This is a genomic window from Sutcliffiella sp. NPDC057660 (genome assembly GCF_042800035.1).
Classification (GTDB): domain Bacteria; phylum Bacillota; class Bacilli; order Bacillales; family Bacillaceae_I; genus Sutcliffiella_A.
This window is the reverse complement of record NZ_JBHVHV010000005.1, coordinates 1-114,985: the sequence shown is the minus strand read 5'-3', so window position 1 is coordinate 114,985 and position 114,985 is coordinate 1. Positions and strand designations below refer to the sequence as shown.

Annotated in this window: 122 protein-coding genes, 1 tRNA gene and 2 pseudogenes (1 of these 125 cut by a window edge); 96 read left to right on the top strand and 29 right to left on the bottom strand. The window is 40.8% G+C overall.

Annotation, left to right across the window (positions count from 1 at the left end; translation table 11 throughout):
- The 17 genes from recA to spoVK all read left to right on the top strand — a co-directional run.
- On the top strand, positions 1-464 hold the 3' portion of the coding sequence (recA, locus tag ACFVAD_RS06740) for a recombinase RecA (protein WP_386637390.1). It extends 577 nt beyond the left edge of the window; the window shows 464 of its 1,041 coding nt (coding positions 578-1,041); its start codon lies off the left edge, out of view; its stop codon occupies positions 462-464.
- 364 nt (positions 465-828) lie between these two features.
- Positions 829-2,388: a ribonuclease Y gene (gene rny / locus ACFVAD_RS06735; RefSeq protein ID WP_239582705.1), complete on the top strand. Its 1,560-nt coding sequence runs from the start codon at positions 829-831 to the stop codon at positions 2,386-2,388.
- Positions 2,389-2,494: 106 nt separating this feature from the next.
- Positions 2,495-3,289 (top strand): TIGR00282 family metallophosphoesterase, encoded by a 795-nt coding sequence (locus ACFVAD_RS06730; protein WP_386637388.1) that lies wholly within the window; start codon positions 2,495-2,497, stop codon positions 3,287-3,289.
- 150 nt (positions 3,290-3,439) lie between these two features.
- Positions 3,440-3,700, top strand: a complete 261-nt coding sequence (spoVS, locus tag ACFVAD_RS06725) for a stage V sporulation protein SpoVS (RefSeq protein WP_009330666.1) — start codon at positions 3,440-3,442, stop codon at positions 3,698-3,700.
- Positions 3,701-3,807: 107 nt separating this feature from the next.
- On the top strand, positions 3,808-4,731 hold the full coding sequence (locus ACFVAD_RS06720) for a dipeptidase (RefSeq protein ID WP_386637385.1): 924 nt from the start codon (positions 3,808-3,810) through the stop codon (positions 4,729-4,731).
- 259 nt (positions 4,732-4,990) lie between these two features.
- Positions 4,991-6,727 carry a 2-oxoacid:acceptor oxidoreductase subunit alpha gene (locus tag ACFVAD_RS06715; protein WP_386637383.1) on the top strand — a complete coding sequence of 579 codons (1,737 nt, stop codon included), beginning with the start codon at positions 4,991-4,993 and terminating at the stop codon, positions 6,725-6,727.
- Position 6,728: 1 nt separating this feature from the next.
- Positions 6,729-7,595 (top strand): 2-oxoacid:ferredoxin oxidoreductase subunit beta, encoded by an 867-nt coding sequence (locus ACFVAD_RS06710; RefSeq protein ID WP_386637381.1) that lies wholly within the window; start codon positions 6,729-6,731, stop codon positions 7,593-7,595.
- A gap of 1,028 nt (positions 7,596-8,623) precedes the next feature.
- On the top strand, positions 8,624-9,664 hold the full coding sequence (gene tdh / locus ACFVAD_RS06705; protein WP_386637379.1) for an L-threonine 3-dehydrogenase: 1,041 nt from the start codon (positions 8,624-8,626) through the stop codon (positions 9,662-9,664).
- Positions 9,665-9,706: 42 nt separating this feature from the next.
- Positions 9,707-10,885 carry a glycine C-acetyltransferase gene (locus ACFVAD_RS06700; RefSeq protein ID WP_386637377.1) on the top strand — a complete coding sequence of 393 codons (1,179 nt, stop codon included), beginning with the start codon at positions 9,707-9,709 and terminating at the stop codon, positions 10,883-10,885.
- A gap of 165 nt (positions 10,886-11,050) precedes the next feature.
- Entirely contained in the window at positions 11,051-12,586 is a 1,536-nt protein-coding gene (gene miaB, locus ACFVAD_RS06695) for a tRNA (N6-isopentenyl adenosine(37)-C2)-methylthiotransferase MiaB (protein ID WP_386637375.1), read from the top strand.
- Between the two features lie 5 nt (positions 12,587-12,591).
- Positions 12,592-13,023: a YlbF/YmcA family competence regulator gene (locus ACFVAD_RS06690; protein ID WP_386637373.1), complete on the top strand. Its 432-nt coding sequence runs from the start codon at positions 12,592-12,594 to the stop codon at positions 13,021-13,023.
- Between the two features lie 309 nt (positions 13,024-13,332).
- On the top strand, positions 13,333-13,872 hold the full coding sequence (locus ACFVAD_RS06685) for an outer spore coat protein CotE (protein ID WP_386637371.1): 540 nt from the start codon (positions 13,333-13,335) through the stop codon (positions 13,870-13,872).
- Positions 13,873-14,473: 601 nt separating this feature from the next.
- Positions 14,474-17,083 (top strand): DNA mismatch repair protein MutS, encoded by a 2,610-nt coding sequence (gene mutS / locus ACFVAD_RS06680; protein WP_386637369.1) that lies wholly within the window; start codon positions 14,474-14,476, stop codon positions 17,081-17,083.
- Positions 17,084-17,099: 16 nt separating this feature from the next.
- Positions 17,100-18,989 carry a DNA mismatch repair endonuclease MutL gene (gene mutL / locus ACFVAD_RS06675; RefSeq protein WP_386637367.1) on the top strand — a complete coding sequence of 630 codons (1,890 nt, stop codon included), beginning with the start codon at positions 17,100-17,102 and terminating at the stop codon, positions 18,987-18,989.
- Between the two features lie 101 nt (positions 18,990-19,090).
- Positions 19,091-20,041, top strand: coding sequence for a tRNA (adenosine(37)-N6)-dimethylallyltransferase MiaA (gene miaA, locus ACFVAD_RS06670; protein ID WP_386637365.1), 951 nt, complete (start codon positions 19,091-19,093; stop codon positions 20,039-20,041).
- Between the two features lie 30 nt (positions 20,042-20,071).
- Positions 20,072-20,299, top strand: a complete 228-nt coding sequence (gene hfq / locus ACFVAD_RS06665) for an RNA chaperone Hfq (RefSeq protein ID WP_204413848.1) — start codon at positions 20,072-20,074, stop codon at positions 20,297-20,299.
- 307 nt (positions 20,300-20,606) lie between these two features.
- Complete coding sequence (gene spoVK / locus ACFVAD_RS06660) at positions 20,607-21,530, top strand: stage V sporulation protein K (protein ID WP_386637681.1); 924 nt, start codon at positions 20,607-20,609, stop codon at positions 21,528-21,530.
- Positions 21,531-21,592: 62 nt separating this feature from the next.
- Here the strand turns inward: spoVK and ACFVAD_RS06655 are convergent, their stop codons facing one another.
- Positions 21,593-23,098 carry a phytoene desaturase family protein gene (locus tag ACFVAD_RS06655; RefSeq protein WP_386637362.1) on the bottom strand — a complete coding sequence of 502 codons (1,506 nt, stop codon included), beginning with the start codon at positions 23,096-23,098 and terminating at the stop codon, positions 21,593-21,595.
- Positions 23,099-23,248: 150 nt separating this feature from the next.
- Here ACFVAD_RS06655 and ACFVAD_RS06650 point away from each other — a divergent pair, with 150 nt between their 5' ends.
- Both ACFVAD_RS06650 and ACFVAD_RS06645 read left to right on the top strand, forming a co-directional pair.
- Positions 23,249-24,322: a glycosyltransferase family 2 protein gene (locus ACFVAD_RS06650; protein WP_386637360.1), complete on the top strand. Its 1,074-nt coding sequence runs from the start codon at positions 23,249-23,251 to the stop codon at positions 24,320-24,322.
- Positions 24,323-24,337: 15 nt separating this feature from the next.
- Positions 24,338-24,865 (top strand): glycosyl-4,4'-diaponeurosporenoate acyltransferase CrtO family protein, encoded by a 528-nt coding sequence (locus tag ACFVAD_RS06645; RefSeq protein ID WP_386637358.1) that lies wholly within the window; start codon positions 24,338-24,340, stop codon positions 24,863-24,865.
- Here ACFVAD_RS06645 and ACFVAD_RS06640 read toward each other — a convergent pair.
- The gene (locus ACFVAD_RS06640; RefSeq protein WP_386637679.1) at positions 24,862-25,470 is read right to left on the bottom strand and encodes a trimeric intracellular cation channel family protein; all 609 of its coding nucleotides are present in this window, start codon (positions 25,468-25,470) and stop codon (positions 24,862-24,864) included. The two genes, ACFVAD_RS06645 and ACFVAD_RS06640, sit on opposite strands and share 4 nt — an antisense overlap.
- A 193-nt stretch (positions 25,471-25,663) precedes the next feature.
- On the opposite strand from ACFVAD_RS06640, the gene hflX reads away from it, so the two are divergent.
- From hflX to ACFVAD_RS06605, 7 genes are all read left to right on the top strand, one after another.
- Complete coding sequence (gene hflX, locus ACFVAD_RS06635; RefSeq protein ID WP_386637356.1) at positions 25,664-26,932, top strand: GTPase HflX; 1,269 nt, start codon at positions 25,664-25,666, stop codon at positions 26,930-26,932.
- Between the two features lie 12 nt (positions 26,933-26,944).
- Positions 26,945-28,213, top strand: a complete 1,269-nt coding sequence (locus ACFVAD_RS06630; protein ID WP_386637354.1) for a methionine gamma-lyase family protein — start codon at positions 26,945-26,947, stop codon at positions 28,211-28,213.
- 244 nt (positions 28,214-28,457) lie between these two features.
- Positions 28,458-28,859, top strand: coding sequence for a MerR family transcriptional regulator (locus ACFVAD_RS06625; RefSeq protein ID WP_386637352.1), 402 nt, complete (start codon positions 28,458-28,460; stop codon positions 28,857-28,859).
- A 68-nt stretch (positions 28,860-28,927) separates the two neighbouring features.
- Positions 28,928-30,262: a type I glutamate--ammonia ligase gene (gene glnA / locus ACFVAD_RS06620; protein WP_386637351.1), complete on the top strand. Its 1,335-nt coding sequence runs from the start codon at positions 28,928-28,930 to the stop codon at positions 30,260-30,262.
- Between the two features lie 176 nt (positions 30,263-30,438).
- Positions 30,439-30,843, top strand: coding sequence for a hypothetical protein (locus ACFVAD_RS06615; protein WP_386637349.1), 405 nt, complete (start codon positions 30,439-30,441; stop codon positions 30,841-30,843).
- 33 nt (positions 30,844-30,876) lie between these two features.
- The gene (locus ACFVAD_RS06610) at positions 30,877-31,107 is read left to right on the top strand and encodes a phage holin (protein ID WP_386637347.1); all 231 of its coding nucleotides are present in this window, start codon (positions 30,877-30,879) and stop codon (positions 31,105-31,107) included.
- A 537-nt stretch (positions 31,108-31,644) separates the two neighbouring features.
- Complete coding sequence (locus ACFVAD_RS06605) at positions 31,645-32,190, top strand: hypothetical protein (RefSeq protein WP_386637345.1); 546 nt, start codon at positions 31,645-31,647, stop codon at positions 32,188-32,190.
- A 151-nt stretch (positions 32,191-32,341) separates the two neighbouring features.
- Here ACFVAD_RS06605 and lexA read toward each other — a convergent pair whose 3' ends face one another.
- Positions 32,342-32,959, bottom strand: coding sequence for a transcriptional repressor LexA (lexA, locus tag ACFVAD_RS06600; protein ID WP_204413878.1), 618 nt, complete (start codon positions 32,957-32,959; stop codon positions 32,342-32,344).
- 137 nt (positions 32,960-33,096) lie between these two features.
- Here lexA and ACFVAD_RS06595 point away from each other — a divergent pair, with 137 nt between their 5' ends.
- The 3 genes from ACFVAD_RS06595 (at position 33,097) to tkt (ending at position 36,143) form a co-directional block, all read left to right on the top strand.
- Entirely contained in the window at positions 33,097-33,771 is a 675-nt protein-coding gene (locus ACFVAD_RS06595; RefSeq protein ID WP_386637342.1) for a YneB family resolvase-like protein, read from the top strand.
- A gap of 44 nt (positions 33,772-33,815) precedes the next feature.
- The gene (locus ACFVAD_RS06590; RefSeq protein ID WP_386637340.1) at positions 33,816-34,046 is read left to right on the top strand and encodes a DUF896 domain-containing protein; all 231 of its coding nucleotides are present in this window, start codon (positions 33,816-33,818) and stop codon (positions 34,044-34,046) included.
- Positions 34,047-34,136: 90 nt separating this feature from the next.
- The gene (gene tkt / locus ACFVAD_RS06585) at positions 34,137-36,143 is read left to right on the top strand and encodes a transketolase (RefSeq protein WP_386637338.1); all 2,007 of its coding nucleotides are present in this window, start codon (positions 34,137-34,139) and stop codon (positions 36,141-36,143) included.
- Between the two features lie 46 nt (positions 36,144-36,189).
- On the opposite strand, the gene ACFVAD_RS06580 is transcribed toward tkt, so the two are convergent.
- Positions 36,190-36,687 (bottom strand): YdcF family protein, encoded by a 498-nt coding sequence (locus ACFVAD_RS06580; protein ID WP_386637336.1) that lies wholly within the window; start codon positions 36,685-36,687, stop codon positions 36,190-36,192.
- 272 nt (positions 36,688-36,959) lie between these two features.
- On the opposite strand from ACFVAD_RS06580, the gene sirA reads away from it, so the two are divergent.
- From sirA to ACFVAD_RS06560, 4 genes are all read left to right on the top strand, one after another.
- The gene (sirA, locus tag ACFVAD_RS06575) at positions 36,960-37,391 is read left to right on the top strand and encodes a sporulation inhibitor of replication protein SirA (RefSeq protein ID WP_386637334.1); all 432 of its coding nucleotides are present in this window, start codon (positions 36,960-36,962) and stop codon (positions 37,389-37,391) included.
- 91 nt (positions 37,392-37,482) lie between these two features.
- The gene (locus ACFVAD_RS06570; RefSeq protein WP_386637332.1) at positions 37,483-37,704 is read left to right on the top strand and encodes a YneF family protein; all 222 of its coding nucleotides are present in this window, start codon (positions 37,483-37,485) and stop codon (positions 37,702-37,704) included.
- A 136-nt stretch (positions 37,705-37,840) separates the two neighbouring features.
- Positions 37,841-39,589, top strand: a complete 1,749-nt coding sequence (locus tag ACFVAD_RS06565) for an ABC transporter transmembrane domain-containing protein (RefSeq protein WP_386637330.1) — start codon at positions 37,841-37,843, stop codon at positions 39,587-39,589.
- Between the two features lie 3 nt (positions 39,590-39,592).
- Complete coding sequence (locus ACFVAD_RS06560) at positions 39,593-41,392, top strand: ABC transporter ATP-binding protein (RefSeq protein ID WP_386637328.1); 1,800 nt, start codon at positions 39,593-39,595, stop codon at positions 41,390-41,392.
- Positions 41,393-41,489: 97 nt separating this feature from the next.
- On the opposite strand, the gene ACFVAD_RS06555 is transcribed toward ACFVAD_RS06560, so the two are convergent.
- Positions 41,490-41,651 (bottom strand): aspartyl-phosphate phosphatase Spo0E family protein, encoded by a 162-nt coding sequence (locus ACFVAD_RS06555; protein WP_263629520.1) that lies wholly within the window; start codon positions 41,649-41,651, stop codon positions 41,490-41,492.
- Between the two features lie 230 nt (positions 41,652-41,881).
- Between ACFVAD_RS06555 and ACFVAD_RS06550 the strand changes: the two genes are divergently transcribed.
- The 3 genes from ACFVAD_RS06550 (at position 41,882) to ACFVAD_RS06540 (ending at position 43,696) form a co-directional block, all read left to right on the top strand.
- Entirely contained in the window at positions 41,882-42,592 is a 711-nt protein-coding gene (locus tag ACFVAD_RS06550) for a cytochrome c biogenesis CcdA family protein (RefSeq protein WP_386637325.1), read from the top strand.
- A gap of 110 nt (positions 42,593-42,702) precedes the next feature.
- Positions 42,703-43,062, top strand: coding sequence for a response regulator (locus tag ACFVAD_RS06545; RefSeq protein ID WP_386637323.1), 360 nt, complete (start codon positions 42,703-42,705; stop codon positions 43,060-43,062).
- Between the two features lie 139 nt (positions 43,063-43,201).
- Positions 43,202-43,696 carry a CcdC family protein gene (locus ACFVAD_RS06540; protein ID WP_386637321.1) on the top strand — a complete coding sequence of 165 codons (495 nt, stop codon included), beginning with the start codon at positions 43,202-43,204 and terminating at the stop codon, positions 43,694-43,696.
- A gap of 14 nt (positions 43,697-43,710) precedes the next feature.
- On the opposite strand, the gene ACFVAD_RS06535 is transcribed toward ACFVAD_RS06540, so the two are convergent.
- Positions 43,711-44,136, bottom strand: a complete 426-nt coding sequence (locus ACFVAD_RS06535) for a DUF2621 domain-containing protein (protein WP_386637319.1) — start codon at positions 44,134-44,136, stop codon at positions 43,711-43,713.
- 144 nt (positions 44,137-44,280) lie between these two features.
- On the opposite strand from ACFVAD_RS06535, the gene ACFVAD_RS06530 reads away from it, so the two are divergent.
- From ACFVAD_RS06530 to ACFVAD_RS06490, 9 genes are all read left to right on the top strand, one after another.
- Complete coding sequence (locus ACFVAD_RS06530) at positions 44,281-45,072, top strand: ATP-binding protein (RefSeq protein ID WP_386637317.1); 792 nt, start codon at positions 44,281-44,283, stop codon at positions 45,070-45,072.
- A gap of 337 nt (positions 45,073-45,409) precedes the next feature.
- Entirely contained in the window at positions 45,410-46,345 is a 936-nt protein-coding gene (locus tag ACFVAD_RS06525; RefSeq protein ID WP_386637315.1) for an AAA family ATPase, read from the top strand.
- Positions 46,346-46,347: 2 nt separating this feature from the next.
- A complete protein-coding gene (locus ACFVAD_RS06520; protein WP_386637312.1) occupies positions 46,348-47,520 on the top strand; it encodes a DUF58 domain-containing protein in 1,173 nt (390 codons plus the stop codon).
- A complete protein-coding gene (locus tag ACFVAD_RS06515; RefSeq protein ID WP_386637310.1) occupies positions 47,513-48,718 on the top strand; it encodes a hypothetical protein in 1,206 nt (401 codons plus the stop codon). Before ACFVAD_RS06520 ends, ACFVAD_RS06515 begins: the two co-directional genes overlap by 8 nt.
- A 301-nt stretch (positions 48,719-49,019) precedes the next feature.
- Positions 49,020-49,862 carry a pyrroline-5-carboxylate reductase gene (gene proC, locus ACFVAD_RS06510; RefSeq protein WP_386637308.1) on the top strand — a complete coding sequence of 281 codons (843 nt, stop codon included), beginning with the start codon at positions 49,020-49,022 and terminating at the stop codon, positions 49,860-49,862.
- 33 nt (positions 49,863-49,895) lie between these two features.
- Positions 49,896-51,014, top strand: a complete 1,119-nt coding sequence (gene proB / locus ACFVAD_RS06505; RefSeq protein ID WP_386637306.1) for a glutamate 5-kinase — start codon at positions 49,896-49,898, stop codon at positions 51,012-51,014.
- A 27-nt stretch (positions 51,015-51,041) separates the two neighbouring features.
- Positions 51,042-52,301, top strand: coding sequence for a glutamate-5-semialdehyde dehydrogenase (locus ACFVAD_RS06500; protein WP_386637303.1), 1,260 nt, complete (start codon positions 51,042-51,044; stop codon positions 52,299-52,301).
- Between the two features lie 777 nt (positions 52,302-53,078).
- Positions 53,079-54,536, top strand: coding sequence for an IS1182 family transposase (locus ACFVAD_RS06495; protein WP_386637301.1), 1,458 nt, complete (start codon positions 53,079-53,081; stop codon positions 54,534-54,536).
- Between the two features lie 301 nt (positions 54,537-54,837).
- Positions 54,838-55,332 carry a hypothetical protein gene (locus tag ACFVAD_RS06490; protein WP_386637299.1) on the top strand — a complete coding sequence of 165 codons (495 nt, stop codon included), beginning with the start codon at positions 54,838-54,840 and terminating at the stop codon, positions 55,330-55,332.
- Between the two features lie 528 nt (positions 55,333-55,860).
- On the opposite strand, the gene ACFVAD_RS06485 is transcribed toward ACFVAD_RS06490, so the two are convergent.
- Positions 55,861-56,751: a DUF4349 domain-containing protein gene (locus tag ACFVAD_RS06485; RefSeq protein WP_386637297.1), complete on the bottom strand. Its 891-nt coding sequence runs from the start codon at positions 56,749-56,751 to the stop codon at positions 55,861-55,863.
- A 215-nt stretch (positions 56,752-56,966) separates the two neighbouring features.
- Between ACFVAD_RS06485 and ACFVAD_RS06480 the strand changes: the two genes are divergently transcribed.
- The 9 genes from ACFVAD_RS06480 (at position 56,967) to ACFVAD_RS06440 (ending at position 63,020) form a co-directional block, all read left to right on the top strand.
- Positions 56,967-57,338, top strand: a complete 372-nt coding sequence (locus ACFVAD_RS06480; RefSeq protein ID WP_386637295.1) for a hypothetical protein — start codon at positions 56,967-56,969, stop codon at positions 57,336-57,338.
- Between the two features lie 441 nt (positions 57,339-57,779).
- On the top strand, positions 57,780-58,229 hold the full coding sequence (locus tag ACFVAD_RS06475; protein ID WP_386637293.1) for a hypothetical protein: 450 nt from the start codon (positions 57,780-57,782) through the stop codon (positions 58,227-58,229).
- 322 nt (positions 58,230-58,551) lie between these two features.
- The gene (locus tag ACFVAD_RS06470) at positions 58,552-59,151 is read left to right on the top strand and encodes a hypothetical protein (protein WP_386637291.1); all 600 of its coding nucleotides are present in this window, start codon (positions 58,552-58,554) and stop codon (positions 59,149-59,151) included.
- Between the two features lie 299 nt (positions 59,152-59,450).
- Positions 59,451-59,897: a DUF5063 domain-containing protein gene (locus ACFVAD_RS06465; protein ID WP_386637289.1), complete on the top strand. Its 447-nt coding sequence runs from the start codon at positions 59,451-59,453 to the stop codon at positions 59,895-59,897.
- A gap of 10 nt (positions 59,898-59,907) precedes the next feature.
- Positions 59,908-60,090: a hypothetical protein gene (locus ACFVAD_RS06460; RefSeq protein WP_386637287.1), complete on the top strand. Its 183-nt coding sequence runs from the start codon at positions 59,908-59,910 to the stop codon at positions 60,088-60,090.
- A 363-nt stretch (positions 60,091-60,453) separates the two neighbouring features.
- Positions 60,454-60,777: a DUF4406 domain-containing protein gene (locus tag ACFVAD_RS06455; RefSeq protein ID WP_386637285.1), complete on the top strand. Its 324-nt coding sequence runs from the start codon at positions 60,454-60,456 to the stop codon at positions 60,775-60,777.
- Positions 60,778-60,901: 124 nt separating this feature from the next.
- On the top strand, positions 60,902-61,279 hold the full coding sequence (locus tag ACFVAD_RS06450; protein ID WP_386637283.1) for a VOC family protein: 378 nt from the start codon (positions 60,902-60,904) through the stop codon (positions 61,277-61,279).
- A 168-nt stretch (positions 61,280-61,447) separates the two neighbouring features.
- The gene (locus ACFVAD_RS06445; RefSeq protein WP_386637281.1) at positions 61,448-62,329 is read left to right on the top strand and encodes a hypothetical protein; all 882 of its coding nucleotides are present in this window, start codon (positions 61,448-61,450) and stop codon (positions 62,327-62,329) included.
- A gap of 334 nt (positions 62,330-62,663) precedes the next feature.
- Positions 62,664-63,020, top strand: coding sequence for a hypothetical protein (locus ACFVAD_RS06440; RefSeq protein ID WP_386637279.1), 357 nt, complete (start codon positions 62,664-62,666; stop codon positions 63,018-63,020).
- A gap of 373 nt (positions 63,021-63,393) precedes the next feature.
- Here the strand turns inward: ACFVAD_RS06440 and ACFVAD_RS06435 are convergent, their stop codons facing one another.
- Both ACFVAD_RS06435 and ACFVAD_RS06430 read right to left on the bottom strand, forming a co-directional pair.
- A complete protein-coding gene (locus tag ACFVAD_RS06435; RefSeq protein ID WP_148990023.1) occupies positions 63,394-63,633 on the bottom strand; it encodes a hypothetical protein in 240 nt (79 codons plus the stop codon).
- A 197-nt stretch (positions 63,634-63,830) separates the two neighbouring features.
- The gene (locus ACFVAD_RS06430) at positions 63,831-64,067 is read right to left on the bottom strand and encodes a hypothetical protein (protein ID WP_386637277.1); all 237 of its coding nucleotides are present in this window, start codon (positions 64,065-64,067) and stop codon (positions 63,831-63,833) included.
- Between the two features lie 169 nt (positions 64,068-64,236).
- Between ACFVAD_RS06430 and ACFVAD_RS06425 the strand changes: the two genes are divergently transcribed.
- From ACFVAD_RS06425 to ACFVAD_RS06400, 6 genes are all read left to right on the top strand, one after another.
- Positions 64,237-64,602: a hypothetical protein gene (locus ACFVAD_RS06425; protein WP_386637275.1), complete on the top strand. Its 366-nt coding sequence runs from the start codon at positions 64,237-64,239 to the stop codon at positions 64,600-64,602.
- A gap of 567 nt (positions 64,603-65,169) precedes the next feature.
- Positions 65,170-65,397, top strand: coding sequence for a hypothetical protein (locus ACFVAD_RS06420; protein WP_386637273.1), 228 nt, complete (start codon positions 65,170-65,172; stop codon positions 65,395-65,397).
- Positions 65,398-65,473: 76 nt separating this feature from the next.
- Positions 65,474-65,878 (top strand): hypothetical protein, encoded by a 405-nt coding sequence (locus ACFVAD_RS06415; RefSeq protein ID WP_386637271.1) that lies wholly within the window; start codon positions 65,474-65,476, stop codon positions 65,876-65,878.
- A 283-nt stretch (positions 65,879-66,161) separates the two neighbouring features.
- Positions 66,162-66,695, top strand: a complete 534-nt coding sequence (locus tag ACFVAD_RS06410) for a DUF1572 family protein (RefSeq protein ID WP_386637269.1) — start codon at positions 66,162-66,164, stop codon at positions 66,693-66,695.
- A 287-nt stretch (positions 66,696-66,982) separates the two neighbouring features.
- Positions 66,983-67,756 (top strand): class I SAM-dependent methyltransferase, encoded by a 774-nt coding sequence (locus ACFVAD_RS06405; RefSeq protein ID WP_386637267.1) that lies wholly within the window; start codon positions 66,983-66,985, stop codon positions 67,754-67,756.
- Positions 67,757-68,376: 620 nt separating this feature from the next.
- Entirely contained in the window at positions 68,377-69,690 is a 1,314-nt protein-coding gene (locus ACFVAD_RS06400; RefSeq protein ID WP_386637265.1) for a hypothetical protein, read from the top strand.
- Between the two features lie 255 nt (positions 69,691-69,945).
- Here ACFVAD_RS06400 and ACFVAD_RS06395 read toward each other — a convergent pair.
- A tRNA-Sec gene (locus ACFVAD_RS06395) sits at positions 69,946-70,042 on the bottom strand.
- Positions 70,043-70,136: 94 nt separating this feature from the next.
- Here ACFVAD_RS06395 and ACFVAD_RS06390 point away from each other — a divergent pair.
- The 7 genes from ACFVAD_RS06390 to selB all read left to right on the top strand — a co-directional run bounded on the left by ACFVAD_RS06390 (position 70,137) and on the right by selB (position 76,946).
- Positions 70,137-70,349 (top strand): helix-hairpin-helix domain-containing protein, encoded by a 213-nt coding sequence (locus ACFVAD_RS06390; protein WP_386637263.1) that lies wholly within the window; start codon positions 70,137-70,139, stop codon positions 70,347-70,349.
- A gap of 113 nt (positions 70,350-70,462) precedes the next feature.
- Positions 70,463-72,271: an oligoendopeptidase F gene (gene pepF, locus ACFVAD_RS06385; RefSeq protein WP_386637261.1), complete on the top strand. Its 1,809-nt coding sequence runs from the start codon at positions 70,463-70,465 to the stop codon at positions 72,269-72,271.
- Positions 72,272-72,466: 195 nt separating this feature from the next.
- Positions 72,467-73,201 carry a UMP kinase gene (pyrH, locus tag ACFVAD_RS06380; RefSeq protein WP_386637259.1) on the top strand — a complete coding sequence of 245 codons (735 nt, stop codon included), beginning with the start codon at positions 72,467-72,469 and terminating at the stop codon, positions 73,199-73,201.
- Between the two features lie 183 nt (positions 73,202-73,384).
- A complete protein-coding gene (locus ACFVAD_RS06375) occupies positions 73,385-74,155 on the top strand; it encodes a sporulation protein (protein ID WP_386637256.1) in 771 nt (256 codons plus the stop codon).
- 131 nt (positions 74,156-74,286) lie between these two features.
- Positions 74,287-74,778 carry a hypothetical protein gene (locus ACFVAD_RS06370; RefSeq protein WP_386637254.1) on the top strand — a complete coding sequence of 164 codons (492 nt, stop codon included), beginning with the start codon at positions 74,287-74,289 and terminating at the stop codon, positions 74,776-74,778.
- A gap of 67 nt (positions 74,779-74,845) precedes the next feature.
- The gene (locus ACFVAD_RS06365) at positions 74,846-75,073 is read left to right on the top strand and encodes a spore germination protein (RefSeq protein WP_386637252.1); all 228 of its coding nucleotides are present in this window, start codon (positions 74,846-74,848) and stop codon (positions 75,071-75,073) included.
- Entirely contained in the window at positions 75,057-76,946 is a 1,890-nt protein-coding gene (gene selB, locus ACFVAD_RS06360; RefSeq protein WP_386637250.1) for a selenocysteine-specific translation elongation factor, read from the top strand. Before ACFVAD_RS06365 ends, selB begins: the two co-directional genes overlap by 17 nt.
- A gap of 43 nt (positions 76,947-76,989) precedes the next feature.
- On the opposite strand, the gene selD is transcribed toward selB, so the two are convergent.
- Complete coding sequence (gene selD / locus ACFVAD_RS06355; protein ID WP_386637248.1) at positions 76,990-78,039, bottom strand: selenide, water dikinase SelD; 1,050 nt, start codon at positions 78,037-78,039, stop codon at positions 76,990-76,992.
- A gap of 216 nt (positions 78,040-78,255) precedes the next feature.
- On the opposite strand from selD, the pseudogene ACFVAD_RS06350 reads away from it, so the two are divergent.
- Together ACFVAD_RS06350 and selA are read left to right on the top strand one after the other, a co-directional pair.
- A pseudogene (locus ACFVAD_RS06350) lies at positions 78,256-78,441 on the top strand (Rdx family protein); the annotation flags it as partial.
- Between the two features lie 97 nt (positions 78,442-78,538).
- A complete protein-coding gene (gene selA / locus ACFVAD_RS06345) occupies positions 78,539-79,933 on the top strand; it encodes an L-seryl-tRNA(Sec) selenium transferase (protein WP_386637246.1) in 1,395 nt (464 codons plus the stop codon).
- On the opposite strand, the gene ACFVAD_RS06340 is transcribed toward selA, so the two are convergent.
- The gene (locus tag ACFVAD_RS06340) at positions 79,917-80,063 is read right to left on the bottom strand and encodes a small acid-soluble spore protein P (protein ID WP_386637244.1); all 147 of its coding nucleotides are present in this window, start codon (positions 80,061-80,063) and stop codon (positions 79,917-79,919) included. The two genes, selA and ACFVAD_RS06340, sit on opposite strands and share 17 nt — an antisense overlap.
- 130 nt (positions 80,064-80,193) lie before the next feature.
- On the opposite strand from ACFVAD_RS06340, the gene ACFVAD_RS06335 reads away from it, so the two are divergent.
- Positions 80,194-80,454: a hypothetical protein gene (locus tag ACFVAD_RS06335; protein ID WP_386637242.1), complete on the top strand. Its 261-nt coding sequence runs from the start codon at positions 80,194-80,196 to the stop codon at positions 80,452-80,454.
- Positions 80,455-81,151: 697 nt separating this feature from the next.
- Here the strand turns inward: ACFVAD_RS06335 and sspO are convergent.
- Complete coding sequence (gene sspO, locus ACFVAD_RS06330) at positions 81,152-81,301, bottom strand: small acid-soluble spore protein O (protein ID WP_204413943.1); 150 nt, start codon at positions 81,299-81,301, stop codon at positions 81,152-81,154.
- Between the two features lie 293 nt (positions 81,302-81,594).
- Between sspO and acnA the strand changes: the two genes are divergently transcribed.
- From acnA to ACFVAD_RS06315, 3 genes are all read left to right on the top strand, one after another.
- Complete coding sequence (gene acnA, locus ACFVAD_RS06325) at positions 81,595-84,300, top strand: aconitate hydratase AcnA (RefSeq protein ID WP_386637240.1); 2,706 nt, start codon at positions 81,595-81,597, stop codon at positions 84,298-84,300.
- Between the two features lie 140 nt (positions 84,301-84,440).
- Complete coding sequence (locus tag ACFVAD_RS06320; protein WP_386637238.1) at positions 84,441-84,845, top strand: hypothetical protein; 405 nt, start codon at positions 84,441-84,443, stop codon at positions 84,843-84,845.
- Positions 84,846-84,859: 14 nt separating this feature from the next.
- Positions 84,860-85,366, top strand: coding sequence for a TlpA disulfide reductase family protein (locus tag ACFVAD_RS06315; protein ID WP_386637236.1), 507 nt, complete (start codon positions 84,860-84,862; stop codon positions 85,364-85,366).
- A 40-nt stretch (positions 85,367-85,406) separates the two neighbouring features.
- Here the strand turns inward: ACFVAD_RS06315 and ACFVAD_RS06310 are convergent, their stop codons facing one another.
- Complete coding sequence (locus tag ACFVAD_RS06310; RefSeq protein WP_386637234.1) at positions 85,407-86,102, bottom strand: DUF1287 domain-containing protein; 696 nt, start codon at positions 86,100-86,102, stop codon at positions 85,407-85,409.
- 46 nt (positions 86,103-86,148) lie between these two features.
- Complete coding sequence (locus tag ACFVAD_RS06305; RefSeq protein WP_386637232.1) at positions 86,149-86,622, bottom strand: DinB family protein; 474 nt, start codon at positions 86,620-86,622, stop codon at positions 86,149-86,151.
- Between the two features lie 286 nt (positions 86,623-86,908).
- On the opposite strand from ACFVAD_RS06305, the gene ACFVAD_RS06300 reads away from it, so the two are divergent.
- The 5 genes from ACFVAD_RS06300 to ACFVAD_RS06280 all read left to right on the top strand — a co-directional run bounded on the left by ACFVAD_RS06300 (position 86,909) and on the right by ACFVAD_RS06280 (position 88,438).
- A complete protein-coding gene (locus ACFVAD_RS06300) occupies positions 86,909-87,040 on the top strand; it encodes an FbpB family small basic protein (RefSeq protein ID WP_204414686.1) in 132 nt (43 codons plus the stop codon).
- A 67-nt stretch (positions 87,041-87,107) separates the two neighbouring features.
- Entirely contained in the window at positions 87,108-87,251 is a 144-nt protein-coding gene (locus ACFVAD_RS06295; RefSeq protein ID WP_010193544.1) for an acid-soluble spore protein N, read from the top strand.
- A gap of 91 nt (positions 87,252-87,342) precedes the next feature.
- Positions 87,343-87,585: a small acid-soluble spore protein Tlp gene (gene tlp, locus ACFVAD_RS06290; protein ID WP_386637229.1), complete on the top strand. Its 243-nt coding sequence runs from the start codon at positions 87,343-87,345 to the stop codon at positions 87,583-87,585.
- A gap of 110 nt (positions 87,586-87,695) precedes the next feature.
- A complete protein-coding gene (locus ACFVAD_RS06285) occupies positions 87,696-88,121 on the top strand; it encodes an acyl-CoA thioesterase (RefSeq protein ID WP_386637227.1) in 426 nt (141 codons plus the stop codon).
- 5 nt (positions 88,122-88,126) lie between these two features.
- Positions 88,127-88,438, top strand: a complete 312-nt coding sequence (locus ACFVAD_RS06280; RefSeq protein WP_386637225.1) for a hypothetical protein — start codon at positions 88,127-88,129, stop codon at positions 88,436-88,438.
- A gap of 26 nt (positions 88,439-88,464) precedes the next feature.
- On the opposite strand, the gene ACFVAD_RS06275 is transcribed toward ACFVAD_RS06280, so the two are convergent.
- Entirely contained in the window at positions 88,465-88,752 is a 288-nt protein-coding gene (locus ACFVAD_RS06275; RefSeq protein ID WP_386637223.1) for a HesB/YadR/YfhF family protein, read from the bottom strand.
- Positions 88,753-88,897: 145 nt separating this feature from the next.
- Between ACFVAD_RS06275 and ACFVAD_RS06270 the strand changes: the two genes are divergently transcribed.
- The 6 genes from ACFVAD_RS06270 to ACFVAD_RS06245 are packed head-to-tail and all read left to right on the top strand — an operon-like array spanning position 88,898 to position 91,731.
- Complete coding sequence (locus ACFVAD_RS06270; protein ID WP_386637221.1) at positions 88,898-89,407, top strand: NUDIX hydrolase; 510 nt, start codon at positions 88,898-88,900, stop codon at positions 89,405-89,407.
- A gap of 54 nt (positions 89,408-89,461) precedes the next feature.
- On the top strand, positions 89,462-89,869 hold the full coding sequence (locus ACFVAD_RS06265) for an NUDIX hydrolase (protein ID WP_386637219.1): 408 nt from the start codon (positions 89,462-89,464) through the stop codon (positions 89,867-89,869).
- A gap of 27 nt (positions 89,870-89,896) precedes the next feature.
- Positions 89,897-90,334, top strand: coding sequence for a GNAT family N-acetyltransferase (locus tag ACFVAD_RS06260; protein WP_386637217.1), 438 nt, complete (start codon positions 89,897-89,899; stop codon positions 90,332-90,334).
- Between the two features lie 34 nt (positions 90,335-90,368).
- Positions 90,369-90,746, top strand: coding sequence for a DUF4440 domain-containing protein (locus tag ACFVAD_RS06255; RefSeq protein WP_386637215.1), 378 nt, complete (start codon positions 90,369-90,371; stop codon positions 90,744-90,746).
- A 3-nt stretch (positions 90,747-90,749) separates the two neighbouring features.
- On the top strand, positions 90,750-91,247 hold the full coding sequence (locus tag ACFVAD_RS06250; protein WP_386637213.1) for a GNAT family N-acetyltransferase: 498 nt from the start codon (positions 90,750-90,752) through the stop codon (positions 91,245-91,247).
- 34 nt (positions 91,248-91,281) lie between these two features.
- Positions 91,282-91,731, top strand: a complete 450-nt coding sequence (locus tag ACFVAD_RS06245; RefSeq protein WP_386637211.1) for a GNAT family N-acetyltransferase — start codon at positions 91,282-91,284, stop codon at positions 91,729-91,731.
- A gap of 82 nt (positions 91,732-91,813) precedes the next feature.
- On the opposite strand, the gene ACFVAD_RS06240 is transcribed toward ACFVAD_RS06245, so the two are convergent.
- Entirely contained in the window at positions 91,814-92,995 is a 1,182-nt protein-coding gene (locus ACFVAD_RS06240; RefSeq protein ID WP_386637209.1) for a CapA family protein, read from the bottom strand.
- Between the two features lie 169 nt (positions 92,996-93,164).
- Between ACFVAD_RS06240 and ACFVAD_RS06235 the strand changes: the two genes are divergently transcribed.
- From ACFVAD_RS06235 to ACFVAD_RS06215, 5 genes are all read left to right on the top strand, one after another.
- A complete protein-coding gene (locus tag ACFVAD_RS06235; RefSeq protein ID WP_386637207.1) occupies positions 93,165-94,946 on the top strand; it encodes a S9 family peptidase in 1,782 nt (593 codons plus the stop codon).
- A gap of 93 nt (positions 94,947-95,039) precedes the next feature.
- Positions 95,040-95,639 (top strand): histidine phosphatase family protein, encoded by a 600-nt coding sequence (locus ACFVAD_RS06230; RefSeq protein ID WP_386637205.1) that lies wholly within the window; start codon positions 95,040-95,042, stop codon positions 95,637-95,639.
- 121 nt (positions 95,640-95,760) lie between these two features.
- Positions 95,761-96,333 (top strand): nucleotidyltransferase family protein, encoded by a 573-nt coding sequence (locus tag ACFVAD_RS06225; RefSeq protein ID WP_386637203.1) that lies wholly within the window; start codon positions 95,761-95,763, stop codon positions 96,331-96,333.
- Between the two features lie 16 nt (positions 96,334-96,349).
- On the top strand, positions 96,350-96,748 hold the full coding sequence (locus ACFVAD_RS06220; protein WP_386637201.1) for a VOC family protein: 399 nt from the start codon (positions 96,350-96,352) through the stop codon (positions 96,746-96,748).
- Positions 96,749-96,772: 24 nt separating this feature from the next.
- Positions 96,773-97,249 carry an 8-oxo-dGTP diphosphatase gene (locus ACFVAD_RS06215; protein ID WP_386637199.1) on the top strand — a complete coding sequence of 159 codons (477 nt, stop codon included), beginning with the start codon at positions 96,773-96,775 and terminating at the stop codon, positions 97,247-97,249.
- Between the two features lie 42 nt (positions 97,250-97,291).
- On the opposite strand, the gene plsY is transcribed toward ACFVAD_RS06215, so the two are convergent.
- Positions 97,292-97,900, bottom strand: a complete 609-nt coding sequence (plsY, locus tag ACFVAD_RS06210; RefSeq protein ID WP_386637197.1) for a glycerol-3-phosphate 1-O-acyltransferase PlsY — start codon at positions 97,898-97,900, stop codon at positions 97,292-97,294.
- 182 nt (positions 97,901-98,082) lie between these two features.
- Between plsY and ACFVAD_RS06205 the strand changes: the two genes are divergently transcribed.
- The 3 genes from ACFVAD_RS06205 to parC all read left to right on the top strand — a co-directional run bounded on the left by ACFVAD_RS06205 (position 98,083) and on the right by parC (position 103,146).
- Entirely contained in the window at positions 98,083-98,496 is a 414-nt protein-coding gene (locus ACFVAD_RS06205; RefSeq protein WP_386637195.1) for a CoA-binding protein, read from the top strand.
- A gap of 249 nt (positions 98,497-98,745) precedes the next feature.
- Positions 98,746-100,710: a DNA topoisomerase IV subunit B gene (parE, locus tag ACFVAD_RS06200; RefSeq protein WP_386637193.1), complete on the top strand. Its 1,965-nt coding sequence runs from the start codon at positions 98,746-98,748 to the stop codon at positions 100,708-100,710.
- Positions 100,711-100,713: 3 nt separating this feature from the next.
- On the top strand, positions 100,714-103,146 hold the full coding sequence (gene parC, locus ACFVAD_RS06195) for a DNA topoisomerase IV subunit A (RefSeq protein ID WP_386637191.1): 2,433 nt from the start codon (positions 100,714-100,716) through the stop codon (positions 103,144-103,146).
- A 62-nt stretch (positions 103,147-103,208) separates the two neighbouring features.
- On the opposite strand, the gene ACFVAD_RS06190 is transcribed toward parC, so the two are convergent.
- Both ACFVAD_RS06190 and ACFVAD_RS06185 read right to left on the bottom strand, forming a co-directional pair.
- The gene (locus ACFVAD_RS06190; protein WP_386637189.1) at positions 103,209-103,409 is read right to left on the bottom strand and encodes a hypothetical protein; all 201 of its coding nucleotides are present in this window, start codon (positions 103,407-103,409) and stop codon (positions 103,209-103,211) included.
- Positions 103,410-104,309: 900 nt separating this feature from the next.
- Positions 104,310-104,438, bottom strand: coding sequence for a hypothetical protein (locus tag ACFVAD_RS06185; protein ID WP_386637187.1), 129 nt, complete (start codon positions 104,436-104,438; stop codon positions 104,310-104,312).
- A 396-nt stretch (positions 104,439-104,834) separates the two neighbouring features.
- Between ACFVAD_RS06185 and ACFVAD_RS06180 the strand changes: the two genes are divergently transcribed.
- Positions 104,835-105,140, top strand: a complete 306-nt coding sequence (locus ACFVAD_RS06180; RefSeq protein ID WP_386637185.1) for a hypothetical protein — start codon at positions 104,835-104,837, stop codon at positions 105,138-105,140.
- Between the two features lie 72 nt (positions 105,141-105,212).
- Positions 105,213-105,678: pseudogene (locus tag ACFVAD_RS06175) on the top strand (nucleoside deaminase).
- 125 nt (positions 105,679-105,803) lie between these two features.
- Here ACFVAD_RS06175 and ACFVAD_RS06170 read toward each other — a convergent pair.
- From ACFVAD_RS06170 to ACFVAD_RS06155, 4 genes are all read right to left on the bottom strand, one after another.
- Positions 105,804-106,325, bottom strand: coding sequence for a cupin domain-containing protein (locus tag ACFVAD_RS06170; protein WP_386637183.1), 522 nt, complete (start codon positions 106,323-106,325; stop codon positions 105,804-105,806).
- Between the two features lie 28 nt (positions 106,326-106,353).
- Positions 106,354-106,878: a GyrI-like domain-containing protein gene (locus tag ACFVAD_RS06165; protein WP_386637181.1), complete on the bottom strand. Its 525-nt coding sequence runs from the start codon at positions 106,876-106,878 to the stop codon at positions 106,354-106,356.
- A 74-nt stretch (positions 106,879-106,952) separates the two neighbouring features.
- Positions 106,953-107,531: an ATP-dependent Clp endopeptidase proteolytic subunit ClpP gene (gene clpP, locus ACFVAD_RS06160; RefSeq protein ID WP_386637179.1), complete on the bottom strand. Its 579-nt coding sequence runs from the start codon at positions 107,529-107,531 to the stop codon at positions 106,953-106,955.
- A 20-nt stretch (positions 107,532-107,551) separates the two neighbouring features.
- Positions 107,552-108,214 (bottom strand): sigma factor-like helix-turn-helix DNA-binding protein, encoded by a 663-nt coding sequence (locus ACFVAD_RS06155; protein WP_386637177.1) that lies wholly within the window; start codon positions 108,212-108,214, stop codon positions 107,552-107,554.
- A gap of 212 nt (positions 108,215-108,426) precedes the next feature.
- On the opposite strand from ACFVAD_RS06155, the gene ACFVAD_RS06150 reads away from it, so the two are divergent.
- Positions 108,427-108,717: a hypothetical protein gene (locus ACFVAD_RS06150; protein WP_386637175.1), complete on the top strand. Its 291-nt coding sequence runs from the start codon at positions 108,427-108,429 to the stop codon at positions 108,715-108,717.
- A 66-nt stretch (positions 108,718-108,783) separates the two neighbouring features.
- On the opposite strand, the gene fumC is transcribed toward ACFVAD_RS06150, so the two are convergent.
- The gene (gene fumC / locus ACFVAD_RS06145; protein WP_386637173.1) at positions 108,784-110,184 is read right to left on the bottom strand and encodes a class II fumarate hydratase; all 1,401 of its coding nucleotides are present in this window, start codon (positions 110,182-110,184) and stop codon (positions 108,784-108,786) included.
- Between the two features lie 183 nt (positions 110,185-110,367).
- On the opposite strand from fumC, the gene ACFVAD_RS06140 reads away from it, so the two are divergent.
- On the top strand, positions 110,368-110,562 hold the full coding sequence (locus ACFVAD_RS06140; protein ID WP_386637171.1) for a hypothetical protein: 195 nt from the start codon (positions 110,368-110,370) through the stop codon (positions 110,560-110,562).
- Between the two features lie 37 nt (positions 110,563-110,599).
- Here ACFVAD_RS06140 and trhO read toward each other — a convergent pair whose 3' ends face one another.
- The 4 genes from trhO to ACFVAD_RS06120 form a co-directional block, all read right to left on the bottom strand.
- Positions 110,600-111,562: an oxygen-dependent tRNA uridine(34) hydroxylase TrhO gene (trhO, locus tag ACFVAD_RS06135; protein WP_386637169.1), complete on the bottom strand. Its 963-nt coding sequence runs from the start codon at positions 111,560-111,562 to the stop codon at positions 110,600-110,602.
- A gap of 162 nt (positions 111,563-111,724) precedes the next feature.
- On the bottom strand, positions 111,725-112,480 hold the full coding sequence (locus ACFVAD_RS06130) for an alpha/beta hydrolase (protein WP_386637167.1): 756 nt from the start codon (positions 112,478-112,480) through the stop codon (positions 111,725-111,727).
- 62 nt (positions 112,481-112,542) lie between these two features.
- Positions 112,543-113,238 (bottom strand): ABC transporter ATP-binding protein, encoded by a 696-nt coding sequence (locus ACFVAD_RS06125; RefSeq protein ID WP_386637165.1) that lies wholly within the window; start codon positions 113,236-113,238, stop codon positions 112,543-112,545.
- Positions 113,239-113,250: 12 nt separating this feature from the next.
- Entirely contained in the window at positions 113,251-114,696 is a 1,446-nt protein-coding gene (locus ACFVAD_RS06120) for an ABC transporter permease (RefSeq protein WP_386637163.1), read from the bottom strand.
- Positions 114,697-114,985 lie beyond the last annotated feature (289 nt).

The window sequence follows — 114,985 nt, the reverse complement described above, 5'->3', positions numbered from 1 at the left end:
TCCGTGAAAAAGTCGGTGTCATGTTCGGTAACCCTGAAACCACACCAGGCGGGCGTGCGCTTAAATTCTATTCTTCCGTACGTCTAGAGGTTCGTCGTGCTGAGCAATTGAAGCAAGGTCATGACATTGTCGGAAATAAAACGAAAATTAAAGTAGTGAAAAATAAAATTGCCCCTCCTTTCAAGGTGGCGGAAGTGGATATCATGTATGGAGAAGGGATCTCCAGAGAGGGAGAGGTCATTGACATGGGCTCTGACCTGGATATCGTACAAAAAAGTGGATCTTGGTATTCCTATAATGAGGAACGATTAGGCCAAGGCCGTGAGAATGCCAAGCAGTTCCTGAAGGAAAACAAGGAAGTGCGACAAGAAATTTATCAACTAATCCGTGATCACCATGGTCTTGATAAAGATTTGACAGCTCCTCCGGAGGAAAATGACCAAGAGGAACTTCTCGATTTTTAATTTTCGATTAGTTAAGTGCTTGTATCGATTTTTCTTGCACAGTACCTGTTTGCACAGTGGTACTGTGCTGGAGAAGAGTCGGTCCGGCACTTTTTTTTGGTCGAAAACCATGAAGTTATACCTATTTTGAATGTTTGAAATAGGATTAGTTTGCCAAAAAGGTAAAATGCTTGATAGGACAGGCTTGACAATAAATTTTCACAGATTTACAATTAGTATGTATAATTTACATTTTGTTAGAATTTTAGAGCTATAAAAAAGCTAAAAAAGCCTTTGAGCTGTATGTTGACACACATTGTAACAATGTACATGCCGACAATGAAATCTAGCAAGAAAAAAGTTCATAGCAAGAGGAGGTGTAATAATGGAAACTGTAACAATCATCTCCGCTTTGCTTGCCTTATTCGTCGGTGTAGTTGTTGGCTTTTATGTTCGTAAATCTATTGCTGAGCAAAAGATTTTAGGCGCTAAGAGTGCAGCTGAACAGATTGTGGAAGAATCGAAACGTGAAGCTGAATCACTTAAGAAAGAAGCACTATTAGAAGCTAAGGACGAAATTCACAAGCTTCGCACAGAAGCTGAACGTGAAATTCGTGACCGTAGAAACGAACTGCAAAAACAAGAAAATCGTTTAATGCAAAAAGAAGAGAATCTAGATCGAAAAGATGAATCGCTTGATAAACGTGAAGTAGCTTTGGAAAGGCGTGAAGATTCTTTAAACGATAGACAACAGCATATTGAAGAATTAGAAAGCAAAGTGGATCAATTAGTGCGTAAACAGCAGGAAGAGCTAGAACGCATTTCGGCTTTGACACGAGATGAAGCTAAAAACATCATCATTGACCGTGTTGAAAACGAATTATCCCATGATATTGCTCTGATGGTAAAGGAAAGTGAAAACAGAGCAAAAGAAGATGCGGATAAGAAGGCAAGAGAAATTCTTTCTTTAGCTGTCCAACGTTGCGCAGCAGATCATGTTGCAGAAACGACAGTATCCGTTGTTAACTTACCTAATGATGAGATGAAAGGTCGAATCATTGGTCGTGAAGGACGTAATATCCGTACTCTTGAAACATTGACTGGAATCGACTTGATCATCGATGACACACCAGAAGCTGTAATATTATCTGGTTTTGATCCGATCCGTCGTGAAACAGCACGTATTGCCCTTGATAAGCTAGTACAGGATGGGCGTATCCACCCTGCGCGTATTGAAGAAATGGTTGAAAAATCGAGACGTGAAGTGGATGAATACATCCGTGAAATGGGTGAGCAGACTACTTTTGAGGTCGGCGTCCATGGATTACACCCTGATTTGATTAAAATCCTGGGTCGATTGAAATTCCGTACAAGTTATGGACAGAACGTTCTGAAACATTCGATGGAAGTGGCCTTCTTATCCGGTTTGATGGCAGCTGAGCTTGGCGAGGATGAAACATTGGCTCGTCGTGCAGGATTGCTGCATGATATCGGGAAAGCGGTTGACCATGAAGTCGAAGGTAGTCACGTGGAAATCGGAGTAGAATTAGCTACGAAGTATAAGGAGCATCCTGTTGTTATCAACAGTATCGCTTCCCACCACGGAGATACGGAACCGACTTCCATCATTGCGGTACTGGTGGCAGCAGCCGATGCCCTATCAGCTGCAAGACCGGGAGCACGCAGTGAAACGCTCGAAAATTATATCCGTCGTTTAGAGAAACTGGAAGAGATTTCAGAATCCTACGAAGGTGTAGAGAAATCCTTTGCTATCCAAGCAGGTCGTGAAGTGCGTATCATGGTTAAACCTGATACAATCGATGATCTGGAAGCGCATCGTCTTGCAAGGGACATCAGAAAACGCATTGAGGAAGAACTGGATTATCCAGGACATATCAAGGTAACGGTTATTCGTGAAACAAGAGCCGTTGAATACGCAAAGTAAAGTGGTGCTCGCACCACTTTTTTTGTTTGTCTTTAAAGTGGTTTGCCTATCAACGAAAGGTATGGGAAACTATTAATAAAGAAATATAGAAGGGAATCGATTAATCTTGAGAATTTTATTTGTCGGAGACGTTGTGGGTTCTCCCGGTAGAGATATGGTCAAAGAATACCTGCCGAAATTAAAAAGTAAGTTCCAACCTGCGGTCACCATTGTCAATGGAGAGAATGCAGCAGGAGGAAAAGGAATTACAGAAAAAATTTATCAAGGATTTTTATCTGCTGGAGCCAATCTGGTGACGCTCGGGAATCATACTTGGGATAACCGTGAAATTTTTGAGTTTATAGATAGTGCAAAATTTATGATACGCCCTGCCAATTTTCCAAGTGAGACACCTGGGAAGGGCATTGCATATATCCCTTTTCACGGGAAGGAGCTTGCCGTAATCAATTTACAGGGAAGAACTTTTTTGCCTCCGATTGATTGTCCTTTCAAGAAAGCTGATGAGCTAGTAGAGGAAGCGAGAAAGCGGACGCCATTTATATTTGTCGATTTTCACGCAGAAGCGACCAGTGAAAAGCAGGCGATTGCCTGGTATTTGGATGGGCGGGTAACAGGAGTCGTCGGGACGCATACCCATGTTCAGACAAATGACTATCGCGTATTGCCTGAAGGAACAGCTTATATTACGGATGTAGGGATGACAGGGCCTTATGACGGCATATTAGGGGTTGAGCGGGATGCCGTACTGAAACGGTTTATGACATCCCTTCCAGTTCGATTTGAAGTGACGGAAGGAAGAACGCAACTTAATGCTGTCATCCTCGATGTAGATATGAAAACAGGTAAGGCCAAGTCCATCAAACCACTGATCATTAATGAGGACCATCCATTTTTTGATTGATAATTTGTTTATTTGAATATTAAGACTTCTGTAATGATACAAGTTGGAATACATCTGGCTTCTCCCGAATATAGTAGGAATGAAATTATTACAATTCATTCATCTATGGATCTTTCACCATATACTGTAAATGTTAAGGAGGAGCTAGAAATGGAAATATTAAAGGTTTCAGCCAAATCTAACCCAAATTCGGTAGCAGGGGCTTTAGCAGGAGTTTTAAGGGAACGAGGGAATGCAGAAATACAGGCAATCGGGGCTGGGGCACTGAACCAAGCTGTGAAAGCTGTAGCGATTGCCAGAGGCTTTGTCGCTCCTAGTGGAGTGGATTTGATATGTATTCCTGCTTTTACCGATATATTAATTGACGGTGAGGAACGGACTGCAATTAAATTGATCGTAGAACCTAGATAGAAAAAAATCAGAAGAATAGTATAAATGAGAGCCTGTTTGCAATTAGATGCAGACGGGTTTGTTTTTTTTAGCAAGTCAATAACAATTGTAAAAGGTGTGGGAATTGAATGCGGATTTTTGATGCTCATTGTGATACTGTATTCAGAATGTGGGAGGAACCTCATCTATCCTTCAAAGATAGTACAGACCTTCATGTTACATGGGATGGACTAAAGAATGCGGATGCAAGGGTCCAATGCTTTGCTATTTACATACCGGAAAATGTAAGACCGGAATCAAAGTTCGATGTAGCATTGGAAATGATCGATATTTTTTATAGAGATATCCTGCAGCGATTTCCAAAAATGAAGCTAGTTACCTCAAAAAGGGATATGCTGCATTTGAAGGAAGATGAGGTAGGGGCCATTCTGACATTGGAGGGCTGTGACGCGATTGGCAACAGTTTGGAACGGTTAAGAACTCTATTCCGATTAGGAGTTTCTTCGGTTGGTCTGACATGGAATTATGCCAACGCAGTAGCGGATGGAATTCTCGAGGAAAGAGGGGCAGGACTGTCATCGTTCGGTAAGCAGGTTGTACTGGAGAACAACGACCACTTTATCTGGACGGATGTTTCCCATTTATCCGAAAAGGGATTCTGGGAAGTGCTGGATATAGGTAGATATGTGATCGCGTCTCATTCCAACTGTAAAAAGATTTGTCATAATCCAAGGAATTTGACTGACGAACAAATAAAAGCGCTGATTGAAAAAGATGCTGCCATGGGCGTAACCTTTGTTCCACAATTTCTCTCCAACAATCCTGAATGCAACATTTCTGATGTGATCCGTCATATAGATCATATTTGTTCTCTTGGCGGTATCGATCATATCGGTTTCGGGTCGGATTTTGACGGAATCACAAAAACTGTCAGTGGATTATCCAGATACGAAGATTACGCAAGTCTGGTGAATACGTTATTAAAATACTATTCTAATACAGAGGTGGAAGGTTTTCTTTATGGTAATTTCTTTAAAAGATTCCCTAAATGATTAGTAAAATCAGCGATGTATACGTTTTCATATTTTGCTAATAAAATTTTCAAATTTTTTGAAAGAAATTGAATCAAACGCTTGTATTTTTAAAAAAATAGGTCTACAATGAAAGCGTTTAGTACATATTTTACCTGATTTTATAGTAGTTTCTATTCCATATTTCATTATTAAATAAGTAATCTAATCGGAATAGTGTTACAATTGGATTCGTATGATAAATTCTGACAATGAAGGTAATTAAAGGGGTGTAAGGCACATGATCAATCAACTTTCATGGAAAGTTGGAGGGCAACAAGGAGAAGGTATCGAAAGTACTGGTGAAATTTTCTCCATCGCATTAAATCGTTTAGGATATTACTTATATGGCTATCGCCATTTCTCTTCTCGTATTAAAGGTGGACATACTAACAATAAAATCCGTGTTAGTACAACACAGGTTCGTTCCATTTCTGATGATCTTGATATATTAGTAGCATTTGACCAGGAAACAATCGATGTGAACTACCATGAATTACGCCAAGGCGGAGTGGTTATTGCCGATGCGAAATTCAAGCCAAGCATTCCTGAAGATGGAAAAGCAACATTGTATGCTGTACCATTCACAGAAATCGCTTCAGAGCTTGGTACATCTTTAATGAAGAACATGGTTGCAGTTGGGGCATCAAGTGCCATTCTTGATCTGGATGCAGAATCCTTCCGTGAAGTGGTACAGGAGATTTTCGGAAGAAAAGGCGAATCCATTGTGGAAAAGAACATGGAAGCGATCCGTGCGGGTGTTGCATTTGTGAAGGAACAAGCAGAAAATGTCCAGACGATGCAGTTGGAAAAAGCCGATGGCAAAAAGCGCCTGTTCATGATCGGAAATGACGCAATCGCAATGGGTGCTGTTGCAGCGGGTTCACGTTTTATGCCTGCTTATCCTATCACTCCTGCATCTGAGATTATGGAATACCTGATTAAAAAGCTCCCTAAATTCGGTGGAACAGTTATCCAGACAGAAGACGAAATTGCTGCATGTACAATGGCAATCGGTGCTAACTACGCTGGGGTACGTACGCTGACAGCTTCTGCAGGTCCTGGTCTTTCCTTGATGATGGAAGCGATCGGTCTTTCCGGTATGACGGAAACTCCACTAGTTGTCGTCGACACGCAGCGTGGTGGACCAAGTACAGGTCTTCCGACTAAAATCGAACAATCTGATCTTATGGCCATGATCTATGGCACACATGGTGAAATCCCTAAGGTTGTTATGGCTCCAAGTACAGTTCAGGAAGCATTCTACGACACAGTGGAAGCATTCAATATTGCAGAAGAATATCAAGTGCCGGTTATTCTATTGACAGACCTGCAATTATCATTGGGCAAGCAGTCAGTTGAGCCTCTTGCATTTGATAAGGTAGAAATCCGCCGCGGTAAACTGGATATAAATGCAGAAATTCCGGATACAGATGACAAGAGCTACTTTAAGCGCTATGAAGTTACAGAAGACGGGGTATCTCCACGTGTGATTCCTGGTATGAAAAACGGCATTCACCATGTAACAGGTGTTGAGCACGAAGAAACAGGGAAACCATCAGAGGTTGCGGCTAACCGTCAAGCTCAAATGGACAAGCGTCTTCGTAAATTGAACAACTTGAAGTTCAACAATCCTGTTCATGTTAATGCGAAGCATGAAGATCCGGATGTATTGCTTGTAGGATTCAACTCTACTAGAGGAACAATCGAAGAAGCAATGGAACGTCTGGAATTAGAAGGCATCAAAGCAAACCATGCGCAAATCCGACTGATTCACCCATTCCCGACAGAGGAAGTTATGCCATTGGTTAAAGCGGCGAAAAAAGTCATTGTTGTGGAATACAACGCTACAGGTCAGTTGGCCAGCATCCTGAAAATGAATGTCGGTCATGCTGAAAAAATCCGTAGCCTCTTGAAGTACGATGGAGATCCATTCCTACCGAAAGAAATCCACACAAAATGCAAGGAGCTGTTATAAGATGGCAACGTTTAAAGACTTTCGAAATAATGTAAAACCTAACTGGTGCCCAGGCTGTGGGGATTTTTCCGTGCAGGCTGCCATCCAGCGAGCTGCTGCCAACGTCGGACTTGAGCCGGAAAACCTTGCTGTAGTATCAGGTATCGGCTGCTCAGGTCGTATTTCCGGATACATCAATTCATATGGTTTCCACGGGATCCATGGTCGTTCCCTTCCGATTGCACAAGGTGTGAAAATGGCCAACAAAGATTTGACTGTTATCGCATCAGGTGGAGATGGAGATGGATTTGCCATCGGACTTGGACATACTATCCATGCAATTCGCCGTAATATTGATGTTACTTACATTGTAATGGACAACCAAATTTATGGTTTGACTAAAGGTCAAACTTCCCCTCGTAGTGAAGTAGGTTTCAAAACGAAATCCACTCCACAAGGGTCCATCGAGTCCTCTTTATCTGTAATGGAAATGGCATTGACTGCCGGAGCAACATTTGTTGCCCAAAGTTTCTCTACAGACCTAAAGGATTTGACTTCTTTGATCGAACAGGGTATCAACCATAAAGGATTCTCCCTGATTAACGTATTCAGTCCATGTGTTACCTATAACAAGGTCAATACATATGATTGGTTTAAAGAGAATCTAACTAAACTGAGTGATATCGAAGGCTATGATGCACACAGTAAAGTAACTGCTATGCAAACACTTATGGAGCACAATGGTCTGGTTACAGGTCTTATCTACCAGAACAAAGAGCAGAAATCCTATCAGGAATTGGTGCATAACTACAGTGAAGAGCCACTGGCAAAAGCCGATCTTCAACTTGATGAAGCGCAATTCAATGAACTGGTAAAAGAATTCATGTAATAGAATTAAAAAGGCTTGGACAATTGTCCAGGCTTTTTTTATGTAAAGATAAGTTAAAGACACGTTCTTTATTAAAGGCTCTTTTCGTAAAGTTTGTTGCTTATGCTCGTGAAAAATCGGCATTTGGATTTTTCACGGCACTTATCCACCATCTGATTCAAAGGGAATTTATTCTACTGCACGGGAAAAGAGCACGAAAGCGAATCATATTACGTGTTTAAGCTGGATACGTCAAAATCAACAATGTATGCGAAAACAGCTTTATAAAAAATGTGCCGAAATGACAATCGTTTGGTCATCATTATGGGTTTATAAAAAAGGGAAACTCGCCGTAGATATTGGCGAGTTTCTTTATTATACAATTACTGATTCGAATCGTCGTAATCTTTTATTTAAAATGTCCTGTCCTTTATCGAAGAACCAGCAAAAGTATATTAGCGGAGATTTCCGGTTAAATGCAAAAAAAAAGCTGGTTTCGGGGGAAATAAGGGGAGTTTTTCCGCTTACGCAAAGCAAAATCACCGATAATAGAATTTTACGAGTCAATAGGCGTAATTTCTCCGTCTATTTCAGCTGTTTTTAATGATAATTACTAATTAAGCGGAATTGTTCCGTCTATTAATCTGCTCTAGTACTTAACCTGAACTTTCAACCGATAAGTGCGAGCGCTCTTGATCCTAGATGAAGGAATCAGCAGCCAAAGATCAATAAAATACAAAACCGTACTGTAAATGACATAAGACTTGATCACCTTTTTTAAGTGGAGACCCAACAGGCAAATCCGATGAGGCTCCAAAAAACGCCCCTTTGATCGCTGCGCCTAGTGCGGAAATCAACAGCGGTTTTTAACAGAGCTTTCAGTTAAATGTAAGCGCTTAACTAAAAATCAAAAAATTTCTCATGATTTTTCCCAACGTAATCACTTGTACACGCCGAGTGGACACTGCTGTTTACTCAAAACTTCATAGATGATACACTGTTAGTAGAAATCAAGAATTATAGTCTTATTTATTGAGGGAGTGTTCTCTGTGAATGGAAAAATGAAAGCAATCGTGAAGCATCATCGTGGATATGGTGCCGAACTTCAGATGGTTGATATACCACAAATCAAAGAAGATGAAGTACTGATAAAAGTAAAAGCGACATCTATCTGCGGGACAGATGTTCATATATATACATGGGATGAATGGTCAGAGAGCCGAGTGAATCCTCCCTATGTGTTTGGTCATGAATTTGCTGGCGAAATTGTCGAGGTTGGTAGCAAAGTAACTAATGTAGTATTGGGAGACCAGGTTTCTGCAGAAACACATATTGTATGTTATGAGTGTCCACAATGTTTAACTGGGGACTACCATATTTGTAAGAACACGAAAATCATCGGGGTGGATACACATGGCTGTTTTGCAGAGTATGTAGCACTTCCTGCGGTTAATGTGTGGAAAAATCCGAAAGATATGCCATACGATGTCGCTTCTGTACAAGAGCCAATGGGGAATGCTGTTCACACCGTTCTTGCGGGTGATGTTGCAGGGAAAACGGTAGCGGTAATCGGATGTGGCCCTATCGGAATCATGGCAGTGGGAGTGGCGAAAGCTGCCGGCGCTTCCCAGGTCATCGCAATAGATCTGAATGAATATCGTTTGGACCTTGCAACTAAAATGGGTGCGAGTACTGTCATCAATGCAAAAGAGAATAATCCGGTAGATCTTGTAATGGAGCTGACTGATGGTAATGGTGTGGATGTCATTTGTGAAATGTCCGGTCATCCGATAGCTATGAACCAAGGATTCAAAATGGTGACAAACGGTGGCCGAGTTTCCATTCTTAGCTTACCAGTCCGTCCTGTGGAGCTTGATATTACCAATGATATCGTATTTAAAGGTGTGACGGTCCAGGGGATTACGGGGCGTAAAATGTATAAAACATGGCAGCAGGTTTCAAGACTTCTTAAATCTGGCCAAGTAGACGTAAAACCGATGATTACACATCATTTCCCACTTGAGGACTTTGAAAAAGGGTTTGATTTAATGATTTCAGGTCAATGTGGTAAAGTTGTGTTACAACCTTAATTTCAAATTAAATGTGAACATCTATTTTCAGGAGGGGTTTTAATGAAAGGGTTTGAATACCTGCAGGAAGAATTGGATCAAATGAAGGAACAGGGTACATTTAGAAAGCTGGTTCCATTGGAATCCGATCAAGGATCCAAAGTAGTCATCAACGGGAAGGAAGTCATTCAATTATCTTCCAACAACTACTTGGGGCTTACCTCTCACCCTCGCCTTGTAAAAGCGGCGCTGGAAGCTGTGGAAAAATTCGGTGCAGGAACAGGTTCCGTCCGTACCATCGCGGGAACTTTCACCATGCATGAAGAGCTAGAGGAAAAGCTTGCAAAGTTCAAGCACACAGAGGCAGCGCTCGTATTCCAATCTGGTTTTACAACAAACCAGGGAGTTTTGTCCGCCATTCTGTCACCTGAGGATGTTGTTATCTCCGATGCACTGAACCATGCATCCATCATTGATGGTATCCGTCTGACAAAGTCAGCTCGTAAAGTATACAAGCATGTTGATATGGAAGATTTGGAGCGTGCACTGAAGGAATCAGCTGACTTCCGTAAACGCCTCATCGTAACAGATGGTGTATTCTCCATGGATGGCAACATTGCTCCACTGGATAAAATTGTCGAGCTTGCAGAAAAGTATGATGCACTTGTCATGGTTGATGATGCCCATGCGTCTGGTGTACTTGGTGAAAATGGCCGCGGCACTGTGAACCATTTCGGTTTGGACGGAAGAGTTCATATCCAAGTCGGGACATTGAGTAAAGCTGTTGGTGTACTCGGAGGATATGTAGCGAGTACCCGTTCTTTGATTGACTATCTAATCCACAAAGGCAGACCATTCCTTTTCAGTACTTCTCATCCGCCTGCAGTTACGGCTGCATGTGATGAGGCGATCCAAGTTCTTTTGGAGGAGCCGGAACTGATTGAGAAGCTATGGGATAATGCGAGATTCTTCAAGGATGGGCTTAAGAAGCTTGGTTTTGATACAGGAAATAGCCAAACACCTGTTACCCCTGTTATTGTGGGAGAAGAAGCATTATGCCATAAATTCTCCGATAAATTATTGGAATATGGTGTATTCGCTCAAGGGATTGCATTCCCGACAGTGGCGAAGGGGATAGCACGTGTACGTACCATAGTTACTGCACAGCATTCAAAAGAAGAACTCCAAGAGGCTTTGGATATTTTTGAAAAGGCCGGGAAAGAGCTAGGGATTATTTCATAATAAGACAACAAGAGAAGAGACACCACTAAAAGCGTGTCTCTTTTTTATGTATGAATATGAACATTTTCCTACAGCTCATGTATTTATATTGTTTAGAACTGGATAAAATTATATACTATGTTAATGTGTAGAGTTTTATAGACTCTATGGGAAGGAGTCATCTTTATGAATGAAAAGCAAAGAGTAGAATCACAGCAAGTGGGCGTTGGAAATCCATCGGACAAAAAATCCGCTAAAGATTTCAGCAAGTACTTTGAAACCGTGTATATTCCACCATCCTTGAAGGATGCGAAAAAGCGCGGAAAAGAAGAAGTGAACTATCATAATGACTTTCATATTTCAGAAGAATTTCAAGGATTGGGTAACGGTAAGAAATTCTATATTCGCACATATGGCTGTCAAATGAACGAGCATGACACAGAAGTAATGGCTGGTATTTTTCTCGGTTTGGGCTATGCACCGACAGATACAGTAAATGATGCGGATGTCATCCTATTGAATACCTGTGCAATCAGGGAAAATGCCGAAAATAAGGTGTTCGGTGAATTGGGACATTTGAAAACCTTGAAAAAACACCGTCCTAACCTTTTGATCGGTGTTTGCGGCTGTATGTCCCAAGAGGAATCAGTAGTTAATAAGATTTTGAAAACCTACAATCAAGTGGATATGATTTTTGGTACACATAACATCCACCGTATTCCTAACATACTTAAAGAGGCTTATATGTCTAAAGAAATGGTTGTCGAAGTTTGGTCCAAAGAGGGCGATGTAATCGAGAACCTTCCTAAGGTACGTAAAGGTGAGATCAAAGCCTGGGTAAATATCATGTATGGCTGTGATAAATTCTGTACCTATTGCATCGTGCCTTATACTCGCGGGAAAGAACGAAGCCGCCGTCCTCTGGATATCATTCAGGAAGTCCGTCATCTGGCAGCACAAGGCTATCAGGAAATCACCCTACTAGGTCAAAATGTTAATGCGTATGGAAAAGACTTTGAGGATATGACTTATGGACTTGGAGATCTGATGGACGAAATAAGAAAGATAGATATACCAAGAATCCGCTTTACAACCAGTCATCCAAGAGATTTCGACGATAGATTGATTGAGGTTCTGGGAAAAGGCGGAAACCTGCTTGACCATATTCATCTTCCTGTACAATCGGGTAGCTCCGAGGTGTTGAAGATGATGGCACGAAAGTATGACAGGGAGCGCTACCTGGAACTTGTCGGCAAAATTAAAGCGGCAATGCCCAACGCTTCTTTGACTACTGATATTATCGTCGGATTTCCGAATGAAACGGAAGAGCAGTTTGAAGAAACGCTTTCCCTTTACCGTGAAGTTGAATTTGATACAGCATATACATTCATCTATTCCCCTCGTGAAGGAACTCCTGCTGCCAAGATGGTGGACAATGTTCCATTGGAAGTGAAAAAAGAGCGTCTTCAGCGCTTGAATGCCCTAGTAAATGAAATCTCGGCGAAAAAGCTGAAAGAGTATGAAGGGCAAGTGGTGGAAGTGTTGGTAGAAGGGGAAAGCAAGAAAAACCCTGATGTATTGGCAGGCTATACAGAAAAAAGCAAATTGGTGAATTTTAGAGGACCAAAATCTATTATCGGCAAGTTGATAAAAGTGAAGGTAACAAAAGCGAAAACCTGGACACTTGATGGTGAACTGGTAGAAGAAACACTGGAGGTATAAGGATTATGGCTAAATATACAAAAGCGGACATCGTTGAAAGAGCAAAAGAATTGGCACAAATGATCGCGGAGACGGAAGAAGTGGATTACTTCAAACGTGCAGAAGCACAGATTAATGAAAACCAAAAAATCAAGGAAATGGTTGCAAGTGTGAAGAGCCTTCAAAAGCAAGCTGTGAATTTCCAACACTACAGCAAGCAGGAAGCACTTAAGAAAACAGAAGAAAAGCTGGATAATCTGTTAAAAGAATTGGATGAGATTCCGATTGTTCAAGAATTCAAAAACTCCCAGCAAAGTGTGAACGACCTATTGCAACTGGTTTCAAATGCGATTTCCAATAAGGTGACAGACGAAATCATCGTTTCAACCGGCGGCGATGTTCTACGCGGGGAAACTGGCTCCCATGTAAAGAATAGCCACGGCGGTTCATGCAATTAATCGAAAAGCAGCCAAACCAGTATAGAGAAGCAGCAAGGATATGAGTCTTATCCTTGCTGCTTCTTTTTTTGGAATTGAAATGAGTTATAGGCTTAAAGTGGATTCGTAATATGCATATTAATGAGCGAACCTCTCTTCTTGAAAAAATCATATAAAATAGGCACATATCTCGGAAAGCTTGCATACAATGAACTATACGTTAATTTGTTAGAAATTATTGGTTTCGTTTTTTTATGTCATTAAAGCACAATTGTCATTTAACCCGCATAGGATGAAATGAAGATTGTCATGAGGAGGGTGTATGCTCGAATGTCTGAATACAGAGAAATTATCACAAGAGCAGTTACCGGTAAAGGTAGAAAATTTACGCAGTCTAAACATACGATTAGTCCCTCGCATCGTCCTACTAGTATTTTAGGATGCTGGGTCATTAATCATAAGTATGATGCGAAGAAAGTGGACGACACAGTTGAAGTGGCAGGGCATTATGATATCAACTGTTGGTTTTCCCATAGTGACAATACGAAAACGCAGGTTGTCACGGAAACTGTCTCCTATACGGATGTGGTGAAGCTCCGTTATAAGGATGACAACAGTATTGGCGATGAGCACGAAGTAGTAGCACGCGTACTGCAACAGCCCAACTGCCTGGAGGCGAGCATTTCTGAAAATGGTGGAAAAGTGGAAGTGCAGGTGGAAAGAGAGTTTCTTGCTGAAATAATCGGTGAAACAAAAGTGGTTGTGGAGGTACATCCTGAAACTTCTACAGATGATTCGGACTGGGATGTAGAAGACGAGGATTTCGAAGATCTGAATCCTGACTTTATTGTAGACGGATACGAAGAATAAGAAGATTACTAGGGAGGCCACTTCCTAGTTTTCTTTTGTTTTCTGGAAGGTTACCCTAAAAACTAAGTAATCTGTTGGACTCCCTGTTGATTTCCGTTCCAGGTGGCAGCGATCGCGGGGTGGAGCTTGAGCCTCCTCGGCTTGCCTGCGGGGTCTCAAGTCTACCGCTATCTCCCGCAGGACAAGGAAGGCTGCGGCAGCGATACATCGCACGAAGAAAATGCTTGCATTTTCGAGGAGTCTCACACCTTGCACTCCAATCAACAGGGGCGGCAAGTTACGCATAACGTCTGCACTATATTTTCATTTGTCATGGTGAAAATCTTTTACATGAAGTTCTCTGTTAGTATCTATTGCTGCTTTTTTAAGAATCTAGCTGTTGATTGGAGCAATAGGCGAAGCGGCTCCATTAACGCCCCGCGGAAAGCGCAGCCTAGTGCGGAAATCAACAGCGGTGTTAAACGGAAAATTAATTTAGAATAACCATTTTAAGCTATACAAATTTCAACAACTTTATATAATCAAATCCCCACCGCTATAGCTCCTTGTGAAATATGATATAATAAAACAGCAAAAACAATGGAGAATGGTTGGGGATAACATGGCTTCTTATACGCCTATGATACAGCAATATTTAAGAGTGAAGGCAGACTACCAAGATGCCTTTTTATTTTTTCGCCTTGGAGATTTTTATGAAATGTTTTTTGAGGATGCGGTTAAGGCATCCCAGGAGCTTGAGATTACATTAACGAGCCGTGATGGCGGATCAAAGGACCGGATTCCGATGTGCGGGGTTCCATATCATGCGGCTCCTAACTATATAGAACAATTAATAAACAAAGGATTTAAAGTGGCGATTTGCGAGCAAGTCGAAGATCCGAAGCTTACCAAGGGTGTGGTGAAGCGTGAAGTGGTCCAGCTTATCACACCTGGTACGGTTATGGAAGGTAAAGGTTTAACAGATAAGCAAAATAACTTTCTTACGACCCTATCTGACTTTGGTGACGAAACTTATGGATTGGCATTTGCTGATCTTTCTACCGGGGAAATACATACGACCATTATGTCCGGCCCTGAACAGTCGCTGCTGAATGAGGTTTATTCAATCGGAGCGAAGGAAGTTGTGATAGAAGAGGGGTTTCCGCCACATATTGTCCAGATGCTTAAAGAGAGAATGGTAGTCACATTCTCCTATGAGCAATCAACGGTGATTACTCCGGAATTTTCCCATATTGCGGACAAGTTGGAGCAGGAAAAACTGCTAATAACGGTTGGTCGACTTTTAAACTATCTGAAAAGAACTCAAAAACGGAGTCTTGACCATTTGCAGCCAGCGCAATTCTATGAGTTGGATCAAACGATGAAAATAGATCTGTTTTCAAAAAGGAACCTCGAACTGACGGAAACCATCCGATCCAAAGGTAAAAAAGGCTCCTTGCTGTGGCTGTTGGATCAGACTGTAACAGCTATGGGAGGAAGACTATTAAAGCAATGGGTGGACAGGCCATTAATAAATAAAAAAGAAATAGATACCCGTCATGAACTAGTTGAGACGTTAATGAAGGAGTATTTTACAAGGCAGGAAATAAGAGAGCTCCTTAAAGAGGTCTATGACCTGGAAAGGCTGGCGGGGCGTGTGGCTTTTGGGAATGTGAATGCCCGCGACCTCGTGCAGCTCCGAAAATCATTGTCACAAATTCCTGCATTAAAAGAGCAGATTCAAACGCTCCCGATTGACACGGACAGTGTGTTGGAACATATGGATGAATGCGCTGATCTAACAGGGCTTTTGCAAGACAGTCTCGTAGAACAGCCTTCCCTTTCCGTTAAAGAGGGCAATATGATGAAGGACGGCTTTCATGAGGAACTGGACAAGTACCGGGATGCACGGAAGAACGGCAAGACTTGGATTGCGGAGCTTGAGAAAAGAGAGCGCGAGCTTACGGGCATCCGTTCACTGAAAATAGGATACAATCGGATTTTCGGTTATTATATTGAAATAACAAAAGCGAATCTCGCAACATTGCCTGAAGGTAGATATGAAAGAAAACAGACACTAGCAAACGCGGAACGCTACATTACCGAGGAACTTAAGGAAAAGGAAACACTTATTCTTGAAGCGGAAGAAAAGATAGTGGCATTGGAATACGAGCTGTTTCTAAAATTGAGAGAAGAAGTGAAGGCCTATATTCCAAGACTTCAAAAGCTGGCAAAAGCGGTCAGTGAAATGGATGTCCTGCAGTGCTTTGCGACTATCAGCGAGGAGCGGCATTATACGAGGCCGACATTCAATGACGAACGGAGAGTACATATCAAGGATGGTCGTCATCCTGTCGTGGAGAAGGTTATGGACTCCAATGAATATGTGCCGAACGATTGCTGGATGGATAAGGAAAACGAGATGCTGCTCATCACAGGACCTAACATGTCAGGGAAAAGCACGTATATGCGACAGGTTGCCCTGACTTCGATTCTTGCTCAAATCGGGTGTTTTGTGCCTGCCAGTGAGGCATCCCTCCCTATCTTTGACCAGATTTTTACGAGAATCGGTGCAGCGGATGATTTGATTTCAGGCCAGAGCACCTTTATGGTAGAAATGCTGGAAGCGAGAAATGCGATCGTCTATGCAACGCAAAACAGCTTGATCTTATTTGATGAGATAGGCCGGGGAACCTCCACCTATGACGGAATGGCGCTTGCCCAGGCATTGATTGAATATATTCATGATAAGATCGGTGCCAAAACTTTATTCTCTACGCATTATCATGAATTGACCACCCTGGATCAGAATCTGGATAAACTGAAGAATATCCATGTCAGTGTGGTGGAGCAAAACGGAAAAGTTGTATTTCTGCATAAGATGAAGGAAGGTCCTGCCGATAAGAGCTATGGTATCCATGTAGCGGAACTTGCGGAACTGCCAAAAGAGCTGATAGCGCGTGCCCAGGTCATTCTGGAACAGCTTGAAGCTGAACCTGGTTCATCGACTCTTCCAGAAACGGAAAACCTCAAAGCAAAGGAAAGTGCAGATCCGCTTACACAGCTATCATTCTTTGAAGTGAACGAAGAGCGGCGTGGTCATGAGAAAATGAGTAAAGCGGAAACGCAAGCAATTGAAAAATTAAAGAAGATGGATCTACTTGATACGACACCTCTTGATGCGTTAAATAAACTATATGAAATTCAAAAGCTTTTAAAAACGAAAAAATAGGAGAGGAGGGAGCTAGATGGGGAAGATTATCCAGCTCGATGAAAGCCTAGCCAATAAAATAGCTGCAGGGGAAGTGGTCGAACGCCCTGCATCCGTTGTAAAAGAGCTTGTGGAGAATGCGATAGATGCAAATTCCACCATTATCGAAATTGAACTGGAAGAAGCCGGATTGACGAGGATTCGTGTCCTTGATAATGGAGATGGGATGGATCAAGAGGATTGCATAACAGCTTTCCAGCGGCATGCGACAAGTAAAATCAAGAATGAAAATGATCTTTTTCGTATAAGAACGCTTGGTTTTCGCGGCGAAGCACTCCCGAGTATTGCCTCCGTATCCCTTTTTGATATTACAACAAGTACAGGGGACGGCCCTGGCACGTACCTGAAGTTCAAAGGTGGCCATCTCGAGGCAAGGGAGATGGCCAGCAGCCGCAAAGGTACGGACATTGTCGTACAGCATCTTTTCTTCAATACGCCTGCGAGGCTGAAGTACATGAAGACCATCCATACGGAGCTTGGTAATATTTCAGATCTGGTGAACCGGTTGGCACTTTCTCATCCATCCATTTCCTTCAGGTTGAGTCATAATGGGAAGCGAATGCTTTCCACAACAGGAAGCGGAGATAGTCTGCAGGTGCTTGCGGCGATCTATGGAATGAATATAGCCAAGAAAATGATCCCTGTATCCTTCTCCTCACTCGATTTTGAAGTGCGAGGTTATATAGGTTTGCCGGAAATCACCCGGGCATCTAAAAACTATATCTCCACCATCATCAATGGAAGAAACGTCAAAAACTATACCATTATCAGAGCAATACAGGAGGGATATCATACCCTATTGCCGATTGGGCGTTTTCCTATATGCTATCTGCAAGTGGAAATGGACCCATTGCTTGTCGACGTCAATGTGCATCCTGCAAAATTGGAAGTGCGCCTAAGCAAGGAAGAAGAACTGTATCGCCTTATTGCAGACGGAATAAAAGCTTCTTTTCAGGATAGACAGCTCATTCCTTCCAATGCACCAAGGAAAACGGCAAGCCTTCAAAAGGAAGAAAAACCTTTGCAGCAAGCATTTACCCTGGAGCATAAACTGGAGCGAATGGAAAGCACGCCGAAAGAGGAAAGAACATTATTCACTGAACCTAAAACCCCATATTTACAAAAAAAAGATGATGATCAATCATTATTAAAGGAAAGTGTCGGTTCAGCTTGGAATGTTCCAGAGGTGCAACCGGAAGATGAATGGCATACGGAAGAGAGCATTGTTGAGGAAAAAGTGTATGAAAAGCCTGTTCAAGATTCAATTCCAGAGGAAACTTCCTCCAGGATTCCTCCTCTTTATCCGATTGGTCAAATGCATGGAACCTATATACTGGCACAAAATGAAAATGGACTTTATCTGATTGACCAGCATGCTGCCCAGGAAAGAATCAATTATGAGTATTATTATAAGAAGCTTGGGCAGGAGGAGCGGAATCTTCAGGAACTACTTGTCCCGCTTACGATTGAATGCTCCCTCGATGAGTATTTATTTTTAGAGGAGTATGTGGAGGAGTTTCGCGAGGTGGGAGTGTTCCTGGAGCCTTTCGGTCACCAAACATTTATCGTCAAGGCACATCCTGTCTGGTTTCCTAAAGGGGAAGAGCGTGAAATCATCGACGAAATGATGGAGCATGTGATGGATAAAAAGAAAATTAAACTGTCTGACCTGCGGGAAGAGGCTGCCATCATGATGAGCTGCAAAGCGGCCATCAAAGCAAATCAGCATTTAAGACCAGAGGAGATTTCAGCACTGCTGGATACATTGCGAAAAGCGGAAAATCCATTTACATGTCCTCATGGACGACCTATTTTGATCCACTTTTCCACCTATGATATGGAAAAAATGTTCAAAAGGGTGATGTAGAAGGAGAATTTGACCATTTTCATTAAATGTGGATTGAACCCATAAAAATGTGGGTATAATGATATCTTGTGATACAGATTAGTTGAGAGAGTGAATGAGTGTTGGGAGAAAAGCAAAAGGTAATTGTTATTATTGGACCAACAGCAGTTGGGAAAACGAAATTAAGTGTGGAATTGGCACAAAGAGTCAACGGGGAAATCATCAGTGGGGACTCCATGCAGATCTACAAGGAAATGAATATAGGGACAGCCAAGGTTTCCAAAGAGGAAATGCAAGGAGTCCCGCATTATCTTATCGATGTGAAAGAGCCAACTGAACCATACTCTGTTGCAGAATTCCAACGGGAAGTAAGAGAACTGATTGACGTTATATCAAAAAAAGGCTGTATTCCTATCATTGCGGGAGGTACAGGTCTCTACATACAATCTGTTCTGTATGACTATCAGTTCTCTGACACGGGAAAGGATGAAGAGATTCGACTGCGCCTTGAAAAGCAGGTGGAACAAGAGGGGATGGATAAAGTTTTTGAAGAGCTTCGGAGAATCGATCCTGTAAGTGCAGAAAACATCCACCCCAACAATGTGCGTAGGGTAATCCGGGCACTGGAAGTTTTTCATTCTACAGGCAAGACCATGGCGGAATACCAGGAGTCACAGGAGCAGGAGCTATTATATGATGTGGCCTTTGTCGGTTTAACCATGGACCGGGAAGTATTATATGATAGAATCAATCTGCGGGTCGACCTTATGGTAGAACAAGGCCTTTTTGAAGAAGTGGAGTCACTTTACAAAAAGGGAATACGAGATTGTCAGTCCATCCAGGCAATAGGCTACAAAGAGCTCTATGGCTATTTTGATGGAAAGCTTTCAAAGGAACAGGCAATCGAAGCATTGAAACAAAATTCCAGAAGATATGCAAAACGCCAGCTGACATGGTTCCGAAATAAAATGGAAGTTACGTGGTTTGATATGACAGATGCCAATTTTGAGGTCATCTTAGAGGAAATTTTTTTATTTGTAGCAGGAAAGCTCCAACTTGAAGCGAATAAGTAAGAAATATAGAGATAAGAGGAGGACGAAAAGATGAAGCAATCGATTAATATCCAAGATCAGGTTCTGAACCAACTAAGAAAAGATAGCACAGGTGTAACGGTATTTTTATTAAATGGGTTCCAACTTCGAGGATTAATTAAAGGATTTGATAATTTCACTGTGCTGTTAGAGACTGAAGGCAAGCAGCAGTTAATTTATAAACACGCCATTTCCACTTTTTCTCCGTCCAAAAATGTCCAAATCGAAACGGAAGCTTAAAACCAGCATAACTGCTGGTTTTTTTATTTCCTTCATTAAGACTCATGTTTCATCGTACATATACATATAGTTAGTTAATAAATGGAGATATTCTCTCGATTTATTCAAAAAATTCCTCATTATTTCTCGGGAAAGCGCAAAATATGACAAAAATGTCAATAGCTTGTTGAAAATTTTTGTAATATGTAGAAAAAAATCGAATTGAGGAAGAAATAAAGGTTAATAGATTAGTATTTGTCATAATGGCAGCAGGAATTATGGAACCTGGTTCGGACGGAATGAGAGGTGAGCGCTCTTGGAACAATCAATGACCAATCATAATGGGAAAATAAATATCGTTCTAAACGGGCAGAAGAAACCGATTAAAGTAACCCATATTCAACCGATGGAAGAGCAATACACGTATCCCAAGCATGCGATATTAAGGGAAATAGAGAGGGAGCTGGGAGAACTCGTCGGTCTGCAGGAAATGAAAAAAGTAGTCAAAGAGATCTATGCTTGGATCTATGTTAATAAAAAAAGGGAAGAAGCTGGGTTGAAGGCGGAGAAACAGGTCTTGCATATGATGTTCAAGGGAAATCCGGGTACTGGGAAAACAACAGTTGCCCGGATGATCGGGAAATTGTTCTGTGATATGAATGTGCTGGCAAAAGGACATCTGATTGAAGCGGAAAGAGCGGATCTGGTCGGGGAATATATCGGTCATACCGCCCAGAAGACGCGTGATCTTGTTAAAAAAGCGATAGGGGGAATATTGTTTGTAGATGAAGCCTATTCTCTCGCCAGGGGTGGGGAAAAGGATTTTGGAAAAGAGGCAATTGATACCCTCGTCAAGCATATGGAAGATAAGCAACATGAGTTCATCTTGATACTGGCAGGCTATCAGCGGGAAATGGAGGAATTTCTTCGAACCAATCCAGGTCTTGTATCACGTTTTCCCATCATTGTCGATTTTCCTGATTACACTGTGGATGAATTGATGGAAATCTGTATGAGGATGCTGAAAGAAAGGGAGTACCTGTTAAGCAAAGAAGCGGAATGGAAGCTTCGTGAACATCTGAATCAAATGAAAACGGTCATGCTTCCCTCGGCATTCAGCAATGGTAGGTATATTCGGAATATCCTCGAAAAGTCTATCCGTACACAGGCGATGCGACTGTTGATGGTAGATCGGTATGAAAAATTGGAGCTGATGACCATCGAAAGCAAGGACCTTATACTTCAATGGTAAAAAAGCAAGCGGATGGGTTCGTTACCCTGCCTCCGCTTGCTTATTTAAATGGGATATGTTTATTACCCGATATTCTTCTGTGCTTTTTCCGTATCTTCGTTGATAAGATCAGCAGTCAACTGGCCGGATAGAGTAACCATCGGAACCCCGCCGCCTGGATGTGTGGAGCCTCCCACGAAATATAGGTTGTCCAACAGTTTGCTTCGGCTGGGAATCTTAAATCCGCCATTTTTCTTGCGGTCCGTCACTACCCCGTAAATGGACCCGCCGTTTGCACCATATAGGGTTTGAAGGTCATTTGGTGAAAAGCAATATTCAAATTCGATAGATTTCTTCAAATCTTTCATACCCATTCTTTCAAGTTTGTCGAGTATCTTCCCGCGATAGACATCTTTATATTCATCCCATGTTTCTCCCTCTTTCAATGGAGGCACATGTGTCAGTACGAAAAGATTATCTTTCCCCTCCGGTGCCTGAGAAGGATCGGACTTGGATGATACACCGATATAAATGGTAGGATCCAATGCAGGTTTCCCTTCGTTGAAGATTTCATGGAATTCCTTTTCCGGATCTTCAGAGAAAAAGAAATTATGATGTGCAAGCTCGTCATATTGCTTATTCGTTCCCAAGCATAAAACCAGGCCTGAAACAGTTGGAGCATATTTGCTTAAGTCTTCCTGAGCCCGCTTTGCATAAGGGACATGCTTTAAGAGGGTTTTATAGGCTGTGATCGCTTCGAGATTGGAAACAACGATGTCAGCAAAAAGCTCTTCCCCATTTTCGAGTCTGACCCCAGTTGCCTTTCTTCCATCAGTCAGGATCTGTTTTACTGATGCATTCACCCTGAAGTCCACCCGTAACTCGTTCAGCACCTGTTCCATGGCCTCGGCGATTTTGTACATGCCGCCCTTCACATAGTAGATTCCTATCCCAAGCTGCACATAGGTCAATTGGGAAAGGACAGCAGGTGCGTGGTAGGGGGAAGAACCGATATACATGACCATGAAGTTGAACAGCTGCTGAAGATGCTTATCCTCAAAGTATTTTTTTGTAATCTGATCCATCGACTTCATAGGATCCATTCCGATCAGTTCCTTTAAATTGTGGAGAGCTCTTAGTTCATTCAGCCCTGATAGGCTCTTTTTGTAGAAGCTCTTTAAGCTGTATTCATACATTTTGCTGCAATAGTTCAGATACTCAAAGAAACCATTGGCATCCTTTGTGGATTGTGACTTTATTTCCTCGAGCATCCTTGGCAGATCACTCGTTACATTAATCGTGACGCCATCTTCAAAGAAGGTCCTCCATTGAGGTTCGATCCTTTCGATCGTGAGGTAATCGTGTAAATGACGATTGGCACTTGCAAACAACTGCTCCAATACCCATGGCATGGTCAGGATGGATGGTCCTGTATCAAAGGTAAACCCATTGCCGCTTCGTTTGTTAAGTTTGCCTCCTAGACGTTCTCCTTTTTCAATCAGTTGAACATGGTAGCCATCAGCTGAAAGGCGTATGGCAGCTGACATGCCACCCAATCCACCACCGATAACAATTACTTTTTTCGACATTCGAAATCCTCCTTATGAAAAATAGAAAGTTTGACTAGACTAGATAACATACTAGTAAAGGGTGATTGATCACTCAACTTTCCATTTTGCCCATAACTTAAATTTTCATAACATGTAAAAATGTCTATATAAAGAAAGGAGCATAAAGTAATGGAACTCCTGACAGCCATTACCCTGTTCTTGAACTATGTACTTTTCTATCGGATCCCTCATTTTGACCATAGTGTTCCTGATGAAACAAAAGCACTTAAAGAGCTTTCTGTCATTATTCCCGCAAGAAATGAAGAGAATAATATCTTCAAGTTGTTAGATTCGCTGCGGCCTTACCTGAATAAGGTGAAGGACATTATTGTGGTGGATGACCATTCAACGGACAGCACTGCTGAAATTGCAAAATCCTATGGAGTTACTGTGTTGAGTTTAAATGAGCTTCCAAAGGGTTGGTTCGGTAAATCATTCGGATGCTGGAACGGTGCAAAATCAGCTTCCGGGCGGTTCCTGCTCTTTTTGGATGCAGATATAACGGTAGAGGCGAACGGCCTGGAAAGGTTGGTTTCTGAGATAAAAGCTGAAGAGGATATGGTTTCGATTCAACCGTTTCATAAAATGAAGCGGCCCTATGAATCTTTCTCCTCCTTTTTTCATTTGGTAATCATGGGCTCTCTTGGTGCCTTTCTGCCGTTCAAAAAAAATTTGGCTACCAATGGTGCATTCGGCCAATGTCTGTTGATCGGCCGTAAGGATTATTTTCGGTATGGTGGGCATCAGGCGATACAAGGAGAGTTGATGGAAAATATGGCACTTGGTGCTGTAATTGCGAGTCAAGGAGGTGCCGTTCGTGCATATTCCGGGAAAGGGGCAATCAATATGCGGATGTATCCTGATGGCCTGTCATCGTTAATCCAAGGGTGGAGCAAAAGCTTTGCCACTGGAGCATCACGGACCGATTTCCGCTATCTTCTGCTTGTTTCCTTATGGTTGGGTGGTTTAGTGACTTTCCTGGTAAAAGTACAAGACTTTCCGCTCACATGGTTTATTGTCATCTATGGAATTCTATGTTGGCAGTTTTGGAGAGTACTTAAGAATATAGGTAACTTTAAGTGGTATTCGGTAGTGGTTTTTCCTGTTTGGCTAGCTTTTTTTATCATCGTTTTTGGCTATTCCTGTTTTCGGACTTTTTTCTCAAAAAATATCGTGTGGAAAGATAGAAGAATGGATCTATAAAAAGGTGGTGTCGAAATGCTTGTTCAATTATCTGCTTTGGAAGGAACATTGGTGAATATAGTGGCATGGCTAATTATTCACCTTGGAGGTGCATACCTTTGCAATCAGATACCCGGTTGGTGGCTGAAAGAGGAGAGGGAATGGTTTGAAGAAAAGTCTTGGGAATGCACATTCTATAAATGGATTATGATAAAGAGGTGGAAGGACCTTGCTCCTGATGGTTCTGCAATTTTCAAGGAGTCCTTTTCGAAAAGAAATCTTACCAACAGATCATTTTTCTACCTACACCAATTTATCCTGGAAACAAAAAGAGGGGAGGTAGCACATACTATCACCATTTTTCCAGGGATTTTGTTCTTCTTGTGGAATCCGCCGTCAGTTGGTATGTTGATGGTTTTGTATGGCTTTTTTGCCAACCTGCCATTTCTCTTCATACAGCGCTACAATCGGTTTCGGATCTTGAAAATCATGGGGAAAGCAAAAAAGATGACGATCCACTCGCCATCTTCTCATTATTCATCCTCTTCAGGCAGGGAATGCTAAGCTTGCTGCTGAAGAGATCGGTTCGGCAGTCTCCATTTGTACGTGTAGGAAAGAACCCGTAATAGAACGATAAAAATGAATAATACGTATAGCTGCCAAGGGGAACTTGTGATTCCGAACGCAATCGCAAGTCCTGCAAGAATGGCCCAGGCTGCATAGATTTCCGCTCTGAGCACCAAGGGTTTTCTTCCTGCCAGGAGATCACGGATGATCCCGCCGCCACTACCGGTTAATACAGCAGCAACGACAACAGCACTGATCGGATGGTTCATATTTGTAGCATAAAGTGCGCCTTGAATGGCGAAAGCGGCCAATCCGATGGCATCAAAGAAGTTTCCCCATTTTCTCCAATGGCGCAATAGATTGTTTGGAAACAAAAATACTGCAGTCATTGCCACTAGAGCTACCTGAAACAGCATCCCTTGGTCCCAAAGGGCGGAAATTGGTACACCGATCAATAGATTACGAACAGCTCCGCCGCCGAATGCCGTAACAATGCCTAATATATAAACACCGAGAATATCATATTCTTCCTCCATTGCGACAATTGCCCCACTTATCGCAAACGCGATGGTCCCGATGATACTAAAGACTTCCCAAGTCATTTTATCACTCACTCTCTTGTGAAACATTAAAGCCTTCCTGATTTTATATAGAATCCAACAGGAAATCAATAGTTTGCAAGAAATATTAGAGAAATAAGAGATATTTTGATATGATTAGATGAAACTTTCTATTTACATACATTTTCATACCAATATAAATATAATCAATCTATAGGAAAAAGGGGTATCGCGCTTGAACGAGACGCAAAATACAGAAAAAGAACAAGTCATATTAATCGGCTGCCAATTGCCTAATGTTGATGAGGAATCGTTCCTTTACTCAATGGAGGAGCTGGAGTCCCTGACGAAAACGGCAAATGGGGAAGTGCTCGTTACGCTTACGCAGAAACGGGATCGAATTCATCCAGCCACCTATATCGGCAAAGGGAAGATAGAAGAACTGGTCCAATTGGAGGAAGAACTGGAGCCGGATCTCATCATCTTCAATGGCGAGTTGTCTCCCAGTCAGAATAGAAACCTCTCCAAAGTGCTTGATGCGAGAATCATCGACCGAACACAGCTTATCTTGGACATCTTTGCACAAAGAGCAAAGTCAAAGGAAGGAAAGCTTCAGGTTGAATTGGCTCAGCTGCAGTACCTTCTTCCAAGGTTAAGTGGAAAAGGAGTAGAGCTTTCACGGCTTGGTGGAGGAATAGGTACGAGGGGACCCGGGGAAACCAAGCTTGAATCCGACAGAAGACACATTAATCGCAGAATCGTTGATATCAAACAGCAGCTTACGTCCATTGTAAGCCATCGTGAGCGTTATCGTGAACGCAGGAAACGCAATCAGGCCTTTCAGCTTTCTTTGGTCGGCTATACGAATGCCGGAAAGTCCACCATTTTCAATCGTCTGACAGAAGCGGGGACATTTGAGGAAAACCTTCTCTTCGCCACCTTGGATCCCACTACCCGAAAAGTGAGTCTGCCATCAGGATTCCAGGCGCTCTTGACGGATACGGTAGGATTCATACAGGATCTTCCAACATCATTGGTGGCTGCATTCCGTTCCACACTGGAAGAAGTGACGGAGGCGGACCTTATCCTGCATGTAGTGGACAGTTCAAGTCCTGACTATGTTAACCATGAGAAGACAGTCGATAAGCTTTTGAAGGAGCTTGGTGTCGAGGGGATACCTGTGCTTACTATTTACAACAAAAAGGATCAGGTGACAGAGTCCTTTGTTCCTTCCTATAATGAAGAAATGCTGCATATCAGTGCTTTGAATAAAGACGATATCCATGCATTGGTACAAAGAATTGAAAAAATGATGGTAAATGAGATGAACGCTTACCATATATTTGTACCATCCGAACAAGGGAAATTAATGTCGCAGCTCAAGCAGGAGACCATCGTCCGTAAACTGGAGTTTGTGGACGAAAAAGATGGCTACGAGATGGAAGGGTATTACTTTGACAACTCCAAATTGTCTACAGAGATAAAAAATAGAAAGCGAAATTAGAGGAGATTAGGCATGTTTCATTTATTACAGCACGGGGAAACGATAAAACCATTAGTAACCAAAGTGGAAAATCAGCTTCAAGAACTTTTTAAGCAAGTGGACTCGAATATCGAAACCAATCAATTCAGGGTTCTCCAAAGTTTTCAGCAGAACAGGGTGAGTGACTCCCATTTTATTCCGACTACCGGTTATGGCTATGATGATAGCGGAAGAGATACATTGGAAAAGATCTATGCCGAGGTGTTCGGCGGGGAAGCGGGCTTGGTCCGTCCCCAAATCATCTCAGGAACTCACGCCATTTCCATAGCTTTATTCGGTGTATTGCGTCCTGGGGATGAGCTGGTCTATATGACTGGAAAACCGTATGATACATTGGAGGAGATAGTTGGCATTCGCGGAACCGGAGTAGGTTCACTTAAAGAATTCAACATCGACTATAAAACGGTGGATCTGAAAAATAACCGTGGAATCGACTGGGAGGCTGTCAACGACGCCATCACACCGAAAACGAAAATGATCGGTATACAGCGCTCCAAGGGTTATGCAACGCGTCCTTCCTTTACAATAGAAGAAATCAAGGAAATGATCGCGTTTGTAAAGGAAATCAAACCGGATGTGGTAGTGTTTGTCGATAACTGCTACGGGGAATTTGTGGAGCATTTTGAACCTTGTCACGTTGGCGCCGACTTGATTGCAGGCTCCCTCATTAAAAATCCCGGTGGCGGAATTGCCAAGACAGGCGGCTATATTGTCGGAAAGAAGGAATTGGTTGAAGCATGCTCGTACCGAATGACTTCCCCTGGAATCGGAGCGGAAGCCGGGGCATCCCTTTACAGCCTGCAGGAAATGTATCAGGGATTTTTCCTTGCCCCGCATGTGGTAGGACAGGCATTGAAAGGCGCCATGTTCACGGCTGCATTTTTAGAGGAACTGGGCATGAATACTTCTCCAAGCTGGGATGCACCAAGAACAGATCTGATTCAATCCGTCCAGTTTGATGACAAGGACAAAATGATAGCATTCTGTCAGGCGATTCAATATGCATCTCCTGTCAATTCGCACGTTACGCCTTACGCCAACTATATGCCTGGCTATGAAGATGATGTCATCATGGCTGCAGGGACCTTTATCCAGGGAGCAAGCATCGAGCTTACAGCGGACGGTCCGATTCGTGCACCTTATGTGGCTTATGTTCAAGGTGGGCTTACCTATTCGCACGTGAAAATTGCAGTATGCACAGCGATCGATCATCTCATCGGAAAGAAATTATTGGATATTTAAGTGCAAGAGCTCTCTTTTTTGAGGGCTCTTTTTACTTTTCATTACCTGACTCGGATTTCAGGGGTAATTAAATGTTTTCATACAATGTGGACAGGCTATAGTATTAAGGGGTATCCACCAATCATACATAATTCATTTCAATTCCAAAATCAATGTCAGAAAACCTAACATGTTCTTGACAGATTATCTAACATCAGATAAACTTAGGTTAACTTCACAGGAATCAGTGAAAGGAGGATTTGGAATGAGTGACAATATCAGACGTTCAATGCCATTGTTCCCAATAGGGATTGTCATGCAGCTTACGGAATTGTCCGCTCGGCAAATCCGTTATTATGAAGAGAATGAATTGATTCAACCTGCACGTACTGAAGGAAACCGCCGCCTTTTTTCTTTCAATGATGTGGATACTCTACTTGAAATCAAACATCTGATTGAACAGAAGGTTAACATAGCAGGAGTCAAGCATTTGATGGCTATGAAAGATCAGCAGGCAATACCAGCCCCTGAAGTGGCCGAAAATGTTGCAAAGCCTGATTTATCGGACGAAGAACTTCGAAAGCTATTGCGAGCAGAAATGATGCAAGCCGGAAGACAGAATCGAACCAGTCTTCGCCAAGGAGACATGTCTCGATTTTTCCATTGATTTTTTGAGTTATTTGGTAAGTTTTATTAAAAACTAACATAATAAAAATTCTGAGGAGGAACACTTAAATGGCTAAGTATACGCAAGAGGATATTAAACGCATTGTTCAGGAAGAAAACGTAAAGTACATTCGTCTTCAATTCACAGACATCCTTGGTACCATCAAGAACGTGGAGATTCCTGTCAGCCAGCTAGAAAAGGCTTTAGACAATAAAATGATGTTCGATGGTTCATCCATTGAAGGATTTGTACGTATTGAAGAATCAGATATGAACTTATATCCGGACCTGGATACTTTCGTTGTATTCCCTTGGACTTCCGAAAAAGGTAAAGTTGCCCGTTTTATCTGTGATATATACAATCCCGATGGAACTCCATTCGAAGGGGACCCTCGTGCTAACTTAAAACGTATGATAAAAGAAATGGAAGATTTAGGATTTTCGAATTTCAACGTTGGACCAGAGCCAGAATTCTTTCTTTTCAAGCTAGATGAAAAAGGAGAACCTACTTTAGAATTGAACGATAAAGGTGGCTACTTCGACTTAGCGCCAACAGACCTTGGTGAAAACTGCCGTCGTGATATCGTTCTTGAACTTGAAGAGATGGGCTTTGAAATCGAAGCATCTCACCACGAAGTGGCTCCAGGACAACATGAAATTGATTTCAAATACGCCGATGCAATTACCGCTTGTGATGATATCCAAACATTTAAGCTGGTTGTAAAAACAATTGCACGGAAGCATGGATTACATGCAACGTTCATGCCTAAGCCGTTGTTCGGTGTTAACGGATCTGGGATGCACTGCAACCTTTCCTTATTCAAAGATGGCGAAAATGCGTTCTATGATCAAAATGGCGATTTAGAGCTCAGCGCTAATGCAAGACATTTCATTGCTGGTATCCTTAAGCATGCAACTAGTTTTACAGCAGTAACAAACCCGACAGTAAACTCTTACAAACGTCTAGTACCTGGATACGAGGCACCTTGTTATGTTGCATGGTCTGCACGTAACCGAAGCCCATTGATTCGTATCCCGGCATCACGTGGCATCTCCACTCGTGTAGAAGTGCGTAGTGTAGACCCGGCTGCGAACCCTTACCTTGCAATGGCTGTATTACTGCAAGCTGGACTTGACGGAATCAAGAATAAATTGGAAGCACCAAAACCAATCGACCGCAACATCTATGTAATGAACAAAGAAGAGCGCGTAGCTGCAGGAATCGCAGATCTTCCAGCAACACTGGCTGCTGCACTTGAAGAATTAAAATCCAACGAAGTCATTCAAGCCGCTCTTGGTGAGCACTTGCTTGAGCACTTCATCGAAGCGAAAGAAATAGAGTGGGATATGTTCCGTACACAAGTTCATCCTTGGGAACGCGACCAGTATCTATCTCAATATTAATATCTGCAAACCCCTGATGCCTTTGGTGTCAGGGGTTTTTATTTTTCAATAGTGAAAGAGTCCTATTTTCTTGTTTTTCCTAAATAGAAATTTACACCAGGAATAAACGAACGAAGTAATATTTTGTCTCCTGAAAAAATATGATGGACTATCTATACTTTTTAGGAGGCAGAGGAATGGCCAAAAGAACGGAGCAGCAGTTAACGGCAGATATGTTGGAGAAATATTACGAGTACAACAAGAAGAAAAAAGAAATAGAAGTAGAAATGAATCGTTTAAAGGAAGTATTCCATCAATATTTTGAGCATCAACTTGGTTCAGATGACAAGGGTGAAGTGCTTTTGGGGGGCTTTAAGCTTCAAAGGCAGGTTAGAAAAACGGAAAAGTATAAAGAAGACACCACCATAAAACGTCTTGAAGAATTGCAGATGAAAGATTTGATTCTGGTGGTGAAAAAGCCCGATGAAGCAAAAATAAAATCGGCTATTCAATTGGGTTTGCTGGAAGAAAAGGATTTGGAAGGGTGTTTGACAACTTCCACATCGCTGGCGATATCCGTCAAACCGGTAACTCCAAGATAAAGTGTGGAAGAAAAGTGAAAAGGAGGAATCAAAATGTCTAAAGCACCTATTAGACCGGTATCAAAAGGGGCTTGGTTTCGTGTTGTATTCCTGGTTCTTGCATTAGTCAATCAGGTTCTGGTAATGATGGACAAACCACCGATTCCTGTCAGTTCAGAGCAGCTCGAACAGCTATATACGCTAACGTGGACTGTTGTGGCATCGCTTATTGCCTGGTGGAAGGATAATGATTGGACAGAGAAAGCCAGAAAAAGGGTAAAGTAAATGTCAAAACCGTCCTGGGACAAAACTAAAAAAATCTAACAAAAAGACGAATAATGTAAGTGCCGGCTTTAAATATCGCTATTGATTTCCGTGTAAGACTTCGCTTTCCGTGGGTGACCCGTGAGCTCCCTCAGCTTCGCCTGCGGGGCCTCAAATTGGCCACTGCTGCCGCAGGAGTCTACGTCTTGCACTCCAATCAACCACTAGTGTAATCTAAAACATAAACGCATATTTAAATTCTTTAAAAAACCGAACCAATTTGAACGAAATCTCAAATTGGTTCGGTTTTTACTAGGCTAAAACACTTTTGTCCCATAACAGTTTCCGTTATCTATCGCAATCAATAAAAATGTAAGTTAAAATGCCTATCAATTTGTAATATAAATTGATAGGCATTTATTGTTGATATATAAAGGTTTTATGGGTTTATTTACGTTTAATTGTATCCTAACTTTTCAGTAAAATTGTTTTCAAAAATAAAAATATTTTGAAACTAAACCATATATAACACGTAAAAATAAAAGAGGGGGTATCGCTTTGAAAAAAAATTATGAAAAAAAACATTATTTTATGGTAAGTGCAATCGCTTTGTTGGTTTTATCTCCATTAATAATCTGGTTACTTCCGTACATTCTTCAAAGAGCTACTTTGGATATGATTTCTGTCTGGGTTGTAGAAACACCTAGCATTACCTATTGGTATTTTGGGATAGCCTGGTTGTTTTTAATGATAGGCTCCATTGCATCTTACTTTTTTTACAAACAAAAAATCATTATAGTTATAGGTTCCCTGTTTTTGGCAATTGCTTTTATGTATATTGGGTTAAAACCAATTAATGTTATGAATACTGCTGGGTTCACCTTTATTGATGCTCCTTTCGAAGAAGAAATCAAATACAGTTGGGAGGATGTAGAAAAGGTATACTTAGTTATAGATGAAGAAACAAATGAGCAAAGTTTGGAGTTTCATTATAAAGATAATCAGATTTTCGTAGTTGACAACAACAGGGAAGTTCAAAGTTTGCGTTCGATGCTGTTAGAGTTAGAAAAAACGTATGGCTTCTCATTTACAACAAAAGAATAACAAATTATAAAGCAGAGGAAAATACCATTTCCACTGCTTTTTTAGATGAAAAAAACACCGCATTTTGCGGTGCAATTAAGTGTACAAATTATTGCGTAAATAGAGTTTTTGCGATAGGGAAAAGAACCCGTTATTTGTCCCAGCCTCTTTTTTAGTGGATGTTACGATATACACCAATCACTTTACCAAGAATACTCACGTTACGAACAATAATCGGCTCAAGCGTGGAGTTTTCAGGCTGGAGACGGATATAGTCTTTTTCCTTGAAGAAACGTTTTACAGTTGCTTCATCATCCTCAGTCATCGCAACGACAATATCCCCATTATTGGCAGACTGCTGTTGGCGTACAATGACATAGTCACCATCCAGGATTCCTGCTTCGATCATACTGTCTCCCATAACCTCCAGCATGAATACCTGCTCATCTGGTGCTACATAGCGATCAGGCAGCGGGAAGTAGTCTTCGACGTTCTCGATGGCTGTGATAGGTTGGCCAGCAGTTACTTTACCGATGATTGGAACATTGACTGCAGAAATCCTTGGCGTCATTTCGTCTTCCATATCTCTGATCTCAATGGCTCTAGGCTTGGTAGGGTCACGACGGATAAGCCCTTTGCTTTCCAAGCGGGCAAGATGTCCGTGGACTGTGGAGCTCGAAGCAAGTCCTACCGCTTCGCCTATTTCACGAACGGATGGGGGATAGCCTTTATCCTGTACTTCTTTTTTAATGAAATTCAGGATATCTTGTTGCCTTTTTGATAGTTTCATATTCCGCACCTCTATCATTAATATTATGAATAGTATAGCATGTTCTCATCAAAAATACAAACATAAGTTCGAATAATTGACAGGAATATTTGTTCGCCTGATAATAAGTAATCTAGATATTTATAGGGGTGTTTACGATGAAGGGCATCATCTATTGCCGAGTGAGTACAAAGAAAGAGACACAGGAAACGTCACTGGTAAGACAAAAGGAAGAGCTGCTCATGTTGGCCGGGCAGCACCAAATTGAAATTGTAGAAGTGATAGAAGAGCAGGCGAGCGGTTTCGATCTGGATAGGGAAGGGGTTTTCCGAATCATCGAAATCACGTCCAACCAGGAAATTGATGTCGTCCTCATACAGGATGAAACTCGCTTGGGACGCGGAAATGCCAAGATAGCATTCTTGCATTGGCTGAGAAAGCATAAGGTGAAGATATTCACCATTACAGACAATGGAGAAGTGTCGCTGTCGGATTCAGATTCCATGGTCTTGGATATTGTAGGGATTGTGGAGGAATATCAACGGAAATTACATAACCTCAAAATCAAAAGAGGGATGCAGCGGGCAGTCAGGAATGGATATGATCCATCCAAGAACCTTTCCAACCTCCATGCAAGCCCGGGCCGAGAAAAAATTGATATTCCCGTGGAGGAAATCGCAAGGCTCCGTAACAACAAGCTGACCTTCCATGAGATTGCAGCTACACTAAGAGGGCTTGGGTATGATGTCTCCAAGGCGACTGTCCATAGGCGCTATAAGGAGTATATTGATGAGAAGGACGGCGGTTTGCTTGTAAAAAAAGATTCCCTCTAGTAAGATTAAAGCATGTGTTTACTAGGATGAAAGAAGGGTTTTACATGCTATCAAAAGAAAAAATCGCAAGAATTAATGCATTATCAAAGAAATCCAAAGCAGAAGGTCTTTCAATGGAAGAAGCTGCTGAGCAAAAAAAGCTTCGTGAAGAATATATCAAGACTTTTCGTGCTTCCATGGATAACACGCTGCAATCCGTGACCATTGTAGATCCGGAGGGCAATGATGTTACACCAGAGAAGCTAAAGGAAACAAAAAAGAATTTAAAGCATTAATCGCTTTTTTTCAGAACATTGGAACATACTATTTATGATAAAATATAATTTTTCCAATAAAAAATCAGATAAAAAGAAAGGATGGAATTGATGACACACAATATAGATCAACTTTCCATTAACACAATTCGTACATTATCTATCGATGCAATCGAAAAAGCGAACTCTGGCCACCCTGGTATGCCGATGGGGGCTGCTCCTATGGGCTATTCCCTTTGGACAAAATTCATGAACCATAACCCAAACAATCCCAACTGGTTCAACAGAGACCGTTTTGTATTATCTGCTGGTCATGGCTCCATGCTGTTATACAGCCTATTGCACTTAGGCGGATATGATCTATCCATGGATGACTTGAAGGAGTTCCGTCAATGGGGCAGCAAAACTCCAGGACATCCTGAATTCGGCCACACTGCAGGTGTAGATGCAACGACTGGTCCACTTGGACAGGGTATTGCAATGGGTGTGGGAATGGCAATGGCCGAACGTCATCTTGCAGCAACTTATAATAAAGAAGATATGGAATTGGTCAATCATTTTACATACAGCATTTGTGGAGACGGCGATTTGATGGAAGGTGTCTCTGGTGAGGCAGCATCCCTTGCTTCCCACTTGAAGCTGGGACGTTTTATCGTTCTTTATGATTCCAATGATATCTCTCTTGACGGTGATCTCGACCGTTCCTTCTCTGAAAGCGTAGAACTGCGTTTCAAAGGGTATGGCTGGCAGGTCATCCGTGTTGAGGACGGAAATAACCTGGAAGAGATTGCGGCGGCAGTGGAAGAAGCGAAGAGCGACCTTAATCGACCTACACTGATTGAAGTGAAAACGACTATTGGATTTGGTTCCCCGAATCTTTCCGGTAAGTCTGATGTTCACGGAGCACCACTTGGAGCCGATGAAATGAAGCTAACAAAAGAAGCATACAAATGGACGTTTGAACAAGATTTCCATGTTCCGGAAGAAGTATATGCGCATTTCCGTGAAACGGTAGCTGAAAAAGGGCAACAGGCTGAAGAGGCTTGGAATGAACTATTTGATGCGTACAAAGCGAAATATCCTGAATTGGGTCAGCAGCTTGAAGCGGCAATCAATGGCGAATTGCCTGAAGGCTGGGATTCTGAGATTCCAGTTTATGAAGATGGGAAAAGCTTGGCATCCCGTGCTTCCTCCGGTGAAGTGCTGAATGCAATCGCTAAAAAAGTTCCTTATTTCTTTGGAGGTTCTGCGGACCTTGCAGGCTCCAATAAAACGAATATTAAAAACGAAGCGGACTTCACTCCGGAAGATTACAGCGGACGAAACATCTGGTTCGGAGTACGTGAATTCGGAATGGGTGCGGCGTTAAACGGTATGGCATTGCATGGTGGACTAAAAGTATACGGTGGAACTTTCTTCGTATTCTCCGATTACCTGCGTCCAGCTATTCGCTTGGCTGCACTTCAACAGCTGCCTGTAACATATGTATTTACACATGACAGTATTGCGGTTGGAGAAGATGGGCCTACACATGAGCCGATCGAGCAACTGCCATCCTTGCGTGCTATGCCGAACCTTTCCGTGATTCGCCCGGCAGACGGTAACGAAACTGCGGCTGCTTGGAAAGTGGCATTGGAATCAGAGAAAACACCTACTGCTCTTGTATTGACTCGTCAAAATCTTCCTACGATCAAGGGAACAAGCGAGACGGCATTAGAAGGCGTGAAAAAAGGTGCATACGTGATTTCCAAAGCACAAAAGGAAACTCCGGATGCATTATTACTTGCAACCGGCTCTGAAGTCGGATTGGCTGTAGAAGCTCAAGCTGCACTTCAACAGGAAGGCATCGATGTTTCAGTTGTAAGTATGCCATCATGGGACCGTTTCGAACAGCAATCCAAGGAGTACAAAAACTCCGTATTGCCAAAAGATGTGAAAAAACGTCTTGGAATCGAAATGGCAACTCCACTAGGATGGGAGCGCTACACAGGAGATGAAGGGGATATCCTCGCAATCAACACGTTCGGTGCTTCTGCTCCTGGAGAAAGAATCATGAAGGAATATGGCTTCACTACTGAGAACGTAGTTGCTAGAGTGAAGGCGCTATTGGATAACTAATATATTTGAAAAGAGCCATGCATACGTGCATGGCTCTTTTGTATATTCAGCGGAAAGGCAATGTCACTCTATACGCTATTAGAAAAAATAATTCACGAAAGAAAAATGGAATTTTGGTCTTATAGGTCTTATATGCGGAGGTTTGTGTTGGAGATGATCTAACATCCATTCCGAAGTCCTCGGCTATCATAGTAGTTCGTTTCATATGCAAGGGGTCGCTGACCAAAATAAACGTGTTAAGTTTATTAGCCTCTGCCACTTCCAAAGCATAGAGTAAGTTTTCTTCTGTAATTTTTGAATTTACCTCTATAAGAATATCCCCGGATGCAACCTTTTTACTGTTAGCATACTCTTTTGCTGCTTCCGATTCTGTAAGGCTGTCCTCCCTGCTTTTTCCACCTGTAAAAATTATCTTCTCAACGTACTCATTTTCATACAGCCATATAGCATGGTTCACTCTTTCTCTGAGAACTGGAGAAGGAGTTCCGTTGTAGACGGCAGCCCCAAGTACGATAGCGGCATCCGATTTCTCCAACTCATTCATTTTGCTGAAAGACCATATATTGTATCCGTTATAAAAAACAAAAAGTAAACAAACAATTAATAATAATTTTATTGCTCCTCGTATTTTCATAAAATGTGTCCTTTTATTTGTTATTTACCTAAAATTGTATCATGATAATGGAGTTTATTGTTCAGAATTGATGCTTTCGACAAGTTCCAACAAAAATAGTCAATAGTCGCGCCATCAACAGACAAATCTTTCCTCTATCATTCCTTATAATAATATAAAAGAGGATGTTAGGAGGGTTTTGTTTGCGCCATTATATGATCTATCTCATAGAGGAAGAAATTGCGAAGCATTATGCGGGCAATGAATTGAAATTATTTCAGCTCTTTCAGCAGTATGAACAAGTGGATCAACTTCAAGATGTAGTGAAGCAGCAGGTCGATTACATCACCATCCCCATACCGACCTTCCCCCTCCAGCAGGCATTAGAAACTTCCATGAAACAAATAGAAGGTTACCAGTCGCAATCCTATCAGCACAAAATAGAAAAAAGAGAATCAATAGCTAAATTGTCGATTTTTGAAAAATATTTGAAGCTGTCCTCCTCTGGGTCTTTTGAAGCAGAGGCGATCTTTTTTGAAGTTATTAGAAAACAGGCACCATACTTCCTCGCTATCGATACCAAATCTGGTCGGTTTGGCTGGTTGCAGCCGATAAAACAGAGAAAATATGTCTAGGGTATAGAGAAAATTAGCGGAAAATGTTGTATAATGATAGTTGGTTTAGTACACTACATTGGTAGACATAGTTTAGAGGAGGAAATGTTAGATGCAACCTTGGATTTGGATTTTGCTTATTGTTCTGGCTTTGATTGCTGGAGTTGCACTAGGATTTTTCATCGCTCGTAAGTACATGATGACTTACCTGAAGAAAAACCCGCCGATTAATGAGCAAATGCTTCGCGTGATGATGATGCAAATGGGAATGAAACCATCCCAAAAGAAAATCAACCAAATGATGAAAGCAATGAGCAACCAACAAATGAAATAAACGATAGGGCACTCAGTCAAATGAGTGCTTTTTCTTTTGGCTAATTTAATGAAATAATCTTCCTAAATATTAGAATTTTTGCTAAACTATCTAAGTTGATTACATAGATAAGTAAGAATGTTAACGGGGGAGTACGATGAGTATATTTAAAGATTTATGGTGGTTTTTCAAACTGGAAAAGAAGTCCTATATACCAGGTGTATTCATGCTGGCCCTTGTTGCCCTGTTGGAGCTCGTCCCTCCACGAATCGTCGGTATGACGGTCGATCATATCGCTGAAGGGGAACTGACAAAGGACCTGATTTTGCAGTTGATGCTTATCCTATTAGGGACTGCAATCATTGTATATTTTTTAAGGTACTTATGGAGAATCATGATCTTTGGTCCTTCAGTCAGGTTGGCAAGGTTATTGCGCAACAATTTGTATGAACACTTTACAAAAATGTCACCGAGTTTCTACCAAAGACGAAGAGTGGGAGATCTGATGGCTCACTCCACAAATGACCTGCAGGCAATTCAGCAGACTGCAGGGGCCGGAGTTCTGACATTGGTCGACTCCTTCATGACAGGTGGATTCGTGCTGATTGCCATGGCCACAACCATCAGTTGGAAGCTTACTCTTATCTGTCTGATACCCTTACCTTTCATGGCGATTTCCACTAACTACTACGGAACGCTGCTGCATCGAACCTTCCATAAAGCTCAAGCAGCATTTTCTTCACTGAATGATAAGGTGCAGGAGAGCGTAAATGGTATAAAAGTCATTAAAACGTTCGGACAGGAAAAAGAGGATATCGAGGAGTTTGAAAAGCAGGCTGAAGATGTTGTTAAGAAAAATGTAACGGTAGCGAAAATTGATTCGTTGTTTGATCCGACGATCGGGTTGATTATCGGGATATCCTTTTTCCTGGCTATGGCTTTCGGTTCAAAATACGTCCTGCAAGGGGAACTGACAATTGGGGAGCTTATTGCCTTCACTACCTATCTTGGTTTGTTGATCTGGCCAATGCTTGCGTTTGGTTGGCTATTCAACATCGTGGAGCGGGGACGGGCATCCTATGATAGAGTTTCTTCGCTGTTAAAGGAAGAGGTAGATATATTGGATGGAACTGATCCCAACACGAAAGTTCCTTCAGGCGATATCATTTTTAATGTCAATACATTCACATATCCTAATGAACCGGAGCCGCTCCTGACGGGGATTCACTTTACACTTAAACAGGGGGAGACGCTTGGTGTTGTCGGTAAAACCGGTAGCGGAAAAACTTCTCTGTTAAAAGTGTTAATCCGGGAATTCAATGGTGTGGAAGGAGACATTACGATAGGAGGACACTCTTCTTATAGCTTTTCTCTTGAAGCTTTAAGGAAGGCTATTGGCTATGTACCTCAGGATCATTTCCTGTTTTCTGCAACAATTGCGGATAATATCGCTTTTGCCGTTCCGGAAGCATCCTTTGAAGAAATTATACATGCTGCAAAACTGGCAAACATTCATGAGGACATTATTCAGTTCACCGACGGCTATCAAACAATGGTGGGTGAGCGAGGAGTATCATTATCCGGAGGGCAAAAGCAGCGGCTGTCCATAGCGAGGGCGCTATTGATGGATCCTGAAATTCTCCTACTGGATGACTCCCTATCTGCGGTGGATGCCAAAACAGAAGAGAGCATCCTACACGCATTAAAAGAAAATCGTCAAGGGAAAACAACCATTATCACTTCACATCGATTATCTGCAATCGGCCATGCACATCTGATCTTGGTCATGCATGATGGAAGAATTGTCCAAACGGGGACGCATTTAGAGTTGATGGAGGAAGAAGGTTGGTATCGAGATATGTACCACCGACAGGCATTGGAATCCCTAGTGGAGCATGGGGGCTAAAAGATGAACAATCAAACCTTAACAGCTAAACAGCAGAGAATCGTACTTAAAAGACTATTATCCTATACTAAACCGCATACGAAGCAGTTTATTTTTGCTTTCACCTTATTGGTTTTGGCAACAATCGGTGAAATTGTAGGTCCGCTGATCATCAAAGTATTCATAGATGATTACCTGACACCTCAGGTGATGGAGAGGGGACCTATCATATCCCTTGCAGCTCTATATTTAGGAATCCTTGTACTCAAGGTATTTATCACCTATTTCCAGCTACTAAAGTTTCAGGAGATATCACTGAAAATAATACAGGAGCTGAGGATAGACATATTCTCGAAGGTGCAAAGCCTTGGCTTGAAGTTTTTTGATAAGACACCTGGCGGAAGCATCGTTTCACGAGTGACAAATGATACAGAAGCCATCAAGGACATGTTTGTAAGTGTCATTTCCACCTTTGTCCAGAACGGTGTCTTCCTTATCGGAATATTTTTTGCCATGTTCTTCCTGAACGTCAAATTAGCAATGTTCTGCCTTCTGATCATCCCAGTCATTTTCGGGATCATGGCAACCTACCGCCATTTCAGCTCGCGATTTTATGCCGATATGAGAGAAAGACTCAGCCAGCTAAATGCAAAGCTTAACGAGTCCTTGCAGGGGATGTCCATCATCCAGGTGTTCAGACAGGAGCGCAGGCTTCGACGTGAATTTGCCGAAATCAATGAGGCCCACTATCAGGCGGGAGTCAAAAACATCAAATTGGATGGTCTATTACTCCGCCCGGCAATCGATTTTGTATATGTGCTTTCTTTGATACTGGTGTTAAGCTACTTTGGGATTTCGTCGATCGGCAACGTAATTGAAATTGGTGTTCTCTATGCTTTTGTCAATTACTTGGGGCGCTTTTTCGAACCTGTGAACCAGATGATGATGAGGCTATCAATGTATCAGCAGGCAATCGTATCCGCTTCCCGAGTATTCTCTTTGCTTGATGAAAAGGAATTGGCTCCCACAGCCCTGCCAGCCGACGTAAAGCCTGTGATCCTTCAAGGGGAAATCGAGTTCAGAAATGTGACCTTTTCCTATGACGGAAAAAGGGATGTGCTCAAAAATGTATCCTTTAAAGCGAAACCAGGGGAAACCGTTGCACTTGTCGGGCATACAGGAAGCGGTAAAAGCTCGATCATCAATCTGCTTATGCGTTTCTATCAGCTTGAAAAAGGAGAAATCCTTTTGGATGGTGTGTCATTGAACAATTTTGAGGATGCAGAACTCCGTAAGAAGATGGGGTTGGTACTGCAGGATCCATTCCTGTTCTATGGTACCATCAATCATAATATTCGATTGCATGATACAACTATTACAGATGAAGAGATTGTGGAAGCGTCAGAGTTTGTCCAGGCTGACAGTTTTATTCGAAAACTGCCGGATCAGTATGAGCAGCTTGTAGTGGAAAGGGGTGCGACATTCTCAAGCGGGCAGAGGCAGCTTGTCGCATTTGCAAGGACCATTGCGACTAAGCCGAAAATACTTGTGCTGGATGAAGCGACCGCCAATATTGACACCGAAACCGAAGAAGCGATTTCATCGGCGCTCGAAAAGATGAGAAAAGGAAGAACCACCATCGCGATCGCTCACCGATTATCGACTATACAGGATGCAGAGCAGATACTTGTGCTCCACCAGGGAGAGATAGTGGAAAGGGGAACACACAAGGAGCTCTTAAATCAAGAGGGCCTCTACCATAAAATGTATCTTCTCCAAAACGGCCAACCCGATAAAGTGGAAGATGCAGTGGGCCATTCTTAAAAGCCTCCTTAGTGAAACAATAGTGTCAATTGACAAAGTCAAAAAAGAAAAGAACCATTAATCCGCTGATGGTTCTTTTCACTATGTAACAATATCATTATTTAGGTACAATTAAATGGTTATACTTATTTAATAGAATATCTAGTTCCTGGCTTATCTTTAAAGTTTTAGAAGAGGACATTCCGTATTTTGCAACAATATCTATTAACTCTATGCGTTTTTTTTCGATCAGTTGTAAAATCTCCTGTTTAGTAGCCAATGTTGGGTTTCCTTTCTTCTTCCAATTCGTATCATTATTATACAAGAATCCGATAGGGAATTCAAAGAATATTTTCAAGTTAATGGTACTTTAATGTTTGTCATAATAGTGAAAAAGTTAAGTGCAAGATTGTCATGTTTTCGTCATAGAATGTTAAAAGTAAAGGCATTTAACAAGGATGGAATCTGATACTATTAAGAAAGATATAAATGTGTAGGAGTAGTGATAGCATGGAAGCAGATGTAACTTTATTATTGGCGTTTGGAGCAGGGTTTTTATCTTTTATTTCACCATGTACGCTGCCGATATATCCGGCGTTTCTATCTTATATTACCGGTGTGTCGGTGGGGGAACTGAAAGATGAGAAAGGGATGCTGCAAAAGAGAAGCATTTTACATACGTTATTCTTTCTGATAGGCTTTTCGATTATTTTCATTGCATTAGGTTTCAGTACATCTTTCATCGGAGAATTTTTCACTCAATATCAGAATCTGATCCGACAAGTAGGAGCAATACTTATTATCTTTTTCGGGTTTGTGATACTTGGTGTATTCCAACCCAAGTTTCTTATGCAGGACAAGAAGTTTTCATTTAAAAACAGACCTTCCGGTTTTATCGGGACCGTCTTGATCGGGATGGCATTCGCTGCGGGCTGGACGCCATGTACCGGTCCAATCCTGATCAGCGTAATGGCTTTGGCAGCCTCCAATCCGACTTCAGGTGTCATCTATATGACAGCTTATGTGCTGGGTTTTGGGATTCCATTCTTCATCCTATCATTTTTCATCGGAAAACTAGGTTGGATTAAACGTAATCATGTGCTGATCATGAAAGTCGGCGGTTATGCGATGATTATGATGGGTATTTTACTGTTCTTTAACTGGATGACAAAAATCATTGCCTGGTTTACAAGAATTACCGGTGGATTCCAAGGATTTTAATTTAAGACACTATAGTTTTTAGTTGCGTACGCCTCTTAAAAGGGGTAAAGTAAAATTGGATATATAGGAAAATAAAAACTTTTTTATAGGACATAAGGAGGATTTCTGCGGTGGCTAATGTTTTAGTGGTGGATGATGCAAAATTTATGAGGCTAACAATTAGGAACATTTTAACAAAAGCCAACCACACTGTTGTCGGGGAGGCCGAGAATGGAAGAGAGGCTGTTTCACTTTATCGTGATTTTCAACCTGACCTCGTGACAATGGATATTACCATGCCAGAAATGAACGGAATAGATGCGGTTCATGAAATCCTGCGTCAGTTTCCGAAAGCAAAAATCATCATGTGTTCAGCGATGGGGCAGCAGCGCTTAATAGTGGAAGCGATAGAAGCAGGTGCCAAGGATTTCATCGTAAAGCCATTTGATGAGAATAGAGTGTTGGAAGCGGTTAAGAGAGTACTAGGATAATAGTCTGATAGACTGTCATTTAAGCTTTTGCTGAATGGCAGTTTATTTTTTTCTGAATGTATAAAGGGTTTTGATAATCGCTTTTATTATTTCGTTTTTTCGGTATAATAGTAAAGGGAAAAAGTTGTGAAAATAAGGGATGATCTTAGTGCAAACAATTCTATCTACGATATTCGCTGTATGTATGGCTCTTCTAGTCATCTTTATTAGAATGAAGGCGGCAAAAAGGCCTTCATCAGTGAAAAAAATAATCTTACCTCCTATCTTTATGAGTTCGGGAGCATTAATGTTTCTGTTTCCTGAATTTCGGGTGAGCTCCTTGCAAATTATCGAAGCGCTTTCTGTAGGGGCGGTTTTTTCCATCTTTTTGATTAAAACCTCCAAATTCGAAATCAGGGAATCTGATATTTATTTGAAGCGTTCGAAAGCATTCATTTTTATCCTATTGGGACTGCTCGTCATCCGGATCGTGATGAAGCTGGTGTTAAGCACGACCATAGACATCGGAGAGCTGACAGGCATGTTCTGGCTACTGGCTTTTGGGATGATCGTTCCGTGGAGAATAGCTATGTATATCAAATATAAGAAGCTTGAAAGTGCGGAATTTCCGCCAACGATAAAAACCTCGGTTTAACCGAGGTTTTCGTTTTAGAATAGGTGCTGATATGGGGTTTGGTCGATGTTAAGATCTCTTAATTTTTTTACGAGAAATTTGTGATCCCGTTTAGGAGTTGCCAGGATGTACCCTCTGACTACATGCTCTCTTGTAATGGCTGTTGCTTTTTCTTTGAAGGCAAGCTCACCTATTTTACCTGCGATCTTCTGCCTTGCGATATCCCGAAAGAGTTCCGGTACCGGCGAAACGAGCTCCTCCAACAGGGATTTTAAATCCTCAGGCCACATGTGTCGCGTTTCTTTGATATAATAGTCCTGCCAATCCAATTCGGACCAGCCGTCCTCTTTTGGCAGACGTTTTAAAAATTTTCGAAACATGAAAAATCCGCCAATGGCCAACAAACCAACCATCGCCACTACCCAAAATAAAATTAACCATAAAAACCATCCGGTTAACATGTTCTTTCCCTCCGAACTCGTTAACATTCTTGTATTATTATACCCGAAACTATTATAATTGCACTAGTAAAACACTGATACTATTTAAATTAATATGAACGATACATTTAATATAATACCCACAGTCATATGGAGGTGGCCGCATTGAAAAAAATTGGAGCTGTAATAGGGAATATGGGAAAGACGGAAATCATCTCTTCTAGAGTATGTCCGAAATGCAACAGGGAAGTCAAACGAGTTCGTATGCAGATTATTGGCGGCGAGAACAAAGGGAAATGGCAGGAATTCGAAAATGAATGTGATTGCCGTTTGGCGCAAGAAACAATGGAAGCGGAGAAACGCAGAAAGCATAAATACTTTGAACAATTCTGTATCGTTCCAAGAGAACTCGAGGGTGCAACACTCGAAAATTTCAAAGTGGAATATGCAAGTCAAGGGGAAGCGTTGGAGAGTACCATTGATTTCTTTGATCAGTTTACCGGAAAAGAGAACCTGTTTTTCTACGGAAGGACCGGACGGGGGAAAACGCATCTGGCAGTCGGATTGTATAAATATTTTAAACAAAATAACATTACTGCCATGTTTTTTGATGTACCCAAGCTGATGGACACCATTGTCGCATCATGGGAAAACGACTCCGGCTACTCCGAAAGCAGATTCATGAAGGCTATCGCAGAGGTGGATGTGCTCATCCTCGATGACCTGGGAGTGGAGCGGATCAGTGAATGGGTGGATCAGACAATCTATTCCATTTTGAATCAACGCCAAGGAAAAAGTATCGTCTTTACTTCCAATATACACCCAGGTGATTTAACCAAACGTTACGGCGAAAGAATAGCTGACAGAATAAAAAATAAGATGAGTCAAAATCAATTGATCTCCATAGTCACCCCTGAAAGCTATCGGACAAAGGATTTGACCATGTTTAAAGATTAAGCATATACCATATTAAACTCCATTAAGCTTGCTTAGTGGAGTTTTTTTGTGGGGAAATTGAGGGATTATTTATGAATAGAATCATCTTTGGAGAATCATGTATTTTAATCGTTTTTTGTACCGTGTGGGGCCGAATTGCTGCCCTGACACGGTAAGAATCACCCCTTTTCGTCCCGTGAGTACCTGCCTTACTGCCTTGACACGTTAAGAACCACTGCTTTTCATAAAAATAATAGATAAATAATATCGGCTATTTTTTGTTAATTTGTCTTTTTTTGCAAGAAATAATGGTAAAATAATTCTAAATAGATAGAAAACTAAAAGGGGTGCTAGGAAAATGGAATCAGTAAAACAGTTAAAGCGGAAGATGGCCGATGTCATTATTGGAAAAGAAGAAGTGGTAGAGCTCCTATTCAACGCATTAATTAATAAAGGTCATGTACTACTTGAGAGTGTTCCGGGAACTGGGAAAACAATGCTTGCCAAAAGCTTTGCAAAAACGGTGGAGGCGGATTTCAAACGAATTCAATTTACTCCTGACGTTTTGCCGAGTGATGTAACAGGAATTCAATTCTTCAATCCTAAGGAGCAGACCTTCGAGCTTCGTCCCGGACCCATTATGACCAATATCCTTTTGGCGGATGAAATTAACCGTGCTACGCCAAGAACACAATCGAGTCTACTTGAGGTTATGGAGGAACGCCAGGTCACGATCGATGGACAGACGCTTCCAATCCCTGGTCCGTTTATGGTGGTAGCGACTCAGAACCCAATTGAATCCCAACAGGGAACGTTTCCTCTTCCCGAAGCTCAGATGGACCGTTTCTTTATTCAGCTTGATATGGGGTATCCAACATTTGAAGAAGAAAAGCAGATCCTGAACCGTTACAGGGAGGACGACCCGATCCAGCATTTGACTGCCCTATTTTCTAAAGATGAAATTTTAGATTTCCAACAGGATGTTAAAAAAGTGAAAGTATCTTCGGTTGTAGAAGATTACATATTGGAAATTGTTCATAAGACCAGAAGCCATGAGGAAATTGAAGTGGGAGTCAGTCCCCGTGGTACATTGGCGCTGATGAGAGCTGCACAGGGCAGTGCATATATCAATGGACGCGAATATGTTCTACCTGAGGACGTTAAAAAGATGTCAACATATGTGTTGAGCCACCGTATCGTCCTTACCATGGAAGGATCCTTGAAGAAAACGAACAAGCAGATCTTAAATGAAGTGTTATCGCGTGTGACGGTTCCAGTGGAGGCGACAAATTAGAAATGGTAACTTGGAGTCAACAAATTGATAATCTGAACCATCATAAATATCTTCGAGCAGGAGCTTTTGTGTTGATGTTTGGTGGTATGCTGAGTGGAAATTCCATTTTCTTTTTTATCGGAAGCCTTTATATGTTTTATTTCCTGGCATGCTATCTTTATTTGGACAAGGTTGGCAAGAAACTGGAATTTTCTATTGTGGAAGAGCAAATTAAACTTTTCCCTAAAGAAGAAGGAACTTTTACGATTAGACTCGAACAACACTCCAGATTGCCGATCTTTTTCGGCAATATCGTGCTCGCGGTAGATAAAAACCTCAAGTTTCAGGCTGGAGATGAAAGAAAACAGATGAGTATATTAAAAATACCTTTCTCCCTTAAAGGGAAAAGTGTCCTGCTTATAGATGTACCGTTTACGGCCCATTCCCGTGGTGTGGCGAAAATCCGGCGGGTTGACATAGACATCCGCCATTTCATGGATGCAGGCAAGGTGTATCGTCATAAGACGGACCTTCAAAGATTTGAGACTGTTGTGTATTCCGATAGAAGAGTCGTATCAGGTATGGAAAGAATTGTACCTCGTAATCAGGGCAGCTATGCTACTAAATCTTCCCTTTTCGAGGATATGACAACCATAGTGGGAACAAGGAATTATCAGAACGGGGATGCGTTCAATAAGGTGCATTGGAAAGCAAGCGCCAGAATGGCAAAGCTCCAAACGAAACTGCATGAGAGAAGCTCACAGTTTTCCTGGTTGATGGTGCTGGATATCCGATCCACAGACTTTGAAGAAAGACTGAAGGCTGTTACGTATTTGCTTCATCATGCAGCAGCAAACCATATTCCGTTCTCACTTTTGGTCAATATAAAAAAAGCGGGAAAACCTTCCTACTTTGAATTGCCATCTGGTGAAGGAAAAAAACAATTGCAGATGGCGTTGACGTTTCTTGCAAGATTGCAATCCAATAATGTGGCCATTGGAATGGAAAGTTTCGAAAGAATTACATTTCAGCATGCATTAACTTCACCATATGTCATTATTTGTGCAGATCAGGAGCGTGTAGCCAGTTGGAAAATGCCGACTTCCACCAAAGTGTACAGCTTGGACAGCTTGGACCAGCATTACACTTTAAGGCAATGGCGTTCCTATCACAGGCAGGAGGTGCTACATGGTTAACATTTGGAAGAATAGCCTTACCATGCTGTTGGAGCTGAATTTGTTTTTCTTTTTTATTCTGCTATTCTACATGGACGCAAAAGCTCTTCCATCAATCCCAGGATTTTTGGCAGCCTATGCAGCGACGATTGGAATCTACGTGCTTTTATCCAAAAGACTTCCTGACACATATGTATCCATCATGTTTGTTGCGCCGATTATCGCCTTTTTGGCATACCTGCTTAATTTCCATATCGCTGTTTCCTTTTTGATGGGCCTATTCTTGAGCTATCGGGGATTTATGTATTTTATCCAGGAGAGACGATTGTCTTCCTTTACCCTGCTGATGCACTCATTCTTTTGGATGCCTATCATTTATGTTGGGGGAGTGGCGGTCGGTTATCCGTTTGCTTCCACCTTACTTGCATTGTTTGCGGGTCAGCTGGTGTTTGTCCTGCTCTTATATACCGGGGAGACCCTGCTCTCCCTAAAGGGCAATGGTCCGATGCAGAAGAGCGTTCTGACATCCACTGCTATAGTTGCAGGCATGGTTCTGGCTGTTGCAGCGACGTTTTCCACCTTTGGAAAATGGTTGCTTGGCGGCGCGTTCGGCTGGTTGGGGAGTGCAGTTTCATTTATTGCAGGCTTGATTGCGAGACCGTTCATTTATTTGCTGGGTTTGCATGACTGGACAGTGAAACCAAAAGGGCCGGTAGAAGAGAGTGGAATTGAATTTGAAGGCGACCAGGAGCCTGAAACGGAAATGATTTTAGAGTCTGGCAGCCTGTTTGATAATCCTTTGGTGCTTGCTATTGTAGCTGTTGTGGTAATTACCGTCATTTTTCTGATTCTGCGAAAGAAGCGAGTGGAGAAGGATGAGGATGAGGATATAAACCAACCAACCTTCCTGTCTTCCTTAACAAAGAGAAAAGACGGCTTCCGTTTTTCAAGTAGTGTTCAAAAACCTCCAGAGGATCAGGTAAGAAGGTTAATGTTTGATCTCGAAAAGCTCGCCAAAAAGAAGAACAGAGGCAGATACCCTTTTGAAACATTAGAGGATTGGTTGAATCGCGAATCTTTTCTGAAACAGGAATTTATGCAGCTGTATGCCAAAGTGAGATACGGGGAGCTGAAACTGTCTGACGAAGAACATGAACAGTGCCGTGAAATGGCCCATGAGCTCCGGAAGACTTTAAAAGAATTGAAAAAAGCGGGCTGATGGTAAACATCGCATATTCCTTATTATAGGAAATGCGATGTTTTTTGTTGAGAAACACCTCTACAGCAAGCAGGAGGATAATATTGGTAAGGGTGCATCATCAAAAACCGGCATATTCCGCGATATTCCGTGATTTACCCCCGTTTTTGCGATTTAAAGATTTATGCTTCTGAATGTTAGCGTTTACACTCACTATCTGGCTCTTATGCCAACTAATTGGGAAATCCCCCTTGAAACTGCCTCTCTACATGTTAGTATAGATGCGTTGTTAAAAACGGACGGATAAGTCAGGAGAGATAAGATGCTTAACGAAAAAACGATTGGATTTATCGGAGCTGGATCAATGGCGGAAGCAATGGTTTCAGGCATAGTTGCAAGTGACATTGTTCCTGCAGAAAATGTGATTGTAAGTAATAGATCCAATGAAAACAGATTAAATGAACTCCAAGGTAAATATGGTGTACTCGGTGTTGCTAAGGACAATCTGCCTTTTGAAGACTTGGATATTATTGTTCTTGCGATGAAGCCGAAAGATATCGACCATGCACTTTCATTTTTAAAGGACAAAATAAAGCCTCATCAGCTGCTTCTTTCTGTATTGGCGGGCATCTCCACAAATTACATGGAAGAAGGACTACTTGGCAATCAACCGGTTATCCGTGTGATGCCTAATACGTCCAGTATGATAGGGGAATCTGCAACTGCCATCTCCACAGGAACGCACGTAGGAATGGCGCATGTGATGGATGCTCAGGCTATATTAAGCACTATTGGGAAAGTGTATACCATCGAAGAGGAGCAGATGGATGTATTTACTGGTGTTGCAGGAAGCGGTCCTGCCTACTTCTATTATTTAATGGAACATATGGAGAAGACGGCCAATGAGGCTGGATTGGATGAAAATGTAACGAGAGATGTGATTGCTCAGACCATTTTGGGAGCGGCAAAAATGCTTTTAACCAATCATGAAGAACCCGAAAGCTTACGAAAGAAGGTAACATCTCCTAATGGCACGACCGCAGCAGGTCTTGAAGCTTTAAGAGAGAATGGAGGAGGCAAGGCTATTTCCGCTGCAATCAAAGGTGCTACACAACGCTCGAAAGAAATAAGTACGGAAAATGAAAAAGTATTGGTGTTAAGCTGATTACGCAACAAAGACTGTAACAGGAGTGATTCAATGAATCCCGCAACAGATACAAAACGGGTGGTAATTAAAATAGGAAGCAGTTCTCTGACTAGCTCACATGGAGAAATCAGTAGAAGAAAACTGGAAAGATTGGTAGATGAAGTCGCACAATTAAAAGACCTCGGATATGAGGTGCTTCTAGTTTCATCCGGTGCTGTAGCAGCAGGATACCGGAAATTGGGTTGTTTGAATAGACCAACTTCCTTGCCTGAAAAGCAAGCAGCTGCCTCGATCGGACAAGGGCTGCTAATGGAGGCATACTCTGAACTACTATTATCAAACGGATACGTTGCCTCTCAAATATTGATTACAAGAGAAGATTTTTCGGATGAAAATCGCTACAATAACGCGCGTAACACAGCAAATGTCCTTTTAGAGCGTGGTATTGTACCGATCGTCAATGAAAATGATACCGTTACGGTCAATAGGCTGAAATTCGGGGACAACGATACCCTTTCGGCAAAGGTGGCTGGCCTTGTGGACGCAGATATGCTCCTTATCATGTCAGATATTGATGGCTTATATGATGCAGATCCACGTAAAGATCCGGATGCCACACTGCTCAGAAAAGTGGAGGAAATCACTCCAGCAATTGAAGCAGCTGCAGGTGATTCCGGCAGTGCGGTTGGTACCGGCGGGATGAAATCCAAAATAGATGCAGTCAAGATTGCCATGGCATCAGGCATTCCCGCATTTTTAGGGAAGGCTGGGGTACCGAATATCCTGCTTCAGGCAGTCGAAAAACAAGCGGTCGGTACGTATTTTGAAACCAATGATACTTCCATAAACCTGAATCATAAAAAGCAATGGATTGCATTCAATTCCGGTCCGGAAGGTGAAGTGATGTTGGCGGAGAATGCCGACATATCCATGCTTGGTAAGAAACGACTTCTGCCTTCAAGTATCAGCAAGGTGAAGGGCTATTTCCAGGAAGGATCTGTTGTGAGAATTCTGGATTTTGAAGGAAACCGTATTGGTCTGGGAGTTGTCAATTACTCATCCGAACAATTAAGAGAGTATGACCAGAGTGAAAACAACTATACAGAAGAAGTGGTAAAACATGATGATTTAGTATGTCATCTGGAAGATTCAATCCCTGTAGGAATATAAGATAGTCAAAAAAATAGGAGGAATTGGATGTCTTTAGTTATGGACATAAACGTAGAAGCACAAGCGAAGGAAGCGAAGAGAGCGGCTAAGGTGGTCAGCCTGCTGACCACAGAACAGAAGAATGCAGTACTGAAACAGATCGCGAATACACTTGAAAGCAATGTGGAATATATTCTTAAAGCAAATGAACAGGATTTGGCTAAGGGCCGTGAAAAAGGTTATACGGAAGCTTATATGGACCGCCTGGCATTATCCCCGGAGAGAATCGCAGATTTTGCAAATGGATTAAGGGAAGTTGCAGAACTGGAGGATCCTGTTGGAGATATTCATTCTGACTGGACGCTGGATAATGGGTTGCAGGTGGAAAAAGTGAGAGTGCCGCTGGGTGTTATCGGGATGATTTATGAGGCTCGTCCAAATGTTACAGTCGATGCAACCGGACTGGCATTAAAATCAGGAAACGCCATCGTTCTGAAAGGTGGTTCTTCCGCCATCCATTCCAATCAGGCCATTGTCGATATCATGCACAAGGCATTGGTAACAACAAGGATTCCGAAAGAGGCAGTTCAATTCATCTCCAGTACGGATAGGAAGGCAACAGAGCAGTTGTTCACTATGAAGGAGCATATTGATGTACTGATTCCTCGAGGTGGAGCATCCCTCATTCAGGCAGTGGTGGAAAATGCCACGGTACCTGTTTTGGAGACGGGTGTTGGCAACTGCCATCTTTATGTAGATGAAGCGGCAGACTTGGAAAAAGCTCAATCCATTATAGTAAATGCAAAAACTGACAGACCTGCCGTATGTAATGCAGCCGAAACGTTAATTGTCCATGAGAGATGGTTTAACAAAAATAAAGAAGCACTAATTGAATTGTTTAAGGACCATAACATCCAGGTTCATGGAGATGAAGAAGTCGTCCGTGTGGTCCCTGGAGCAATTCCAGCCGGTGAGGAAGACTGGACAAACGAGTACCTGAGTCTAGATATTGCTGTGAAGGTCGTAAAATCGATCGATGAAGCCATCGACCATATCGATGACTATGGAACCAAGCACTCTGAAGCGATTATCACAGAGGATAAGGAAGCTGCCAGCAGATTTATGAAGCTGGTGGATGCTGCAGCGGTCTATCATAATGCTTCTACGAGATTTACTGATGGAGGAGCATTGGGCTTTGGTGCCGAGATCGGCATTTCCACCCAGAAACTTCATGCGCGGGGACCGATGGGATTGCCGGCATTGACTACCGTTAAGTATCAGATGACCGGTGATGGACAAATCAGATAGTTGAGGAATATAATGCAACCGTATCTCTTTAATGAGATGCGGTTTTTCGGTTTTTAAGGAAATTCATGTCTTATTGTGGAAGAATCATTCAAATGGTAGTAATATGGTAGTATTAAAATAACAACTTACCACTATACATAGATTTCTAGTGTAAATTTGTTACAAAGGATAGTGAAGTACAATCAAAACAAATATTTTTCTTGAAAGTATCATACAATTATCCATCTTTTTTCTATCCCTTAGTGTACTTACGCTGTTGAGTAGGATCTTAGGGAAATACTACAAATTTCTTCACCTTTTCATTCTAGCTGTTTTTTCATTGTTTTTTCTATTTGGGGTGACCACCTATTCTGATCGCTTCTTTTGGATGATTTTTGGAGTCATCTTATTCGGGGTCATCCAAATCGTCCAGGCGATTCCTGAGAATCAAAGGAGTCGCAGCTATAGGACGGATGGGGATTAAGTGGTTCACTCTTGAGTGGAAGGCGCCTGAAAATTTCAGGAGACTCAGACTGTAGATAAACTCGATGTAATTCGAGGTTGTCTACAGTTTTTTTTGTGCGTGTATAATAAAGCCCGTTGATTTCCGTTCCAGGCACTGCGCTTTCCGCGGGCGGTCCGGGAGCCTCCTCGACGCTGCGCGTCTGCGGGGTCTCCCTTGTCCCTTCCTCGAAGCCACTGAAAAAGTGCTCCTATAGCTAGACAAACCTAAATTTTTTAAGGTTTGTCTAGTTATTTTATTTTATAATAAAAGTACTAACTTTAGGTGGTGTGCTTATGTTAACGAACCAAGAAGAATTCGCTTTGAGTCCCTATGCCGAGATTTATGACTTAGTAGTACCGAAAGATAACCTACTAAGAAGAATCAACGGAATTGTGGACTTTTCCTTCATACACGAAGAACTGAAAAATAAGTATTCCCTCGATAACGGACGTAATGCCATACCACCAATCAGAATGTTTAAATACTTATTGTTAAAGGTAATTTTCGACCTATCAGATGTAGACGTGGTGGAGCGCTCAAAATATGATATGTCATTTAAATTCTTTTTAGATATGGCTCCAGAAGAATCCGTAATCAACCCTAGCTCACTCACCAAATTCCGAAGACTTCGTCTTAAGGATATGGAAATTCTAGATATGTTAATTGGAAAAACTGTAGATATCGCAATCGAACATAATCTTATTAAACAAAACATAATCTTTATCGATTCTACACATACAAATTCTCGTTATAGATCTAAAACAGCTAAGCAATATCTTCAGGAAAAATCAAAACTATTGCGCAAAGCTATCTACCAAATTGATGAAAAAGCAAAAAAAATATTCCCTGAAAAACCAGTAAGTAAAGATTTACAAGCAGAATTAGACTACACGGAAAATTTAGTAGATGTCTTAGAAAATAATCCACAATATTCACAGATCCCTGCAGTCAATGAAAAGCTAAACCATTTAAAAGAGGCATTTGAAGATTGTAATCACCAAACTCATTTCTCTACAGATTCCGACGCACGGGTTGGACATAAATCGGAAGACCACTCTTTTCTTGGATATAAAACCCACCTAGCTATGTCTGACGAAAGAATTATCACTGCTGCCGTAATCACATCAGGAGAAAAAGCCGATGGTAAATACCTAAAAGAACTAGTGGAGAAAACTAACCAGGCAGGGATGAAAGTAGATGCAGTAGGTGGAGATACCGCTTACTCCGGTAAAGATAATTTGATTTATACTCATAAAAAAAACATAAAACTTGTAGCGAAGCTGCATCCGGTCATCACAAACGGCACCCGGGAAAAAGAAGATGGTTTTGTATTTAATAAAGACGCAAACCGATTTACTTGTCCTGCTGGGCACTTATCGAAAACGAGTGGACTGATAAAGAAAAGGGGAACAAACCGTAACGATCAACTAAAATATTTCTGGAACGTTGAGGTTTGTAAAGCTTGCCCGATTCGTCGAGGGTGCTATAAAGAAGGAGCTAAGTCGAAGACCTACTCCATCCCTATAAAATCAAATGAACACTTAGAACAAGAAGCGTTTCAACAGACAGATGAATTCAAAGAACTTGCCCGCTCAAGATATAAAGTTGAAGCAAAGAATAGTGAGTTAAAGAATAGACATGGGTATGAAAAATCAAAAGCCGCAGGTCTATTTGGGATGCAAATTCAAGGTGCCACTACGATATTCGCAGTAAATTTAAAACGAATAGTTAAGCTAATCGATGAAAAATAAATAGTAAGATAGGGTGAAATGTGAGCTTAATTGGGTGGTAATTGCCAATTAAGCTCTTTTTGTTTAGTTTTTTAAATAAAATTCAAATAATAAACTCGTTTTTCAGTGGCTTCCCCTTCCTCCCGCAGGAGTCTCCGTGCCTTCCACTACAATCAACTGAGTTTTCTATATTTTTTGTAGACCGATTTTTCTACAAACCGGGACGCGAAAATTCCAGGTGTCTTTTTTTGTGTTTCACCCAATAGAGGGATTTAATGGAAAGTGTCGAATTTAGTAGTATAAACTAAAAGGGGATAGATAGATGGGAAATAAAGTCGGGGGAATATTGAGGATTATTGGTTTTGGAATTATCATTATCGGTTTTATCTGGGCAATAATAGTGATTTCAGAAACAGAGAGTTTTGGGCTTGGGCTCCCGCTATTTTTTCAAATGTTCGTATACGGTATGGTTTTTATAGGATTTGCTGAAGTGATAAATCTATTACAATCCATCCTTAATAAAATAAAACCACAAGGAAATGATCAAGTTGATAGTGAGAAGAAAAGCTTTCCTGAAAATAAAGATTACACTGAAATTACAGGTTTTGCTGAAGCTGATATAAGAGATTTTTATGCAGAGCGCAACAGGAATGTTCAGGAGGTAAAGCCTACTCCGTTCCAAGACTTTTATATTGTTAATGTCGATGGAATTATTGTTCTTGTTGAACTTGGGGGATTCAGTCCCGAAGTGTATGCGAGTAATAATTGGCCGGCAGAAATCAAGACTTGGCATGAAGGAAACTTTAATGAAAAATAAAGGCTGTTTTCGCACACGGTGATGTTAAATAGAATTAATGTAAGCTTCAAATGAAGCCCGTTGATTTCCGCTCCGGACACTTGCTTTCCGCGGGGACGGATGGGAGCCTCCTCGGCTTCGCCTGCGGGGTCTCCCATGCCCTCTACTTTCCCGCAGGAGTCAAGTGTCCTGCGCTACAATCAACTCAGTTTTATAATATTATTTGCTCTACTGAAATAATAAAACTAAACAAAGTGCAATTTCCCTAACTTTAGAAAATTAAATTTGATACTAAAATTCACCCTTGTTGGGCAGCGTGTCAAGGGAGAGACCGCAGGCGCGCGGGCAACGATGAGGCTCTCGAGCCCTTCCTGGATAAGCGAAAGCCTGGACGGAGACCAACAGGGCTATTATTGCTGACGCCTTAAACTGAAACCTCCCCAATACTTATAAACAACAATCTTTACGAAAAGAGCGTAAATAAAAATATAAAGAAGGTGTCCTTGGCTAGAGGGACACCTTCGTTTTGTATCAATCTACTCGTAACCGCTATTCCGATTTGGATTCCCGCTTTTTATAGTAACTTCTTATCCCCAAATAGACGATAAAAGAAGCCGCGGCCAATAATAGCAGAATCGGCGAATATCCGATCAGAAAAACAGCAAGGCCGGAGAAGAAGGCAGTAATGGAGTTCAGGGAAACGGCAAATGTTTTCTTTATCTTTTCGCCTGTCTTCAGATCCTCGTTGCCTTTCACATCTGGAATCGGGATGGAGACATCCATAAAGTTCATTTCCACTTCAGCGAATTCTGTTTTATTATCCAAGTATTTCATCCTGCCCATGACCTGTTCGATTTCTTCCTGTACGATTGATAAGTCATTGGATATTTTAAGTAGATCCTCGGTTTTTTCAGCTTTGCTTAAAAGATCCAGCAGTCGTTCCTCCACCACTCTTTTCGCCTTTAATCTGGAGGCAAGATCTACATACTCTTCCGTGACATCCTGACCTACCACTCTTTTTTCTATCACTTTTCCAGAGTAATCTTCCAAGCCATCCAAAAATGCTGTCAGGGAATCAGTTGGAATTCGGAGCGTAATGGAGCCGTAGTCCTGCTCATTGTTGGAGGTGAAATTCACTTCAACAACGTACCCATTAAGATCCCGGACGTTTTTTTCAACTTCATCAATCGACTCTCCTATGTCATCCACTTCCAATGACACAGACGCATTGTACATCACCTTGCGTCCGCTCGCTTCTTCGGGTGCTGCCTGTCCTCCATCATCACTGCTATCATCTGTATCAGCACCGATTCCACCTTCATAACCTTCTCCTGCGGCGTAGTCCATCTCTTTGGACGATTCACTGGAGTCATTGGAGGCACTGCAGCCAGCAAGTAAAAGTAAAATAAATGCCAAAGCTAAATAAATTCTCTTTCCCATTTCATCACCCCTTTTAAAAAAGTAGACGTGAGTTTTGTAATAAAGTTCCATAAGATTTAGTGATTGATTAAATATATTTCATCGAAGGCTGAAAAAAGAATTAGTGACTAAAATATTATAGATTGATAAAATATTGGTAAAAGTCCCCATTTATTTTGTGGGTAAAAGTTGTGGTGGAGGTTAAATGGTATGTGTATTGACGGAGGGGGTAATCGATGAAGTTTAACCAGGGATATGCAAGAATATTTTTAGGTGTTGTCCTTGTAATCATATTAATTTTTGCTTATTTTTATTATCAAAATTCAATAAAAAGTAAATACAGAGAAGAATATCAGGGGAGGGCTAGATTAGAGCTTTCAAGAGAAACAGATATCGACTTTGATAAAATAGAAAATCCAGATGGAATAAAAGTAAAAAAGAATGTAAAAATGCCTGATGGATTGGATGATAGAATAGCTCAAGTAAATCTAATACAATTTGATTGGAAAGATCAAGATGGCAAAGCCTATACAATAAATTACCTAGAATATGTATTTAAAAATGGGGCTACGTTTATTGAAAAAACTGAGAGGAGAATTTTAGACTGAGGATAACAAAAAAAAACGTAAGTACCTTCTCTACCACCTAAATTGGTGGTTATTTTTATTAGTAATCAAATTTGGTTAATGAGTCTTTTGAAAATGGCGGGACTGCGTGGGAATCGAACCCACCTGGGACGGCACGCGCCCCACAAGCGGTTTTGAAGACTGCGTTGATAAAAAACACGTTAAATCAACCTTTCAATCAGCCTAATTGCGTTTACCGATTCGGATTTCGATAATAGGGACGTCATCATTCAACAATCGGGCCAGATAATGGAATAACAGTTGGCGGTAAATTGGGAGCTTAATGTTAAAATAATTAGAGATTGTGAAGGATTGTACTTAAACAAACGAAGCAGTTTAGCACAAGAAAAAAATGATTTAATGCCTATTTGACTCATTTAGAGTACTAAAAGGTCTTACTAAGGTAAAAAAGGTGTGACTTTTGTGAAACAAACATTATTTCTTATAACATTAGTTTCATTACCAATACTATTGGGATTAGTTAAAGAGAAGGAAGAGGAGTGTCTTCCTTGCAAAGAATGCTACGATATAGCTTGGAATGACGGATGGGGAGAAGGATATGCGACAGGTCAAGTAAACCAAAGATATAGCATTATTAGAACTCTTATACAAATGGGCAAAACAGATCAAGAAATTGTTTATATAGCAACAACCAGCTATGTTGAATTAAAAGACATAAGAAATCAGCTTAATGTATATCATGGTTATTTTGAGTTTGAAGCATCAAGATATGAACTTATCAGGACTCTTTTAAAAGAAGGTAAAACGGATGAGGAAATTGTCAGAAAAGCACATTCAAGTTTTTATGAATTGGAACAAGTGAAAAAACAACTTAAACAGTATAATGGAAAATTCAAATGGGAAGTGCAGTAAATAAAGAAATTAATATAAGGGAAAGAGATAAATCTTGGTGAACCAAACGAAAGTATTGTGAAGAAATGTACTTAAGCTCTAAAGGCTTTTCTTAAATAATGATCGTCAGCATTCGAGCGCAATCCTGGAACAAGGATCAGCGCTCAATCTCATTTTAGTGCCAGATTTTGAAATTAGGAAGGAAACAGAAAGGTTAATCTCGAATAGTAAATTATCCCAGAAAAATGCAGGGTTGTTGGATTAGGATTTGTCTAGAATACCTACATTTCAAGAGACAGTATATGCTGTCTAAGACAAATGAGATTAAGGAAGAAGGGAATAAATGTTGAAACAAATACCGTTTGTACGTCCTACTGACCATTATGATATAAAGGCATTACCAATTGATGAAAAGATTTGTGCCCTACTTAAGACACGAAAAGAGATTACGTTAAGTAAACCGGGGTTCCCTCCACTAGAGTACATTTCAGAATGGTCACAAAAATATGGACTCTATGAAAACCAGTTGAATTCTCTATTTTCATTAATAATGAAAGAAGAACATCACAGATCTATTGTAGAGCCTACTGGTTTTAGAAGGATCATACAGATTTTGAAGTCGAATGAACATGAAGATAAAGTGTATTATATTTCATCTATTCGGCAATATGATAATGCTAGTGTTGTCTTTCTAAATATGGATTGGGATGAAAATACAGATGAGGAATATAACCCGGGTTTCTTCGAACTTGTTATAAAGGGAAACGAAGAATACTATTGCAGAATGATAAGTGGTGGTGGCTCTCCAGGACACTATTATTACAACTTTATTGTGGATCCACCATTACCAGATGACGTCCTAGGTATGAAAATGATTTTCAAAAAGACAAACTTACCATTTGAAGAGAACCAATCGGAGTTAGAACTTGTTTTTGATTTGTAAAAATGGTATTTTTTTGTTCTTCTAATTGTATGTTTCTTCAACGATTAGGAGATTTCTTGGAAAAAGGATAAGCGCTCATTTTCTATATTTTTTGCATAGATTTTGTAGTTAAAAAGGAAATTAGGTAGCTTAAAGTTTGAGCTGGTTTCATTTCCTGACCATAATCAGATTCTGAAATGATTCTACAACGGTGAGCAAAATGGTTATTGATAATTGTTTGTTATCCACTAATGCCACTTAAAATAAATTACGATTACCAAATTTTAGCTACTAAGTCTTTAATATCGGAGGATTTAAAAATGATAGATGAAAATGCAAGGAATTTTCTATCCTCGGCTAATCATTATTGCACTTTGATTGATTCATTATATTGTCTTGATGAAAAAAATTCGGAAAAACTTCTTGCTGCACTTTTAGAATTGTACTTAAAGGCTCTAAAACTTCCTGAAGTTGAACCTGATAATGCAGAAGCACCACAATTTGAAATTCAATTACCAGAGGTCGATTTCGATAAATATGAATATTACTGGGAAGTATATGACCCCTATAAATTAGATGAACCAGCGTGTGGAAGCCTATCAGACGATATTTTAGACATTTATAAGGACCTTAAAGAAGGTATCATATTATTCGAGCAAGATATGCTTAACGAAGCAATTTGGCATTGGAAGTTTAATTTTCAAGCTCACTTTGGTTTGCACGTAGTAAATGCGTTACGTGCTTTGCATTCAGTAAAGGACGATTAGGAGGGGAAGTATGGAAGGCTCTTGGAAAAGGTTTTTAGATATAATTGATTTAAATCAAGATATTAGACAGAGAGCTGACTTAAAGACATTAATTGAATTCCCATTAGCAGAACCCAAAACAGACTTGTTATTAAGCTTATTTGAATACAAAACAAGTTTTTATGGCTCCGAAAAATGCACGATTCTTTGGTAGTATGAACCGAGCAATATTAATGGTGAAAATATAAGTAATCCTTATACTGAAGTCATTAGCAAAGATGATCTGAAATATCTACAGGATTTATGGCAAAGGATTGCTGGTGATTATATTTTGTTTTTGCCTGAAGAATTCAATCCAAATCTAGATACTAATGATGAAGAAGAGTTTATTGGAGCTTGCTTATCTAAGTATTCTCAATTGCTACTAAAAACTCCTGATGGAAATGAAGTATTATATTTACTTGTAAATGAATGAATTTCATCTTCAACTATCTAGGAGCGATTGCAGCACAATGGATAGCTCCTCAAATACGAGCTGGGCAGAATAAATGAATAACAGATAGAATGGAGTGAATTTATGAAGATAATTACTTTATGTGGATCTACTAAGTTTAAGAAACAGTTTAGAGAAGCAGAAGCATCACTTACTTTACAAGGTCACATAGTAATTAGTCTGGGTTTCTTTGAACAAAGTGAAGGAATAAAGATAACAATGGAACAAGAAAAATTATTTGAAGATATGCATTATAAGAAGATTGATATGTCAGATGAAATATTTGTTATTGATGTGGATGGATATATAGGAAAGAGCACAAATAAGGAAATAGAGTATGCCCAGAAAACTGGGAAATTAATTCAATATTATTCAAAGGAAATGAACTCTACAAAAGTTAGCCTTTAGGATTCGAACGGAGCCCTTCCTTCAACTTTGAGGAGTTATAGTCTACAAAGGTATATTCTTTCCATATGGCGGTTTTCTGGAATAATGTATCAATAATAACGTTAGATAAGGGGGATTTGAATCTGTGGGTGTTCTTTTTCGTGTGGAATTGTATGTAAGAGATATTGAAAATTCTATCAAGTTTTATCAAGACATCATAGGTCTAAACCTCTATGGTAGGAATGAACGATCCGCACGTTTTAATTACGATAGTTTCTCATTATTGTTAACCTCCGATTATATCTTAAATAATAATCATTATTTTCATAGTAAAGCCAAGAGCGAAGTTAAAGGAAATGGTTTTGAGTTCATTATAGTTGTAGATGAATTAGAAAAAGTACATTCTCGTTGCCTTGATAACAATTACCCTATTGAAGTTGGCGTAGAAGAATATCCATGGGATATGAGAGGTTTTAAGATTGCTGACCCAGATGGGTATTTTCTAAGAATTACTTCTAAGTAATATTGTTCCCTCATAACAGTGTGTGTTTATTAACTAATTCAAATCTAGGAGCGATTGCAGCATAGTGGATCGCTACTTATTTAAGAATAGGGCAGTTAAATAGAATAAGAATTTGGTGAGATTGCTGTTAGAAATTAATTCAATTTAATAAATATTAGGGGGTACCAAATGAAAAAAATTACGCTTTGTATTTTTATTTTTATTATGAGTATTCAATTACTAGGGTGTAGTATCTCTGAAGAAACAACTAGTATTTTGAGCGATCTAACTAACATTGAAGTAGGACAAGAAATCAACCGTGATGGAAGAGAGGTTATAACAACTAACGATTCGAGCAATCAAAATAACTTTGAAATAAGACACGAATTCAACAGGGATGGGAAAGAAGTATTTAGTATATTAGCTGACCCCGCATTGAAAGCGGGAGATCCTTTTGGCTATATCTTCAGTTTCCAAGAACCCTTTGACGTTTTTGAAGGAAAAGAACTATCCATTACTGCCGTTAATCAAGAGAACGGAGAGCGAGTTCAAGCATTAGACCCTCAAAAAATTACCGAATCATCCTCTGGATATTCTAGTTTACAGCGATTCACGACCACATTCGAAATTCCTTATGGTGGCTTATGGACATATGAGGTCTACCTGGATGGCGATGGCTATGGGGAAGTTGCCGTGGATGTTGCTGACGAAGAAAATCCTTTCGAAAAACAACTCACTAGAATAGATATTCAAGTAGCTAGTGATGAAGGAAGATATGGAGAAAAAGTGTTGATTACAGATAGTAAAATTCTAGATGAACTAAAAAATACTTTTGAACAAGTTAAATGGGACCCTACTATTCAGGTAATGATGGCAGGAAGAGAAGATTTAAAGTCAACTCTATTTATGAAATTGGAAGAAAATAAGCCGGAAGAATCATATGAATACAGAATTTGGTTTAACGAAGGCGGAACTGCAACAATTTTAAGTAATAATCTAAAGGAAAACTATGGAAGATTAGATATCGAAAATACCAAGGTTTTAAAACCAATATTAATTGATATAAATTAACAAATATTTTCTTTAAATAACCGTGGCTTTCTTGGAAAAAATATGCTGTTATTTAGTTTGAATATTGTTTGCGATCTTCCATTATATAGGAGCTTTTCTGAAAGACCTGCGTAGCTTTTATCTTAATCAACGATCTTCAGCAATCGAGCGCATTTCATAAAGTGAGATGCGCTCTTTCAAGATCGGTCCTATACAAATTTCAGTAGAGGTAAATGTTTGGAAGAAAGTCCCTGTATTCAAAATCAATCAAAAGGAATTATAATTTTTATAAATAAATAGGGGTTTAACCTTCCATTTATGATTCAGGGGAAACAGAGGAAAGAGGAAATGGATTATGTTTGTTAATGTGTTTTGGACAATTTATTTAGGAATACTTGGTGCTGTTGCTATTGGATATCTGATTAAAGGAAAATATAAGACTTTTCCAGCAAAACTAGATTTTGTAATCTCGATTATTACCTGGATTGGACTCTTTGGTTACGTAACAAATATTCAAATAATGAATACTTATTTATGGCAGATCGTGTTTTTTGGGGCGTTAATTTGGGACTTAATCTACAGCTTCTTCCTAGCTGACTACGGGGAGGAGTTCGAGGATGTTTCACCTCCAGTCAAATACATCATTATTGCTGTAGTATTTGTACTTTTACTCGGTCCATTGTATTTTGGTCTCCATAAGTACGCATTCTAATTAGAGATGTATAAACATCACCTTCCTGATTACTTATAAATTTATAATATTAAAAGCAAAAGGTAATGTTTAATTTTTAATAAACGGGTTCTTCAATAACTCTCTTCAACGATCGGACGCTTATTTGTAATAAGGTAGGTGTTTTTTAAATTATTGAAAAATAATTGAGTTTATAAACCCATTTTAAAATAATTGGTATTAAGAAATTGGGCAGCATTCCTGTAATGAAGAAAAAGAAAATTACTCCGCAATCATGCGCTAAGAATTGAACAAGAGAAATGGACTGTTTAAGCAGTCCATTTCTCTTGTTCTTATATAGTTAAAAAGAAGTTTTGTTAGTTATTATGTCTTAGAATGGTCCTCAGCAACACTATTATGAATAAAATACTCCCATCGTAGAAACAAATGCAATAGCTAATCCTAAAATGAATATTAGTATTCTTTTTACTAAAGTTGGTGAAAACTTAATTAGTAAATCAAATATTAGTTCAAATAAGCTAAAAGAACCGCCCATCGCCATATTATCAATAGCCTTTTTCTTACCAAACACAGAAAACCACATAAGCCAAATGCCTAAAATTGCAATAATTCCTAAAAGTATCTTTAACCACATATTGTATCTCCTAAGATGTTTTATCTTGATTTTAAATTATATAGGATTTTTAAACTAGAACCATTATTTACAAGTTAAGAGTTCACTGGCAAAATACTGTAGTAAGGTGATCCAAATAAATTAGACAAATATTTCCCAAGTAGCCTGAGCATGAGTTAGGTATTAACTAGTAACTAGGGAAGGCTAATAGAATGAAACTATAAGAAGGTGTTTATGTTGTTGTTTTTACGGTTGCTTATGTATTCTTTTATTTGCGGAATACTTTTATATTTAACATTAGTTATCTTACCTGAAACAATAAACCTACCTAATACTATTTCAAAGATGTTTTTTTTCGCTATAATGATAACATTTTTTATTTTTTCTGAAGAGAAATGGTGGGTAAAATTAGGTGCGTTGTTATTAGGAGTAGTATTTTTTATGGCAATTCTCATTTTAATTTCTGCTCTAACAAACGAGAGTTTTCCTGCTTAAATACAGCATTCTCTATTCGACTAACGGTGTCTTAGCTTCATTAGGTAATAGCTCATTTGCATGCTTAAGGATAGGACAGGATAGTGAAAGATGCTATAAATAATATTGTGACTTTTAGGTGTGATAAGAATGAAAAGAAGATTAAAAAAGAAGATTGAAAATAGATATAATATTTTAAAAGAAGCAGAACGTCAAAAGCATAAGCGAAAAGGAAAACGGTGCATACAGTATGAACTTATACCAATGGGAGAAGTTGATAAATTTATTATGTTAAACGATGAAATAACACCTGACTACCCAAACGCTACACATTGGCTTTTAGACGTGTACCATTGGAAAATGAATGACATTTATCAAGTGCGAGTTTTTCCTTGTTCTAAATGTGGTGGTAGTCCAACTAAATCACCTGTTCGAATGATTTTTTGTAGTGAGAATATGTTCGAAAGAGTGGTTGAAGATATGAGAAAGGATAAGTTTTGGGATGCTGATTATTAACTATATTATTACAATGGCATTCAAGTAACGGGGGGTTTACAAAAAACAAGGAGGAACTACTGAAGCTACCAAAATATAATGTGTGCAACCATCAATTCAGTTGGAAAAGAACCTACAAATCACTTTTTGAAAGTAGGACAATACATTGTGGTGAATATGGGACAGAGCTCAAGGCAACTAATCTCGGAAAGCTCACTGCATTAGTAATAATACCAATGCTGTTAAAGGGTAATGTGATTTTTAAGGAAAATTCTGCTTTTTATTTTGCTATTAATTTAGGTGTAATGAATTTGTAGCTCTTATAGTTTCATTGCTTTTACCCTATTTAGTAAAATACAGTTCAGATAAATAAGTTTGCATTTAACGTATGCATTACAACAAGCTATAAGCAATTTTAGGAATAAGCCAATATTTTAGTTATTCCCTTAAAGGGCGCGATCCTGCAGCAAGGAACAGCACTTATTTGAATCTAGGGCTATTTAACCGAATGCATCATTTTAAAAGTTATAAAAATTAGAAATTATTTTTTTAAGTTTAAGGACTGGTTATTGGGCTAGAGGTGGTTATATGAAAAACGGCTACCCACGACAAGGGTTAAGAATTAGATGTGAACAAGGAGTTCATTCAGAAGTTAGAAGGGCTTGTCTGGGATTTGCAAAATGGTTAAGGAAAAAATTTGAATTTCCTATTCGAGTTGTTGTTTATCTAAAAAAAGATTATCAAATTAAAAGTAAGACTGATAAAGAATTAGTATCGGGTACATTTTTGGGACCTTACGACAAAAATGAAAAATGATTGTCAGGCCTGTGGATATTTGAAATAATTGGTATTGTGTTGAAAAGGAGAATTCTAGAATAAGGAGAGTAGTTCTATGTTAAAAAGAAAAATAGTAACAGCCATTTTGACATTTATTATATCAACCTTAATTATTAGCAGCTTATCTCCTGTAGAGGTCCTTTTAAATGGCTCACAAAATTATGAAACAAGCACTTTCTTTCAAGATATTATTCTTATATCTGTTTATGTTGGGGTAGGTATTTTCTTTTTTGGATTGCCAGTATCAATACTAATTGAATTAATAACACAAAAACCAAAGGAAGCTCGATTTGCTCTTTCTTTTCCTTTACATATTTTGTTCGGAATAATTCCTGTTTTTGTATTAGGATTCTTAGCAATATTCTCACTGCTTGTCTCAATGGTATTTCTTTTGATTGACGAGTTAATTAGATTTTTCACAAAAGAAAAAAATTCTGGTTACAAATATGTTAAAACCTAAATCTTTGTAGGTTTATCCTTAATGATATAGCTTTTAAATGGAGCCAATGCGACTACTCACGCTGTTACTTGTGTTATTTTAAAAAATTTTATAGAAGAAGAAAAGTATTGCAGTGGGTATAGTGTTCTTCTACTAACTAGCTTTCTTTTTATACACTATGCAGGAATCGGGGAGCTTTTTAAAGAGAGATTTTAATATGTTAGTTTTCTTAATACAAACAAAGGTTAGGGAGAAAAGTTAAATAACGTTTAGAATAGAGCTCATTCAGTGAGGAGGATACATTTTGAATAGTTTCGAAAAGAATTACCTTTCAATTGTGATACAGCAATTTAAACACTTCAAAACGCGAGCAGAAGAGGCATTACAACAATTGTCCGATGAGGATATTCATTGGAAGCCAAATGTAGAATCTAATAATATTGCAATTATTATTCAGCATATTAGCGGTAATATGAACTCTCGATGGATGAATTTTTTAACTACTGACGGAGAAAAGCATTATAGGGAAAGGGATATGGAATTTATTGATCAAGGTGAAACTAGGGAAAACCTTATGCGATATTGGGAAGATGGATGGAATTTACTTTTTGATACATTAGAAAATCTTGAAGCAAATCAATTACATCAAACTGTAACTTTAAGGCAACAACCAATCAGTGTACTACAAGCAATTCAAACTGAAATAGCTCATATAAGTTATCACTTAGGTCAAATTTTATTTATTGGAAAACAAATAAAGGGAAAAGATTGGACTATTTTGAGCATTCCTAAAAACGGTTCCAAAGAATTTAATCTAATGCATTCATCAAAAGAATAAATCTTAACAACTAATCTCCCTTCTCTACTATGAAAGGGAGATTTTAATATGTTTTGGTATTGGTAGGTTCTTCTGCAGACGGGGAGGTTGTGGGAAAGAAATCCCTTGTTATACTCTTTACGACAGGAACTTGGCATATACTAAAAAGAAGTTTCATAGTTTTTATATTAACCCAAAAAATTCAAAAAAGTTAAACCTTCCTTGGTATTGATACGTTTAAAATCATAAAAGGGCACCTTTATTAGGAGCTACCGCCGACCAATACTAATGAAAGAGAAGTGAAAAGAATGCCCCTTTATAATCAAATAGGAAAGACCTATAACACTACCAGAAAAGCAGATCCTCGCATCACTAAGTTTATCTTGCAACAACTCAACTTAGAACATTCTGCAACTATATTAGATATCGGTGCTGGAACGGGCAATTACAGCTATGAACTTGCTGATGTGGGCTATAATGTCATTGCTCTTGAGCCCTCTGAAATTATGAGGACCCAAGGCAAACAGCATAGAAATATCTATTGGAAAGAGGGAGTTGCGGAGCGAATACCGTTAAAAGATGCTTCTGTAGATGGGATTATATGCACTCTAGCATCTCATCATTTTCAAGATTTGTCCCTTTGTTTTCAGGAAATGAGAAGAGTTTTAAAGGAGAATGGGAAGATTGTCATATTCACTCTAGATCCTAGATTATGTGAAGAAGATTGTTGGTTGTTTGATTACTTTGAACCAGTTTTAGAAAATGCGTATAGGATTCATCCACCAGTGAAGGAATTCTCCCAATTACTTAAGGAGCAGATTGAACGTCCTGTTACTGTTGTTCCTTATCCACTCCCATATAATTTGGTTGATCAGTTTTTCTTTACAGGCTGGAGAAGTCCTGAACGATATTTAGACTATGATTTTCAGCGCGGAACTTCTCCACTTGCTAAAGGGGAAGATACTATGAAGTGTCTGGAAAAATTAAGATTTGATCTGGAGAATGGAATTTGGTTTGAAAACTATAAACAAATTTTAAAATTAGATGAATACGATTGTGGTCACTTCTTTTTAGTAGTTTAAAAAGTTTCCTCAACCGATTGAAAAATTAATAAGGTGATCTAATTGGTTTATATTTCTTTGAAATCCTTCTAATTGGGGTTATTCTTCTTTTTAGGTCATGTTTGCAGGCATTTAAACTAGGTTCTATCAGAAAGGTAAAGGTTTTTATGTTAGCTGTTATGGGTGTTATGTTGATTGGGTTATCTATTTTTCTATTTTCACCAGGTAGCTCTGATGTTATTGCTGATATCTTTAGGTATATCTTGAATTCGAGTCTTCCGTTAAAGGGCGCAATCCTTGAATAAGGATTTGCGCTCTTTTCCCTTTTTAGGGTCATTTAATGAATAAGGACTTCCAATCAATAATGGATATTTAGTTTGTAATGATATGAAGTTGTAAAACAATGCACTTAAAGTAAGGCAGCATTTTAGTGAAAAAGCATTATCAACGACACGAAACTCATTATGGCTAATATGGATGGATTGTTACGTTTTTTTAATTGAGTGATCCACAAATGAGAATTTGTGTGAAAATGGAATCTGAAAAGATAGAACTGTAAGAAATTTAGTGGATACAGATAACGAGTTTACAATATCAATAAAAAGTATATCTGACCAAAATTGAAGTGAGGCTGATTAACTATGGGACAAGTATTTATTGATGAAAAGGGACCACAGGAAACGATAAGAGTTTCAAGAAACTATAGTGATGATAGAAGAATAAATCTTGGTGATGATTTAATGCGATCTTATGTTGCTGATGTACTTTACATTCCTGAAAGATCTCTAAAAGATGTTATCAAAAAATATTCTGAACTTGTTGAAGATTATAGAAAAGAACAAAAAAATAAAGTCGAAAAGGAACTAAAAGGAATTGATATTCTACAGGGGAATTTCAAATTTGGCATTGCAAGTATAAAAAAAGTTAATAGTGATTTCTATCTTATGTTATTTGATATCCTGCTAGAGGCAGACGTTTCTAACTTACTTTTTTCAGTAAATAAAATGTCAATGGTAGTTGATGCCAGACTAATACAATGGATTCTAAAACTTGAAGCTCAAAGATTTATTAAATCCGCTATATTGTTGAAATACAGTCTCACAAAATATTGTGAATTAGAAGCATCAGAAGAGGTCATTAAAAGTCTTTTCGATCCACAAAAAAATACCAATGAAATATTGTATTCTATTCAAAATGATTTGAAAGAATTCGTAGCAAACCATAAAAATAATACTAGAATGAAATATCAATTAGAAGATTACAAAAATATGATAACAATAATTGGGAAGGGGAAACACTTAGCTGATAATTTGGTGTTTGAAAAAGTATCATTTGATTGGGAAAAGGTGAGCTTCGATGTTGACTTATGGTTGTCAGAGAACCAGCTAAAAGATGTATGGCAACCTGAGCAGTCAACGTTGATTCTTGACCAAGGTATACCTTCTGAACCATTTGAAAAGATTGGATTTGGGAAAGTACTGGTAGACCAGGATTCTAAAGATTTCGTTGGATTACAGTTAGCGGATATGTTGGTAGTAATAACTGGTAGTTACATTTCTAAACTTATATCGGCAATACGTTATGATAAAACAGAACCAGAAAAGCCTAAACATCTTGATCAAGAGTGGTTTGATCTAGAAGAGCATCAGTTTGATTTAATTTTAAAAATGACACAGTTCTTTTTTAGAAATGAAAATACTTACTGTTACATAGGGGATAGTTATTTTGACGAAACTCTTCTTTTTGAAATATTTTGTAGGTATATAAGTTCATTTAGTAGTTATGCGAATTATCATAAAAAGTCAAGTAATTTACATGTTAAAGATATGTTTAAATATTATATTGCCGCTTCAAAAGAAAAATGGACCTTAGGTGTACAAAATGAGTTTTTAACAAGGAATATTTACGGGGATTATATTACTGGGATTAAAGAGGGGATTATCCGGAAGTTATAATATGTGCGGTTTCTAAGCTCTTTTTTTATTCCCACTCCATACCGTCTGCTAATAATTAGAGGTTGTTTCACTACAATTTGGTGATTATTTAGGGCAATAAAATTTTAAAAGGCACTTGTACCAATCCTACCGCAGATTTTTTACTAAATATGAAAGAGGTAGTAGAAAAAGATGGCACCCAAACAAAGAAAAGGGGTTTAATCGAGGATTGCGATTTAAAAAGGGAATAACTATAATCCATTGATATGTAAAGATTGGCGGGACTGCGTGGGAATCGAACCCACCTGGGACGGCACGCGCCCCACAAGCGGTTTTGAAGACCGAGACAAGCACCAGCATTGCAATCAGCCCCATTTTTTAGACATGTTTCATTCTACTTATTCTACAAGGAATTTGCAATAATAATAGCGAAATAATCTATTAAAGATGGGAAAGGAGCAATTGATATGAAACAGGAAGGCAAGATACTAGAAACTGGTTTTCCTAGGGGTATTGGAAAACCCGCAACAAGGGCGCTCGATGCAGCAGGATACACGGAGCTTAAAGAATTGGCAACAATTCGTGAGAAAGAGCTGTTGAAGTTGCATGGGGTTGGCCCAAAAGCGGTAGGTTTACTTCGATTGGCTTTGGAGGAGAAAGGGCTTTCTTTTAAAAGTTGACGAAAAAATTAGAAAAATTAAATTATCCCATTTCAATCATTATCAAACTCTTATATAATAGTGTTAAGTTTTTCGTAATGCGAAATATATTTTGACAGATGGGGAGAGATTGTATGACTAAAGTTATGAACAAGACCTTAACAAGAAGTGAAGTGCCTGTTGAACATACTTGGGACCTTCGAGACCTGTTTGAAACCGAAAAGGAATGGGAGGCTGAACTGGCGGCCATTCCACAGGATCTTGAATCGGTTACGCAATACCGAGGAAAAGTGGGTGAGAGCGCCAAGACACTTCTGGACAGTCTTCTTGCTAAAGACGCTTTAGCTGAACGGATCACCAGAGTGATGACTTTTGCCAGCCTGCGTCAGTCGGAGGATGGAACGAACCCTGTGAATCAGGCAAATTCTGCGCGGGTTGCATCGATGTTAGGCGTTGTGCAATCTAATATTTCCTTCCTTTCCTCTGAAATTCTTGAGTTGGATGAAGAGACAGTAGAAGCATACATACAGCAAGAAGCAGGGTTAAAGGATTATAGTAAAACATTGCATGACCTGATGGCGACAAAACCGCATCGACTTTCCCCGGAAGCGGAAGAGGTGTTGGCAGCCTTCAGTGAAGTGCACAATGCACCATATATGATCTATCTGCGAAGCAAAACGTCCGATATGAAGTTTTCTTCGTTCACAATGGATGACGGGACCGAGCATCCATTAACTTTCAACTCTTTCCCTTTTTATGAGGAATCGCCCGATACCGAGATCCGCAGGAAGGCGTATGCTTCCTATACGAAAACATTGAATCAATATAAGAATACTTATGCAGCCACCTACGCTACTGAAGTAAAAAAGCAGGTCATTGAATCTCGTCTGAGAAACTATGAATCCGTAACGGACATGCTGTTGCATGATCAGGATGTCTCAAAGGAAATGTACAATAACCAGCTTGATACCATCCAAACTGAATTGGCTCCACATATGCAGAGATTTGCAAGGCTCAAGAAGCGCCTGCTCGGATTGGACAAGATGACCTATTGTGACCTGAAAGCACCTCTTGATCCGGAATATAACCCGGAGATCACCTATGAGGAGTCCTCCAAGCTTATCTTGGAATCATTGGGGATCATGGGAGAAGAATATATGGAAATCATGGAAAGGGCGCTCTCGGACCGTTGGGTTGATTTGGCGGACAATGAGGGGAAAGCTTCCGGTGCATTCTGTTCAAGCCCTTATGGTGTACACCCTTATATCCTGATTACATGGAACGATTCCATGCGAAATGCCTTTACTCTGACTCATGAACTTGGACATGCCGGGCACTTCAGTTTGGCTGGGCGCTATCAGACATTGACGAATACCCGTCCGTCCAGATATTTTGTCGAGGCACCGTCAACAATGAATGAAATGCTATTAAGCCAGCATATCCTGGCCAAATCGAGCGATGAGCGCATGAGACGCTGGGTGATCCTGCAATCACTTGGAACGTACTATCATAATTTTGTCACGCATATCCTGGAAGGGGAGCTTCAACGCAGAGTCTATGAATTGGCAGACAAGGGGACGCCAATCACGGCAAAACTTCTTTGCGAACAAAAAACAGAACTTCTGGCCAAGTTCTGGGGAGACTCGGTTGAACTGGACGAAGGAGCAGGCTTGACCTGGATGCGTCAGCCTCACTACTATATGGGTCTGTATCCTTATACGTATTCAGCCGGACTTACTGCTTCTACTGCTGCTGCGCAAAGCATCCAGGAGGAAGGCCAGCCTGCTGTGGATCGCTGGTTGGAGGCATTGAAAGCAGGAGGTACCTTGAAACCGTTGGACATGATGAAACTCGCCGGTGTGGACATGTCAACCCCGGCTCCTATCCAGAAGGCTGTCGCCTATGTCGGGCATCTAGTTGACGAACTAGAAAAAAGCTTTTGAAATTTTAAAAAATTCATTGACTGTTATGATTTTCTTGTATAAACTGTCTTAAGGAAACAGAATGAAAAGGGGGGAAGAGTAATGGTGAGACGTTCTAACCAAGCGGATGCAGGCGTTATTCTTCTCTTTCATATTTGGAAGGACTAAAGGTGTTTTTGCCTTTAGTCCTTTTTATTTGGAAAAAGGGGTGTGTGCATGTATAAGAGAGTCATGATCAAATTAAGTGGGGGAGCATTAGCGGACCAGAGCGGAAACAGCTTTTGTCCAGAACGATTGGAACATATCGCAAACGAAATACTTTCCATTGTAGAAAACGGGATAGAGGTGTCCATTGTCATAGGTGGAGGCAATATATTTCGGGGAAGCATGGCGGATGCATGGGGCATCGACCGGGTAGAGGCGGATAATATCGGAACGCTTGGCACAATTATCAACAGTTTGATGCTGAGAGGTGTACTTAAGAGTAAAACGGAAAAGGATGTCCGGGTCATGACATCCATAGCAGTTACTTCTGTCGCAGAACCGTATATCCGGCTTAGGGCAATGCACCATTTGGAAAAGGGTCATATTGTCATTTTTGGCGGAGGGAACGGGCAGCCATTTGTAACAACCGACTACCCAAGTGTGCAGCGGGCAATTGAAATCAACTGTGATGCGATATTTGTTGCCAAACAGGGTGTAGACGGAGTTTTTACAAGTGACCCTAAAACAACAAAGGACGCAAAAATGTATCGGGTATTGCACTATAATGATGTGATTAAAAATAATATCAAGGTGATGGACCAATCCGCGCTGCTGCTGGCAAGGGATTATAAACTGCCTGTACACATCTTCAACTTTGATGAAAGAGGCGCAATGAGCAGGATATGTATGGGTGAATCTATCGGGACGATTGTCAACAATGAGAATACAGTAAAAAACCAGTATTAAAATGTTTGCATACAAAAAGCTGTCGTTTCATCCTACTTGTTAGATTTCAAAGCAGAGATTAATATGGAAAAGAGCCACTTTTCATCTATTAATCTGTAAAAACATGAAACTTTTTGAAAACTAGCTCGTAAATTAACCGTGTTATCCAAAAAACTAATTTGAATTGGTGTAGGGGGTATAGTAATGTCCTTTTTTAACAAGGCATTGGCGAGTATTGGGATAGGGGCAGCAACGGTAGATACCAAATTGGTGAACGACCGTTTGGTTCCAGGTGAAGAAGTAAAAGGTATCGTAGAAATCAAAGGTGGGTCAACAGAGCAGCAGATTGATACCATCTATTTATCGCTTGTCACGACATATATAAAAGAGTCCAATGACACGAAGGTACAAAAACAGGCAACCATCGAATCCATTAAACTTGTAGACCCTTTTACAATTGGTCCGAATGAAAAGAAGGAGTTTCCTTTCCACTTTGTCCTGCCTTATGAAACTCCCGTCACGATGGGGAATACGAAGGTCTGGATCCAAACAGGGCTCGATATTAAGAATGCCGTGGATCCATCAGACAGAGATTTTATCGACGTGATGCCTTCCACTATCATTTCTGCAGTACTGAAGGCAGCTACTGATATCGGATTCCGACTTAGAAAAGTGGAATGTGAAGCGGCACCTTATCGCTTGAAAACACGTCAACCCTTTGTCCAGGAATTCGAACTTGTTCCAACGTCCGGTGCGTATCGTGGCAGATTGGATGAAATAGAATTCATGTTCCTGAATCAGACAGATAACCAAGTGGACGTATGGATGCAGGTGGATCGTAAAGCAAGAGGATTGGGAAGTTTCCTTTCTGAAGCGTTGGAAATGGACGAATCACACGTGAACTTCACGGTAACGAAACAGGACCTGCCTAATATGGAACAGAAGCTGATGAGCATTATTCAAAAATATAGCTGATCAATCAAAAAACAGATGCTGTGCAATCCGCATCTGTTTTTCTGTATTTTAGGAGCTGCATAGCGATTATTTTCGTTTCTCCTATAAATTGATATAATGAACCTACTAAGACACTATGCTGGAGGAAGAGATTGGATTTATTTTGTACGAAACACAAAAAGAGATTGGCAGAGAGATATGATGAGAAAAGCACTTTCATAGAGGCGTACTGTGTTGACTGTGAAATGGAGCAGAGATACCAATTCCTGTTGGAACTTTCCATGGATGAGCGCAAACAGGTAGTAAGAAGATTTTCCTATAGAAGAGGCTTCATTATTGCCGTAGGATTTGTCTCAATACTAGTCCTACCATTACCTATACCAATAAAAATAATCTCATTTTTCATTTTCAGCGTATTCATATTTAAGTTCCTGATCGAGCCACTATTTTTTGAACCTTCCGCCAAGAAGCCTATTTGGGAAGATATTCGGGCTAAAGCCTTAAATCAGAGCAGCATTCAGGCAAATAAAGTGGATAATGTGAAACGTCAATGGAAAAAAGGCTTTTTGCAGGAGCGTAAAAATCGGAAGTGGACAGAGGAAGAGTGGCAGCAGTATCTCCGGCAATTTTATAAAAAAAATTAAGGCAGGGACGTCCACCTATACAAGCAAAAACATGCTGTCATACCCTAAATTAAAAGGGGTGACAAAAATGGCGTGTTTTATCAAAAAGGTAATTATCGAGAATGTGAGTGGCGGTGTCGTGAATTTCGGGAACATTTTCAAGGCTTGCCCTATTGCTGAAGAGACTGGTGTGACCGGTTCCGGCAGTGGGAACTTGGGGAATAACATCAAAACATTTACAAAGGTCAGTGTTGTGAAAGTATGTGGGAAAAAGAACGTCCAGTTTATTGATGAAATAGGTGAGGATATTGACTAAACACTTTACAATCGGCATGGCCGGTCATATTGACCACGGTAAAACTACGTTAACCAAAGCTCTAACGGGAGTGGACACAGATCGTTTAAAAGAGGAAAAGGAGCGGCAGATCTCCATCGAACCCGGGTATGCTCCGTTGAAACTAGGTGATGGATCTGTTGTCTCTGTGGTCGATGTGCCTGGCCATGAGCGATTTATCAGGCAGATGATTGCAGGGGTTTCTGGCATTGATCTTGTCATTCTTGTCATAGCAGCAGATGAAGGGGTCATGCCTCAAACAAAGGAACATCTGGAAATCCTGAAATTTCTGCAGGTGAAAAAGGGCATCGTGGCATTCACTAAAATAGACAAAGTAGATAAGGAGTTCCTTGATCTTGCGACAGAGGAAATTGTGGAGGAGCTTACTGGAACTATTTTTGAAGATGCCCCAGTTGTATATGTGGACGGCTTGAAAAAGGAAGGGATTCCAGAGTTGAAGCAACTGCTCCAAAAAGAGCTGGAAACTTTACGGGAAAAGCATGTTACAGGCAATTTTCGGCTACCCATCGACCAGGTTTTTACACTGAAGGGACAAGGTACGATTGTCAGAGGTACGATAACAGAAGGTAAGATTAAAAACGGGGATACCGTTGAAGTATTGCCGAGAAGGCAAGTCGCAAAAGTAAGGCAGCTTCAAGTACATAACAAGCAGGTGGAACAAGCCGCTGCCGGTCAGCGGGTTGCAGTAAATCTCTCCGGATTAAGCAAGGATAGCATGGAGCGCGGCGATGTGCTCGCTCACGAAAATACATATGATACAACCGATACCATTGATGTATCCCTCCATATGGTGGAAAATCTTCAATATCCAATAAAACAGAGGAGTCTTGTAAAGGTTCATACCGGTACTGCGGAAGTCTTGGGTAAAATCGTCTTTTTTGATCGAAATGAATATGACGGCCACTCAGAAGAAGAGGTACTATGCCAGCTTCGTCTAAACGAGCCCATTACGTGCAGCCGGGGAGATAAAATTATCCTCAGGAGGCCAACTCCAGTAGAGACCGTAGGGGGAGGATGGATCATTCAATCAAAGGGATCTGTCTATAAATTTGGTCAATCAACCATTGAAACTCTAAGAAGAATCAAGCAGGGTACACCTGAAGAAAGGGTAAGAGAGGCTTTTTCTAGAAGAGACCTGCTTCCAATGGAGAATCTGAAAAGGGAAGCGGGATTGGAGGATAATGTGCTCGTGCTGCTTGAGGAGCAAGGGCTTATTGTGAATGTCACTGGTGGACTATATGCCTTTGAGCCGATGTTAAAGGAAAAAGAGCGTCAGTTGGCTGGCCGTATTCGTGAATATCACGTTATGCACCCCTTAAGGCTTGGAATTCCAAAGGCTGAAGTCCTTTCTGAATTCAGTTTAATCATTTCAATTGAGCTCCTTGAATTTCTTCTGGGAAAAATGGAAGAGGCTAAATGTGTACGAAGGAAGGATAATATATTGTATTTGGAAGGATTCGTGCCAAGCTACCCAAAGCAGTGGCAGAAAAGAATGGAACAGGTGGAGCGGGAGCTTGCGTCGGCTAAGATAACTCCACAGCCGTTCCTCCATTACTGTGAAAAAGCTGGTCTGCCTGAAAAAGAAACCCATGACTTGAAATATTTCCTTCTGAAACAAATGAAAGCTTATCTTTTGGATGATGCACATCTGATTGATGGATATGAATTTGATGTGGCTGTTGACTATTTGAAAAGTCAAACAGAGGAAGAGGTTGAATTAAGCGAAATAAAGGAAATACTGCAGCTTTCCAGAAAATATCTGATTCCTTTCGTTGAGCTGATGGATGCCCTTGGGATTACGAAGAGAGAAGGAACCAAGCGCAGATGGCTATAGCAGAAAAAGAGCAATCCCTCAAATTTAGAGGGATTGCTCTTTTTCATTCGATATGGATAAGTTTTTCATCAGGCGCTACAACTTCACCGATAATGGCAGCTGTGAGATTCCTTTTTGCAAGCAAATCCAGATATAGTGCAGCTTCATCCTTAGGGAGGCTTACAAGCAGTCCACCGGAAGTGATTGCATCACACAGGACAAGCTGCTGCTCCTCCGTAATGTTAGAGGCATAACTTACATCGGACTTGAGCCATGCATGGTTAGCCTTGGATCCACCAGGAACAACCCCCTCAGCGGCAAGTTCAAATGTTCCTGGAAGTACGGGAATGCTATCCATATGAATATGTAGACTCACACCGCTACCTCTTGCCATTTCACTTGCATGTCCCAATAAACCAAATCCTGTTACATCTGTCACGGCATGTGGGGCGAAGTGTTGCAATTCTTCTGCAGCCGTTTTATTGAGTTCACTCATGACCGCTGTCACAAGCTCAATTTGATCAACTGTTGCTTTGCCTCTTTTGATGGCAGTCGTCAGTATGCCCACACCGATCGGTTTTGTCAGGACAAGCACATCTCCTGGTCGTGCGCCGACATTTTTCCAGATACGTTCAGGATGTACAAAGCCTGTAACAGAGATGCCGAATTTCGGCTCCTGGTCATCGATGGAGTGTCCACCAACAATGACTGCACCCGCCTCTTTCACCTTGTCAAAGGCACCCGCTAAAATCTGATTTAGAATGGAAGGACCCAATTTCTTAATCGGGTATCCCACGATATTTAATGCCGTCTTCGGAACTCCGCCCATTGCGTATACATCACTTAGTGCATTGGCGGCAGCAATCTGACCGAACATATATGGATCATCCACCACGGGGGTAAAATAATCGACGGTTTGAATCAAGGCAATATCTTCTGTCACTTTATAGACTCCGGCATCGTCTGAAGTGGCGAATCCCACTAACAGATTCGGATCCTCTAAATTGGAGGGCAAATCACGCAAAACTTGCGTGAGGTCACTTGGACCAAGTTTGCATCCTCAGCCGGCTTTTGTTGAAAGTGAAGTTAAACGGATTTTTTCGTGTTCACTCATTTGGACCACCTCCTGCTAGTTTAAGTATAGTCAGTAGTGAAAATGATTTCCACTAATTAATTTTCATACTTTTGCGAAAAATGGATGCTTGTATTACAATTAAAGTAAGCGCTGACAAAGATGCCGGCACTTGTAGTACATCATGCATTAGGAGGAAAATTCATGACAAATTTCAAAGTATCCATCGAGTTCTGCATGCAGTGAAACTACGCACCAAAAGCCGCGAGTTTCGCGGAATCACTTTTTACCCATTTCCGTACCATTATCACTTCCATGGAACTCATTCCTAGTTCAGGAGGAGTTTTTGAAGTGAAAGTGAATGGAGAGACGCTTCATTCCAAAAAAGAAACAGGAGTCTTCCCGAAAGCGGAAGATGTCATTGCAAAATTGGAAAAAGGCTAAGCTGGAGGAGGGTATATCCCTTCTCTTTTCCAATTTCTGCTCCATTATCCTGCACATGTTATAATAGTGAAAAAAATCCTTAAGTCAGGTGAAATAAATGATGAATAGAAGTCTACGGGACATTCCCCCGGTCCATGAACTGCAACGGGATGCAATGTTTATACGTTTAAGACAAAAATACAATCTTCAGGATGAAGTGATGACGGTTCATATTCGTAAAGCCTTAGAAAGCGTGCGTTCAGATATTAAGAACGGGATCGTTTTCAATGATGATTTGACTGGTGTCATCTGGAAAACGGTTGAAAAGATGGTGAATGAAGCGGATGAAAATCGTTTGAAACGAGTAATAAATGGAACAGGTACTATTTTACATACGAATCTTGGCCGTGCAAGATTAAGCAAGGAAGCGATTAACCGCGTGGCAGAGGTTGCCACAAACTATTCAAATCTGGAGTATGAAATCGAATCAGGGACTCGTGGTTCGAGGCATGATCTTGTGGAAGACTTGATCAAACAGGCTACAGGAGCTGAAGCTGCAATGGTGGTCAATAATAATGCGGCAGCCGTATACTTTATTTTGAAAACTTTTGCCAAAGGAAAAGAAGTAATAGTATCCCGGGGGCAGTTGGTGGAGATCGGTGGATCCTTCCGCATTTCCTCCATCATGGAAGAGAGCGGCGCAAAGCTTGTAGAGGTAGGAACCACCAACAAAACACATGTCAAAGACTATTCTGATGCATTGAATGCTGAAACTGCGATGCTTTTGAAAGTTCACACGAGCAATTTCAAGACAATTGGATTTACCAAAACAGTCTCTACGGAGGAGCTTGTTGAGATTGCAGGAGCCCGTGAAGAGGTTATGGTATATGAGGATTTGGGAAGCGGGGTACTATATGATTTTGCCAAAGAGGGCATTGGGGAAGAGCCGGTTGTGCATATGGTTCTTGAAACAGGTGTAGATCTAGTTTCTTTTAGCGGTGATAAGCTTCTTGGCGGTCCGCAGGCAGGAATTATTGCTGGCAAGAAAAAATATATCGATCAACTGAAAAAGCACCAATTGGCCAGAGTCCTGCGGGTGGATAAGATGAGCTTCGCCGCTTTGGAAGCGACTTTTAAAGCATATTTGAATCAGCGTCCCAAAGATATTCCTACAGTGAGGGATATGCTGCAGCCTTTGGAGGAGGTCAGGGAGAAAGCTTTGGAATTCAGTGACGCCATTTCCGAATGGAATAGTTTTCAGGCTGAAATTATCAGTGAGTATTCCATGGTAGGCGGAGGGACGATGCCGGATGTAACGATACCTACCTATGCAGTGAGGTTGAAACATGAATCACTTGCTGCACATTCCTTGGCCGAAAAATTAAGAAAAGGGACTCCAAGCGTGATAGTCCGAACAAGTGGGGACAGTATCCTACTCGACTTCAGAACCATCACGCGTGGAGAGCTCCCTGATCTGATCAAAGCGATGGAGATGCTTACATATCGTGACTAGAATTATGCTTTTGTCGGGTATGATTGCGGTTCTTCACCTTATGTGATCCGCTTAAAGGCTCTGGCTGTCCTGAATGTTGGTTACCTTTGGGCTGGTTTCTTACCATGTCTTTATGGTCGTTTTTGTTCATTTTGATCTCCTCCTTTGCTTTTAGTTTTTGATAATTGCCGTGTATTATGCGGAGGGAATTCAGGTATAATTTTTTGCCATATGGGCAGTCTAGGTAGAGCTATTATTTTCTACTGGAGGAGTGAACCCGCATGCCATACCATAAAGATAAACAGCAGGCTTTCCAAGCAGCTCAGCAAGGAACAGAGCAGGCAAGGGACGTATATGAGGCGATTGTAAGAAATGACCCGGATTATGGCCATGATTTCAAACGTCTGGAAAATGAAGTGAATGAAGCGATGGAACAGATCAATAATGCTTTGGAAGTCGCATCTGAAACACAGCGTCCACAATTGATGCAATTCCAGCAGGATCTGCAGACGATTTTGCAGCAAGGAAATAATCAAGGTTGAGAAGGGAACCGTTCTGGACTTTGGGAGTCTGGGGCGGTTTTTTTGGGTTTTGTTGTATGAGTGGGGGGACGCGGGGTGGGGTTGGGTGTATGATGAGCTTTTTGTTATTGGAATGCAGGTAAAAGACGCATCATCGGTTGTATGATGGGCTTTTTGTTATTGGAATGCAGGTAAAAGACGCATCATCGGTTGTATGATGGGCTTTTTGTTACTGGAATGCAGGCAAAAAACGCGTCATCGGTTGTATGATGAGCTTTTTGTTATTGGAATGCAGGTAAAAAACGCATCATGGGGGTTATGATGAGCTTTTTGTTATTGGAATGCAGGTGAAAAACGCGTCATCGGTTGTATGATGAGCTTTTTGTTATTGGAATGCAGGTAAAAAACGCGTCATCGGTTGTATGATGGGCTTTTTGTTATTGGAATGCAGGCAAAAAACGCGTCATAGAAGTTATGAAGGACCTTTCGCACCGAAACTTCGAGTAAAAAGTCCATCATCGCTCTTATGAAGGACCTTTCGACTTCAAATTCCGAGTGAAAAGTTCATCATCAAGCGTATGAAGGATCTTTCGCTTCCTAATCCCAATCAAAAAGTCCATCATCCAGCCCATGAAAGCCCTCACACCAAAAATAACACTAAAAAGGTCTTCATCCCACCGATGAAGACCACACTCAATTCATAAATAACCTAATTACACTACTGGTTCTTCTTACGCTTTTTATTATTCTGTTTCTGTGCTTCCGTCAATGGTTCATTGGAGAATTCTTCATTATATCCTGCACCCTTGCCTTGAGCTCCGGCTGCATTCATTCCCTCGATAACGTGGTTCGCCTTTCTTTTTGCCATTATCCTTCACCTCCTACATTTATCATTACCAGCAGAAATCCACACATGTATTTGTCGAATATTATGAAAGATAAGTGTAACTTATGTGATTTGATAACTTTATTGATATTTACTTATGAAGAATGTTGTATTAAGATAATGTCGTAAGGACTATTCGGTGGGAGAAATCAATCGTAATTTGTCTCAAAGAAAAACAATCGCAAACGCTTTCCAAAGGTGAGCCTGTTTTTCAATGCCTATTAATTGTTCATAGCGAGGTCCTATTAAACTATGAGTAGCAGGGGGTAATACATATGACGAAGCAAGATGTTTTCAATGCACGTGCATCCTTCGATGTAAACGGCAAAACGTATCATTACTATTCTTTGCAAGCGCTTGAGAAAGCGAACGTTGGTAACGTATCACGCTTACCATATTCCATTAAAGTATTATTAGAATCCGTTCTACGCCAGGTAGACGGCCGTGTTATTACGAAAGAACACGTTGAAAACTTAGCAAAATGGGGAACCGACGAGCAAAAGGACGTGGATGTACCATTCAAGCCTTCTCGTGTAATCCTTCAAGACTTCACGGGAGTTCCGGCGGTTGTTGACCTTGCGTCCCTACGTAAAGCAATGGCAGACGTTGGTGGAGATCCTCAGAAAATCAATCCTGAGATTCCGGTTGATCTTGTAATTGACCACTCTGTACAGGTAGATAAAGCAGGAACAGCTGACTCCCTGGATTTCAACATGAAGCTTGAATTCGAACGTAATGCTGAGCGTTATAAGTTCCTAAGCTGGGCAAAAAAATCCTTTGACAACTACCGTGCAGTTCCACCGGCAACAGGTATTGTTCACCAAGTTAACCTAGAGTACTTGGCTAACGTGGTTCACAGTGTGGAGGAAAATGGTGAATATCTAGCTTTCCCTGACACACTTGTTGGAACTGACTCCCATACAACGATGATCAACGGAATCGGTGTTCTTGGATGGGGTGTAGGTGGTATCGAAGCAGAAGCAGGAATGCTTGGCCAACCATCATACTTCCCTGTTCCTGAGGTTGTAGGGGTTAAATTAACAGGTTCTTTACCAAACGGAACTACTGCTACGGACTTGGCTTTAAAAGTTACGCAAGTTCTTCGTAAACATGGTGTAGTTGGTAAATTTGTTGAGTTCTTCGGTCCTGGGGTTTCCGAGCTTCCACTTGCAGACCGTGCAACAATTGCTAACATGGCACCTGAATATGGAGCAACATGCGGATTCTTCCCGGTTGACGAGGAGTCTCTGGACTACATGCGTTTAACAGGCCGCGCAGAAGAGCAAATCAAGCTTGTTGAAGCTTACTCCAAAGCAAACGGATTGTTCTTCAGCCCTGATGCTGATCCTATCTACACAGATGTAGTGGAAATTGATTTGGCTGAAATCGAACCAAACCTTTCCGGACCTAAGCGTCCACAAGACCTTGTGCCTCTATCCATGATGCAGGAAACTTTCCGTAATGCATTGGTAGCACCACAAGGAAACCAAGGCTATGGTATGACTCCTACTGATATCAACAAAGAAGTAGAAGTAACACTTGCGAACGGTGATAAAACAACAATGAGAACAGGATCGATTGCCATTGCGTCCATCACATCCTGTACAAATACTTCTAATCCATACGTATTGATTGCGGCAGGTCTTGTTGCGAAAAAAGCTGTGGAATTAGGATTGAAGGTTCCAAGCTTTGTAAAAACTTCCTTGGCACCTGGTTCAAAAGTAGTAACAGGCTATCTTCATGATTCCGGACTTCAACCTTACCTGAACGATCTTGGCTTTAACATCGTTGGGTACGGCTGCGCTACTTGTATCGGTAACTCCGGTCCATTAGCCGATGAAATCGAAGAAGCAGTTGCGAAAAATGATCTTCTTGTTACTTCTGTACTTTCCGGTAACCGTAACTTTGAAGGGCGTATCCATCCACTTGTAAAAGGTAACTACCTTGCATCTCCACCACTAGTTGTGGCATATGCACTTGCAGGAAATGTAGATGTTGATCTTCAAAACGACGTACTAGGCAAGGACAAAGACGGCAACGATGTATTCTTCAAGGACATCTGGCCATCCCAAGATGAAGTGAAGGAAGTGGTGAAAGCTACTGTAACTCCTGAACTGTTCCGTAGAGAATATGACAGAGTATTTGATGACAACGAGCGTTGGAACCAAATCGAGACTTCCGATGAAGCACTATATTCATGGGATAATGATTCCACATACATTCAGAACCCACCATTCTTTGAAGGGTTGACTCCTGAAGCAGGAACAGTAGAACCACTTTCCGGATTGCGTGTAGTTGGGAAGTTTGCGGATTCAGTAACAACTGACCACATCTCACCTGCTGGTTCCATCGGAAAAGATACGCCTGCAGGCAAATACTTGCAAGCGAGCGGCGTAACTCCACGTGAGTTCAACTCCTACGGTTCCCGTCGTGGTAACCATGAAGTAATGATGCGTGGAACGTTCGCGAACATCCGTATCCGTAACCAAGTGGCTCCAGGTACTGAAGGTGGCTGGACGACTTATTGGCCAACTGGCGACGTAATGTCCATCTATGATGCTTGCATGAAGTACAAAGAGGACGGAACTGGCCTAATGGTTATCGCTGGTAAAGACTATGGTATGGGAAGCTCCCGTGACTGGGCTGCCAAAGGAACAAACCTGCTTGGAATCAAGACTGTCATTGCGGAAAGCTTCGAAAGAATCCACCGCAGCAACCTTGTTCTTATGGGAGTTCTACCATTACAGTTCAAAGACGGCGAAAATGCTGAGATCCTTGGCTTGACTGGTAAAGAGACATTTGAAGTGGCTGTTGATGAGACAGTAAAACCACGTGACTTTGTAAAAGTTACAGCGACTGACGAAGATGGTAACAAGAAAGAGTTTGAAGCACTTGTTCGTTTCGACAGCGAAGTGGAAATCGATTACTACCGTCATGGTGGTATCTTAAGAATGGTATTACGTGACAAGTTAAAAGCGTAATAGTGCAAAAACGAAGCTGGCCCCTCCAGATGGAGAGGCCGGCTTTTTTTCATCCAATGATATTTGTTATAAAATAGACACATGAAGAATCAAAGGAAAGACATGTATATGATTTAATTAAAGTAAACGAGGTAAATAAGATGGATGCCATTCAATTAGGACCGCTGCTTCTCAAAAAATCAATCCTTGTCCTTCTTTTCTCTTTGCTCCTTGCATATTTATATATGGCCATCATATTTAGAAAACAGCCTGAGACATTAAGGATCATGAAGCAACATCTGATGAGTGGAGCCATATGCTGGATTTTAGTGTTTAAATTTAGTATTCTTCTCTTTAGACCGTCCATTATCTGGACCAATCCATTTGGGATTATATTTTTTACCGGAGGGACTAAAGGGATTTATCTGGCGAGCATTGCAGCGCTTTTCCTTTTCTATTGGAAAGCGTATCGCGCAGGTTTACATATGAGACAACTGACAATAACAGTCATCGTAAGTGCCGCTATTGTGTTGGCGAGCTATTATGGAATGATGTATTTCATATAAAGGATGGAGATCTTGTGAAAAAAATAATTGCTATTGCCTTTTTGGTGGCTTTAAGCGGATATGCGATATTCCAGGTCTTTTCAGAAAAAGAACCTGAAGTAGGGATTAAAGAGGGAGAAATGGCAAGAGATTTTGAACTGACCACCCTTGACGGCAAAACCGCCAAGCTTTCGGATTATCATGGCAAAAAAGTAATCCTCAATTTTTGGGCGACTTGGTGTGGGCCATGCCGAGCCGAAATGCCTGAGATGCAGAAGTATTCGGAAGAGAACAAAGATGTGGAAATACTGGCAGTAAACCTTACTACTTCAGAGCCTGGGATTGATAATGTACAGGAGTACGTCGAAGAGGGTGGCTACACCTTCCCAATTCTCCTCGACCAGGAAGAAATGTTCCGTTATTATGACGTATTGACCATGCCTACGACATTCTTCATTGATACGGATGGAATCATCTCCTATCGACATCTTGGACCAATGACGTATGAGTTGATGGAAGAGCAAGTAAAGAAAATGAACTGATGATAATAAGGAGCAGACCTCGTTTGATGATCTGCTCCTTTTAATATTTCCATCTATAGTGACCTGTAATGGGGGATTTAAAGGATGACAATTTTACTTCCGCCGCAAATGGGTAGGTATTGTGAATCAAGTAGGGGGTGCCGTCCTTTGCTCTTCTGTCGGAAACTATTCCTACATGATCAAAGTCCCCTCCAAGGAAAACAACAATGTCCCCTGGCTGCCATTGCTTCAGATTTTCCACATCGTTTCGAATCAATTCCGTTGTCAACGATTCAGTAAACCTTTGAAAAAAGACGTCCTGATTGGGGACTCTCCGGAAATCAATATTGGGGTCAGGATTTCCTCCAACACGGGGATATAGGTCCGTGTTTTCCGCTATATCCTTATCGATCAAGTCCTTCAGGTTGATGTCTGCTCCCATCAATCCCCGCCAAATAACATCGGTGCATACTCCTTCTTTTTCAGGGGGATATCCTCCATCATAATAGACGCTTTTATACGAGGTGCGCCGATCGACTTCGCCACGAGCTGTCCTGACAACATCAAGCGGATCGGGGGTATCATTGCCGTTAGTATCTGCTTCTGAAAATTCTGCCGGAACCTCGACCGCATTGCCAAAAGGAAACTCAACATGGAGGCCAATATGATCAAGGATAATCCCGTCTCGAAATAAGAAAAGAAAAGCCATTAAACCCAGTGCTACTATAGCAAAAATTGTCATCAGTCTTTTCTTCATAGCATCACCTCGAATAAAAAAGAATATTCTTGCTTTTATCCATATTTTAACACAGTTTCATATTTTGTCTCTTCAAAAATGCTTCTATCTGCTTGATATGGTGGTCATCATGTTCCACAAACATCGCCATAAATGTGTCCGGCGAAAATGATCTCTTTCCTTTTCCGATTGTAAATGTTGTATCCTGAGGCAGTGCCTCTATTTTATGAAGCAGACTATCTCGTGTTATGGAAAAATCATTTAACAGTTCTTTTGTGGATGTAAATTTAATAATGTGCTTCATGGCTTTTTCGTTATAGGTATCATGATCTGGAAATTCAGGAAGAGCAGCACCTTCAAACATCTCTGGTACCATAACATACAGCAAATATTTGTCCCAGTAATAAATATGGCCGATAATTTCTCTGATGCTCCACTTACTGTGCTCGGTTTCTTTCATTAATTTCTCTTCAGATAAAGTGTGAAGGGAAAGAAAATAAATTCTATTCTTCTCGTAGTTCTTCAGGCTCAAATTAGTCATATGAATTCATCCTTTCGAAATTTTCTCACTTCTTTACTATATCGTAAGTAAAGGGATTAGACAAGAACATATATTCGCATATATCAATTGGTTCTATCTACCAGTTTCTGAAATGTTGAAAACGGCTATATCTTGATTAACTGGCACAAATATCCCCTTTTGAAAAAAATACTCCTAGAAAAGCCTCAGAAGACTGAAAATTTCACAATTTGTCGGAAAGTTATCATAATTTTAAAGAATTATGGACATTAATACTATTACAATAATAAGTGAGTAGGTGATATTAATGAGAAGAATCCGTAAACGTTCTTTTGAAGAGCTTGTGTTGGAAAATAAACAGTTGCTGCTAAAAGATGAGGAAGCTCTCCGTAAGATTGAAGACCGTCTGGAAGAGAAGATGTTGAATAAGGCAGAATAACTTTCAAATATTTCTTGTTATGATTATCCCTCCACTTAGAGATAGTAAAAGTAGGAGGGATGTTTTTATGAGTAATCCAAAAGGAAGCAGAAAGCATTTTATGCCAAACCATATTGGTACACAACCGCAGGAAGCGGGAGGCAATAAGGGGAAGCAGATGCAGGACACTTCAGGCAAGCATGCTCAAGTCATTCAGACTAAAGGCGAATAACCTATCCAAGTTTTTCAAGTGTGTAAGTCACTCAACATGCACAAACTAGAGATTGTAGTATATCTTCATGATACCAGGGAGGCGTTACGCTATGGCAGAAAATCAACAACACCGTCCAAACCCGGATGATCGCAGTGACAATGTAGAGAAACTACAGAGCATGGTCCAGAATACGATTGAAAATATCGAAGAAGCTCAGGAGTCCATGCAATTTGCCGGCCCTGAGGAAAGAGAGCAGATTGAGGCGAAAAATCATCGTCGTGAAGAAAGCATCGCCGCATTCCGTTCCGAAATAAAGGACGAAGCTAGCTCTCGCGAAAACGGCTTTCAGTAATCTATAGGAAAAAAGATGGGCATTTACCAATGCTCATCTTTTTTGATGTGGAAAAATATTCATTTATGGTATCATAATAGGATACTTTCTAAGCAAATGGGGGAAAGAGGATGTTAGTATCGACGAAAGAAATAGAAGTAAGATACGCAGAAACGGATCAGATGGGTGTGGTATATCATGCCAACTATCTCGTATGGATGGAGCTCGGCAGGACACAGCTTATCAAAGATCTTGGCTTCTCCTACGCTCAGATGGAGCAGGACGGGATCATCTCACCTGTCATCGATATAAATGTCACCTATAAGAAACCGCTTCGCTATGGGGAAGTGGCGACGATTCAAACATGGATCGAAACCTACGATGGATTCAGGGTCGTCTATGGCTATATAGTGTTGACCCCAGATGAAGAAATCGCACTTAACGGCAGCTCTTCACATGTATGCGTAAAAAAGGACAACTTTAAGCCAATCATTATCCGTAAAAAATATCCGGAGTGGCATGAGGCTTACGAGAATGCGAAAAAGCAAGGAGAGTAGTTATAATGGCCTTCGGGATAGCTCGAGAAGAACTTAAAAAGTGGAAGGAGCAAGTCTCCAATGGACAGATGGCCTTTATCACCCATTATTGGATCCATCCACGTTTTGAGGGCATTAAGACTGTTACAAAGGCAGGCTGCAGTGATTTGGAAAAGCTGATCGCATGGGGGCATTCCTACGGCCTGAAGGAAGAGTGGATACATAATCGTGACCAATACCCTCATTTTGATCTCATTGGCGATAAACAACTGGAGATTTTAATCTCTGAAAACCAGGTGGATCAGATAGAGCGGTTTTTTCAAAAAGAAAAGAATTAGGACAATTTCATCCTAATTCTTTCTTTTCATTCATAACCGAATTTCGGCTCGTTCAGTTCCTCGTCCATGGTTATATGCAGATCATGGCCATCAAAGTACCATTCGTCCTTTTCTTCTACAAAGAATGTAAGGCCATCCTGTTCGACGCTTGCTGCTGGCTGATCGGGATTTTCCTGGACAATTCCGAGTGAAAATCCTTTTTGGACGGTGCTGCACCCGCCATAACGGATATGAAAGCGGATAGAGTCGCCACTTTTAAGGTCCAGTTCATTTTTATACCAGTCTACTGCCGGTTGAGACATTGTCATTTTCATAAGAGCAACTCCTTATCAATCGAATGCATGAATTTTTTTATGGCTTTGGAGTTTCCATTTGAAAAAATACATGGTCTTTATGTACTTTCTTATTATAACTAATTTCCACAAGATGAACCAAACGAAACCACTTAGGGGGGAAGCGATGGAACTGCCATACACGATATGCTTTATACAACGCGAAGATTCCATTCTCTTGCTACATCGAAACAAAGCTCCGAACAAGGGGAAATGGAATGGTGTAGGAGGAAAAATAGAAAAAGGTGAAACTCCATATCATGCCGTTTTACGTGAAACGTTGGAGGAGACAGGTTTATTAATCAATGATCTAACCTTCCGGGGCATCGTATCCTGGAATAACAAAGGGGGGATGTATGTCTTTACCGGAACGGAGATGGAAGGAACACTTCAGGAAGGTCCTGAGGGGAAATTGGAATGGAAGAGGCTTGATTGGATCAAAACTTCAGATCAAGTTGTAAGTAATATGCCAATCTTTTTGCCTGAAATATTAGGAGCGGAATCACCAAAAGAGCATGCATTCACCTATTCGGTCAATGGAGAAATAATGGATTATCAAATGAAGAAGCTATCAACATCAATCATTCAATCAGCAGAAAAGCAATCAAGTTTCGATTCAGTTGGTTCTGCATATTAAAGGGGAAGTTCTGGAACGAGTTTTTTCATCATTCGCAATATGGAGGTTTGTAATGTGAAAAGAGTAGACGTGGCATATGTGATTCTCCTTAGCGGGAACAAGGAGAAAATTCTGATGGTGAAGAATAAAGGTAAGAAGGGATCATATTACACATTACCTGGCGGGGCAGTGGAGCCAGGGGAAACCTTGGAGGATGCCGCTATAAGAGAAGCCATGGAGGAAACTGGTCTGATAGTAGAGACAAATGGACTGGCCGGGGTTTCCGAGGCGCTTTTTGAGGATAGAGGCCATCATGCTGTATTCTTCTATTTTCATGCAAGGATAAAAGGCGGAGAAATCGGGATAGCTTTTCCAGATGAAATAGAAGAAGTGATATGGATGGATCTTGTTCAAGCAAAAGAGTGCATAGGAATCTCAGGCATTGATGGAAGCATTCCATACAGCTTTCAAGGGGTAAAATAGATAGTCTACAAGGAGAGGGAGAACAAAATGACCATTAAAAGAGCAGGGTTGGACCATGTAAAGGAAGCGGCGCATCTATTCAATCTTTATCGGATATATTATGAGCAAAAATCAGATATGGACGGAGCGGTCAATTTTCTGCACGAAAGGATTTCAAATGAGGAATCAGTCATCTTTCTGGCTTATGATCAGGAGCAGGCAGTTGGTTTCACCCAGCTGTATCCGACCTTTTCTTCCGTTCAAATGAAGCGTACATGGGTATTGAACGATCTGTTTGTACACGGGGAACATCGAGGAAAAGGGTTTGGTGAGCAGCTGGTGAACAAGGCAATCGAGTTTGCAGACAGCAAAGGTGCAGCAGGAGTACTCCTAGAGACGATGCAAGATAACATTAATGCACAACGACTCTATGAAAGAATAGGTTTCAAGAAGGAAGAGAACTATTTTTATTTCTATAAGATTTAAAGATTGCTAGATTTTAAATATAGGATGGTGAAGAATGTTGTCTATCAAAGATGTGGTGGATAATTATTTTTGTGCTTGGGATAGGGCGTTTATTACAAAGGATCCTTCGGAAATAAAAAGTTTCATGTCAGAGAAATTTGTTGGATACTGGGCGCACTCAGGATTGGAGAGGCCAGAGCAGTATGATTTTCATTATGACCTTGTATCGGTATTGAAGCAGTACAAGGATGCATCGAAGAATTTTGAAATCGAATCCATCTCCTCCCGTAAAAATGGAAAAGAATATATCGTCATGGGAAGTGAAACAGCTGTGATAAGCGGAGCGGAATACCCTGCCAAATGCATGTTCATTTGGCGGGAAGAAAACCATGAATGGAAACTGATCCGTGAGTACATCGAATTGGAGCGATAGAGAATGAATGTCAGAAAAGTACTTCCTGAAGATGCAGATAAATTGGCCGAACTCATAAAAAGGGTGGAAGAATCCAACTTTATGCTCTTTAATCCTGGAGAAAGAAAAGTGACAGGGGAGCAATTAAGACGACACCGGATTGAACCTTTGGAAAATGAACAGTCCTCCACAATCCTTGTTGCTGTTGATGGGGAAGAACTGATAGGGTACCTCATGGCAATCGGATCAACAACAGAAAGGACAGCGCATTCCATTTATCTCGTAGTGGGGGTATCGGAACCTGCACGCGGTAAAGGGGTAGGGACAGAATTGTTCTGCCAGGTGGAGGAATGGGCGAAGGATAGAAATCTCCACAGATTAGAGTTGACTGTCATGGTACATAATGAAGCTGCAATAAATTTGTACAAAAAGATGGGATTTGAAATAGAGGGAGTGAAAAAGCACTCTTTGTTGGTGGATGGTACTTTTGTGGATGAATTTTATATGGGGAAACTGCTGTAGAAGATAAAGCTACAAAATAGAGGTGCAAATTTTTATGAGTTGGTATTTAAAGAGATTTGATGATTTAACAAATATGGAGTTGTACATCATTTTAAAAGAGAGAACTTCAGTGTTTGTTGTGGAACAAAATTGCCCTTATCCAGAGGTTGATGGCAAAGACCCAAAGTCATATCACCTTTATAAAGAGGAACATGGAGAGATTATAGCATATTTACGGGTTTTACCAGCAGGTGTTTCCTATAAGGAACCTTCAATTGGCAGGGTATTAGTGAAAAAAGAACATAGAGGCCGAGGAATTGCAGAAGAACTTTTAAGAAGAGGACTGGATTTTATCCATCATGAATTAAAGGAAGACACTGTGAAAATACAGGCACAGGATTATCTAAGAAAGTTCTATGGATCATTTGGATTCAAAGCTATAACTGAAACATACTTAGAAGATAATATCCCCCATGTAGATATGCTTTTACAAACAGAACTCTAAGGTGCCAGTTGGCATATTATAGAAGCAAAAACAAAAAAGTCTCAGAGCATGTCATCTGCTCTGAGACTTTTTTGTTTTTGCATTAATTACTCGCATCCTCATTAATCCACTGATACATATGCTCCATCATTTCCTCATGCTTCGCCGCTCCATTTGGAAAACCGTAGTTTGAAGCATCCTTCAGCGGTACTACGTGATATTTGGTTGGATTGACCTGGGACACATAAGTCGGGATAAAGTCATCCACTTTGATATCGATGTTCGTTTCAGCTCCATCCACGAATTTTTCCACTCGCAGCTGAAGAATGCCGCCGATATCCTTATAATCATCCTTTTGACCGGATAGGAAATTTCCTAGGGAGTAGACAACAAACATCTTTTTGCCGTCTGGGCGATCCAGGAATTTCATCGGCTGCAGTACATGTGGGTGATGGCCGATAACGATGTCAACATTCAAGCCAGCCAGGAAATCGGCAAGGTCTTCCTGTTCAGTGTTAGGAAGTAGTATATATTCGACACCCCAGTGCATAGCTACTACAACAACATCGGAATTCTCTTTTGCTTCCTTCACGTCGCGTTCGATTTTCTCACGGTCGATCAGATTGACGAAATACTCCTTACCTTCCGGAACAGGAATCCCGTTTGTCCCATATGTGTAGGAAAGAAAAGAAAAGGTGATGCCGTTTTCTGTAATGGTACGAAGGGTGGCACGGTCTTCCTCGCTTTTATATCCGCCCACATACTGCATATCAATCGTTTCATAGTGGTTGATCGCATTCATGATCGCCTTCTCTCCACGATCCAAGGTGTGGTTGTTGGCAATGCTTACAATATCAACTCCAGCTTCCTGCAGTGCATCTGCAACTTCAAACGGACTGTTGAAGCTCGGATAGTTGGATAAACCGATTTCTGTTCCACCGATGATCGTCTCCTGATTGGCGATGGAGATGTCGGTTTCCTGCAAGTATTGCTTTACACGTTCGAGCATCGGGTTAAAATCATAGCTGTTTTCCCCAGTTTGAGCAGCTTCGTAAACCGTACTGTGTATAAGAAGGTCACCAACAGCGGATATGGTAGCTTCTGTACGGTAGGATTTTTCTGCGACTTCTACTTGCTTGCTCTGATGCGCTCTTACTTCTTTAGGCGCTTTATTTTCCATTTTGGAGGAGGAATTATTATACTGGTTTAATAATAGTCCTGAAAATGCGCCACCTATTAGTAAGATTAATAGGATTGGTAATGCTATTTTCCATTTTGCTTTCACGATATTGACCCCTTTTATTCTATTCTATCTTCCACTATAATACATTTTCCCTGTTATTGTTATCCTTTCTTTGCAAAAACCGTCGAAACTTCAGAAGGGATGCAGGAATTTTTATTTGTGTCCCGAAATAAAATGGGGAGAGTATTTATTTATGAAAGGGGAATTATTTATGCTAGCTTTTAAGAAGCCCGAAGTGGAACAATTTTTCCGTGTGTTTAATATTCAGGATTTTTCTGTAAGCCCCGATGAGACTCAGCTGGTCTACAGCACGAACCTAACTGGCCACTACAATTTGTGGGGGATGGATCTGCCCAATAACTATCCATATCCGATGACATTCAAAAACCAGAGCTGTCATGCACTGAAATACGAGCCGAATGGACAATACATTTTGGCAAGCTTTGATTATGATGGAAATGAATTGACACAGTTTTATGCGTTACCGACACGGGGAGGGGATTTGGAGGATCTGCGTGTGGACGAGGAATATCGTCATATGAATCCCAAGTTTTCGGAAGATGGAAAAAGACTCTACTATACAGGCTCCAAAAACAATAAAACTTATTTGAATGCCTATCGCTATGACTTCGATACACAAGAAGAGACGCTCCTTGTTGAAGGTTCTGGTGCATCCACCTATCTCATGGATGTATCAGCGGATGAAAAGAGCTATCTTATCATGAAGCATTTTGCCAATACATATTCACTTGCTTATCTGGTGAAGGATGGAGAGACTATTCTGCTCACTCCACAAACCGATAAACAGCATACGGTTTCCAACGCCATTTTTACAGGATCTTCATCTATCTATCTATTAACCGATTATGAAGATGATAAGAGCTACTTGGCTCATTATGATATGGATACTCAAACTTGTACGAAAGTGACGGAGGATAGCTCCCTGGATCTGAACAGCATGTTCTATGATAAGAAGGGAAATCATCTCTATCTGGTCTCGTCAAACGGTGTAGAGGATACTTTTTATTCCTTCTGCCTGGATTCCAAGGAACTGAAAGAGGAAAAAGCTCCTGTTGATATTATAGACAAAGTCATCGTCGGGAAAAGCGGGACAGTCTATCTTCTAGGTAAAACGGCAACTAAGCCTGCCAACATTTTCAGAAAAAATGATGGAACTTGGGAGCCTCTTACCAATAACCGGGTCCCTGCTGTATCTGATGAGGACCTTTCCGAGCCAGAGATTTTAACCTACCCGTCCTTCGATGGGCTTGAAATTGAAGCATTATTTTTCCGTGCCAAGGAGGAAATCTCCAATGGCCACGTGATCCTTTGGCCGCATGGTGGTCCACAAAGCTCGGAAAGGAAGTTCTTCCGCTCCTACTTCCAGTTTCTTGTAAACCGTGGATATAGCATATTTGCACCGAACTTCCGAGGATCCTCCAATTATGGTCTAAGCTATATGAAAATGGTAGAGGGAGACTGGGGACACGGACCGAGACTGGATAATATCACAGGATTGGAATGGCTGATCGAAAACGGCTATGCAGATCGAGATAAAATCTTCCTGATGGGAGGAAGCTACGGCGGCTATATGGCCCTTTTGCTGCATGGCAGACATCCTGAATACTTTAAAGCGGTCATCGATATCTTTGGGGTGAGTAATCTGTTCTCCTTCATCGATTCCGTTCCAGATCATTGGAAGCCTGCCATGAAACAATGGGTTGGTGATCCGATCGAGGATAAGGAAAGATTGACTGTGGATTCCCCAACAACCTACTTGGACACGATGATAAAACCGATGCTTATCATCCAGGGAGCCAATGATCCACGTGTCGTACAAAAGGAATCCGATCAGATTGTCGAAGCTTTGAAAGAAAAAGGTCGCAACGTGGAATATCTTGTCCTTGATGATGAGGGGCACGGATTCTCAAAAAAAGAGAATGAAATCAAAGTGTTCCAGGCAATTCTGACGTTTCTTGATTCGCATTTATAAGATTATGAAGATTCCAAGCTGGCCCCCTGGTTCAGCTTGGTTTTTATTGAGTGGAAGGTTTCTTTAATCTATTTGAAATAGGAGGATAACAAAATGACAAAATTCGGTTTTATCCGTCACGGAAGCACAGCCTGGAACAAGGAGAGAAGGGCACAAGGTAGTTCGGACATCCCTCTCGACCAGGACGGAATCAATGATGCTATAAAGCTTGCTGCACGCCTTTCTTCAGAGAATTGGGATTATATATACTCAAGCAACCTTTTAAGGGCCAAACAGACAGCTGAGATTGTGGCAGAAAAGCTCGATGTACCTGATCTCATCCTTGATACGAGGTTAAGGGAAGTAAGCGGTGGATTGATAGAAGGGACGACTGAAGCTGAGAGATTGGAAAAATGGGGAGCGGATTGGCGCTCCATGGATATGGATCTGGGAATTGAAAAGGTTGATTCGGTCCTCGAGCGTGGGCTGGCATGCTTAAAGGACATTCAGCAGAAGCATCCAGAATCTAACATTCTAATTGTAAGCCACGGATCTTTCATCAGGCATCTCTTAAAAGAATTGACACCTGATGTAGATTTAACAAACTATCTTCAAAATACGTCCATTACTACGCTGTCAATTTCAGATAACATATGGAATTGCGAGGAATACAATTGTGTAAAGCATCTGGATCAGACTGTTACTAACGGGTAAAAGAAGGTAGCAAGGTGATGGAAATGCTGATCACCTTTTATATTTCAAAATATACTTTCATTTATGGAACCTAAGATTTATAATGAGAATGTATGTTCGTAACCCGTAAAGGAGGGCATATATGCTCAAAAATGAAGAGGAAATTATAAGAATAATAGAACAGGATCCTTGGATGATGCAGATCCTGAGAACTGCACGTACTCTTGATTTACCCGATTGGTGGGTATGTGCAGGGTTTGTACGTTCAAAAATTTGGGATACTCTTCATCATTTCAAAGGAAGAACGGAGCCTCCTGACATTGATGTTATCTACTTCGACCCTGAAATGCCAGACGAAGCTGCAGAAAAGGAGCTGGAAGCGAAACTTGCGACCATCCATCCCGGAATTCCCTGGTCTGTTAAAAACCAAGTGAGAATGCATCAAGTTAACAATCTGGAACCTTACTCATCCTCTGTTGATGCCATTTCTAAATTTCCGGAGACAGCAACAGCACTTGGTGTAAAATTGGATAAGCATGGTTCCGTGATCCTTGCCGCTCCATGCGGAGTAGAAGATGTTTTGGAGATGAAGCTTAGGGCGACAGAGTTTTTCACGAAAACGGAGGAGAGGAAAAAAATATTTGAAGACCGAATTCTAAAAAAGAATTGGCAATCTATTTGGACTAAAATTGAGGTAGTCCATGTCAATAAATGAGGGATGGTGAAAAAGTATGCAGGGATTGCTGCATCACGTCGAGATCTATGTTTCTAATCTTCAGAGGTCGAAAGAATTTTGGGGATGGCTACTCGAGCAATTGGGCTATGAGGTCTATCAACAGTGGGAAAAGGGGCAAAGCTGGAAGCTCGGGGAAACCTACCTCGTTTTTGTTCAGGCAGAGGAACGTTTTTTGGATGTTCCCTATCATCGAAGCAGAGTGGGTTTGAATCACCTTGCTTTTCATGCTGCCTCAAGAGCTAAAGTGGATGAGTTGACGCACTCATTAACAGAGCGGAATGTGGCGATCCTTTATCAGGATAAGCATCCATTTGCCGGTGGAAATGATTATTATGCCGTATTTTTTGAAGATCCTGACAGAATAAAGGTCGAATTGGTTGCGCCGCAGAATTGAATTTACAAAAAGAAGGGATCACCTATGACAGATAATATTAAAGTGGACATCTATACGATGTGTCTTGTTCAAGATGGGGATAAGGTTTTGCTGTTGGATAGACCCAGTAATAAAGGGTTTCCAGGTTTCATCGCCCCAGGAGGCAAATTGGATTTTCCTGAGAGCCTGACAGAAGGAGCGGCACGGGAAGTATATGAGGAAACGGGCCTTCGTGTCATAAATCTGATCTACAAAGGACTTGATGAATTTGTAGATGTAAAAAAGAACTACAGGTATATGGTGTTCAACTACCTTACCAGCACCTTTGAAGGGAAACTTTTACCGGATCCTCCTGAAGGAACACTTCACTGGGTATCCATTCATGAAGCAAAGGAGCTACCAATGCAGCCTTGGTTCAAAAGGAGATTTCCGCTGTTTTTCCAGGAGGGTACTTTTGAAATTTACTCTGTGTGGGATGAGGAAGAAAAAAAGACATTAAGAGAAACAGTTAAACAGCTATAAAAAAAGCCCAGATATTCTCTGAGCTTTTTGACTTGCAGTATGTCAGTTGGTCTGATTTTTCTTTTTCAAGCTTAGCCAAGTGATTTTTGGCTCGGTTTTATTGATTATCCGGCTGATATTTGTCCGGTGTTTGAATATGACAAATGCAGTAAGAAGTGAAACGGCAATTATCAATGGAAGGTCTCCAAATATAATGCTGTATGCTGTTGTAACGATACCTGTCAGCATGGATGAGAGCGATACATATTTGGTAAGAAACAAAAATAAAAAGAAACAAAAAAGCATAATGCCAAACATGATGGGACTGACAAAAAGCAATACCCCACCCGACGTTGCAACTGCTTTACCTCCACGGAACTTTGCAAAAACAGGATATACATGTCCGACTACGGCACAAAGTCCTGCGATCAGAGGATGAATGTCGGCAGCCAATAGCACCGGTAGGGAGGCGGCAAGTGTGCCTTTCAGGATGTCACAGATCGTTACGATCAAGCCAGCCTTTACCCCCAAAGTACGAAAGGTATTGGTTCCACCCAGATTTCCACTGCCATGCTGTCTTATATCAATACCATAGCCTATTTTACCGACAACAAGAGCAAAAGGGATGGAGCCTAATAGATAAGCAAGAATAAGTATTATGATTTCAATCATTCTATAAACTCCTTTATGTAAAATTCCTATCTTTAATATATGCCAAATTTTAAGAGAAGCAAAGGGTTTCTTGCAAGTTGTGCAGAATTAAGTAGAGGTGGGAGTGGTTGTAACCTGTTGTTAAAACTAAGATTTTAAGGGTATAACAAACACAGTAACCATTTTGAAAGGGGCTAAAAATAATGAGTCTAGCATATCCAAGTCGCGAGGAAATCGGCAAAATATTAAAGAAAAGCAAACGAATAGCGGTTGTGGGGTTATCAGACAACCCGCAAAGAACGTCCTATATGGTTTCCAAAGCCATGCAAGATGCTGGCTACGAGATCATCCCCGTCAATCCGATTGTGGAGGAAGTACTGGGTGTTAAAGCGGTTGCTTCACTGAAGGAGATTGAAGGCCATGTGGATATCGTAAATGTCTTCCGTCGCAGCGAGCATCTCTATGATGTTGCGAAGGAGTTTCTGGAGATCGATGCAGATATCTATTGGGCACAGCTGGGACTCGAAGACGAGAAAGCTTATCACCTTTTAAAGGACAAGGGCTATACCGTGATCATGGATCGTTGTATCAAAGTGGAGCATGCTTTAACAAAATAGTGCTTTTCATCCTTGTTTTCTTCCATGAAGCAAGGATTTTTATTCTTTTTATGACAATATTCGCCAAAAGTTATTGGCGAAAGTCGATGAACTCTATACAATAGAACGTAGACAACTTTAAAATGTATGTTAATATATAAACGAATATTTGTTTGTTGGGAAACGGCAAATTGGATAAATATTAATATATACGCAACACCTATACATATAGAGATAGTGGCATTAGCAAGTGAAAGGGGTATGTTTTTGGTGGCAAAGAATACGATTGAATACAACGATGATGCGATACAGGTTTTAGAAGGTCTGGAGGCTGTCCGTAAGCGTCCGGGGATGTATATCGGAAGTACGGACACTCGAGGTCTTCATCATCTTGTATATGAGATCCTGGATAACTCAGTCGACGAAGCATTGGGCGGATTCGGGGATCATATCATTGTGAACATACATAAAGACAACAGTATTAGCGTAAAGGATAAAGGCCGTGGTATGCCTACCGGAATGCATAAGATGGGAAAACCTACCCCAGAAGTCATTTTAACGGTACTACATGCAGGTGGAAAATTTGGACAAGGCGGGTACAAAACAAGTGGTGGTCTGCACGGAGTTGGTGCGTCTGTTGTTAACGCCCTATCCGAATGGCTGACAGTAACGATCAAACGTGATGGTTTCATCTATGAACAGCGTTTTGAGAACGGAGGGAAGCCTGTAACGACCTTGGAAAAGATCGGTACGACGAAACAGACAGGTACAACGATCCATTTCAAGCCTGATACTACCATTTTCAGTACAACGACCTATAACTTTGAAACCTTATGTGAACGCCTGAGAGAATCGGCGTTTCTACTGAAGGGATTAAAGATTGAGATAAATGATGAGCGTAATGGCGTCAAAGAAGTATTCCACTTTGAAAGTGGAATCGAAGCCTTTGTCACTTATTTGAATGAGGAAAAAGATGCACTTCATAACGTGGTGTCCTTTGAAGGAGCTCAAAACGGGATTGAAGTGGATTTTGCTTTCCAATTCAATGACGGCTATTCAGAGACGATCCTTTCTTTTGTAAATAATGTACGAACAAAAGACGGTGGAACGCATGAATCCGGTGCAAAAACCGCAATGACTCGAATTTTTAACGAATATGCGAGAAAAGTGAGTCTTCTGAAGGAAAAGGATAAAAACCTGGATGGATCTGATATCCGCGAGGGATTATCTGCGATCATTTCAGTCCGTATACCTGAGGAGCTTTTGCAGTTCGAAGGTCAGACAAAAGGGAAACTTGGAACGAGTGAAGCGCGTTCTGCTGTAGATTCGATCGTTTCTGAGCATTTGGCTTATTTTTTGGAGGAGAATCCTGATACGAGCTCGATGCTTGTTAAGAAATCCATCAAAGCCTACCAGGCACGTGAAGCGGCAAGAAAAGCACGTGAAGATGCACGGAGCGGCAAGAAACGGAAACGCTCTGATGCGATGCTGAGCGGGAAGCTGACGCCAGCTCAATCACGTAATCCGCAAAAGAATGAGATCTACCTGGTAGAAGGTGACTCTGCAGGAGGTTCTGCAAAACAGGGCCGTGATCGCCGCTTCCAGGCGGTACTGCCATTGCGAGGAAAAGTAATCAATACCGAAAAGGCAAAGCTTGCCGATATTTTCAAAAATGAAGAGATCAATACGATTATTCATGCAATCGGGGGTGGAGTAGGACCTGACTTTTCCGTTGCCGATATCAATTACGATAAAGTTGTCATCATGACAGATGCCGACACGGACGGTGCCCATATCCAGGTGCTTCTGTTGACGTTCTTCTACCGTTACATGAAGCCTCTAATTGAAGCGGGTAAAGTGTTCATCGCATTGCCACCGCTGTATAAGGTTAGTAAAGGTACCGGTAAAAAAGAAGTACTGGAATATGCATGGTCGGACGAAGAATTGAAAGGTGCCATTCAGAAGATTGGCCGTGGATATGTGATTCAACGCTACAAAGGTCTCGGGGAAATGAATGCAGACCAGTTATGGGAAACAACGATGAATCCTGAGACGCGTACGCTTATTCGAGTGCGCATTGATGATGCAGCGAGAGCTGAGCGCCGTGTGACCACCCTGATGGGAGATAAAGTGGAGCCACGTCGTAAATGGATTGAAAGCAATGTGGCATTTGGGCTTGAGGAAGACCCGAATATCCTGGAAAATGATAATTTATTGGTCGCTGAGGAGGTATAACAGATGACACAGACAGAGAAATTTCATGACTTACCCCTAGAGGAAGTATTAGGCGACCGATTTGGACGTTATAGTAAATACATTATCCAAGAGCGTGCCTTACCTGATGCGCGTGATGGACTAAAACCTGTACAACGCCGTATTCTTTATGCGATGTATCATGAAGGAAATGTGGCAGATAAGCCTTTCCGTAAATCTGCCAAAACAGTCGGTAATGTTATCGGTAACTATCATCCTCATGGAGACTCATCGGTTTATGACGCAATGGTGCGTATGAGCCAGGACTGGAAAGTACGAAACATGCTGATTGAAATGCACGGTAACAACGGTAGTATTGATGGAGATCCACCAGCTGCTATGCGTTACACGGAGGCGCGTTTATCACCGATCGCCTCTGAGCTTTTAAGAGACCTGGATAAGCAGACTGTTGAGTTTATCCCTAACTTTGATGATACGAGCAAAGAACCGACTGTTTTGCCTGCCATGTACCCGAACCTTTTGGTAAACGGGTCCACAGGTATCTCAGCCGGTTATGCAACCGATATCCCACCACATCACCTAGGGGAAGTAATTGATGCAACAATCATGCGCATCGATAATCCCAGCACTACCGTTGAGGAATTGATGACTGCTGTCAAAGGACCCGACTTTCCGACAGGAGGCATCATTCAAGGTGTGGAAGGCATTAAGAAAGCCTATGAGACAGGTAAAGGGAAGATCATCATCCGTGGAAAAGCGGAAGTGGAAGATGTTCGCGGCGGTAAACAGCAGATCGTAATCACAGAAGTTCCTTATGAAGTGAATAAGGCAAACCTCGTGAAAAAGATCGATGAGCTCCGCTATGACAAAAAAGTGGATGGTATCTCCGAAGTCCGCGATGAAACGGACCGTACAGGACTCCGAGTCGTAATTGAACTGAAAAAAGAAGCAGATGCAAACGGCATACTTCATTACTTGTATAAAAACACAGATCTGCAAATAACGTTCAACTTCAACATGGTTGCGATCTATAACAAAAGACCGACCTTGATGGGATTGCCTCACTTCCTGGATGCCTATATTGCGCACCAGAAAGAGGTTATCTCCAATCGTTCACGCTTTGAACTTGAAAAGGCAAAAGATCGCCAGCATGTAGTAGAAGGTCTTATGAAGGCCCTATCCATCCTGGATGAAGTAATTGCCACAATTCGTGCTTCCAAGGATAAGCGCGACGCAAAAGACAATTTGATTGCCAAATTTACATTTACGGAACCACAAGCGGAAGCGATTGTTTCCTTGCAGTTATATCGTTTAACGAATACGGACATTACGGCACTACAGCAGGAAGCGGATGAGTTGGCAAAGAAGGTAGCAGAGCTAGAAGCCATTCTATCCAGTGAAAAGAAGCTGTTTAATGTTATAAAAGCCGACTTGAAGCGTGTGAAAAAGCTCTACACGAATGATAGAAAGTCCAAGATTGAACAGGAAATCGAAGAAATCAAGATCAATCTTGAGGTCATGATTCCATCAGAGGATGTAATTGTCACAGTAACAAAGGATGGATATGTGAAACGAACCAGTCTTCGCTCCTATTCAGCCTCCAATGGCCAGGATTTCGGCATGAAGGAATCCGACAGAGTCATTGCTAAACTTGACATCAATACAACAGATACATTGCTGTTGTTTACCAATAAAGGGAACTACCTGTACCTGCCTGTTCATGAGCTTCCGGATATCCGCTGGAAGGACATGGGACAGCACATAGCCAATATCATTAGTATTGACAAGGATGAATTCATTTTAAAGGCAATTCCTGTCAGCAGTTTTGAAGAACCGAAATTCCTGTTGTTTGTCACAAAGAACGGGATGGTCAAAAAGACGGAGCTTTCCCAATACAAGGCGCAAAGATATTCCAAACCGCTAATGGCTGTCAATCTTAAGGGAAATGACCAGCTCATCAATGTTCATATTACAGATGGCAATCAGGATCTGTTCCTTGCAACAAGAAATGGCTATGGACTCTGGTTTACCGAAGAGGAAATCAATGTTGTCGGTGCCCGTGCAGCAGGGGTTAAAGGTATTAATCTGAAGGATGACGACTATGTCATTAACGGATTGGCTTTTGAAAAAGAAACTAAAGTATTGCTCTTCATTGCAACTCATCGTGGTGCGGTGAAAAAGCTGAAGATTACCGAGTTTGATAAAGGCTCACGTGCGAAACGTGGTCTTGTGATGCTGCGTGAGGTGAAAAACAACCCTCATTTAATTGCAGCAGTGGACATTGTACAATCTAACAGTCTGGTTTATATTCAGACAGAAAAGGGTACTTTGGAAGTTCTTGAATCTTCAAGCTACCGTAACAATGATCGCTATTCTAACGGATCTTTTATCATCGATCAGCAGGACGCAGGAGATGTAACGGAAATGTGGATTGTCGATCCTGAAGAAGCAAAATAGACTGAAATACAGATTTTTAGACAAAAAAAGCAGTGAACGGAAATTTCTGTTCACTGCTTTTTTCAATTACTCTTTTGTCTACTTCTTACAATAAATAATGTCTGGAAGGTGGAATACAGAACACCTAATATAGTTAACACTACTCCGCTGAAAAGTGCGCTTTTAAAATCCGCCTCTTTTTTATGGGTGACAAAAAACCAATTGCTAATCACATTCCCTAAAAGAACAGGGATTACAATCAACAAGATATGTTTAGTCTTCATCTAAAAACCTCTTTCATTGGAAGTTCTTTTATCTTTATTTTAGTAGTATAAACGTTTATCGGAAAAATATGTTGTGATCGTTGAAATGGTTATTAAAATCCAGAGAACATGAATACACTTCGAAATTGAATTAGAGGATGAGCTTAAGAAAGCCTATGGCTAAAATACGTAAATAGCCGAGAAATATATCCAAAGAGGGGGGACCAGGTGCAATTTCTTTGATTGGAATGTGTGTAAGCTACATGCCAAAAGATGAGTAAATCGGAAACCGGAATTTTTATTGCGAGAATCCAGTTTGTATTACATAACTGAATTATGTAAACTCTGGGCGGAATTTTTGAAAAGAGGTAGGAACAGAATCAGATTCAGGAATTGTACTAAAAAACTCCAAGATTAAAACATAATATTTGCCAATACAAATTGCTGATGAATAGAAGCAGCGAATTTCTGTATCAAATCTGAATTATTAAAGATTAATATTTAATTTAAATGATTCTAGATGAAAACCACGGAATTATAAACATTTAAGCAAAACCATAATTTAAGATATTTTGTCTCACTATCTAGAGTATACTTAGTTATTGATACAAAATTCATTATTAATTCACTACTACCGATAATAAATGTTATGTCTACTTCAAAAAACATAAAAGATGAGCAGGGCAAGTATTACAATCACACCCTGCTCATCATCTATCGTTCAAGTTTTATATGAGCCTCCAACAAAGTTAATCATAGATACTTTTTTATTATTACTCCCGTTCCATCTAAATAACCTCTTACAAAGTGATGTTAATACTTTTAAGGAACTTTCCGAAATTCCACTGTATCCAACCATGTTTTAAATTAAACTTCGTTTATTTGACACTTCCAATGTGAACGCAATTCAACTTTATTATCTTAGAGCAATTGGCTAATATATCTCCTGGAAACGTCTGCTTTCTCGGTTATTTCCGTCGTACTTTGACCATCCTTATAATAGATTTCTGTTACTTCTAAAGTTAGTTTGGAACGTTTGGTATTCATCATCCGTTCTCCTTTTTGGTTTTTTAGTACTACATAACCATCATACGAACAAATGTTCTATGGTGCATATAATAGCACTTTTTTTACATCACCTTGCACAAAATACCTACTTATCCAGTTTCAAAAGGACTTTAGTAGATCTAAAGTCCTTTTTTTGTTAAAGTTATTTTTCCGAATTATTAAACACATAATTATTTTTTACATAGAGGAAAATAATCTAACAGTAAAATGGATAGGCGGTGAGGCATTTGTTCATTAAGGTTTTCCTCTGGCTGAGCTTAATTGTTCCTTGGCTGTCTTTATTATTTATGAAAAAAACAGTATTAAACGCTATATGCCTGCAGCGATACTCGTTTCGTTATTGCTTACAATTTTGTATGAAATAGGATATACATATGATTGGTGGGTGCTGAAAGAAAAAATCGTACCATGGGGACACATAACGAACATTTCTTTTGCATATGGCCTTTTTTTAATCTCAACAATTTGGATTTTTATACCTATTGTAATTTTAAATTATATATGGTTACGAATATGATTGTTGATGCGATTTTTAATTTTGGTGTGCTAAAACTTACAGAAAGGTTTGGCATAAATAAACTAATTAATATGCCTAATTGGGGTATTTATCTGATCATGCTTGGACTTGCTTTAATTATTTATTTTTATCAGCGCTGGCAAGAAGGGATTTTCAAACAAGAGTAAGATGTTAGTGCTGTTCCACCTTCTAATACACCATCCCATTAAATATACTCCTATTATATTGGAGGTGTTGGAATGGACCATCAATTCTTCCTGTTGGAAGCCATCAAGCTAGCAAATGAGAACGTGAAAACGGGTTCTGGTGGCCCTTTTGGTGCGATTCTTGTAAAGGATGGAACAGTAGTCGGACGGGGTGTCAACCGCGTGACAGGACAGTTGGATCCCACCGCACATGCTGAAGTGCAGGCCATAAGGGATGCCTGCCAGAATCTAATTCCAATTGAAAGACTGCATTCTCTATACAAGCTGCGAGCCCTGTCCGATGTGCTTTGGTGCAATTTATTGGGCAAGGATCCATGAGGTCTATTTTGCAGGTTCGAAGCATGATGCTAAAGCTGCCGGTTTTGATGATGCCTTCATTTATGAAGAGCTTCGAGCAGACGGAACGGATAAACAGATCCCTTTCCATCATGTGCAGCTGAAAACCGAAGAAAATCCATTCACCTTGTGGAAAGCGGCCAGTATAAAAATAGAATATTGAGATCCTATGGTTGAATATAGGTACTGGCACAAGTAAAGATGTATCGAATAATTTAAAGTTGACCCAAATTAACTTCAATTTAAAAAAGGACTTCAGCAATTACCAAAGTCCATTTACATTAAAAATTATTCAGGTAGTACCTCATAAGCCATTCTTCTGATAATCTCTCCATGGTGCGGGTATATCTCCAGCAATTCTGCCTGAGTGAACAATTCGAAGTCTTCAAAGACAAACCCCGGAGATACCATGCAGCCAACAAGAGAACAGGAATCCTCTGTGGCAACAGAAGAACCGAAAATTGCGTTTTTGGGAACTAAAACCTGGGGAGTCTCCCCTTTTTCCAAGTCCAATCCAAGCTTATATTCCTTATATTCCCCTGATTCATGGATCACATGGACAGAAAGTGAGCTCCCACAATGGAAATACCACAGCTCGTCAGATTTAAGACGGTGAAAATGGGATACATTCTTATCCGTCAAAAGGAAGTAAATGCTGGAATAAAGGGAACGCTTGCCATTGTAATCAGTGCTCAGCTCCCGGTCTGAGATGTTTTCATGTGATGTGAAGGTCTGTTTATAATAGCCCCCTTCTGGATGCGGCTGCAGTTCAAGTTTTGTTACCCAATAATCAAGTGTATCGATATGCATATCAATATTCCTTTCTCTATGAGGTTTTTCAGTGGAGGGTGTCCAACAATTCAACGTCGATATTATCTGCATCCTCCCACTCATGGAAGACCTCAAGGTGCCAGCCTCTTATGTTGCGCTCCAGGCCTTGTTGACCCATCCATGTATGTAATTCCCGGTACGCTTTTCTTATGTCATAGTTCGGTCCTCTATACGTTGTGCTGGCATAGCTTTGGGAAGGGATGGTCAGGGTCACCATATCTGTGGGGATATCTTCAAACTCCTCCACTTCCACGCCAATCCAGTAGCCATCCTCTTCCTCTGAAGAAGGTTCCACCACAAATGCGCCATTCAAAAGATGAGGATAGCGTACATGTTTAATTTCATTCAATCTATCAGAAAGCTTTTTTGTCGCACGGGGTATTTCAAATATGTACTTGTCACCGGGACACAGGACACGGAATCCTACCAGTTTCAACTCGCCCAAATCCTTGATGCCATTTTCATTATAGACTTTTTCCGTCACAATTTCTCCCCCTCTTTTCCAAGCATGAATATATTCAATATTCGCCAAAAAACGCCAATCCCCTGCTTTTTTCCAGAAATAAAACTGCATTCCGGGAGTTTTCCCACTCCCGGAATGCAGTTTTATTTTTCTAGTACTTCATCCACTATTCCATACGATTTTGCTTCGGCTGCAGTCATAAAATTGTCACGGTCTGTATCCTTTGCCACTTTCTCCACAGGCTGCCCTGTCAGATCTGAAATCATCTGATTGATATCCTCTCTTAGCTTAAGGATTCTTCTCGCTGATATCTCGATTTCTGTAGCCTGACCCCTTGCCCCGCCCAAAGGCTGATGAATCATGATTTCACTATTTGGCAGTGCAAGCCGCTTCCCTTTCTTTCCGGCCATCAGTAAAAGTGCCCCAAATGATGCAGCCATTCCAATGCAGATTGTCCTGACATCGGGTTTGATATAGTTCATGGTGTCTAATATGGCGAAGCCTGCAGTGGTGGAACCTCCGGGGCTATTGATATAGATGGAAATATCCTTTTCGGGATCGTCTGCTGCCAGAAAAAGCAATTGTGCCACAACGCTGTTTGCCAATTGATCTGTTATTTCATCCCCTATCATGATGATTCTGTCCTTCAGCAGCCTTGAATAAATATCGTACGACCTTTCCCCTTTATTCGAGTGTTCAATAACATATGGAATCATATTCATTGCAAAACCCTCCTTGTATATTATGCTGCACTTTGTAAGCTGCAGGAAGGAGTGTGTGTAATTCCGGAGCGGGAAGTAGTAATAGCGGTCTTCAAAGTTCTAAAGGAAGGCAGTTGCCTTATTAAAATGGATGGATCAGCACGGTGGATACTTTCATCCATCAGTTGAGCCATTTTGTTTGCCTCATTATCTAACCAAATGCAGTCGATCAAAGGCTTATCTACTTCGGTTTTCTCCTTAATTAACCGGTTCCTATAGCGGTGTACAATCGCTTTTACCGCTCCCTCGGGCAGATGAAGAAGCTCCCCGATCTCCTGGTTCTGATAATGGAATGCTTCTTTTAGAAAGAAGGTGACTGCCTGTTTTGGAGTCAGCTGTTTCAGCAGAAAGTCATGAATGATGAAAGGGCTATCGAAAGTAGAAACTTTTGCATCTGATACGTCAGGCAATGCTTCCGACAAGTCCTCCCTCTTTCTTTTTCTCATGATATCCATCCATTGGTTAAAAGCTATTTTCTGGATCAGCCTCATACTGATTGTCGGACACTCTTTATAGGAGGATAAAACCTTTGCGAACGTTTCCTGTGCAAGATCATCGCCATCCCACCGGTTTCGCGTTAAATAGTGACAGTACCTTTGCAGGGAATTGTATTTTTCTATAAGCTTTGTTTCCACATTCTCCATCTATTACTCACTCCTTTTACACCACTCATCTATTAAACGTTTTGGAGGCCACCAAAGATATGGGGGGGTGAAAATAATTCGATTGACCCCCAGAAAATTGACTCTGATTGTTAATATTCTATTGATACATACATTTTACATTAAATATTACGATTGTAGCTAAAGGAGGTACTTTAAATGCAGGCATCATATGTGAAGGAATCCTTACGGGAATGGAAAGAAGAAATACTTTTGCAAAAAAAGAAATTGACGATGAATATGAAAAGGTAAAGTGCGATCTCCAGCTTTATTCCATCAAATTCAGCATCACCAAACAGGTTATTCAATCTACCATCAATGATGAAATCATCAACAACATTAAAAACACTTATCATAGACCGTACGAGGAGAAATTCAACGAACTGAAGCAATACATGAGGGAACTCGATGAGAAAAGAAAAGTGTTCCAGATGTTTGTGGAAAAAATTGAAAAAGTAAGTGAAGATGATCTTGTGGCAAAATGATGGTGAAGGAAGTCACTGACGGTCAGTGACTTCCTTTTTTGAAACTCCCCCACTTCCCATAATTTTTTAGCTCTCTTTCCATTTTGTGTTGCCTATCATGTTGGCAGGATCCACTTTCTGATCAAACTCCGATTCCGTCAACAGTCCAGTCTTAACAGCAGCTTCCTTGAGTGTGATACCTTCATGATATGCAAGCTTTGCAATTTTAGCTGCATTTTCATACCCGATATGTGGATTCAACGCCGTTACAAGCATGAGGGAATTTTCAAGATTTTCTTTGATTTTCTCATAATTAGGCTCTATTCCGACCACACATTTATCATGAAAACTTATCATGGAATCCGCTAAAAGACGAACGGATTGAAGAAAATTGTAAATGATCACCGGCTTAAAGACATTCAGTTCAAAGTTGCCTTGACTGGCTGCAATTCCGATTGTCACATCATTGCCCATAACCTGCGCAGAAACCATTGTAAGTGCCTCGCTTTGGGTGGGGTTCACCTTTCCTGGCATGATGGAACTTCCGGGTTCATTTTCAGGGATGAATAATTCTGCGATGCCGCTTCTCGGCCCACTAGCAAGCCACCTTACATCATTGGCGATCTTCATCAAATCTGCAGCGAGGGCTTTCAACGCGCCGTGCACATGGACCATCTGATCATGACTTGTCAGTGCATGGAATTTATTTGTTGCGGATGTGAAAGCCTTTCCGGAATAAAGGCTTATTTCTTTTGCTGCCATTTCCCCGAACTGAGGATGGGCGTTCAATCCCGTCCCTACCGCTGTTCCTCCTATTGCAAGCTCCATCATATATACAAGGCTTTCCATCAGCATGCTTTCACATTTTTCCAGCATATGATGCCAACCGCTTATCTCCTGCCCAAGCGTCAGGGGAGTAGCATCCTGAAGATGGGTTCGGCCTATTTTAATGACTCCTTGAAACTCCTCCGATTTTTGATTCAAAGTGGCCTTCAATTTTGATAAAGCAGGCAGGAGCTGGTCTTCCATTGCTAGGACACCTGCAATGTGCAACGCAGTAGGGAATGTATCATTGGAGCTTTGCGACATATTCACATCATCATTCGGATGAAGCGTGAAATCCAATTCTCTCTCTTTGAGGATTTGGTTCCCCCTTGTTGCAATGACCTCGTTCACATTCATATTGGATTGGGTGCCGCTCCCGGTTTGCCATACAACCAGAGGGAAATGGTCATTCCACTTTCCGTTGTAGATCTCTTCACATGCGATTGTAATGGCTTCCGTTTTTTCGAGTGGTAATTTTCCGAGCTTATAGTTGGCAACAGCAGCTCCTTTTTTTAAAAGAGAAAAAGCCTGTATGACTTCAATTGGCATCCGCTCCGTTCCAATTTTGAAATTCTCGAGGCTTCTTTGTGTTTGGGCACTCCATAGCTTGTCTTTTGGCACCTTGATCTCACCCATGGTATCCTTTTCTATTCGAAAATCCATATTCACCCTTCCTTTCCGTGCGGTTCATTCTGATTTATTTACTATTTATTATTCTATTCCTACTATGTATCTATCCAAAACTTAATTTTTTGGAGGACATGCAATTAAAGGAAAATTAAGAATAATTTATAATATTTGTGATATAATGAAATTACCTAAATATTGGGGTCAGGAGGCTTGGCAATGGAATTGAACAGCTATGTAATACGTCTCTCGCTGATGATTATCGGGATTTTTGGGGGAGTTTTTCTATTCCGTTATATTAAAAATGGCGAGCTGTTATTTGATCAGCTGATAGGGGTAACCGTTGGCGTACTTTTATTGGTTGTCGCAGTTATTTGGAGGAGAACGAATCAGACATCTTCCTCTGCAAATTGAAACACCCCGTTACATGTTCGTAACGGGGTGTTTTTGATCAGTTCACTTGCGCTTCTTCACGAATAGCTGTAAGTATTTCGGTTACTTCTTCTTCAGAGAGACCATGTTCAGCTATATAACGGTTTCTTGGATGTTCTCTACATTCGCTTGAACAGCTGCGCAAATAGCGATGTTCGTTTTCTTCGGAGCTTAGGATCTTTTTATTGCACTCAGGGTTAGCGCAGTTCACATAACGCTCACACGGCTCGCCGGAGAAATGATCTTTTCCAACTACCACATGCTCTTTACGGTTGATGGGTACACTGATGCGATCGTCGAACACATAGCATTGTCCGTCCCATAATTCCCCTTGTACCTCTGGGTCTTTACCGTACGTTACAATTCCACCATCAAGTTGGGAAACATCCTCAAAGCCTTCATCCAACAGCCAGCCTGAGAATTTCTCACAACGCACTCCACCTGTACAATAGGTTAAAATCTTTTTGCCTTCAAAATTCTTTTTGTTTTCCTTGATCCATTGAGGCAGTTCCTTGAATGTGTTGATATCCGGTCTTACAGAGCCTCTGAAGTGGCCCAAGTCATATTCATAATCATTGCGTGCATCAATGACTACTGTATCCTCCTGCTGCATCGCCTCAAAGAATTCTTTCGGCTTTAGATGTTTACCTGTCGTCTTGTTCGGGTCCACATCGTTTTCAAGACGAAGCGTAACAAGCTCTGGGCGGAAGCGGACTTTCATCTTTTTGAAAGCGTGTCCTTCTGCCTCATCGATCTTGTAGATCATGTCAGCGAAAAGCGGATTGGCATTCATATGTGCAATATAGGCATCCGTTTGTTCAACAGTACCTGAAACCGTTCCATTGATCCCTTCAGTTGCGATCAATATCCGTCCTTTCAATCCAAGCTCCTTACAATACGCCAGATGCTCCTGGGTAAATTCCTCGGCGTTCTCGATATCTACATATTTGTAATATAATAGCACTCTATAATCTTGATTCATTTTTTATCACCAATACCTTTTATGAGTATATTTATCCATTGTATGTTTCTGTAAAGAACATACAACATATTACTATAGCAAAAATAGTTCCTTAGATGCAACCTTTCTATTCCAAACTTAAAAAAAGACTCCATTGTGTGCTGGAGTCTTTTTTTAGTTTATTCAGCTGCTGAATTTACATATCGCTTCAATAACTTCCAGCTCCCACTTGTAGGAGTTGAACGTATGATCTGCTCCTTCAATGTGAAGAAGTGTTGCATGAGGATAACAATTCTTCCTATAAAGTGAGGAAACCTCTACATGTACTGCCTGATCGTTCGTTCCGTGTATCAACAATACATCATTTGTGTATCTGGCTGCCCGCTCCCATACCTCCAGGTTTTTCAATTCCGTTACGAAGTCATTACCTAATAGGTTGCCTCCTAGGTCAAAGGCGTTGAGCTCTTCTATAAAAGTTGCAAAGCCCATCTGTTTTTCAATGATTTGTGGCAATGTTCCTGCCGGGGCGAGCAAAATAAGTTTCTTTATATCTGCGGGCTGCTCCCCTGCCAAAAGGCTTGCAACCAATCCGCCCATGCTGAACCCTAGAACAATAGCGTTTTCCTTATCGATGGAAGGATGGGATCGGACATATTCCAAAATCGTCCTTGCCTCTCTGACCTCACTGAGCACAGTCATCTCTTCAAAATTCCCGTCACTTTCCCCGCTTCCCAAAAAATCAAAGCGGAAAGACGCGATTCCCATCGTTTCAAGTGTGCGGGATATTTTCAAGAAGAATCTGTGTGGCTCAAGCTTTGTACCTGTAAAACCATGAAAGAGGATGACGGCAGGAAGGTTGTTTCCCGCAGGAATATGTTGCATCCCTCTTAAAATTTGTCCCTTATGTTCGATTTCGATTGATTTCTGCAAATTAGTCACCCTTATATTCCTGAATAATAATCATATTGTAACCTAAGTGCGGATTGGTGACTAGATATCATTTATGCCATGATAGTGATATCATTTTTACGTACTTCAAATTTCCCTCGGTTAATCTTCACTATAACATCCGATGTAGCAGCTATTTCATTATTATGCGTCACTACAATGATGCATTTGTTTTCTTTATGTGCAAGCTCCTTGAATAGCTGGACAATCTCCTGTGCAGTGTCTTCATCCAGGTTTCCTGTCGGTTCATCTGCCACGATAAAATCTGATTGGCAGCATAGGGCACGTGCAATGGAAATTCTCTGCTGCTGTCCGCCGCTCAATGTCAGCACTCTCTGATTGGCCTGTTTTTCATTGATCCCCACCTTATTTAACATCTCCAGAACAAATTCCTTTTTCTTTTTCACCTTGGAACCGGTAATCTCCATTGCAGTTATAATATTCTGCATTGCTGTCATATAAGGTAAGAGATTATAAGATTGAAAGACGATAGAGACAAACTTGTTGCGGAAATTCGATAGTCCAATATCCTGGATATCCTTCCCGTTATAAAGAATCTTCCCCTCCTTTGGGACGTCCAATCCGCTGGCCAATGACAGAAAGGTTGTTTTGCCTGACCCTGATGGACCTATTACAGAATAGAAATTGCCTTTATCAAAGGAAGCATGAACCTTTTGAAGGATTGTCTGTTGCCTGCCCCCTTGTTTATACCAATAGCTTACATTAGAAAACTCCAGTAATTCATTCATTTTAACACTCTCCTAATCCTGTTTGGTTAAAATCATTTTTGGCTGCAAACGTAAAATAGTAAGGGATGGAATTATAGTCGCAACAATAGATACAATTAATCCGATAATTGCCAGCAAACCAAAATCCTTGGACGTGATGGCAATTTCGAGCTCATCGATTGGATCGACCTGCTCTTGTACAAAGCCAGGTCCCATACCGCCTCCCATCATACCCATGCCAGGTCTTCTAAAAGATTCCGGATTGGATGCGGATTCTGCACTTTGTTCAAGCTGTTGGTGCAGTAATTGCTCTCCAACCTGGTTGGCAACAAGGTTACCCGCCATAGAGGCAAAACTTAGAGAAATGATTGCCACTATCAGGATTTCGACAATAAATTGTCCCATCAGCTTCCATCTCTTTTCCCCGATAGCCAATAGCACACCCATTTCATATTTTCTTTCGCGAATAGTCAGCATCACAATCAAGCCCAATATGACAGCTCCTGCAATGGCGACTAGGTAGACCACATTTTTCGAGAACGAGGCGACATTCTCTATCGGTCCGACCATTTGCTGGTAGACCAGGTCATTGGCATCGAGCTTGAAGGTTGCAAAATCGATGGAGCTTTCTTCCTCTGCCCTGCCAATAAAGTCCTCAATATTACTGGGATCGTTCATATAGTAGACGGCACTGTCAATCGTTCCTTCATATCCTTCTCCCTTTAATGTGGTAGCCGCAGTATATGGAACGTAAAGCTTGTTGTACGGATTCAAGGCAGTGAAATTAATACCGGTGCTATCTCCTGCAACAGTTGTTTCGTATATCCCAATAATCTCAAACTCCAAAGTGGCCACTTCATCAGGTGACTGTATTTGGATTTTGTCGCCAATAGATAAATCATTTTCCTCTGCTAAAGTCTTTTCTATCAGGGTAAAAGGCTCGTCTGCATCTTCTTCTGTAAGATGACGCCCTTTTAATATGGTGGAATCCCCGTCGAGGAATGCTTGTACAGAATCAGAAAAAAGAACACCCTCAATGGAAAGGTCCGCAAGCATCATCCCTCCCATTCGTCCAGGTCCACCTTGATTGGACTCAGTGGAATCATTTTCAGTTGCAGATCCACTCTCTATTGGTTCAAAGTCAAGCGCTTTGCCGAAAGTAGATGAAGTAAAGTTATATCCTTTTACCTCCGGATAATCTATCAATTCCTCGGCTTCACTCAAAGAAATGGGCGTCATCTCGAAGCGTGGTCTTCCGCCCTCCGCTGCCTGCTGCTCCATCATTTTTTCACGATCCACCTGCAGTGTTACGTTCCCGCCGATATTTTGACGTGCAAGCTCTGCTGATTTGCCTGCGGCGGTTTGTATGGATAGTCCGGATAACACAAATACACAAATAACGGTTAATGTGAAAAGGAGAAGGAGACTTTTTCCTGCCCTTGTCTTGACGCTTAAAAAAGCGCGTTTCATAAAATTCATTCTGCTTTCCCCCAATATAAAATTATTGTAGCTTTTCTTAGCTCAAGAAGGGGTAGCGTCAGGAAAATGCGGATTTACAACGTTAAGGAAATCAAAATATAAAAAGTCTAATTTCTCGGTGTTATAAGTGAAAAATTAGGCTTTAGTTACTTCATTAAAGTTAGCAATAGGTAAGCATTTGAAGTCATCTCCAGCTTTTCCCCTGCTCCACACGGAACGTGATAGTTTCCCATCATTCCGCGTTCCATCTACTGATATGTACTAAATTATAAGTTCCTTGTTACTTCCG

Bases quoted from the DNA above. Each gene is read 5' to 3' on its own strand.
- rny (WP_239582705.1), top strand. From the start codon at position 829: ATGGAAACTGTAACAATCATCTCCGCTTTGCTTGCCTTATTCGTCGGT.
- spoVS (WP_009330666.1), top strand. From the start codon at position 3,440: ATGGAAATATTAAAGGTTTCAGCCAAATCTAACCCAAATTCGGTAGCA.
- ACFVAD_RS06720 (WP_386637385.1), top strand. From the start codon at position 3,808: ATGCGGATTTTTGATGCTCATTGTGATACTGTATTCAGAATGTGGGAG.
- ACFVAD_RS06715 (WP_386637383.1), top strand. From the start codon at position 4,991: ATGATCAATCAACTTTCATGGAAAGTTGGAGGGCAACAAGGAGAAGGT.
- ACFVAD_RS06710 (WP_386637381.1), top strand. From the start codon at position 6,729: ATGGCAACGTTTAAAGACTTTCGAAATAATGTAAAACCTAACTGGTGC.
- ACFVAD_RS06700 (WP_386637377.1), top strand. From the start codon at position 9,707: ATGAAAGGGTTTGAATACCTGCAGGAAGAATTGGATCAAATGAAGGAA.
- miaB (WP_386637375.1), top strand. From the start codon at position 11,051: ATGAATGAAAAGCAAAGAGTAGAATCACAGCAAGTGGGCGTTGGAAAT.
- ACFVAD_RS06690 (WP_386637373.1), top strand. From the start codon at position 12,592: ATGGCTAAATATACAAAAGCGGACATCGTTGAAAGAGCAAAAGAATTG.
- ACFVAD_RS06685 (WP_386637371.1), top strand. From the start codon at position 13,333: ATGTCTGAATACAGAGAAATTATCACAAGAGCAGTTACCGGTAAAGGT.
- mutS (WP_386637369.1), top strand. From the start codon at position 14,474: ATGGCTTCTTATACGCCTATGATACAGCAATATTTAAGAGTGAAGGCA.
- mutL (WP_386637367.1), top strand. From the start codon at position 17,100: ATGGGGAAGATTATCCAGCTCGATGAAAGCCTAGCCAATAAAATAGCT.
- hfq (WP_204413848.1), top strand. From the start codon at position 20,072: ATGAAGCAATCGATTAATATCCAAGATCAGGTTCTGAACCAACTAAGA.
- spoVK (WP_386637681.1), top strand. From the start codon at position 20,607: ATGACCAATCATAATGGGAAAATAAATATCGTTCTAAACGGGCAGAAG.
- ACFVAD_RS06655 (WP_386637362.1), bottom strand. From the start codon at position 23,098: ATGTCGAAAAAAGTAATTGTTATCGGTGGTGGATTGGGTGGCATGTCA.
- ACFVAD_RS06650 (WP_386637360.1), top strand. From the start codon at position 23,249: ATGGAACTCCTGACAGCCATTACCCTGTTCTTGAACTATGTACTTTTC.
- ACFVAD_RS06645 (WP_386637358.1), top strand. From the start codon at position 24,338: ATGCTTGTTCAATTATCTGCTTTGGAAGGAACATTGGTGAATATAGTG.
- ACFVAD_RS06640 (WP_386637679.1), bottom strand. From the start codon at position 25,470: ATGACTTGGGAAGTCTTTAGTATCATCGGGACCATCGCGTTTGCGATA.
- ACFVAD_RS06630 (WP_386637354.1), top strand. From the start codon at position 26,945: ATGTTTCATTTATTACAGCACGGGGAAACGATAAAACCATTAGTAACC.
- ACFVAD_RS06625 (WP_386637352.1), top strand. From the start codon at position 28,458: ATGAGTGACAATATCAGACGTTCAATGCCATTGTTCCCAATAGGGATT.
- glnA (WP_386637351.1), top strand. From the start codon at position 28,928: ATGGCTAAGTATACGCAAGAGGATATTAAACGCATTGTTCAGGAAGAA.
- ACFVAD_RS06615 (WP_386637349.1), top strand. From the start codon at position 30,439: ATGGCCAAAAGAACGGAGCAGCAGTTAACGGCAGATATGTTGGAGAAA.
- ACFVAD_RS06610 (WP_386637347.1), top strand. From the start codon at position 30,877: ATGTCTAAAGCACCTATTAGACCGGTATCAAAAGGGGCTTGGTTTCGT.
- lexA (WP_204413878.1), bottom strand. From the start codon at position 32,959: ATGAAACTATCAAAAAGGCAACAAGATATCCTGAATTTCATTAAAAAA.
- ACFVAD_RS06595 (WP_386637342.1), top strand. From the start codon at position 33,097: ATGAAGGGCATCATCTATTGCCGAGTGAGTACAAAGAAAGAGACACAG.
- ACFVAD_RS06590 (WP_386637340.1), top strand. From the start codon at position 33,816: ATGCTATCAAAAGAAAAAATCGCAAGAATTAATGCATTATCAAAGAAA.
- tkt (WP_386637338.1), top strand. From the start codon at position 34,137: ATGACACACAATATAGATCAACTTTCCATTAACACAATTCGTACATTA.
- ACFVAD_RS06580 (WP_386637336.1), bottom strand. From the start codon at position 36,687: ATGAATGAGTTGGAGAAATCGGATGCCGCTATCGTACTTGGGGCTGCC.
- ACFVAD_RS06570 (WP_386637332.1), top strand. From the start codon at position 37,483: ATGCAACCTTGGATTTGGATTTTGCTTATTGTTCTGGCTTTGATTGCT.
- ACFVAD_RS06565 (WP_386637330.1), top strand. From the start codon at position 37,841: ATGAGTATATTTAAAGATTTATGGTGGTTTTTCAAACTGGAAAAGAAG.
- ACFVAD_RS06560 (WP_386637328.1), top strand. From the start codon at position 39,593: ATGAACAATCAAACCTTAACAGCTAAACAGCAGAGAATCGTACTTAAA.
- ACFVAD_RS06550 (WP_386637325.1), top strand. From the start codon at position 41,882: ATGGAAGCAGATGTAACTTTATTATTGGCGTTTGGAGCAGGGTTTTTA.
- ACFVAD_RS06540 (WP_386637321.1), top strand. From the start codon at position 43,202: ATGATCTTAGTGCAAACAATTCTATCTACGATATTCGCTGTATGTATG.
- ACFVAD_RS06535 (WP_386637319.1), bottom strand. From the start codon at position 44,136: ATGTTAACCGGATGGTTTTTATGGTTAATTTTATTTTGGGTAGTGGCG.
- ACFVAD_RS06525 (WP_386637315.1), top strand. From the start codon at position 45,410: ATGGAATCAGTAAAACAGTTAAAGCGGAAGATGGCCGATGTCATTATT.
- ACFVAD_RS06520 (WP_386637312.1), top strand. From the start codon at position 46,348: ATGGTAACTTGGAGTCAACAAATTGATAATCTGAACCATCATAAATAT.
- ACFVAD_RS06515 (WP_386637310.1), top strand. From the start codon at position 47,513: ATGGTTAACATTTGGAAGAATAGCCTTACCATGCTGTTGGAGCTGAAT.
- proC (WP_386637308.1), top strand. From the start codon at position 49,020: ATGCTTAACGAAAAAACGATTGGATTTATCGGAGCTGGATCAATGGCG.
- proB (WP_386637306.1), top strand. From the start codon at position 49,896: ATGAATCCCGCAACAGATACAAAACGGGTGGTAATTAAAATAGGAAGC.
- ACFVAD_RS06500 (WP_386637303.1), top strand. From the start codon at position 51,042: ATGTCTTTAGTTATGGACATAAACGTAGAAGCACAAGCGAAGGAAGCG.
- ACFVAD_RS06495 (WP_386637301.1), top strand. From the start codon at position 53,079: ATGTTAACGAACCAAGAAGAATTCGCTTTGAGTCCCTATGCCGAGATT.
- ACFVAD_RS06490 (WP_386637299.1), top strand. From the start codon at position 54,838: ATGGGAAATAAAGTCGGGGGAATATTGAGGATTATTGGTTTTGGAATT.
- ACFVAD_RS06485 (WP_386637297.1), bottom strand. From the start codon at position 56,751: ATGGGAAAGAGAATTTATTTAGCTTTGGCATTTATTTTACTTTTACTT.
- ACFVAD_RS06480 (WP_386637295.1), top strand. From the start codon at position 56,967: ATGAAGTTTAACCAGGGATATGCAAGAATATTTTTAGGTGTTGTCCTT.
- ACFVAD_RS06470 (WP_386637291.1), top strand. From the start codon at position 58,552: ATGTTGAAACAAATACCGTTTGTACGTCCTACTGACCATTATGATATA.
- ACFVAD_RS06465 (WP_386637289.1), top strand. From the start codon at position 59,451: ATGATAGATGAAAATGCAAGGAATTTTCTATCCTCGGCTAATCATTAT.
- ACFVAD_RS06460 (WP_386637287.1), top strand. From the start codon at position 59,908: ATGGAAGGCTCTTGGAAAAGGTTTTTAGATATAATTGATTTAAATCAA.
- ACFVAD_RS06455 (WP_386637285.1), top strand. From the start codon at position 60,454: ATGAAGATAATTACTTTATGTGGATCTACTAAGTTTAAGAAACAGTTT.
- ACFVAD_RS06445 (WP_386637281.1), top strand. From the start codon at position 61,448: ATGAAAAAAATTACGCTTTGTATTTTTATTTTTATTATGAGTATTCAA.
- ACFVAD_RS06440 (WP_386637279.1), top strand. From the start codon at position 62,664: ATGTTTGTTAATGTGTTTTGGACAATTTATTTAGGAATACTTGGTGCT.
- ACFVAD_RS06435 (WP_148990023.1), bottom strand. From the start codon at position 63,633: ATGTGGTTAAAGATACTTTTAGGAATTATTGCAATTTTAGGCATTTGG.
- ACFVAD_RS06430 (WP_386637277.1), bottom strand. From the start codon at position 64,067: ATGAGAATTGCCATAAAAAATACTACTCCTAATAACAACGCACCTAAT.
- ACFVAD_RS06425 (WP_386637275.1), top strand. From the start codon at position 64,237: ATGAAAAGAAGATTAAAAAAGAAGATTGAAAATAGATATAATATTTTA.
- ACFVAD_RS06420 (WP_386637273.1), top strand. From the start codon at position 65,170: ATGAAAAACGGCTACCCACGACAAGGGTTAAGAATTAGATGTGAACAA.
- ACFVAD_RS06415 (WP_386637271.1), top strand. From the start codon at position 65,474: ATGTTAAAAAGAAAAATAGTAACAGCCATTTTGACATTTATTATATCA.
- ACFVAD_RS06405 (WP_386637267.1), top strand. From the start codon at position 66,983: ATGCCCCTTTATAATCAAATAGGAAAGACCTATAACACTACCAGAAAA.
- ACFVAD_RS06400 (WP_386637265.1), top strand. From the start codon at position 68,377: ATGGGACAAGTATTTATTGATGAAAAGGGACCACAGGAAACGATAAGA.
- ACFVAD_RS06390 (WP_386637263.1), top strand. From the start codon at position 70,137: ATGAAACAGGAAGGCAAGATACTAGAAACTGGTTTTCCTAGGGGTATT.
- pepF (WP_386637261.1), top strand. From the start codon at position 70,463: ATGACTAAAGTTATGAACAAGACCTTAACAAGAAGTGAAGTGCCTGTT.
- pyrH (WP_386637259.1), top strand. From the start codon at position 72,467: ATGTATAAGAGAGTCATGATCAAATTAAGTGGGGGAGCATTAGCGGAC.
- ACFVAD_RS06375 (WP_386637256.1), top strand. From the start codon at position 73,385: ATGTCCTTTTTTAACAAGGCATTGGCGAGTATTGGGATAGGGGCAGCA.
- ACFVAD_RS06365 (WP_386637252.1), top strand. From the start codon at position 74,846: ATGGCGTGTTTTATCAAAAAGGTAATTATCGAGAATGTGAGTGGCGGT.
- selA (WP_386637246.1), top strand. From the start codon at position 78,539: ATGATGAATAGAAGTCTACGGGACATTCCCCCGGTCCATGAACTGCAA.
- ACFVAD_RS06340 (WP_386637244.1), bottom strand. From the start codon at position 80,063: ATGAACAAAAACGACCATAAAGACATGGTAAGAAACCAGCCCAAAGGT.
- ACFVAD_RS06335 (WP_386637242.1), top strand. From the start codon at position 80,194: ATGCCATACCATAAAGATAAACAGCAGGCTTTCCAAGCAGCTCAGCAA.
- sspO (WP_204413943.1), bottom strand. From the start codon at position 81,301: ATGGCAAAAAGAAAGGCGAACCACGTTATCGAGGGAATGAATGCAGCC.
- acnA (WP_386637240.1), top strand. From the start codon at position 81,595: ATGACGAAGCAAGATGTTTTCAATGCACGTGCATCCTTCGATGTAAAC.
- ACFVAD_RS06320 (WP_386637238.1), top strand. From the start codon at position 84,441: ATGGATGCCATTCAATTAGGACCGCTGCTTCTCAAAAAATCAATCCTT.
- ACFVAD_RS06310 (WP_386637234.1), bottom strand. From the start codon at position 86,102: ATGAAGAAAAGACTGATGACAATTTTTGCTATAGTAGCACTGGGTTTA.
- ACFVAD_RS06305 (WP_386637232.1), bottom strand. From the start codon at position 86,622: ATGACTAATTTGAGCCTGAAGAACTACGAGAAGAATAGAATTTATTTT.
- ACFVAD_RS06300 (WP_204414686.1), top strand. From the start codon at position 86,909: ATGAGAAGAATCCGTAAACGTTCTTTTGAAGAGCTTGTGTTGGAAAAT.
- ACFVAD_RS06295 (WP_010193544.1), top strand. From the start codon at position 87,108: ATGAGTAATCCAAAAGGAAGCAGAAAGCATTTTATGCCAAACCATATT.
- tlp (WP_386637229.1), top strand. From the start codon at position 87,343: ATGGCAGAAAATCAACAACACCGTCCAAACCCGGATGATCGCAGTGAC.
- ACFVAD_RS06285 (WP_386637227.1), top strand. From the start codon at position 87,696: ATGTTAGTATCGACGAAAGAAATAGAAGTAAGATACGCAGAAACGGAT.
- ACFVAD_RS06280 (WP_386637225.1), top strand. From the start codon at position 88,127: ATGGCCTTCGGGATAGCTCGAGAAGAACTTAAAAAGTGGAAGGAGCAA.
- ACFVAD_RS06275 (WP_386637223.1), bottom strand. From the start codon at position 88,752: ATGAAAATGACAATGTCTCAACCGGCAGTAGACTGGTATAAAAATGAA.
- ACFVAD_RS06270 (WP_386637221.1), top strand. From the start codon at position 88,898: ATGGAACTGCCATACACGATATGCTTTATACAACGCGAAGATTCCATT.
- ACFVAD_RS06260 (WP_386637217.1), top strand. From the start codon at position 89,897: ATGACCATTAAAAGAGCAGGGTTGGACCATGTAAAGGAAGCGGCGCAT.
- ACFVAD_RS06255 (WP_386637215.1), top strand. From the start codon at position 90,369: ATGTTGTCTATCAAAGATGTGGTGGATAATTATTTTTGTGCTTGGGAT.
- ACFVAD_RS06250 (WP_386637213.1), top strand. From the start codon at position 90,750: ATGAATGTCAGAAAAGTACTTCCTGAAGATGCAGATAAATTGGCCGAA.
- ACFVAD_RS06245 (WP_386637211.1), top strand. From the start codon at position 91,282: ATGAGTTGGTATTTAAAGAGATTTGATGATTTAACAAATATGGAGTTG.
- ACFVAD_RS06235 (WP_386637207.1), top strand. From the start codon at position 93,165: ATGCTAGCTTTTAAGAAGCCCGAAGTGGAACAATTTTTCCGTGTGTTT.
- ACFVAD_RS06230 (WP_386637205.1), top strand. From the start codon at position 95,040: ATGACAAAATTCGGTTTTATCCGTCACGGAAGCACAGCCTGGAACAAG.
- ACFVAD_RS06225 (WP_386637203.1), top strand. From the start codon at position 95,761: ATGCTCAAAAATGAAGAGGAAATTATAAGAATAATAGAACAGGATCCT.
- ACFVAD_RS06220 (WP_386637201.1), top strand. From the start codon at position 96,350: ATGCAGGGATTGCTGCATCACGTCGAGATCTATGTTTCTAATCTTCAG.
- ACFVAD_RS06215 (WP_386637199.1), top strand. From the start codon at position 96,773: ATGACAGATAATATTAAAGTGGACATCTATACGATGTGTCTTGTTCAA.
- plsY (WP_386637197.1), bottom strand. From the start codon at position 97,900: ATGATTGAAATCATAATACTTATTCTTGCTTATCTATTAGGCTCCATC.
- ACFVAD_RS06205 (WP_386637195.1), top strand. From the start codon at position 98,083: ATGAGTCTAGCATATCCAAGTCGCGAGGAAATCGGCAAAATATTAAAG.
- parC (WP_386637191.1), top strand. From the start codon at position 100,714: ATGACACAGACAGAGAAATTTCATGACTTACCCCTAGAGGAAGTATTA.
- ACFVAD_RS06190 (WP_386637189.1), bottom strand. From the start codon at position 103,409: ATGAAGACTAAACATATCTTGTTGATTGTAATCCCTGTTCTTTTAGGG.
- ACFVAD_RS06185 (WP_386637187.1), bottom strand. From the start codon at position 104,438: ATGATGAATACCAAACGTTCCAAACTAACTTTAGAAGTAACAGAAATC.
- ACFVAD_RS06170 (WP_386637183.1), bottom strand. From the start codon at position 106,325: ATGCATATCGATACACTTGATTATTGGGTAACAAAACTTGAACTGCAG.
- clpP (WP_386637179.1), bottom strand. From the start codon at position 107,531: ATGAATATGATTCCATATGTTATTGAACACTCGAATAAAGGGGAAAGG.
- ACFVAD_RS06155 (WP_386637177.1), bottom strand. From the start codon at position 108,214: ATGGAGAATGTGGAAACAAAGCTTATAGAAAAATACAATTCCCTGCAA.
- ACFVAD_RS06150 (WP_386637175.1), top strand. From the start codon at position 108,427: ATGGAAAGAAGAAATACTTTTGCAAAAAAAGAAATTGACGATGAATAT.
- fumC (WP_386637173.1), bottom strand. From the start codon at position 110,184: ATGGATTTTCGAATAGAAAAGGATACCATGGGTGAGATCAAGGTGCCA.
- ACFVAD_RS06140 (WP_386637171.1), top strand. From the start codon at position 110,368: ATGGAATTGAACAGCTATGTAATACGTCTCTCGCTGATGATTATCGGG.
- trhO (WP_386637169.1), bottom strand. From the start codon at position 111,562: ATGAATCAAGATTATAGAGTGCTATTATATTACAAATATGTAGATATC.
- ACFVAD_RS06125 (WP_386637165.1), bottom strand. From the start codon at position 113,238: ATGAATGAATTACTGGAGTTTTCTAATGTAAGCTATTGGTATAAACAA.
- ACFVAD_RS06120 (WP_386637163.1), bottom strand. From the start codon at position 114,696: ATGAATTTTATGAAACGCGCTTTTTTAAGCGTCAAGACAAGGGCAGGA.